General features: G+C 67.6%; 94 protein-coding genes, 2 tRNA genes and 3 pseudogenes (2 of these 99 running past the window's edge). 65 read left to right on the plus strand and 34 right to left on the minus strand.

What is annotated here, in order from left to right:
• From ACJEIK_RS08030 to ACJEIK_RS08065, 8 genes are all read left to right on the plus strand, one after another.
• Positions 1-1,104, plus strand: the 3' portion of a protein-coding gene (locus ACJEIK_RS08030) for a wax ester/triacylglycerol synthase family O-acyltransferase (RefSeq protein WP_409431306.1). 378 nt of this gene lie to the left of the window's left edge; only the last 1,104 of its 1,482 coding nucleotides appear in the window; its start codon lies off the left edge, out of view; it ends in the stop codon at positions 1,102-1,104.
• Complete coding sequence (locus ACJEIK_RS08035; RefSeq protein ID WP_406776066.1) at positions 1,101-2,678, plus strand: HAD-IB family hydrolase; 1,578 nt, start codon at positions 1,101-1,103, stop codon at positions 2,676-2,678. The genes ACJEIK_RS08030 and ACJEIK_RS08035 overlap by 4 nt, the downstream gene beginning before the upstream one ends.
• Positions 2,675-5,032: a glycerol-3-phosphate 1-O-acyltransferase gene (locus ACJEIK_RS08040; protein WP_064860146.1), complete on the plus strand. Its 2,358-nt coding sequence runs from the start codon at positions 2,675-2,677 to the stop codon at positions 5,030-5,032. The genes ACJEIK_RS08035 and ACJEIK_RS08040 overlap by 4 nt, the downstream gene beginning before the upstream one ends.
• A gap of 167 nt (positions 5,033-5,199) precedes the next feature.
• A complete protein-coding gene (locus ACJEIK_RS08045) occupies positions 5,200-5,637 on the plus strand; it encodes a single-stranded DNA-binding protein (RefSeq protein WP_064860162.1) in 438 nt (145 codons plus the stop codon).
• A 172-nt stretch (positions 5,638-5,809) separates the two neighbouring features.
• A complete protein-coding gene (gene ettA, locus ACJEIK_RS08050) occupies positions 5,810-7,483 on the plus strand; it encodes an energy-dependent translational throttle protein EttA (protein ID WP_061005999.1) in 1,674 nt (557 codons plus the stop codon).
• Between the two features lie 55 nt (positions 7,484-7,538).
• Positions 7,539-12,398, plus strand: coding sequence for an NAD-glutamate dehydrogenase (locus ACJEIK_RS08055; RefSeq protein WP_409431307.1), 4,860 nt, complete (start codon positions 7,539-7,541; stop codon positions 12,396-12,398).
• Between the two features lie 7 nt (positions 12,399-12,405).
• Positions 12,406-12,819: a thioesterase family protein gene (locus ACJEIK_RS08060; protein ID WP_162460910.1), complete on the plus strand. Its 414-nt coding sequence runs from the start codon at positions 12,406-12,408 to the stop codon at positions 12,817-12,819.
• A complete protein-coding gene (locus ACJEIK_RS08065) occupies positions 12,816-13,451 on the plus strand; it encodes a hypothetical protein (protein WP_133427304.1) in 636 nt (211 codons plus the stop codon). Before ACJEIK_RS08060 ends, ACJEIK_RS08065 begins: the two co-directional genes overlap by 4 nt.
• A gap of 128 nt (positions 13,452-13,579) precedes the next feature.
• Here the strand turns inward: ACJEIK_RS08065 and ACJEIK_RS08070 are convergent, their stop codons facing one another.
• The 4 genes from ACJEIK_RS08070 to ACJEIK_RS08085 all read right to left on the minus strand — a co-directional run bounded on the left by ACJEIK_RS08070 (position 13,580) and on the right by ACJEIK_RS08085 (position 16,797).
• The gene (locus ACJEIK_RS08070) at positions 13,580-14,818 is read right to left on the minus strand and encodes a DUF222 domain-containing protein (RefSeq protein WP_409431308.1); all 1,239 of its coding nucleotides are present in this window, start codon (positions 14,816-14,818) and stop codon (positions 13,580-13,582) included.
• A 337-nt stretch (positions 14,819-15,155) separates the two neighbouring features.
• A complete protein-coding gene (locus ACJEIK_RS08075; protein ID WP_135356540.1) occupies positions 15,156-15,647 on the minus strand; it encodes a pyridoxamine 5'-phosphate oxidase family protein in 492 nt (163 codons plus the stop codon).
• Positions 15,648-15,667: 20 nt separating this feature from the next.
• On the minus strand, positions 15,668-16,333 hold the full coding sequence (locus ACJEIK_RS08080; protein ID WP_064860151.1) for a cyclase family protein: 666 nt from the start codon (positions 16,331-16,333) through the stop codon (positions 15,668-15,670).
• A gap of 47 nt (positions 16,334-16,380) precedes the next feature.
• Positions 16,381-16,797: a nuclear transport factor 2 family protein gene (locus ACJEIK_RS08085; RefSeq protein WP_061005394.1), complete on the minus strand. Its 417-nt coding sequence runs from the start codon at positions 16,795-16,797 to the stop codon at positions 16,381-16,383.
• A gap of 71 nt (positions 16,798-16,868) precedes the next feature.
• Between ACJEIK_RS08085 and ACJEIK_RS08090 the strand changes: the two genes are divergently transcribed.
• A complete protein-coding gene (locus ACJEIK_RS08090; protein ID WP_061005396.1) occupies positions 16,869-17,459 on the plus strand; it encodes a TetR/AcrR family transcriptional regulator in 591 nt (196 codons plus the stop codon).
• A 7-nt stretch (positions 17,460-17,466) separates the two neighbouring features.
• Here the strand turns inward: ACJEIK_RS08090 and ACJEIK_RS08095 are convergent, their stop codons facing one another.
• The 7 genes from ACJEIK_RS08095 to ACJEIK_RS08125 form a co-directional block, all read right to left on the minus strand.
• On the minus strand, positions 17,467-18,393 hold the full coding sequence (locus ACJEIK_RS08095; protein ID WP_064860154.1) for an SDR family NAD(P)-dependent oxidoreductase: 927 nt from the start codon (positions 18,391-18,393) through the stop codon (positions 17,467-17,469).
• On the minus strand, positions 18,390-19,967 hold the full coding sequence (locus tag ACJEIK_RS08100) for a flavin-containing monooxygenase (protein WP_064860155.1): 1,578 nt from the start codon (positions 19,965-19,967) through the stop codon (positions 18,390-18,392). Before ACJEIK_RS08100 ends, ACJEIK_RS08095 begins: the two co-directional genes overlap by 4 nt.
• Positions 19,968-19,979: 12 nt before the next feature.
• Positions 19,980-20,861 (minus strand): metal-dependent hydrolase, encoded by an 882-nt coding sequence (locus ACJEIK_RS08105; RefSeq protein WP_409431309.1) that lies wholly within the window; start codon positions 20,859-20,861, stop codon positions 19,980-19,982.
• 24 nt (positions 20,862-20,885) lie between these two features.
• Positions 20,886-21,767, minus strand: a complete 882-nt coding sequence (locus ACJEIK_RS08110; RefSeq protein ID WP_409431310.1) for a metal-dependent hydrolase — start codon at positions 21,765-21,767, stop codon at positions 20,886-20,888.
• A gap of 141 nt (positions 21,768-21,908) precedes the next feature.
• Positions 21,909-22,616: a TetR/AcrR family transcriptional regulator gene (locus ACJEIK_RS08115; protein ID WP_064860157.1), complete on the minus strand. Its 708-nt coding sequence runs from the start codon at positions 22,614-22,616 to the stop codon at positions 21,909-21,911.
• A 3-nt stretch (positions 22,617-22,619) separates the two neighbouring features.
• Positions 22,620-24,188: an alpha-amylase family glycosyl hydrolase gene (locus ACJEIK_RS08120; protein ID WP_064860158.1), complete on the minus strand. Its 1,569-nt coding sequence runs from the start codon at positions 24,186-24,188 to the stop codon at positions 22,620-22,622.
• Complete coding sequence (locus tag ACJEIK_RS08125) at positions 24,188-24,592, minus strand: globin (RefSeq protein ID WP_061005413.1); 405 nt, start codon at positions 24,590-24,592, stop codon at positions 24,188-24,190. The genes ACJEIK_RS08120 and ACJEIK_RS08125 overlap by 1 nt, the downstream gene beginning before the upstream one ends.
• Positions 24,593-24,725: 133 nt before the next feature.
• On the opposite strand from ACJEIK_RS08125, the gene ACJEIK_RS08130 reads away from it, so the two are divergent.
• The 3 genes from ACJEIK_RS08130 (at position 24,726) to ACJEIK_RS08140 (ending at position 26,133) form a co-directional block, all read left to right on the plus strand.
• Positions 24,726-25,376, plus strand: coding sequence for an HNH endonuclease (locus tag ACJEIK_RS08130; protein WP_064860159.1), 651 nt, complete (start codon positions 24,726-24,728; stop codon positions 25,374-25,376).
• Between the two features lie 63 nt (positions 25,377-25,439).
• A complete protein-coding gene (locus ACJEIK_RS08135; protein ID WP_029105398.1) occupies positions 25,440-25,670 on the plus strand; it encodes a hypothetical protein in 231 nt (76 codons plus the stop codon).
• Positions 25,657-26,133, plus strand: coding sequence for a DUF5130 domain-containing protein (locus ACJEIK_RS08140; protein WP_061005416.1), 477 nt, complete (start codon positions 25,657-25,659; stop codon positions 26,131-26,133). Before ACJEIK_RS08135 ends, ACJEIK_RS08140 begins: the two co-directional genes overlap by 14 nt.
• A 129-nt stretch (positions 26,134-26,262) precedes the next feature.
• On the opposite strand, the gene ACJEIK_RS08145 is transcribed toward ACJEIK_RS08140, so the two are convergent.
• A complete protein-coding gene (locus ACJEIK_RS08145; RefSeq protein WP_064860160.1) occupies positions 26,263-27,483 on the minus strand; it encodes an alkane 1-monooxygenase in 1,221 nt (406 codons plus the stop codon).
• Positions 27,484-27,943: 460 nt separating this feature from the next.
• Here ACJEIK_RS08145 and ACJEIK_RS08150 point away from each other — a divergent pair, with 460 nt between their 5' ends.
• Positions 27,944-29,566, plus strand: coding sequence for a GMC oxidoreductase (locus ACJEIK_RS08150; RefSeq protein ID WP_409431311.1), 1,623 nt, complete (start codon positions 27,944-27,946; stop codon positions 29,564-29,566).
• Between the two features lie 34 nt (positions 29,567-29,600).
• On the opposite strand, the gene pepN is transcribed toward ACJEIK_RS08150, so the two are convergent.
• The gene (pepN, locus tag ACJEIK_RS08155) at positions 29,601-32,174 is read right to left on the minus strand and encodes an aminopeptidase N (RefSeq protein ID WP_409431312.1); all 2,574 of its coding nucleotides are present in this window, start codon (positions 32,172-32,174) and stop codon (positions 29,601-29,603) included.
• 103 nt (positions 32,175-32,277) lie between these two features.
• Between pepN and ACJEIK_RS08160 the strand changes: the two genes are divergently transcribed.
• Positions 32,278-32,931, plus strand: coding sequence for a DsbA family protein (locus tag ACJEIK_RS08160; protein ID WP_409431313.1), 654 nt, complete (start codon positions 32,278-32,280; stop codon positions 32,929-32,931).
• Between the two features lie 3 nt (positions 32,932-32,934).
• Here the strand turns inward: ACJEIK_RS08160 and ACJEIK_RS08165 are convergent, their stop codons facing one another.
• Together ACJEIK_RS08165 and ACJEIK_RS08170 are read right to left on the minus strand one after the other, a co-directional pair.
• Positions 32,935-33,504, minus strand: a complete 570-nt coding sequence (locus tag ACJEIK_RS08165; RefSeq protein WP_409431314.1) for a hypothetical protein — start codon at positions 33,502-33,504, stop codon at positions 32,935-32,937.
• 140 nt (positions 33,505-33,644) lie between these two features.
• Positions 33,645-35,645, minus strand: coding sequence for a hypothetical protein (locus ACJEIK_RS08170; protein ID WP_409431315.1), 2,001 nt, complete (start codon positions 35,643-35,645; stop codon positions 33,645-33,647).
• A 373-nt stretch (positions 35,646-36,018) separates the two neighbouring features.
• On the opposite strand from ACJEIK_RS08170, the gene ACJEIK_RS08175 reads away from it, so the two are divergent.
• The 3 genes from ACJEIK_RS08175 to ACJEIK_RS08185 are packed head-to-tail and all read left to right on the plus strand — an operon-like array spanning position 36,019 to position 39,559.
• On the plus strand, positions 36,019-38,229 hold the full coding sequence (locus tag ACJEIK_RS08175) for an LpqN/LpqT family lipoprotein (RefSeq protein ID WP_409431316.1): 2,211 nt from the start codon (positions 36,019-36,021) through the stop codon (positions 38,227-38,229).
• Positions 38,230-38,267: 38 nt separating this feature from the next.
• The gene (locus tag ACJEIK_RS08180; protein ID WP_409431317.1) at positions 38,268-38,747 is read left to right on the plus strand and encodes a ribose-5-phosphate isomerase; all 480 of its coding nucleotides are present in this window, start codon (positions 38,268-38,270) and stop codon (positions 38,745-38,747) included.
• A 17-nt stretch (positions 38,748-38,764) separates the two neighbouring features.
• A complete protein-coding gene (locus ACJEIK_RS08185) occupies positions 38,765-39,559 on the plus strand; it encodes an Fpg/Nei family DNA glycosylase (RefSeq protein WP_409431318.1) in 795 nt (264 codons plus the stop codon).
• Between the two features lie 3 nt (positions 39,560-39,562).
• On the opposite strand, the gene ACJEIK_RS08190 is transcribed toward ACJEIK_RS08185, so the two are convergent.
• A complete protein-coding gene (locus ACJEIK_RS08190; RefSeq protein ID WP_409431319.1) occupies positions 39,563-40,399 on the minus strand; it encodes a DUF1542 domain-containing protein in 837 nt (278 codons plus the stop codon).
• Positions 40,400-40,471: 72 nt separating this feature from the next.
• On the opposite strand from ACJEIK_RS08190, the gene ACJEIK_RS08195 reads away from it, so the two are divergent.
• From ACJEIK_RS08195 to ACJEIK_RS08210, 4 genes are all read left to right on the plus strand, one after another.
• A complete protein-coding gene (locus tag ACJEIK_RS08195; RefSeq protein ID WP_409431320.1) occupies positions 40,472-41,323 on the plus strand; it encodes a phosphoribosyltransferase family protein in 852 nt (283 codons plus the stop codon).
• A gap of 12 nt (positions 41,324-41,335) precedes the next feature.
• Positions 41,336-42,883 (plus strand): nicotinate phosphoribosyltransferase, encoded by a 1,548-nt coding sequence (locus tag ACJEIK_RS08200; protein ID WP_409431321.1) that lies wholly within the window; start codon positions 41,336-41,338, stop codon positions 42,881-42,883.
• A complete protein-coding gene (locus tag ACJEIK_RS08205) occupies positions 42,876-43,514 on the plus strand; it encodes an NUDIX domain-containing protein (protein WP_409431322.1) in 639 nt (212 codons plus the stop codon). The genes ACJEIK_RS08200 and ACJEIK_RS08205 overlap by 8 nt, the downstream gene beginning before the upstream one ends.
• Positions 43,515-43,690: 176 nt before the next feature.
• Positions 43,691-44,263, plus strand: a complete 573-nt coding sequence (locus ACJEIK_RS08210) for a hypothetical protein (RefSeq protein ID WP_409431323.1) — start codon at positions 43,691-43,693, stop codon at positions 44,261-44,263.
• A gap of 66 nt (positions 44,264-44,329) precedes the next feature.
• Here ACJEIK_RS08210 and ACJEIK_RS08215 read toward each other — a convergent pair whose 3' ends face one another.
• Both ACJEIK_RS08215 and ACJEIK_RS08220 read right to left on the minus strand, forming a co-directional pair.
• Positions 44,330-46,624: a sensor histidine kinase gene (locus ACJEIK_RS08215; protein WP_409431324.1), complete on the minus strand. Its 2,295-nt coding sequence runs from the start codon at positions 46,622-46,624 to the stop codon at positions 44,330-44,332.
• 395 nt (positions 46,625-47,019) lie between these two features.
• A tRNA-Gly gene (locus ACJEIK_RS08220) sits at positions 47,020-47,093 on the minus strand.
• Between the two features lie 122 nt (positions 47,094-47,215).
• Between ACJEIK_RS08220 and ACJEIK_RS08225 the strand changes: the two genes are divergently transcribed.
• The 9 genes from ACJEIK_RS08225 (at position 47,216) to clpX (ending at position 55,596) form a co-directional block, all read left to right on the plus strand.
• Positions 47,216-47,292 (plus strand) — tRNA-Pro (locus ACJEIK_RS08225).
• A gap of 39 nt (positions 47,293-47,331) precedes the next feature.
• Positions 47,332-48,834: a trigger factor gene (gene tig, locus ACJEIK_RS08230; protein WP_409431325.1), complete on the plus strand. Its 1,503-nt coding sequence runs from the start codon at positions 47,332-47,334 to the stop codon at positions 48,832-48,834.
• Positions 48,835-49,019: 185 nt separating this feature from the next.
• Positions 49,020-49,613, plus strand: a complete 594-nt coding sequence (locus ACJEIK_RS08235; protein ID WP_409431670.1) for an ATP-dependent Clp protease proteolytic subunit — start codon at positions 49,020-49,022, stop codon at positions 49,611-49,613.
• 11 nt (positions 49,614-49,624) lie between these two features.
• Positions 49,625-50,260, plus strand: a complete 636-nt coding sequence (locus ACJEIK_RS08240; protein WP_064983621.1) for an ATP-dependent Clp protease proteolytic subunit — start codon at positions 49,625-49,627, stop codon at positions 50,258-50,260.
• 174 nt (positions 50,261-50,434) lie between these two features.
• The gene (locus ACJEIK_RS08245) at positions 50,435-51,643 is read left to right on the plus strand and encodes a hypothetical protein (RefSeq protein WP_409431326.1); all 1,209 of its coding nucleotides are present in this window, start codon (positions 50,435-50,437) and stop codon (positions 51,641-51,643) included.
• On the plus strand, positions 51,640-52,134 hold the full coding sequence (locus ACJEIK_RS08250) for a hypothetical protein (protein WP_409431327.1): 495 nt from the start codon (positions 51,640-51,642) through the stop codon (positions 52,132-52,134). Before ACJEIK_RS08245 ends, ACJEIK_RS08250 begins: the two co-directional genes overlap by 4 nt.
• Before the next feature lie 19 nt (positions 52,135-52,153).
• Complete coding sequence (locus ACJEIK_RS08255) at positions 52,154-53,275, plus strand: BTAD domain-containing putative transcriptional regulator (protein WP_061002825.1); 1,122 nt, start codon at positions 52,154-52,156, stop codon at positions 53,273-53,275.
• Positions 53,276-53,320: 45 nt separating this feature from the next.
• Positions 53,321-53,974 (plus strand): RsiV family protein, encoded by a 654-nt coding sequence (locus ACJEIK_RS08260; protein WP_162563444.1) that lies wholly within the window; start codon positions 53,321-53,323, stop codon positions 53,972-53,974.
• Between the two features lie 341 nt (positions 53,975-54,315).
• A complete protein-coding gene (gene clpX, locus ACJEIK_RS08265; protein WP_061002829.1) occupies positions 54,316-55,596 on the plus strand; it encodes an ATP-dependent Clp protease ATP-binding subunit ClpX in 1,281 nt (426 codons plus the stop codon).
• A 54-nt stretch (positions 55,597-55,650) separates the two neighbouring features.
• Here clpX and fdhD read toward each other — a convergent pair whose 3' ends face one another.
• Together fdhD and ACJEIK_RS08275 are read right to left on the minus strand one after the other, a co-directional pair.
• A complete protein-coding gene (gene fdhD, locus ACJEIK_RS08270; RefSeq protein ID WP_061009384.1) occupies positions 55,651-56,475 on the minus strand; it encodes a formate dehydrogenase accessory sulfurtransferase FdhD in 825 nt (274 codons plus the stop codon).
• On the minus strand, positions 56,463-58,805 hold the full coding sequence (locus ACJEIK_RS08275) for an FdhF/YdeP family oxidoreductase (protein ID WP_409431328.1): 2,343 nt from the start codon (positions 58,803-58,805) through the stop codon (positions 56,463-56,465). The genes fdhD and ACJEIK_RS08275 overlap by 13 nt, the downstream gene beginning before the upstream one ends.
• Before the next feature lie 309 nt (positions 58,806-59,114).
• On the opposite strand from ACJEIK_RS08275, the gene ACJEIK_RS08280 reads away from it, so the two are divergent.
• From ACJEIK_RS08280 to ACJEIK_RS08390, 23 genes and pseudogenes are all read left to right on the plus strand, one after another.
• On the plus strand, positions 59,115-60,494 hold the full coding sequence (locus ACJEIK_RS08280) for an MBL fold metallo-hydrolase (RefSeq protein ID WP_409431329.1): 1,380 nt from the start codon (positions 59,115-59,117) through the stop codon (positions 60,492-60,494).
• 20 nt (positions 60,495-60,514) lie between these two features.
• Complete coding sequence (locus ACJEIK_RS08285; RefSeq protein ID WP_409431330.1) at positions 60,515-61,717, plus strand: FAD-dependent oxidoreductase; 1,203 nt, start codon at positions 60,515-60,517, stop codon at positions 61,715-61,717.
• Between the two features lie 2 nt (positions 61,718-61,719).
• Positions 61,720-62,499 carry a sulfite exporter TauE/SafE family protein gene (locus tag ACJEIK_RS08290; RefSeq protein ID WP_409431331.1) on the plus strand — a complete coding sequence of 260 codons (780 nt, stop codon included), beginning with the start codon at positions 61,720-61,722 and terminating at the stop codon, positions 62,497-62,499.
• Positions 62,500-62,594: 95 nt separating this feature from the next.
• The gene (locus tag ACJEIK_RS08295; protein WP_020102196.1) at positions 62,595-62,747 is read left to right on the plus strand and encodes a hypothetical protein; all 153 of its coding nucleotides are present in this window, start codon (positions 62,595-62,597) and stop codon (positions 62,745-62,747) included.
• 349 nt (positions 62,748-63,096) lie between these two features.
• On the plus strand, positions 63,097-65,031 hold the full coding sequence (locus tag ACJEIK_RS08300) for a 2-oxoacid:acceptor oxidoreductase subunit alpha (protein ID WP_061002839.1): 1,935 nt from the start codon (positions 63,097-63,099) through the stop codon (positions 65,029-65,031).
• Positions 65,028-66,110, plus strand: coding sequence for a 2-oxoacid:ferredoxin oxidoreductase subunit beta (locus ACJEIK_RS08305; protein WP_061002842.1), 1,083 nt, complete (start codon positions 65,028-65,030; stop codon positions 66,108-66,110). The genes ACJEIK_RS08300 and ACJEIK_RS08305 overlap by 4 nt, the downstream gene beginning before the upstream one ends.
• Before the next feature lie 64 nt (positions 66,111-66,174).
• Positions 66,175-66,696, plus strand: coding sequence for a molybdenum cofactor guanylyltransferase (gene mobA / locus ACJEIK_RS08310; RefSeq protein ID WP_061002843.1), 522 nt, complete (start codon positions 66,175-66,177; stop codon positions 66,694-66,696).
• A gap of 965 nt (positions 66,697-67,661) precedes the next feature.
• A pseudogene (locus ACJEIK_RS08315) lies at positions 67,662-67,883 on the plus strand (transglycosylase family protein); the annotation flags it as partial.
• A 109-nt stretch (positions 67,884-67,992) separates the two neighbouring features.
• Entirely contained in the window at positions 67,993-68,805 is an 813-nt protein-coding gene (locus tag ACJEIK_RS08320) for an alpha/beta fold hydrolase (RefSeq protein WP_061002845.1), read from the plus strand.
• 40 nt (positions 68,806-68,845) lie between these two features.
• The gene (locus tag ACJEIK_RS08325; protein ID WP_061002848.1) at positions 68,846-70,825 is read left to right on the plus strand and encodes a prolyl oligopeptidase family serine peptidase; all 1,980 of its coding nucleotides are present in this window, start codon (positions 68,846-68,848) and stop codon (positions 70,823-70,825) included.
• A gap of 9 nt (positions 70,826-70,834) precedes the next feature.
• Positions 70,835-72,094 (plus strand): trans-acting enoyl reductase family protein, encoded by a 1,260-nt coding sequence (locus ACJEIK_RS08330; protein WP_061002850.1) that lies wholly within the window; start codon positions 70,835-70,837, stop codon positions 72,092-72,094.
• A 99-nt stretch (positions 72,095-72,193) separates the two neighbouring features.
• Entirely contained in the window at positions 72,194-72,823 is a 630-nt protein-coding gene (locus ACJEIK_RS08335) for a DUF937 domain-containing protein (protein ID WP_409431332.1), read from the plus strand.
• Between the two features lie 99 nt (positions 72,824-72,922).
• Positions 72,923-75,604, plus strand: a complete 2,682-nt coding sequence (locus ACJEIK_RS08340; RefSeq protein WP_409431333.1) for a valine--tRNA ligase — start codon at positions 72,923-72,925, stop codon at positions 75,602-75,604.
• The gene (gene folC / locus ACJEIK_RS08345) at positions 75,601-77,034 is read left to right on the plus strand and encodes a bifunctional tetrahydrofolate synthase/dihydrofolate synthase (RefSeq protein WP_064859760.1); all 1,434 of its coding nucleotides are present in this window, start codon (positions 75,601-75,603) and stop codon (positions 77,032-77,034) included. Before ACJEIK_RS08340 ends, folC begins: the two co-directional genes overlap by 4 nt.
• Positions 77,031-77,405, plus strand: a complete 375-nt coding sequence (locus ACJEIK_RS08350; RefSeq protein ID WP_064859759.1) for a DUF4233 domain-containing protein — start codon at positions 77,031-77,033, stop codon at positions 77,403-77,405. Before folC ends, ACJEIK_RS08350 begins: the two co-directional genes overlap by 4 nt.
• Before the next feature lie 49 nt (positions 77,406-77,454).
• Positions 77,455-77,865, plus strand: a complete 411-nt coding sequence (gene ndk / locus ACJEIK_RS08355; RefSeq protein ID WP_061002858.1) for a nucleoside-diphosphate kinase — start codon at positions 77,455-77,457, stop codon at positions 77,863-77,865.
• Positions 77,866-78,180: 315 nt separating this feature from the next.
• Positions 78,181-81,219, plus strand: a complete 3,039-nt coding sequence (locus tag ACJEIK_RS08360; RefSeq protein ID WP_061009379.1) for an Rne/Rng family ribonuclease — start codon at positions 78,181-78,183, stop codon at positions 81,217-81,219.
• Between the two features lie 184 nt (positions 81,220-81,403).
• Positions 81,404-81,727 (plus strand): 50S ribosomal protein L21, encoded by a 324-nt coding sequence (gene rplU / locus ACJEIK_RS08365; RefSeq protein WP_020102181.1) that lies wholly within the window; start codon positions 81,404-81,406, stop codon positions 81,725-81,727.
• Positions 81,728-81,745: 18 nt separating this feature from the next.
• Positions 81,746-82,003 carry a 50S ribosomal protein L27 gene (gene rpmA / locus ACJEIK_RS08370; RefSeq protein ID WP_020102180.1) on the plus strand — a complete coding sequence of 86 codons (258 nt, stop codon included), beginning with the start codon at positions 81,746-81,748 and terminating at the stop codon, positions 82,001-82,003.
• Between the two features lie 105 nt (positions 82,004-82,108).
• Entirely contained in the window at positions 82,109-83,569 is a 1,461-nt protein-coding gene (obgE, locus tag ACJEIK_RS08375; protein WP_061002572.1) for a GTPase ObgE, read from the plus strand.
• Entirely contained in the window at positions 83,566-84,687 is a 1,122-nt protein-coding gene (gene proB, locus ACJEIK_RS08380) for a glutamate 5-kinase (RefSeq protein ID WP_061002570.1), read from the plus strand. Before obgE ends, proB begins: the two co-directional genes overlap by 4 nt.
• Positions 84,688-84,817: 130 nt before the next feature.
• Positions 84,818-85,441, plus strand: a complete 624-nt coding sequence (locus ACJEIK_RS08385) for a PIG-L deacetylase family protein (RefSeq protein ID WP_061002567.1) — start codon at positions 84,818-84,820, stop codon at positions 85,439-85,441.
• A 4-nt stretch (positions 85,442-85,445) separates the two neighbouring features.
• Positions 85,446-86,753, plus strand: coding sequence for an NAD(P)/FAD-dependent oxidoreductase (locus ACJEIK_RS08390; protein ID WP_061002565.1), 1,308 nt, complete (start codon positions 85,446-85,448; stop codon positions 86,751-86,753).
• Here ACJEIK_RS08390 and ACJEIK_RS08395 read toward each other — a convergent pair.
• Positions 86,729-87,568: an NAD-dependent protein deacetylase gene (locus tag ACJEIK_RS08395; RefSeq protein WP_061002563.1), complete on the minus strand. Its 840-nt coding sequence runs from the start codon at positions 87,566-87,568 to the stop codon at positions 86,729-86,731. The two genes, ACJEIK_RS08390 and ACJEIK_RS08395, sit on opposite strands and share 25 nt — an antisense overlap.
• A gap of 58 nt (positions 87,569-87,626) precedes the next feature.
• On the opposite strand from ACJEIK_RS08395, the gene ACJEIK_RS08400 reads away from it, so the two are divergent.
• Complete coding sequence (locus ACJEIK_RS08400; protein ID WP_409431334.1) at positions 87,627-89,669, plus strand: NAD(+) synthase; 2,043 nt, start codon at positions 87,627-87,629, stop codon at positions 89,667-89,669.
• Positions 89,670-89,878: 209 nt separating this feature from the next.
• On the opposite strand, the gene ACJEIK_RS08405 is transcribed toward ACJEIK_RS08400, so the two are convergent.
• Positions 89,879-90,184, minus strand: coding sequence for a hypothetical protein (locus ACJEIK_RS08405; RefSeq protein ID WP_409431335.1), 306 nt, complete (start codon positions 90,182-90,184; stop codon positions 89,879-89,881).
• A gap of 29 nt (positions 90,185-90,213) precedes the next feature.
• Between ACJEIK_RS08405 and ACJEIK_RS08410 the strand changes: the two genes are divergently transcribed.
• Complete coding sequence (locus ACJEIK_RS08410) at positions 90,214-92,226, plus strand: CocE/NonD family hydrolase (protein WP_409431336.1); 2,013 nt, start codon at positions 90,214-90,216, stop codon at positions 92,224-92,226.
• 15 nt (positions 92,227-92,241) lie between these two features.
• On the opposite strand, the gene ACJEIK_RS08415 is transcribed toward ACJEIK_RS08410, so the two are convergent.
• The 5 genes and pseudogenes from ACJEIK_RS08415 to ACJEIK_RS08435 all read right to left on the minus strand — a co-directional run bounded on the left by ACJEIK_RS08415 (position 92,242) and on the right by ACJEIK_RS08435 (position 97,835).
• Positions 92,242-93,831, minus strand: a complete 1,590-nt coding sequence (locus ACJEIK_RS08415; RefSeq protein WP_064859752.1) for an HNH endonuclease signature motif containing protein — start codon at positions 93,829-93,831, stop codon at positions 92,242-92,244.
• Between the two features lie 98 nt (positions 93,832-93,929).
• The gene (locus ACJEIK_RS08420) at positions 93,930-95,069 is read right to left on the minus strand and encodes a DUF2306 domain-containing protein (protein WP_162563726.1); all 1,140 of its coding nucleotides are present in this window, start codon (positions 95,067-95,069) and stop codon (positions 93,930-93,932) included.
• A gap of 105 nt (positions 95,070-95,174) precedes the next feature.
• On the minus strand, positions 95,175-95,381 hold the full coding sequence (locus ACJEIK_RS08425; RefSeq protein WP_162563621.1) for a hypothetical protein: 207 nt from the start codon (positions 95,379-95,381) through the stop codon (positions 95,175-95,177).
• A gap of 275 nt (positions 95,382-95,656) precedes the next feature.
• Positions 95,657-96,908, minus strand: a pseudogene (locus tag ACJEIK_RS08430) (cytochrome P450).
• 60 nt (positions 96,909-96,968) lie between these two features.
• A complete protein-coding gene (locus ACJEIK_RS08435) occupies positions 96,969-97,835 on the minus strand; it encodes a ribokinase (protein WP_082761729.1) in 867 nt (288 codons plus the stop codon).
• A gap of 56 nt (positions 97,836-97,891) precedes the next feature.
• On the opposite strand from ACJEIK_RS08435, the gene ACJEIK_RS08440 reads away from it, so the two are divergent.
• The 8 genes from ACJEIK_RS08440 (at position 97,892) to ACJEIK_RS08475 (ending at position 104,835) form a co-directional block, all read left to right on the plus strand.
• Entirely contained in the window at positions 97,892-99,139 is a 1,248-nt protein-coding gene (locus ACJEIK_RS08440) for a glutamate-5-semialdehyde dehydrogenase (protein ID WP_061006378.1), read from the plus strand.
• A gap of 12 nt (positions 99,140-99,151) precedes the next feature.
• On the plus strand, positions 99,152-100,033 hold the full coding sequence (locus ACJEIK_RS08445; RefSeq protein ID WP_029105383.1) for a MoxR family ATPase: 882 nt from the start codon (positions 99,152-99,154) through the stop codon (positions 100,031-100,033).
• A 6-nt stretch (positions 100,034-100,039) separates the two neighbouring features.
• Complete coding sequence (locus ACJEIK_RS08450; protein WP_061006377.1) at positions 100,040-101,482, plus strand: vWA domain-containing protein; 1,443 nt, start codon at positions 100,040-100,042, stop codon at positions 101,480-101,482.
• A 70-nt stretch (positions 101,483-101,552) separates the two neighbouring features.
• Positions 101,553-102,179: a nicotinate-nucleotide adenylyltransferase gene (gene nadD / locus ACJEIK_RS08455; RefSeq protein ID WP_409431671.1), complete on the plus strand. Its 627-nt coding sequence runs from the start codon at positions 101,553-101,555 to the stop codon at positions 102,177-102,179.
• Positions 102,176-102,589 carry a ribosome silencing factor gene (rsfS, locus tag ACJEIK_RS08460; protein WP_226521257.1) on the plus strand — a complete coding sequence of 138 codons (414 nt, stop codon included), beginning with the start codon at positions 102,176-102,178 and terminating at the stop codon, positions 102,587-102,589. Before nadD ends, rsfS begins: the two co-directional genes overlap by 4 nt.
• Positions 102,586-103,254, plus strand: a complete 669-nt coding sequence (gene gpgP / locus ACJEIK_RS08465) for a glucosyl-3-phosphoglycerate phosphatase (protein WP_226521258.1) — start codon at positions 102,586-102,588, stop codon at positions 103,252-103,254. The genes rsfS and gpgP overlap by 4 nt, the downstream gene beginning before the upstream one ends.
• Positions 103,244-103,996, plus strand: a complete 753-nt coding sequence (octT, locus tag ACJEIK_RS08470) for a diglucosylglycerate octanoyltransferase (protein WP_226521259.1) — start codon at positions 103,244-103,246, stop codon at positions 103,994-103,996. The genes gpgP and octT overlap by 11 nt, the downstream gene beginning before the upstream one ends.
• 2 nt (positions 103,997-103,998) lie before the next feature.
• The gene (locus ACJEIK_RS08475; protein WP_267325210.1) at positions 103,999-104,835 is read left to right on the plus strand and encodes a DegV family protein; all 837 of its coding nucleotides are present in this window, start codon (positions 103,999-104,001) and stop codon (positions 104,833-104,835) included.
• 10 nt (positions 104,836-104,845) lie between these two features.
• Here the strand turns inward: ACJEIK_RS08475 and ACJEIK_RS08480 are convergent, their stop codons facing one another.
• The 3 genes from ACJEIK_RS08480 to ACJEIK_RS08490 all read right to left on the minus strand — a co-directional run bounded on the left by ACJEIK_RS08480 (position 104,846) and on the right by ACJEIK_RS08490 (position 110,396).
• A complete protein-coding gene (locus ACJEIK_RS08480) occupies positions 104,846-105,085 on the minus strand; it encodes a hypothetical protein (RefSeq protein ID WP_061006371.1) in 240 nt (79 codons plus the stop codon).
• 69 nt (positions 105,086-105,154) lie between these two features.
• A complete protein-coding gene (locus ACJEIK_RS08485; RefSeq protein WP_061009375.1) occupies positions 105,155-107,752 on the minus strand; it encodes a helix-turn-helix transcriptional regulator in 2,598 nt (865 codons plus the stop codon).
• A gap of 52 nt (positions 107,753-107,804) precedes the next feature.
• A complete protein-coding gene (locus ACJEIK_RS08490; protein ID WP_267325209.1) occupies positions 107,805-110,396 on the minus strand; it encodes a LuxR family transcriptional regulator in 2,592 nt (863 codons plus the stop codon).
• Between the two features lie 174 nt (positions 110,397-110,570).
• On the opposite strand from ACJEIK_RS08490, the gene ACJEIK_RS08495 reads away from it, so the two are divergent.
• Positions 110,571-110,765, plus strand: coding sequence for a hypothetical protein (locus ACJEIK_RS08495; RefSeq protein ID WP_061006368.1), 195 nt, complete (start codon positions 110,571-110,573; stop codon positions 110,763-110,765).
• 11 nt (positions 110,766-110,776) lie between these two features.
• Here the strand turns inward: ACJEIK_RS08495 and ACJEIK_RS08500 are convergent, their stop codons facing one another.
• The 4 genes and pseudogenes from ACJEIK_RS08500 to ACJEIK_RS08515 all read right to left on the minus strand — a co-directional run bounded on the left by ACJEIK_RS08500 (position 110,777) and on the right by ACJEIK_RS08515 (position 114,643).
• Positions 110,777-111,826: a dihydrodipicolinate reductase gene (locus tag ACJEIK_RS08500; RefSeq protein ID WP_061006367.1), complete on the minus strand. Its 1,050-nt coding sequence runs from the start codon at positions 111,824-111,826 to the stop codon at positions 110,777-110,779.
• Positions 111,827-112,084: 258 nt separating this feature from the next.
• Entirely contained in the window at positions 112,085-112,714 is a 630-nt protein-coding gene (locus ACJEIK_RS08505; RefSeq protein WP_162563725.1) for a hypothetical protein, read from the minus strand.
• A 195-nt stretch (positions 112,715-112,909) separates the two neighbouring features.
• Positions 112,910-112,975: pseudogene (locus tag ACJEIK_RS08510) on the minus strand (DUF2510 domain-containing protein); the annotation flags it as partial.
• A 336-nt stretch (positions 112,976-113,311) separates the two neighbouring features.
• On the minus strand, positions 113,312-114,643 hold the full coding sequence (locus tag ACJEIK_RS08515; RefSeq protein ID WP_082761726.1) for a hypothetical protein: 1,332 nt from the start codon (positions 114,641-114,643) through the stop codon (positions 113,312-113,314).
• A 197-nt stretch (positions 114,644-114,840) separates the two neighbouring features.
• Here ACJEIK_RS08515 and ACJEIK_RS08520 point away from each other — a divergent pair, with 197 nt between their 5' ends.
• On the plus strand, positions 114,841-115,343 hold the 5' portion of the coding sequence (locus tag ACJEIK_RS08520) for a ComEA family DNA-binding protein (RefSeq protein ID WP_061009371.1). Its footprint extends 316 nt past the window's final position; 503 of the gene's 819 nt are visible here — the first part of the coding sequence; its start codon is at positions 114,841-114,843; its stop codon lies off the right edge, out of view.

Consider the following 115,343-nt stretch of genomic DNA (forward strand, 5'->3'; position numbering starts at 1 on the left):
ACGGCCACGTTGGTGGAAGGGCTGCCGGGCGGTGGTGCCGCCAACATCGTGCACATGAGCCACGCCGTCACCGACGGTGTCGGCAGCATGGAGATGTTCGCGAACCTCTACGACCTCGAGCGGGATCCCGCGCCGCGGCCATCGGCGCCGTTGCCGATCCCCGAAGATCTGTCGCCGAACGACCTTGCGCGCCAAGGCATCAACGCGTTGCCGAAGGGCATCGCCAACAACGTGCTCGATGTGACCCGCGGCGCGGCGGGGCTGCTCGGGCGCATGGTGCGGGATCCGGCCGACGCGGTCGGCGGGGTGGTCGACTACGTCCGCTCGAGCCGGCGGGTCATGACGCCCGCGGCGCCGCCGTCGCCGGTGCTGCGGCGCCGTGGTCTGGCGTCGCGCAGCGAGGCGATCGACATCAAGTTCAGCGATCTGCACAAGGCCTCCAAGGCCGCCGAGGGCTCCATCAACGATGCGTACCTCGCCGCGCTGTGCGGCGCGCTGCGCCGCTACCACGAGGCCAAGGGCGTCCCGGTGGCGTCGCTTCCCATGGCGGTGCCGGTGAACGTTCGCTCCGACTCGGATCCCGCCGGTGGCAACAGATTTGCCGGCGTGAACATCGCCGCCCCCATCGGCGTCGTCGACCCGCGCAAGCGCATCCAGAAGGTGCGCGCCCAGATGACCCGCAAGCGCGAGGAGCGCGCCATCGAGGTCGTGGGCGTCGTCGCGCCGCTGCTGAACCTGGTGCCGGATCCGCTGCTGGAATCCATGGCCGGTTCGGTGGTCAATTCCGATGTGCAGGCCAGCAACGTGCCCGGTCCTCCGGTCGACACGTACATCGCGGGCGCAAAAGTGGTGCGGCACTACGGAATCGGTCCGCTGCCCGGCGTCGCGATGATGGCGGTGCTCATCTCCCGCAGCGGCTGGGTCACCATCAGCACCCGCTATGACCGGGCATCCATCAATGATCCCGAGCTGTGGGCCCGCTGCCTGCTCGACGGATTCAACGAGGTGCTGGCCCTCGGCGGGGACGGCCGAGCCATTCCGGCGTCGTTCGAGTTGTCAGACGAACAGGCCGAGTCGGCAGTGAACGGGGGTGCCGCACAATGAGTTCGGACGACGACTACGCGGGTGAGTTCCGCAACGCCCGGCTGCCGGGCTCGGTGGCGGAGATTCTGGCCAGCCCCGAAGGGCCGGAGGTCGGCGCGTTCTTCGACATGGACGGCACCCTGGTGGCCGGGTTCACCGGCGTGATCATGACGCAGGACCGGTTGCGCCGCCGCCAGATGGGCGTCGGTGAATTCATCGGCATGGTGCAGGCCGCGGTGAACCACCAACTGGGCCGCGCCGAGTTCGAGGACCTCATCGGCCGGGGCGCGCGGATGCTGAACGGCAATTCGCTCAGCGACCTCGACGAGCTGGGCGAGCGGTTGTTCATCCAGCACATCAAGAAGCGGATTTATCCCGAGATGCGTGAGCTCGTCCGTGCGCACCAGGCGCGCGGGCACACCGTCGTGTTGAGCTCGTCGGCGCTGACGGTCCAGGTGGAACCCGTGGCGAACTTCCTCGGCATCAAGAACGTGCTGTGCAACAAGTTCGAGACCGACGAGGACGGACTCATCACCGGTGAGGTCGTCAGGCCGGTGCTGTGGGGCCCCGGAAAGGCCAACGCCGCACAGCATTTCGCGGCGAACAACGGTGTCGATCTGGCGAAGAGCTACTTCTACGCCGACGGTGACGAAGACGTCGCGCTGATGTACCTGGTCGGCAATCCCCGGCCCACCAACCCGGCTGCCAAGCTGGAATCTGTTGCCGCCAAACGTGGTTGGCCGGTGCTGAAGTTCTCCAGCCGCAGTGGCAGCAGTCCCATCGCGCAGCTGCGGACCTTCGCCGGCATCGCGTCGCTGGCACCGGTCGCCGCCGGTGCCCTCGGGCTCGGCCTGTTGACCGGCAACCGGCGCACGGGCGTCAACTTCTTCACCTCGGCGTGGAGCAAGGCGCTGATGGCGACGCTCGGCATCGACCTCAACGTGCTCGGCGCGGAGAACCTGCGGGCGCAACGGCCCGCGGTGTTCATCTTCAACCACCGCAATCAGGCCGACCCGATGATCGCCGGCGCCCTGGTGAGCGACAACTTCACCTCGGTGGGCAAGAAGGAGCTCGAGAGCAACCCGATCATGGGCACCATCGGCAAGGTGATGGACGCCGCGTTCATCGACCGCGATGATCCCGCCTCGGCCATCGAGAGCCTGCACAAGATGGAAGAGCTTGCCCGTAAAGGCCTTTCGATCCTGATCGCACCCGAGGGCACCCGCCTGGACACCACCGAGGTCGGCGAGTTCAAGAAGGGGCCGTTCCGGATGGCCATGGCCGCTGGTATCCCCGTCGTGCCGATCGTGATCCGCAACGCGGAGGTGATCGCCGCGCGCGATTCGTCGACCTTCCACGCGGGCAAGGTCGACGTCGTCGTCTATCCGCCGATCTCGGTCGAGGACTGGACGCTCGACGATCTGTCGGAGCGCATCGCGGAAGTGCGTCAGCTCTATCTCGACACCCTCCGAAAATGGCCGCACGACAGCGTGCCCGACAATCCGCTGTACCACCGGTCGGCGGCGCCGGCCGAACCCGGGGACTCGCCCGACGACAGCGGCGATGCGCCGCGCAGCGCCAAGGGCCGACGGTGAAGCACACCGCTGACGACCTCGCCAGCTTCGACCCGACGGACGACGCGCTGGTGCTGACCGCGGTCGGCTCCGCGGCCGAGTGGGACCTGCTCAACGACTGGCTGGCCCATCAACGCAAGCAGCATCCGGATACCCGCCTCGAGGTGCTCCGGCTGCCGACCGAGGGCGAGCCGTCGCCCGGCACGCTGGCCCGGCTGGTGGAACTGCTCGGCGCCGACGAAAGCCGTTCGGTGGTTCCCGTTCGAGTGTTCTGGGTGCCCGCCGGTCTGCCGACGCGCTCCAAGATCGTCTCGCTGATCTCCGGCCGCGACCGGTACCGGCCGCCGGAGCTGCTGCAGCGCCGCATCCTGCGCAAGGACCCGCTGCGGGCCCGGGTGGTGGCCGGTGAGCCCGCCACGGTGGGCCAGCTGCGGCAGCAGTGGAAAGACACCACGACCGCCGAAAACCCAAGGGAATTCGCGCGATTCGTGCTGCGCCGCGCACAGCTCGCCATCGAGCGGGTGGAGTTGCGGCTGCTCGGGCCCGAATACAAGTCACCCCGGCTGGTCAAGCCCGAGGTGCTGGCATCGGCCCGGTTCCGGGAGGGCCTGGAGAAGATCCCGGGCGCGACGGTCGAGAAGGCCGGCGAGATGCTCGACGAGCTGTCGACGGGCTGGAGCCGGTTCTCCGTCGACTTCATCCCCAAGATCGGGCGCGCGATCTTCAGCCGGGGTTTCGACCCCAACGTGGACTACGACCGCGAGCAGGTCGAGTCGATGCGGCACGCGCTGGAGCTGCACCCCGCCGTGCTGCTGTTCTCGCACCGGTCGTACCTCGACGGCGTGATCGTCCCGGTGGCGATGCAGGAGAACCGCCTGCCGCCGGTGCACACCTTCGCCGGCATCAACCTGGCGTTCGGTCTGATGGGGCCGATCTTCCGGCACTCCGGCGTCATCTTCATCCGGCGCAACATCGCCGGCGACCCGTTGTACAAGTACGTCCTCAAGGAGTACGTCGGGTACATCGTGGAGAAGCGCTTCAATCTCAACTGGTCCATCGAAGGCACGCGCTCCCGGACCGGAAAGATGTTGCCGCCCAAGCTCGGTCTGCTGGCGTACGTCGCCGACGCCTACCTCGACGGCCGCAGCGAGGACATCCTGCTGCAGCCCGTCTCCATCAGTTTCGACCAGTTGCACGAGACGGCCGAGTACGCCGCGTACGCCCGCGGCGGTGAGAAGACCCCCGAAGGCCTGAGCTGGCTGTACCACTACATCAAGGCACAGGGCGACCGGAACTTCGGCAAGATCTATGTGCGGTTCCCCAAAGCGGTGTCGATGCGGGAACAGCTGGGGCCTCCGGACGGTCCGGTGGCCACCGATCCCGCGCTCAAACGCCTTGCGCTGCAGAAGATGGCTTTCGAGGTGGCGTGGCGCATCCTGCGGGCCACGCCCATCAATGCCACGGCTCTGGTGTCGGCACTGCTGCTGACCACCCGCGGGCTGGCGCTGACGCTCGACCAGTTGCACCACACCCTGCAGGATGCGCTGGATTACCTTGAGCGCAAGAAGATTCCGATGACCAACTCGGTTCTGCGGCTCCGCACCCCCGAGGGGGTCCGGGCCACGCTCGACGCCATGTCCGGCGGGCATCCGGTGACCGCGGTGGACAGCGGCCGCCAGCCGGTCTGGTTCATCGCGCCGGAGAACGAGCACGAGGCGGCGTTCTACCGCAACACGACCATCGACGCGTTCCTGGAGACCGCCATCGTCGAGCTGGCCATGGCGCACGCCGCCAAGGCGGAGTCCGATCCGGTCGGGGCGTTCTGGGCCCAGGTGATGCGGCTGCGCGACCTGCTCAAGTTCGAGTTCTACTTCGCCGACTCGGCATCGTTCCGCGAGCACATCCTGGAAGAGATGTCGTGGCAGGACAACTGTGAGCAGCAGCTGGCCGAGGGCGGCGAGGCCATCTACGCGATGCTGCGGGCCAAACGGCCGATCATCGCCGGGGCCATGCTGCGGCCGTTCCTGGAGGCCTACGAACTGGTCGCCGACGTGTTGCGTGGCACGCCGCCCGACATCAGTGAGAAGGACCTGACCAAGAGGGCGCTCGGCGTCGGCCGGCAATACGTCGCGCAGGGCCGGATTCGCAGCAACGAGTCGGTGTCGGCGCTGCTGTTCACGACGGCGCGGCAGGTGGTGGCCGACCAGAAGCTGCTGGAGGCGGCACCCGACCTGGAGGAGCGGCGCACCGCATTCCTGGCCGAGCTGCGGGCGATCCTGGCGGACATGGCGACCGTCGACTCGATCGGCTGGATCAAGTTCGACGTCCGCGAGTTGCAGCGGCGCAAGTCCAAGAAGGCGATCGAGGCGGAGTGACCCGGGCCGGGTGAGTCCCACCCCGGGTTATCCACAGTTCGCGATTCATCCACAACCGGCGCCGCCCCGAGGGCGGCGCCGGTTCTTTTGTCGGTGCCTGACGGGTCAATTGACGCACAGGCCGGCGAGAACGCCGGCAACACCGAAATGGATGGATGGAGAAGCACATGTTCGAGACCCCCTTCACCGTGGTCGGCAACGTGATCACCGACGTCGTCGCGCGCCGGGCCGGGGAGAGCAACCTCGCGACGTTCCGGATGGCGAGCAATTCGCGGAAGAAGACCGACGACGGCTGGGAGCCGGGCAACTCGCTGTACGTCACGGTCAACTGCTGGGGCCGGCTGGCCGACGGGGTGGCGGGCCGGTTGTTCAAAGGCGACCCGGTGGTGGTCGTCGGCTACATCTTCACCAACGAGTACCTGGACAAGGAAGGCAACCGCCGGTCATCGATGGAGGTGAGGGCGACGTCCGTCGGTCCGGACATGGCGCGCTGCCAGGTCAAGATCGATCCCCGGCGGCCCAGCCCCATCGAATTGGAGCAGCCCCAGGTGGCCTCGGAGCCGCCCGAGACCGAGAACTCGGACGCGCTGGTGCTGTCGGCGTAGGGCAAATGTCGGGGCGCCCCACGCGGCGGCGCCCCGACCGCGCCAGCGGGCGATTTGGCGGCTTGCCTAGGATGGTCAGCGAGTTTTCGCGGGACCGCGCCCGATCCAGTGAGTCGGGGTGCGCGCGACGAGAACGCTACGACGAACAGCCAACGAAAGGCATGACGACGGCATGGCCGAATTCATCTACACGATGCGCAAGGTCCGTAAGGCGCACGGCGACAAGGTCATCCTCGACGACGTCACCCTGAACTTCCTGCCGGGCGCGAAGATCGGTGTCGTCGGCCCCAACGGCGCCGGTAAGTCCAGCGTCCTGAAGATCATGGCCGGCATCGACAAGGCCAACAACGGCGACGCCTTCCTGGCGCCCGGCGCCACGGTCGGCATCCTCATGCAGGAGCCCGAACTCGACGAGACCAAGACGGTGCGCGAGAACGTCGAGGCCGGCGTGGCGGTCAAGGCCAAGCTCAACCGGTACAACGAGGTCGCCGAGCTGATGGCCACCGACTACACCGACGAGCTCATGGAAGAGATGGGCAAGCTCCAGGAGGAGCTCGACGCCGCCGACGCCTGGGACATCGACTCTCAGCTGGAGCAGGCCATGGACGCGCTGCGCTGCCCGCCGCCGGACGAGCCCGTCACCCACCTGTCCGGTGGTGAGCGCCGCCGCGTCGCGCTCTGCAAGCTGCTGCTGAGCAAGCCCGACCTGCTGCTGCTCGACGAGCCCACCAACCACCTCGACGCCGAGAGCGTGAACTGGCTCGAACAGCACCTCGCCGACTACAAGGGCGCGATCCTCGCCGTCACCCACGACCGGTACTTCCTGGACAACGTCGCCGAGTGGATCCTCGAGCTCGACCGCGGCCGCGCCTACCCGTACGAGGGCAACTACTCCACGTACCTGGAGAAGAAGGCCGAGCGTCTCGAGGTGCAGGGCAAGAAGGACCAGAAGCTGCAGAAGCGGCTGAAGGACGAGCTGGCCTGGGTGCGTTCCGGTGCCAAGGCCCGTCAGGCCAAGAACAAGGCCCGCCTCGGACGCTACGAGGAGATGGTCGCAGAGGCCGAGAAGACGCGGAAGCTCGACTTCGAGGAAATCCAGATTCCGACGCCGCCGCGCCTGGGCAACGTCGTGGTGGAGGTCGACAACCTGAAGAAGGGTTTCGACGACCGCGTCCTGATCGAGAACCTGTCCTTCACCCTGCCGCGTAACGGCATCGTCGGTGTCATCGGCCCGAACGGTGTGGGTAAGTCGACGCTGTTCAAGACCATCGTCGGCCTCGAGCAGCCGGACGGCGGCACCGTGAAGGTCGGCGAGACGGTCAAGCTGTCGTACGTAGACCAGAGCCGCGCGGGCATCGACCCGAAGAAGACGGTGTGGGAGGTCGTCTCCGACAAGCTCGACTACATCGAGGTCGGCCAGAACGAGATCCCGTCGCGGGCCTATGTGTCGGCGTTCGGCTTCAAGGGACCCGATCAGCAGAAGCCGGCCGGCGTGCTCTCCGGTGGTGAGCGCAACCGGTTGAACCTGGCGCTGACCCTCAAGGAGGGCGGCAACCTGATCCTGCTCGACGAGCCGACCAACGACCTGGACGTGGAGACCCTGTCTTCGCTGGAGAACGCTCTCGAGCAGTTCCCCGGTTGCGCCGTGGTCATCAGCCACGACCGCTGGTTCCTCGACCGCACCTGCACCCACATCCTCGCGTGGGAAGGTGACGACGAGGACGAGGCCAAATGGTTCTGGTTCGAGGGCAACTTCGGTGCCTATGAAGAGAACAAAGTGGAACGACTTGGAATCGAAGCGGCGCGTCCGCACAGAGTGACCCACCGCAAGCTGACTCGCGACTAACGTCGCACGTACGTGCCGATTGGGGCACGACGGCGCGACGTCAGGAGCAAGTCGGATGACGGAAAATCGGGGCGGACTCAGCTGTACGACGCGGTCCGCCGGTGCGGACGGCAACGCTGGTCTCGCACGGGCATACCTGCTCACCTACCGCGGCCCCAACGACGGTTCGCCGGCCGACGGTGGGGTCACCGCCCCGATCGACGTCGCGATGGCGACGCGGGTGTCCCCGGAGTTGCTGGCCGCGCATTATCGCCTCGGTCATCGCCGGTCGACGGGGGAGACGCTGGTCGCGATCTACGCCGCCGACGATCCCGGCCGCTTCGGCCCGGCGCTGCAGATCGTCACCGATCACAGTGCGCTGCTGATGGACTCGGTGATGGTGCTGCTGCACCGCATCGGTGTCGCTTACACCGCGATCATGAGTCCGGAGTTCCGGGTGCGGCGGGACGCGGCGGGCGAGGTCGTCGCGATGGGTCCGGCGGGTGACCCCAGCGCCCCGGCCGACGGCGTCGACGAGACCTGGATTCACGTGCAGCTGGCGACCATGGGGGACGGCAAGGCCGTCGCCGAGGCGGCCGCTGTGCTACCGCATGCCCTGACCGACACCCGTGCGGTGCAACTCGATACGCCCGCGATGAACGCCGCGCTCGTCGGCCTGGCCAACGCGCTCGACGCCGACCACAACGGCCGGTTCCCCGGCTATGACCGGCGCGACGTCGCGGCCCTGCTGCGCTGGCTCGCCGACGGGCACTTCGTCCTGCTGGGCTACCAGCAGTGCACCGTGGAGAACGGGCAGGCCCAGGTGGATCCCGCGACGCGGCTGGGCGTGGCCAAGCTGCGCAGCGACGTGCTGCCACCACTCGCGGGCGACGACGAACTGCTGGCGGTGGCACAGGCCACCATGCCGAGTTACCTGCGCTACGGCGCCTACCCGTACATCGTGGTGGTGCGCGAGAGCGCGGGACCGAACGGGCCCGCGCGCGAGCACCGCTTCATCGGCCAGTTCACGGTGACGGCGGGCAATGCCAATGTGCTCGAGATTCCACTGATCTCGCGGCGCGTCAACGAGGCGCTGGCGCTGTCGCAAGGTGATCCGAGCCGGCCCGGCCAGCTGATGCTCGACATCATCCAGACCGTGCCACGCTCCGAGCTGTTCTCCCTGACCGCACGCGACCTCGTCGCGATGGGGAAGTCCGTCATCGACCTGGGTTCGCGGCGGCGTGCGCTGCTGTTCCTGCGCGCCGACAAGCTGGCCCACTTCGTCTCGTGCCTGGTGTACCTGCCGCGCGACCGGTACACCACCGACGTGCGGCTGGCCATGCAGGACATCCTGGTGCGCGAACTCGGCGGCGAGAGCATCGAGTACACCGCCCGGGTCAGTGAATCACCTTGGGCCGTCGTGCATTTCACGGTCCGATTGGGCGAGAACGCCAGCGCGGCGAGTATCGACACCTCGGCCGCCAACGAAACCCGGATCCAGGGTCTGTTGACCGAGGCCGCGCGCACCTGGGGCGACCGGCTGATCGGTGCTGTCACACCGGGCACCATCACGCGCGCCGAGGCCGAGCACTATGCGGTGGCGTTCCCCGAGGTCTACAAGCAGGCGTTCACGCCGACCGGTGCCATCGAGGCCATCAGCATCATCGATCAGCTGCAGGACGACAGCGTCAAACTGGTGCTGGACTATCCCGAAGCCGGACCCGACGATGACGGCACCGCCCAACTCACCTGGTACCTGGCCGGCCGGTCGGCCTCGCTGAGCGAGCTGCTGCCGATGCTGCAGTCCATGGGCGTCGTGGTGCTGGAGGAGCAGCCGTTCAACGTCGTGCGCGCCGACGGCGTGCCGGTGTGGATCTACCAGTTCAAGATTTCCCGGCACCAGTCCACCGTCGACGCCCCGGAAGCCGAACGCGAAGTCATCGCCACCCGCTTCGCCGACGCGGTCACCGCCATCTGGCAGGGCAAGGTGGAGATCGACCGGTTCAACGAGCTGGTGTTGGGCGCGGGCCTGACCTGGCAGCAGGTGACGATCCTGCGGGCCTACGCGAAGTACTTGCGGCAGGCCGGTTTTCCGTACAGCCAGTACCACATCGAGACGGTGCTGCGGGACAACCCGGGCACCGCGAAGTCTCTCGTCGAACTCTTCGAGGCGGTGTTCGACCCGACCGGTGCCGACGCTGCCGATCGCGCCCAGACCGCGGCGGCCGCCGTTGCGGCGGACATCGACGCGCTCGTGAGCCTCGACACCGACCGGGTGCTGCGGGCCTTCGCGGCGCTGGTGCAGGCCACGCTGCGGACCAACTACTACGTCACCGCAGAGGGCTCGGCGCGGCAGCGAAACGCGTTGTCGTTCAAGCTCAATCCCCAGCTCATCGACGAATTGCCGCTGCCCAGGCCCAAATACGAGATCTTCGTGTACTCGCCGCGGGTCGAAGGCGTGCACCTGCGGTTCGGCAACGTGGCCCGCGGCGGCCTGCGCTGGTCGGACCGGCGGGAGGACTTCCGCACCGAAATCCTGGGCCTGGTCAAGGCGCAGGCGGTGAAGAACGCCGTCATCGTCCCCGTCGGCGCCAAGGGCGGCTTCGTGCTGAAGTCGCCGCCCGCGCCCACCGGTGACGCGGCCGCCGATCGCGATGCCCTGCGCAACGAGGGCGTCGCCTGCTACCGGCTGTTCATCGCCGGGCTGCTCGACGTCACCGACAACGTCGAGACGGCCACCGGCGCCGTCGTGCCGCCGGCGCAGGTGGTGCGCCGCGACGGCGACGACGCCTACTTGGTGGTCGCCGCCGACAAGGGCACCGCGACGTTCTCCGACATCGCCAACGATGTCGCCAAGTCGTACGGCTTCTGGCTGGGCGACGCGTTCGCCTCCGGTGGTTCGGTGGGCTACGACCACAAGGCCATGGGCATCACCGCCAAGGGCGCGTGGGAGTCGGTCAAGCGGCACTTCCGCGAGATGGGCCATGACACCCAGACCCAGGACTTCACCGTCGTCGGCGTCGGCGACATGAGCGGTGACGTGTTCGGCAACGGCATGTTGCTGTCCAAGCACATTCGCCTGGTGGCGGCTTTCGACCACCGGCACATCTTCCTGGACCCGAACCCCGACTCGGCCCGTTCGTGGGTCGAACGCGACCGGATGTTCAAGCTGCCCCGGTCGAGTTGGGACGACTACGACAAATCGCTCATCAGCGAGGGTGGCGGCGTCTACAGCCGGGACCAGAAGTCGATCCCGATCAGCCCGCAGGTGCGCGAGGTGCTGGGCCTGGCCGCCGACGTCACCGAGCTCACGCCGCCGGCGCTGATGAAGTCGATCCTGCTGGCGCCCGTCGACCTGTTCTGGAACGGCGGCATCGGCACCTACATCAAGGCCGAGACCGAATCGGACGCCGACGTCGGCGACCGCGCCAACGACGCCATCCGGGTCAACGGAAATCAGGTGCGCGCCAAGGTGGTTGGTGAGGGCGGCAACCTCGGTGTGACGCAGCGCGGTCGCATCGAATTCGATCTGGCCGGCGGCCACATCAACACCGACGCCATGGACAACTCGGCCGGTGTGGACTGCTCCGACCACGAGGTGAACATCAAGATTCTGGTCGACGCCCTGGTGACCGCGGGCAAGGTCGCGGCCGCCGAGCGCACCGACCTGCTGATGTCGATGACCGACGAGGTCGGTCGTCTGGTGCTCGCCGACAACATGTCGCAGAACGACCTGATGGGCACCAGCCGCGCCAACGCCGCCAGCCTGCTGCCGGTGCACGCCGCCCAGATCCGTGACCTGGCGAGAGAACGCGGACTCAACCGCGAGCTGGAGGCGTTGCCGTCGGACAAGGAGATCCGTCGGCGGATGGAGACCGGGTTGGGGCTGACGTCCCCCGAGCTGGCCACCTTGATGGCGCACGTGAAGCTCGCGCTGAAGGAAGACGTGCTGGCCAGTGACCTGCCCGACCAGGAGGTGTTCGCCGGTCGGCTGCCGGACTACTTCCCCGAGGAGTTGCGGGACCGGTTCACCGCGGACATCCGGTCGCACCAGCTGCGCCGGGAGATCATCACCACGATGCTGGTGAACGACCTCGTCGACACCGCCGGCATCACCTACGCCTACCGCGTCGCCGAGGATGTCGGCGTCGGGCCGGTCGACGCGGTCCGCAGTTACGTCGCGGTGGACAAGATCTTCCGGGTCAACGAGGTGTGGCGGAACATCCGGGCGGCAGGCATGGCCGGTGTCCCGGTGGACGTCACCGACCGCATGACGCTGGATCTGCGGCGCCTGATCGACCGGGCCGGGCGCTGGCTGCTGAACTACCGGCCCCAGCCGCTGGCGGTCGGCGCCGAGGCCAACCGGTTCGCGGCGAAGGTCGCCGAGCTCACCCCGCAGATGGCGCAGTGGCTGCGTGGCGACGACAAGGCCATCGCCGAGACCGATGCCGCACAGTTCGAGGCCGCCGGCGTCTCGCAGGAGCTGGCCTACATGGTGGCCACCGGTCTGTACCAGTACAGCCTGCTCGACGTCATCGACATCGCCGACATCGCCGAGCGGGAGCCCGCCGAGGTGGCCGACACCTACTTCGCGCTGACCGACAATCTGGGCATCGACAACCTGCTCACCGCGGTATCCGAACTCAGCCGCAACGACCGCTGGCATTCGTTGGCGCGCTTGGCCATTCGCGACGATATCTACGGGTCCATCCGGTCGCTGTGCGTCGACGTGATGGCGGTCGGGGAGATCGACGAGACCGGCGAACAGAAGATTCACGAGTGGGCGTCGACCAACAGTTCGCGCGTCATGCGGGCCCGCCGGACGCTGACCGAGATCCTGGGCGACGAGGTGCGTGACCTGGCGACGCTGTCGGTGGCCGCGCGGCAACTGCGGAGCATGACCACGAGAACGACGGGAACGGGCAATCAGGGATGATGGGCGGGTGACTGAACGCTTCACGACGCCGGTGCCGGTGCGCTGGTCGGACATCGACATGTATCAGCATGTCAACCACGCCACCATGGTGACCATCCTCGAAGAGGCGCGGGTGCCGTTCCTCACCGAGCCCTTCGCCGAGGACGTCGCCACCACCGGGCTGCTGATCGCCGAAGTCAACGTGAAGTACAAGGACCAACTGCGCCTTGTCGATTCACCACTGCAGGTGACCATCTGGACCAACCGGCTGCGGGCCTGCGACTTCACGCTGGGCTACGAGGTGCGGTCGGTGCACGCCGATCCGGACTCCAAGCCGGCCGTCATCGGGGAGACCCAGCTCGCCACCTTCAACATCGAGCGGCAGATGCTGGTGCGCATCGCCCCGCATCAGCGGGAGTACCTGCAGCGTTTTGCCCGATGACGGAACGCGGAATCTGGCTCGCCGACGCCGCCCAGGCGCAGAACCTGGCGACCTTCGTCGAGCGCGTGCTGCGGCTCGACGAGGCGGCTGTGGTGCGGTTGAAGGCTCGGAACGAGGACGTCGTCGTCGCCTGGGCCGCAACAGGTTTCGAGGTGCTGGCCGCGCGCGTGGTGAACGGGCGGGTGGCGCCGTCCGATCTGTGCGCTGGGGCCGACGCGTTGAGCCACGAGCTGCCCGGCTCTGGCCGGATCGACCCGGGCTTCGCGATGGACTCGGCGTGGCGCGGTGCGTTGCCGCCCGACGACGGGTTCAGCCACCTCGACGACGTGCCGGCGGCCGCGGTGCTGGAGTTGTTTCAGCGCGGCGTCGAACTCGCCCGCGAGCACAGCGGTCCGCAGGGGCCGCCACCGTCGCTGCTCGACCAGGACGTCCTCACCGTCAGCGCCGGCAACATCGAGGTCGGGATCCCGATGCGTTGCGTATTCGCCTTGACCGCCATGGGATTCGTGCCCGATCCGCTGCCGGAGAACGAGGTGGTCCGGGTCCGGGTGCATCCGACGTGGCTGCGCATCGACGCGCGGTTCGGCTCGGTGTACCGCCGCCGGGGTGGGCCGATCCTGTTGTCGCCGTAGGAGTCTTTCGAAGCTGAGGGGCTGCTCGCGCGGCGGACGTGAACTCCACCCGCCGCGCGAGCACGAGGTCCGGGAACACTATTGAGTTGTCAAGGTGCACAGCAGGTTTGAGTACGTATCTGCGGTGGTTATGCGGCCGCGTCGAGTCGCATGGTGCGGCGGTTGTAGGCGGGGATGGGTTTTCGCTGCGGGTCGACGGTGGCGGGTGGGATGAGCCAGGGATGCTTGTCCAGGCCCATGACGACGTCCCAGCCGTCGTGGTGCACGTTGGCGTGGCAGGCCGGGCAGAGTAGGCACCCGTTGCCCAGGCTGGTTTCGCCGTGGTGGGTCCAGTGCACGATGTGATGGGCGTGGGTGCGCCCTGGGGGTGCGCCGCATTTGATGCAGCATTGATCCCGGTGGTAGAGCGCTTTGCGTAGATGCGGCGGGAACAGCCGTTTCTCCCGCCCCATGTCCAGGGGTACGTGTTCGCCGTCGACGATGATCGTGGTGACGGTGGTGTCGCAGGTGAGCCGGTCCAGGGTCATGGTGCTGATCGACCCGATGAATTCCAGCGTGGCCAGGTCCGGGGTGTCGGCGGGCACGGTCACCAGCAGCTGGGTTCGCGGCGCGCCGGCGGTGTCGCCGCCGCGGGCGGCGATGTCCAACACCGCCTCCAGCGCATCAGCCCGGCGCCTGCCTGCCGGCCGAACGTCGGGGGTTCCGTCGGGTTCGGGTCGTGGTGCTGAGTGTTCTTCCATCGCGGCGATGTATTTGGCGCCGACTTCGGCGTCCAGGTCCGCGCGGACCTGGACCCGCCCGTCGGAGGTGACGCGGTGGTCGACGGTGTTGACCGACCGGTCTTCGGCCGCGGGCAGCCCGCCTTCGGCGGCGGCGTGCCGGTTGCCCAGCCGGCGGGCTCGGTTGCCGATGTCGGCGGGGGTGGCGCCGGAGAAGAACTGCCCCAGTAGGTCGGCCAACTGGACGAAGCGAGCCTCCTCGTCGACTGGTCCGGGTGCGCGGGCGTGGATGTGGTTGATGCCCTTGATGATCGCGTCGACATGCTCGCCGGAGATCGCGCCGTCGCCGGCATGGGCGGCGAGCGTGGGCAGCATCGGTAGCGCGGCACCGACCCGGGTCAGCCGTTCGGCGACCGAGGGTGCACACCCCAGCGACATCAGGAGTTCGCGCGGCGACCGCCCCTGCGCCGCCGCCACCCCGCAGCGGTCCAGTACCCCGGCGAGCGTCGCTGCGAGATGATCGACCAGATTGCGTAACGTCAGCGCACCCCGCATCGCGACCAGCGCGTTGTCCCCGGCCAGGTCGTCGGGGACAACGATGTCCCGAACGATATCGATGCTGGTGCTGAGCTCCCCGGTGATCCCCATGCCCAATTGTATCGAACAAACGTTCGAACCGCAACGGGTTTTGCGGCTGTATCAGGAAAATCTGTGGCAGTTCTGGTCGTGCTGGATGAGTGCCGATGAGCCATCGATGCTCGTGTCCGTCTGGGTCTGTGCCGTGTGCGCTGCGTCCCCGAAAGGTCTTCTCCGCGCGGGTATTACAGCTTAGATACAGGGGAGATGTGCCAGCTGCGTAGGTGAGCGCCAAATGCGCTCAACTCGCGGCGAGCGCGTGCCAGCACCGGATGTCGGCGACCTGGACGAGTGACGCAATCTTGCCCGGCCTTCGGCCCAGAACGCGCCGATCAGCACGCCGCTACGGTCAGTGTTTGCGGACGACGTGCTCGGATTCGCCGGGCTTCCACACCGTGATGTCGAGGTGTCCGTCGTCCACCTCGACCGCAGACGCCCCGACCAGATCGGCGCGATAGCAGTGTTCGAACTCCTGGCCGCGGATGTCGAAGCCGGTCTGTTCGTACAGCGCCTCGGCGAACCGTCGATGCAGGGCCGTGTCCTGCACGTCCTCGACGACGCCCCATAACTTCGCATCGCCATCGCCGACGTGCGTGTCGACGGTCGCGGTGTGCAGGCAGAAACGTGGATCGCGGGCGAGGTCATTGAACTTCGTGGTGTTGGGCATACCCGAGATCCACAACTCGTCTTCGAAGAACCGCGGTTCCATGGGGCTGATCCGGGGAAACCCGTCCGAGCGCAAAGTGCCCAGCATGCACAGGTTTCCGGTGGCGGTATGTCGGCGGACAAAGGTGGTTGCGATTCGCGGTGCGGCGCCCGCGAACTCTTTCCAACTGGTCATGTTGCCGACGGTAGTCCCGGTCAGTCGGGGATGGTCGCGTATGCCCGGACGGGAAAGGTACCGAAACCTTCGACCCGCGGCGGAACAGCGGTGAAGCGGGCGCCGCGGGCGGGCAGTGCGGCCAGGTTGGTCAAGTGCTCGACGACGTGAATTCCGTTGCCCAACAGCGCGGTATGGATGGGCCGTCGACCCGCTGCTGCCGGACTGGCGTCGTCGATGTTCACCGAGTCGATACCGACAAGCGCGACCCCGCGGCTCACCAGGAGCTCGGTCGCGGCCTCGGACAGGAATGGTGCGTCGTCGCCGTAGGCCTCGGTGCCGAAGTGCCGGTCCCAGCCGGTGTCGATCAGCACCGCACTGCCGGCTTCGATGTCATCGGGCAGCTCGTCGGCAACGACGGCGCGCGCCGCAACCTCCCGACGGTGGACGACGATCGTCGGCAGGTCCACCAAGGTGTTCAAGTCGAGGCCGGCCAGGTCGGCACCGTTCTCGTAGCGGTGAAACGGGGAGTCGATGTAGGTGCCCGTGTTGCCGACCATCGTGATGGCGCCGATCGCGAACTCGGTGCCGGCGGCGTAGACGTCGCGCGACGCCTCGCGGGTGAGGTGGTCGCTGATCGTGGGCGCCGGCAGTCCGGGGTAGGTCACCAGCCCCGCGCGGATGGTGTGAGACAGATCGACGAGCATCGCGACTCCGTTCTGATTGCCTGCGGCTGAGTCACGAACTCTAACCGTCAGCCGGCGGCCAGCGCGTCGTGCCACGGCTTGGTGTCGGTGATCTGGGTCAGCGACGCGATCTTCCCGTCGCGGACGGTGATGTCGTGCGCGAACGCGGCCGCATAGTGACGCCCGGTGGTCCGGCACCGACCGCGGTAGTAACCGAGGACGATGACGCGGTTTTCGCCGGCGATGACGTATTCGTCAGGGTGCGGCGCTATTTCGTAGTACTTGGACGCGCCGCCCCAGACGTCGCGCAGCATCTGTTCGGGGCTGTGCACGATGCCGCCGAGGCCGAATGGCATGCCCTCGCTGACCCGGCCGGTGAAGTCGGGATGCAGCAGTGTTGCCAACGCGGATCGGTCGTGCGAGGCGAAGGCGGCATAGAGCCGGTTGGCGACGTCCAAGGGCTTGGGGCTGTCGGGTGTGGTCATGGGCGGTCCTCCCGTTCGTATTTTATTAGAGATACATCTCTAATAAAGTAGTAGAGCATACTCTCTAGATCATGGGTAGACCGCCGCAGCACCGGGCCGACGATTTCCTGGACGCGGCCGCGCGCTTGTTCGTCACCGGGGGAGCGCGAGCGCTGACGATGAATGCGGTGGCGCGTGCGGTCGGCGCCCCCAGCGGGTCGATCTACCATCGCTTTCCCGACCGGGCCGCGTTGCTGGCCGCCTTGTGGTTGCGCACCACGACGGGCTTTCAGAGCGGCTACCTGGAAGCCCTCGGTGAACAACCCACGGCAGATAGCGCGGTCGGAGCGGCCGTGTGGCTGGTCGACTGGTGCCGCGGCCACCTGCCGGAGGCAGTCGTGCTGCAGGCCGGGGCCCGCGCATTCGAACCAGACGACTGGAGCGAGGCGAGCCGTACGGAATTGTCTGCCGCCGAAGGCGATTCGCGCCGGCGCCTCGAGAGTGCGGTCCGGAGCCTCGCGAAGCAGACCGGGCGGCCCGACGATCAGATCGCCTTCGCCCTCCTGGACCTGCCGCTGGCCGCGGTGCGGCGACACCTCTTGGCGGGTGAGGCGCCGCCCAAGCGGGTCACCACGCTCGTCAAGAGCATGGTGGGCCTCGTCTTGGGCGTGCCGGCCGACTAGGGGTCCGTCAGATGTGGGCCATTGACTCCGCGTTCGTGCTGGCCGCCGGTGTCACCCGATCGAGCAACGGCCCCGCCAGTTTCTCGACCAGATCGAACGAGAAAGGCTGTGTCATACGGCGATTGATACCGGGAGCGAGGCGGTGCATCACGTAGCCGAGCCAGGCCTCGGCCCGCACCGGTACCACCGCGAGGTCGTAGCTAACGGCGCGCACGACGGCCCGCGCCACGAGGTCGGGGCTCATCGGCGCGAACGGCAGCATCTCGGCGAACTCCTGCAGCTGCCTGGTGAGGCGCTGCGCCTGCGCGACGAGCGCGGGATCCACGCCGACGGTCACCGCGCGGTCACCGATGTTCGTGTTGATCACCCCGGGGCAGATGGCGCTGACTCCGATGCCGTACGGCTTGAGCTCCAGGCGCAGGCATTCGCTGAGCATCTTGACCCCGGCCTTGGACACCGAATACGGCGCCATGACCGGCGTCGGCGTGAAGGCCGCCGCCGAGGCGATGTTGACGATATGACCGCCCCGCCCGCGCTCTGCCATCTGCGCACCGAACACCCGGCAGCCGTGCACCACACCCATCAGATTGACGCTGAGCTGCTTGTCCCAATCCGCCGCCGAGAGTTCGAGGAACGGACCGCTGACGAGGATGCCGGCGTTGTTGACGACGACGTCGGGCACGCCATGGTCGGCACGCACTTCACGGGCGAAGGACTCCCAGGCGTCCGGGTCGGTGACGTCCAACCGGGCGGCCGACGCGCGGCGGCCGGCGCCCTTGATCATGGCGGCGGTCGCGTCTGCCGAGTCGAGGTCGATGTCGGAGACCACTACGTGCGCAACGCGTTTGGCGAAGCGGATCGCGGTGGCGCGCCCGATGCCGCTGCCGCCGCCGGTGACGACCACGAGTTGTGGGTCCAGGTTGTTGATCTTCATCCGGCTTCCTTCGAGGTGGCTACCACGTGGTGGACATCGGCGCTGCCGGTCCCGTACCGATAGACGTCGAGGTCGTAATGGCGGTTCTGCCAGTACATCTCGCCGTGCGTCGTCGGCCGGAACGGCGAATCGCCTTGGTAATCGATGTAATACGTGTTGGACCCGGCGCAGGTCGGCGTGAACAGGACGTTGCGCTTCTGGCGCGCCAAGCAGTGTTGGAAATAGGCGTCGTGGACCTCGCGGCGGATCTCGACTTCCCGGGCGCCGCGGCGCTTGGCCTCGGCGATCGCGCGACTCAGATGTGCTGCCGTGGCCTCGATCATCCACAGATACGACCCGAGCACGAATGCGTACGGGCCCGTGATCATGAACATGTTCGGGAACCCGGGTACGGACACGCCCTGATAGGCCTGGAAGCGGTTGACCGCCCAGAACTCCGCGGCGTCGAGCCCGTCACGGCCGATGACGGGGAAGGGTGGTACCGAATCCCGTTCCCACAGTTTGAATCCGGTCGCGCAGATGACGACGTCGACCTCGTGCTCGACGCCATCAGCCGTCACCACACCGGTCTCGGTGATGCGCTCGATTGAGTCGGTCACCAGGCTGACGTCACTGCGGTTGAACGTCTTCAGATAGTCGTTGGACATCGACGGGCGCTTGCACCCCAGCCCGTAGCGGGGAATCAGTTTCTCCCTGACCGCCGGGTCCGTGATCTGGCTGCGCATCCACGCCCGCACCGGCGTCTCGACGAGCTTGCGCGTGGCCTCGACCAGCCAGCTCGGCCCGGTGAGCATGCCGCCCATCCCGATCTCGGTCGCCACGGTCCCGACGGCGCGTAGCGCCGACCGCACCTGGCCGATCTCCAGCACCGCACGGGTGACACCGTGAATCGTGCTGTCCGGCTTGGGAAACACCCAGATCGGCGTGCGCTGAAAGACGGTGAGGTGCGCCACCTCGTCGACGATCGCCGGCACCAGCTGCAGCGACGTCGCGCCCGTGCCGATCACCGCCACCCGCTTGCCGGCCAGCTCGACGTCGTGATCCCACAGCGCGGTGTGCATGAGTGCGCCGCCGAAATCCTGCAGCCCCGGTATGTCGGGCAGCTTGGGCCGCTCGAGCCCGCCGACCGCCATCACGACATGGCGGCCGGTGATCTCGGCGCCACCATCGATCGTCAAGCGCCACATGCTGTTCCGCTCGTCGAACGTCGCTCCGGTCACGGTCGTGTTCAGCCGCAGCTTGTCGCGCAGGCCGTACTTGTCCACCATGTCGTCGGCGTAGTCCCGCAACTCGTTGCCGGGCGCGAAGACCCGCGACCACCCGCCGCGTTGCTCGTAGGAGAAGCTGTAGATGACCGACGGGATGTCCACTGCCACACCCGGATAGGTGTTGGCATGCCAGGTGCCGCCGACGTGGTCCCACTTGTCGAGGACGACGAAGTCGTGAATGCCCTTGCGCTGGAGGGCGATACCGGCACCGATGCCACCGAATCCGGCGCCGACGATCACCACCTCATGATCGGGTGCCTGTCGTTCCGCCGTCGGTGCCGGCACGGGTCTCGTACTCGCGGTCATGTCGGTGCCCCGCTACCGGACGTAGCCGACGAGTTCGCCGCCGGCGCCGAACAAGTCGTGTTGCCAGCGGGCGAGGAGTTCCTCGGTCGGCACGTCGTCGGGGTGGAAACCCGGGCGCAGGTACTCGGCGATCTCGCCGAGGAAGCCGCGCAGCAGAGGACCGCGGAACACCCCGTAGGTTTGGCGGAGCGCCGTGATGGGTCGCGGCCATACCGTCGGGTCCAGCAGAATCGACAACGCCACCGCGGCGGTGACGACGGGGATGGTAAGGAAGTACATGAACCACATGACCGCGATGCGGGTGCGCTCGGAACCGCCCACCGACCGGTAGACGTCGAAGGCGACGGACTTGTGCTCCAGTTCCTCCATGGCGTGCCAGTTCAGCAGACGCCAGACCTCGGGATCGCCTGGGATCGCCTGGATTTCGTCGTTGGACAGCACCCGTGCGCCGAGCACCGCGGTGTAGTGCTCGGCGGCGGCGGTCATCGCCAGGTGCACCTTGGCGGGGATCAGTTTCTCGATGCGGAGCACCACCTTCTGGCGCACGCTCGTCGGGGCGAACAACAGGAACCGCACGAGGGGATAGCCCATGTCGGCGAGCTGCGTGTTCAACTTGCGGTGTTCCTGGCCGTGCACGGACTCCTGGCCGATGAATCCCGCGACGCGCTTCTTGAGCACCGGGTCGGTGATCTGGTCGGAGAAGCGGCGAACCGACCGGATGAACGACTCCTCGCCGGGCGGGAAGGAACCGGACAACACCGCCACCAGGTGGCTGAACACGATGTCGCCCTCGACGAAATGCCGGTGCAGCGGTTCGGGTTCCCCGAATTGGAACCGCATCCGCCGGACCTTGGGCAGAGCGGCCGTATGCGCGGTGATGGGGTCAGCACTCATGATCGATTCCTTCCGTCGTGGCGGCTATCTGAGGTGGTCGACGAGGATGCCGTCGGCGCCGAAGAGGGTGTCGCGCCACTGCTGGGCCAGGGCGTTGGTGTCGACGTCGTCCGGATGGAATCCGGGACGCAGGTACACCGCGAGATCGGGTACCAGGCCCTTGAATATCGGCCCGGTGAACAGGTCGTACGTCTCGCGGGCCAGGCGGACGGGCCGGCGCCGCGCCACCGGATCAGACCCGACCGAGACGGCCAGGGACACAAGGGTCACCGGCAGGAGCAGGGTGCACGCCGCCACCATGACGCCGATGCGGGTGCGCTCGGTGCCACCGACTGCGCGGTACACGTCGAAGGCGACGGACTTGTGCTCGAGTTCTTCCAGCGCATGCCAACTGAGCAGATGCCACACCTCGGGATCGGCCGGGATCGATTGCAGTTCGTCGCTCGACAGCACCCGCTCGGCCAACACCGCGGTGTAGTGCTCGGCGGCGGCCGTCAGCGCCAGGTGCACATGAGCGGGTAATCGGTCTTCAAGCCGAATCCGCTTGTCCTTGAAGGATTCTGAGTCCCACCACGCGATGGGGTAGCCCATCGCGATCAGCTTCTCGTTGAGGTGCCGATGTTCCTGCCCATGCATCGACTCCTGGCCGATGAAGCCGGCGACCCGCCTCTTGAGGTCGGGATCGGTGATCCGGTCGGCGAATCGGCGGACCGATCGGATGAAGCCTTCCTCGCCGGGCGGGAATGCACCCGACAGACCGGCGACGAAGTGGCTGAACACCATGTCGCCGGCGACGAAGTACTTTCGGCCGGCTTCTTCGTTGAAGCGGAAGCGGATTCGCCGGGTCCGGGGATAGACCGCCCGGGAGTTCCGCACTGACGTGTGTTGCGTACTGCGTACGGCCATGCCGCCCGCCTTTCCTCGAACATTCAGTAACTAGTACCGCGAGTTCTAGTAGTTCGAAGTTACGACGGCATGCGCCATTGCGCAAGGATTTTGGATAATGACGTTTTCTGAGCGGCGGATGCGTTCAGAAGGACCGGCGATTCAGTCGGCGGTGCCGAACAACGCCATCTGCTCGTCGGGCGCGATGACGACACCGCGGGCAGCGGCCGCCGCCGACACCGCGCCCCAGATCACCGGGGTCAGCTGTGCGATGAGTTCGTCTTTGTCGATCGTCGGCTCGTTGAGCCAGCGCAGCACGCCGAGTGCCACGGCGCCGAGGATGGCGTCCGCCGTGTATTCCAGGTGATCGGCGTCGCCGCCGTGGGCGCGCACCATGGCCGCGAGGACTTCGGTCATCGCGGTGGACAGGTTGCGACCGTTGTCGAGCAGCTTGGTCCGGGAATGGTCGTCGCTGAAATGCGAACCGACGACGAACCGGAAGAGATTGGGCCGCTCGGCCACCAGCTCTACGTAGCCGGTGAGCGCGGAACTCACGAGCTCCAGCGCTGTCGCCGTGACGTGGAAGCACGGCATGACGCGCTGCACGATCAGCTCCTGCATGCGCTCACCGACCGCGGCGAACAGGGTCTCCTTGTCGGTGAAGAAGCGATATAGCTTCGGCCGCGGCACGCCGGCGGTCTTCACGACGTCGTCGATCGACAGGTCGGGCCCGTATTCGTCGATGGCCTGCAGCGTCGCCTCGATCAGATCGGCCTTGACCGTCGCGCGGTGCGCCCGCCAGCGGTCGGCCCGCGCGTCACCCGTCGGTGCGGACATCCGCACCGCGACACGGGTGGCATCCACGGGCATGGGCTAATCGTAAGTCAGCCAGAGGGCCGTGTCGGGTGACATTCGCCCGTCGGGCAGTGGCCCACTGGCGAGGACCACCCGGCCGGCCGGCACGTCGACCGTCGTGCTGCCCGCATTCAGCAGGCAGACGAGCCCGTCCTCGCACTGGAATGCCAGCAGCCCCGGCGCGGTCGGTAGCCACCGCACCGAACGGCCCAAAACTGTTCGGCCCCGGCGCAATTCGATGGCACGACGGAAGAGCGACAGTGTCGACTCCGGGTCCGCGGACTGTGCGGCGACGGTCAACGGCCCCCAGTCGTCGGGCATGGGGAGCCAGGTCTGCGTGGTCGACGAGAATCCGTACGGCGCGGCGTCGCCGGACCACGGCAGTGGCACCCGGCAGCCGTCGCGACCCCGTTCGGTGTGGCCGGACCGCTCCCAGACCGGGTCCTGCAGGACGTTGTCGGGCAGCTCGACGTTGGGCAGTCCGAGTTCCTCGCCGTTGTAGACGAACACCGCCCCTGGCAGCGCCAGCATCACCAGCGCCATCGCCCGCGCGCGTGAAAGGCCCTGTGCGCCACCGCCGTAACGACTGACCTCGCGTTCGACGTCATGGTTGGACAGCGTCCAGGTGGGTGGTGAGTCGGCCAGTACGGCCGCGGCCAGGGAATTCTCGATCGCCTCGCGGACGGCGGGCGCGGTGAAATCGGCTCGCACCAAACGGAAATTGAAGCCCAGGTGGAGTTCGTCGGGCCGAAGGTACTTGGCGAAGTCCTCGTTGTCGAACACCCAGACCTCGCCGACGGTGGCCGCCTCGGGGTAGTCGTCGAGCACCGTCCGGATGCCGCGGTGAATGGCGTGCACACCGTCGTTGTTGAACCGCGGGTCGTCGACCCGCGTGGCCAGCATGACGCCTTCGGGGTCGGCCATGTCGGGCAGGTCGGCCGGTTTCGCCATCCCGTGCGCCACGTCGATCCGGAATCCGGCGACGCCGCGGTCCAGCCAGAACCGCAGTGTCCGGTCCAGATCCGCGGCGATCTCCGGGTTGTCCCAATTCAGGTCCGGCTGAGCGGCGTCGAAAAGGTGCAGGTACCACTGGCCGGGCCTGCCGTCGGGTTCGGTGACCCGGGTCCACGCGGGCCCGCCGAACACCGACGTCCAATTGTTGGGTGGCAGCGCGCCGTCCGGCCCGCGTCCGTCCCGGAACAGATAACGGGCGCGTTCGGGGCTCCCCGCGCCCGCGGCCAGGGCCGCCCGGAACCACGGATGCGCCGAGCTGGTGTGGTTCGGGACCAGGTCCATGGTGACCTTGATGCCCGCCGCGTCGGCGGCGGCGAGCAACCGATCGAGCGCCGCCATGCCGCCGAACAGGGGATCGACGTCCCGCGGGTCGGCGACGTCGTACCCGTGATCGACCATGGGGGAGACCATCACCGGGTTGAGCCACAGCGCGTCGACGCCGAGTGCGCGCAGATGGTCCAGGTGCGCGGTGACGCCGTCGAGATCGCCGACGCCGTCACCGTCGCTGTCGGCGAACGAGCGCGGGTAGAGCTGATAGAAGACCGCGCGTGACCACCACCGCGGATCTGTCATCAGAACGCCGAGTTGACCATGTGCTGGGCGGCCATGTCGAAGTAGTCGAGCAGTGCCTGCCGGTGTGCGTCGTCGATGGTGTCGGGACCGATCGACGCGAGCGCGCTGTGCATGCACCGCAGCCAGGCGTCGCGCTCGAGGTAGCCGATCCGGAACGGGGCGTGCCGCATCCGCAGCCGGGGGTGGCCGCGTTCCTGGCCGTAGGTGCGGGGGCCGCCCCAGTACTGCTCGAGGAACATCCGCAGCCGGTGCTCGGCGCCGTCGAGGTCGTCCTCCGGGTACAGCGGGCGCAGGACCTCGTCGTCGCGGACCAGTTGGTAGAACCGCGACACCAGGAGTTGGAAGGTCTCCGCTCCACCGACTTCGTCGTAGAACGACCGCTGCGCCTCTGTCACGGTCGCCATTGTCCACGAGGCCGCTCGGGCGCGTGCCACGCGGGAGTCGTCACGTGAAGTTCATCGGATGGTCCAGCTAACACGCCGGGAATTCTCGTGCGATCTGCGCCGATCCGTGGTGGACTGTCACCACGGAGGACGTATGTCGCAACGGAGGAAGGTCCGCGGCCACAGACTTCACGGCGCCGCGGCGGGCTTGCCTGTGTCAAGCCCGGCACTGTCATCACCCCTGCATGCAGTCGAATCGAGTTCCGCAGAGGGATCTGTCGGCTCGCTCTGGGGCCGCCGCCGCGTCCTGCTGCTGAATTCGACCTACGAACCGTTGACCGCGCTGCCCATGCGGCGCGCCGTGATCATGGTGCTGTGCGGCAAGGCCGATGTGGTGCACGACGACCCCACCGGTCCGGTCATACACTCGGCGACCCGCGCGGTCGCCGTCCCGTCGGTCATCCGGCTGCGTAGTTATGTGCGGGTCCCTTACCGGGCCCGCATTCCTATGACGCGGGCCGCGCTGATGCACCGGGACCGGTTCCGCTGCGCGTACTGCGGCGGCAAGGCCGACACCGTCGACCACGTCGTGCCGCGCAGCCGCGGTGGCGAGCACTCCTGGGAGAACTGCGTCGCGGCGTGTGGTCCGTGCAACCACCGCAAGGCCGACCGGCTGCTGACCGAACTCGGCTGGACGCTGCACGCGGTGCCGCTGCCGCCCAAAGGCCAGCATTGGCGGCTGCTTTCGGCGGTCAAAGAGCTCGATCCGGCCTGGGTGCGGTACCTCGGCGAAGGCGCCGCCTGACATCCACGTGCGGATTGCCCCTGTCCTCAGCGTGAGCGGTGTGCGTACTGATACGGTTTGCGCGTGAGCATTGCACTTACTCATTCGCTGCTCGGTGGGGTGCCGCTGGCGCTGCTGCTGGTGCTTGGCGCGCTGTTCCTGCTGCGCAAGAGCCCGCACCCGGACACCTACAAAATGACCGACAAGTGGACCCACGCGCCGATCCTGTGGGCGGCCGAGGAACCGGCGGATCACGGCCACGGTGGCCATGACTCGCACCTGACTGTGGGAGGTGGCGCAAGTGGCAAGTGGTAGCCAGACCGAGGTCGCAAACATCGATCCGGCCAACCTGCCGTACGGCTACGCCGTCACGTACAGCGGCCGCATCTCCGGCGTCACCGAACCCGGTGAGCTGTCGGTGCACTACCCGTTCCCGGTCAAGGACCTGGTGTTCCTCGACGACGCCCTGAAGTACGGCTCGCGCGCCGCCGGCGCCCGCTTCGCCGTCTACATCGGCGACCTGGGTGCGGACACCGCCGCCACCGCGCGCGAGGTGCTGGCCACCGTGCCGACGCCGAACAACGCGGTGCTGCTGGCCGTTTCGCCGGACCAGAAGGCCATCGAGGTCGTCTACGGCGCCGAGGTCCGCGGCCGCGGTATCGAAGAGGCCGCTCCGCTCGGGGTGTCCGCGGCGGCTGCGTCGTTCAAGCAGGGCAACCTGATGGACGGCCTGATCAGCGCGGTCCGCGTGCTGAGCGCCGGCGTCTCGCCCGCCTGATTTCCTTCACCCTGCCGGGTGTGAACCACTGGTTCGCACCCGGCAGAGTGCTATCCGGGGTTCGGTTGACGCTGCGCTGAGGGTGTTGTCCACCCGCGCGCATGCGCCGGGACAGCAGATCAGCGTGGTTCAGCGAGCGGCGGGATAGCGCTTGCGCAGCCGGGCCTCATAGCCGGGCTGCAGCGCGGTGCGGCTGATGTCGCCGTCATAGTGCGCCAGAACGCGGGCATCCATCACCCGACGCCACAACGGCGGGCAGATGGCCAGCAGCAGCATGGTGCCGTAACCGCCCGGCAGCTGCGGCGCCTCGCCGGCGTGGCACAGGGCCTGGTACCTACGCATCGGGTTGGCGTGGTGATCGGAGTGCCGCTGGAGGTGGAACAGGAAGACGTTGGCGATGACGGTGTTGCTGTTCCAGCTGTGACCGGCGCGCACCCGCTCGTAGCGGCCGTTGGGCATTTTCTGCCGCCGCAGGCCGTAGTGCTCGAGGTAGTTGACGGTCTCCAGCAGGAAGATGCCGATCACGGCCTGGCCGAACAGCCACGGCACGACAACGGGTCCGAACCACACCGCCAGGATGATGAACAGCACGACGCTCAGCAGCCAGGCGTTGAGGACCTCGTTGTGCAGCGACCACTTGGACTTGTGGACGCGGGCGAGGCGGTCGCATTCGAGCTTCCACGCCGAGCGCAGGCTGCCGACGACGGACCGGCCGATGAAGGCGTACAAGCTCTCGCCGAGGCGCGAACTGGCCGGATCCTCCGGCGTTGCGACCCGCACGTGGTGGCCGCGGTTGTGCTCGACGAAGAAGTGGCCGTAGCAGGTCTGTGCCAGGGCGATCTTGGAGAGCCGGCGCTCGGACATGCCGCGCTTGTGGCCCAGTTCGTGGGCGGCGTTGATGGCGATACCGCCGACCGTCCCGACCGCGGCCATCAGGCCGAGCTTGTCGGCCAACGACATGGTCACCCAGCCGCCGCCGGCCCACAGCCAGCAAGCGAAGATCAGCGACAGATACTGTGCCGGCAGGAAGAGATGCGTGGCGATGCGGTAGAACGGGTCGTCTTCGAGGCTGCGGAGGTCGCCGGGAGCCTTCTCGGCCTCGGGGCCGAAGATGTGGTCGAGCAGGGGGACGAGCCCGAACGTCAGCAGCGACCCGGTCCACCAGAACGCGTCGACGCCGGTGAGCCAGACCAGCAGCCACGACAGGCCGACCATTCCGGGGGTGATGGGGCCCAGCAGCCACACGTAGCGTTTGGGATCGCGCCATTTCGACTTGGTGGCGGGGGTGTCCGGTGCCTCGGGCGCGTGAGGTTGCGATGCCTCCTGGCCCGCGCGCAATGCCGACAACACCCCGTATTCGTACCCGCATTCGGCCGTTTGCGCAAATACAAGTCGGTAGCCAGAGCCACTTCCTGTCCGTTTTCTCATCGTTATCCAGCAAATTGTTTGAGTCGTCAGCGCGCGGGGGTATTCGCTACTGTTGCCCGACCTCGGTCCCCGCTGTCGGGCAGCTGTCGACGGTTCGGCGCCGTTGCCATCAAACTTGCAGGTAGAGTGCCATACACGGATATGGGTGATGTACGACATACCGGGCGTCGTGCGGGTCGGACGACGCGGTCGCAGTCGGATCCCGCACAGCGGCGGAAACTCCGCGGCATCGTGTAATTTTTGAGATGAATCCGTTATTCGGAGGCCGGCAGGCGACTGGCTTCGGGTTAGCTGGACGGTAAGGCGGAAGGACGATCTTGGCAGTGATGCACGGCCGGCATCGACACATCCGGTGCTGGGGCGCGGCCGCGGCAGGTCACCGATGAGCCCGATCAGCCGGCGCCAGTTCCTCGGCGGTGCGGCGGTGGTGGGCGTCGCGGGCGCGGCGGGTATCGGGGCGCTCGTCGAAAGATCCCGCGACCGTACCGAGGCTCGGAAGCATTTCTCGGCCATCGTGATCGGTAGCGGCTACGGCGGGGGAGTCTCCGCGTTGCGGCTGGGACAGGCCGGTGTCGAGACATTGGTCATCGAACAGGGCCGGCTCTGGGACAAACCCGACGACGACGGCAAGCGGTTCTCCAAGATGCTGCCTGCCGACACCCGCGCGGGCTGGTTCACCAAGATTCCGCCGAGTCTGGTCACCTCCTTCGGCGGCTTCACCGTCGAGCAGGTCGCAGAGCACGCGCCGTCGCCGCAGCCGGTCCAGGCCGGCATCTGCCAGAAGGTGACACACGGCGCGCACGACGTCTTCCGCGGCCTGGCCGTCGGTGGCGGCTCGATGATCAACGCGGGCATAGCGGCCATCCCGACGCAGCGTCAGGTCGCCAAGGCGTTCCCCGACATCGGCGCCGACGAGTTCCTGCGCACCTATGTCGAACGCGCCAAGTCGTCGCTGAAGATCAGTTATCGCGACATGGCCTGGTTCGAGCAGACCCCGTGCTTCCAGTACGCGCGCGCCGGCCGCAAGTACGCGGCGGCGGCCGGCTACAAGGTCGACTACAACGGCAGCTCCTACTCGTTCGACTACCTGGTGAAGGAGGCGGCAGGCCAGGTGCCGCAATCGTCGCTGGCGTTCGAGCAGCAGTTCGGCAACAACTACGGCCGGTTCGGCAGCGTCGACCAGACGTACATCGCCGACGCGCTCAAGACGGGCCACGTCACGCTGCGGCCGCTGACCGAGGTCATCTCGATCCGGCAGGAGCGGTCGGGTGAGTTCGTGGTGTCCACCCGCGAGATCGACCGCTGGGGCAAAGAGCTGTCCAAGACCGAATTCGGTTGTGACCAGCTGTATCTGGCGGCCGGTGTGCTCGGCACCACCAAGCTTCTGCTGAAGGCGCGGGAGACCGGCGACCTGGCCCGGCTCAACGATCAGATCGGCAAGGGGTACGGCAACAACGGCGACCTGATGGTCGGGCACAACCTGGCCAAGAGCGATCCGGCCGGCACCACGCAATCCCTGATGGGCATGATCAACATCGACGGCCGCGACGACCCGGACAACCCGGTGTACGCCAGCATGTTCTCCATGCCGCTGCCGGTGGAGACCTATCTGCTGGGGTACTACGTCATGGTCGACACCGGGGACCGGGCCGACATCACCTACGACCGTCAGTCCGACACCGCGACGATCCAGTGGACCGACGCCTTCGCCGCCAACAACGAGGCCAGGGCGAGGCTGGTCTTCGACAAGATCCTGAGGGCCAACAAGGTCGACTACCGCAACGATCTGTTCAGTGGAAAAGTGTTCGCGCCCAACACCGTTCATCCCCTGGGCGGATGCGTGCGAGGCAAGGCCACCGACGCGTTCGGGCGGGTGAACGGCCACCGCAACCTGTTCGTCAACGACGCGTCTCTGATGCCCGGACACCTCGGCTGCAATCCGTTCATGACCATCACCGCGCTCGCCGAGCGCAACATCGAAGGCATCCTGCAGGGCCGCACCTAGCCGACCATCGCCAGGTGCGGCCGCCGCAGTCGCGTCAGCTCACGTCGAAGGCGCGGGCCCGCAGCGAACGCTCCACTCCCGCACGGCCTTCCAGAACCAGACGGCGCAGCGCCGGCGGGATCTCCGGATCGGACAGGAACCGGTCGGCGGCATCGAGCCCGGCCTGGCTGATGTCCCACGACGGGTACAGGCCGATGACCACGGTCTGAGCCACCTCACTCGACCGCCGCTCCCACACCCCGGAGATCGCCTCGAAGTAGCGGTCCCGGAACGGGTCCAGCAGCTCGGTCTGCCCGGGCTGAACGAAGCCACCGACGATGGCGCGGGTGGTGATGTTCGCCAGGGCGTCGTCCTCGATGACCCGTTGCCACGCAGCCTCTTTCACCGCTGCCTGCGGGCGGGCAGCGCCCGCGGCGGCGGCGCTGCGCTGGCCGGCTGCCGTCGGATCCTGCTGGGCCTCGGCGTCGATGAACGGCGTCGGCCCGCCGTCGGCGTCGATGACGCCGGCACGTGCCAGCGCCGTGACGATGCGCCAGCGCAGATCGGTGTCGATCACCAGACCGGTCATGTTCACCGCGGCGGGCTCGTTGTCCAACAGTGTCGACAGCACCGCGATGTGGTTCGGCGCCAGCACCGACGTGCACAGCGCGTTGATGAACGCCAGCTGGTGGTCCGATCCCGGCGACGAGTCCCGGGCCAGGTCGAGCAGTGCGTCACCGAAAGCGGGCCAACCGATCTCGGCTGCCCACGCCGGATCGGCGTACGAGGTCAGCGCGGTCTGCGCCTGCAGCACCAGCCGCTGCGCTACGCCCACCTCGGACTCGGCGTGCAGCCCGCTCATCACGAGGGCGACGAAGTCGCGGGCCTTCATCTCGGCCTCGCGCGTCATCTCCCACGCCGCCGACCACGCCAGCGTGCGGGGCAGCGGGTCGTCGATGTCGGCGATGCGGCTGAGCACCGTCTGCAGCGACGCGGGATCGAGCCGCATCGAGCAGTAGGTCAGGTCGTCGTCGTTGACCAGGACCAGCTTGCCGCGCGAAATCCCGACCAGCGCAGGAACATCCGTCACCGGGCCCTCGACGTCGAGTTCCTCGCGGTGTACCCGGACCAGCTTGCCGGAGCCGTCGTCGTCGTAGATGCCGACCGCGAGCCGGTGCACGCGCGTCTCTCCGGCGCCCGGTGTCGCACCGCTCTGGTCGATGGCGAATCGAGTGAATGCACCGGCACCGTCGACGTCGAAATCGGCGCGCAGCGTGTTCAGGCCGGTGGTCTTCAGCCACTGCTGGCCCCAGTCGGACAGATCCCGGCCCGACGACTTCTCCAGCGCGCCAAGCAGATCCGCGAACGTGGCGTTGTCGTACGCGTGATCGCGGAAGTAGTCGCGCAGGCCCGACAGGAACGGCTCCAGCCCGACGTAGGCCACCAGCTGCTTGAGCACGCTGGCGCCCTTGGCGTAGGTGATGCCGTCGAAGTTGACCTCGACGGCCGCCAGGTCGGGGATGTCGGCTGCCACCGGGTGGGTGGACGGCAGCTGGTCCTGCCGGTAGGCCCAGGACTTCTCCACATTCGCGAAGGTGGTCCAGGCCTGCTTGTACTCGGTGGCCTCGGCCTGGCACAGCACCGAGGCGAAGGTCGCGAAGGACTCGTTGAGCCACAGGTCATCCCACCACTGCATGGTGACGAGGTCGCCGAACCACATGTGGGCCATCTCGTGCAGCACCGTCTCGGCGCGCCGCTCGTACGAGTAGCGCGTGACCTTGGACCGGAACACGTAGTCCTCCAGGAACGTCACCGCGCCGGCGTTCTCCATGGCACCCGCGTTGAACTCCGGCACGAACAGCTGGTCGTACTTGCCGAACGCGTACGGCGTGCCGAAGTTCTTGTGGTAGAAGGAGAATCCCTGCTTGGTCTCGGTGAACAGCCGCTCGGCGTCCATGAACTCGGCCAGCGACGCGCGGCAGAAGATGCCCAGCGGAATTTCCCCGTGCTCGTCGGTGTAGACATCGTCCCACCGCGCGTACGGCCCGGCGATCAACGCGGCCAGGTACGTGCTCATCTTCGGGGTGGTGGCGAAGGTGTGCTTGCCATCTCCGGTGGCCGTGCCGGCGCCGTTCGAGATCACCTGCCAGTGCGCGGGCGCCGTCACCGTCACGTCGAAGGTCGCCTTGAGGTCGGGCTGGTCGAAGCAGGCGAACATCCGCTTGGCGTCGGCGGTTTCGAACTGTGAGTAGAGGTAGACCTCGCCGTCGACCGGGTCGACGAAGCGGTGCAGCCCCTCGCCGGTGTTGGAGTAGCGGCAGTCCGCGTCGACCACGACCACGTTCTGCTCGGCGAGCCCGGCCAGCGGTACGCCCGTCGATTCGTCGTACGCGGAGACGTCGATGGGCAGCCCGTTGAGGGTCGCGCTGCGGATGGTGTCGGCGGCGATGTCGATGACGGTGTTGGCGCCGGGCAGGGCGCTGAACGTCACCATGGTGACGGAGCGGAAGGTGCGCTCGCCGGGTGCGCCGGCACCGTCGGTGAGGTCGAGATCGATGCGGTAGTTGTCAACGGTCACCAGCGCGGCGCGCTCGGCGGCCTGGTCGCGGGTCAGGTTCGGAAGTGCCACGTCACCAACTTAGGGGACAACTGGTTGCCGTGACCGGGAACATAGGGACGCCGGGCATAGTTGTTGGCAACGGGATCTGTACCGACCGCAAAAGGAAGAACTAATGGCCGACTCTGCCGTCACGAATGACGCCGCCACCAAAGACTCTGCCGTGAGCAAGGACGTCGCGGGATTCTGGTTCGACCCACTGTGCCCGTGGGCCTGGATCACCTCACGCTGGATCCTCGAGGTCGCACAGGTCCGCGACGTCGACGTGCAGTTCCACGTCATGAGCCTGGCGGTGCTGAACGAGGGCCGCGATCTCCCCGAGCAGTACCAGGAGATGATGAAGAAGGCCTGGGGCCCGGTCCGCGTCGCGATCGCGGCGGAGGAAGCCGTCGGCTCTGAGGTACTGGCGCCGCTGTACACGGCGATGGGCACCCGGATTCACAATCAGGGCAACAAGGATTTCGCCGTGGTCATCGCCGAGTCGCTCGAAGAACTCGGCCTGCCGGCCGAGCTCGCGGAGGCAGCCACCAGCGACAAGTTCGACGACGCGTTGCGCAAGAGCCACCATGCCGGCATGGACGCGGTCGGTCCCGATGTCGGCACGCCGACCATCCACGTCAACGGCGTGGCATTCTTCGGGCCGGTGCTGTCACGCATCCCGCGCGGTGAAGAGGCCGGCAAGCTGTGGGATGCATCCGTGATATTCGCGTCCTACCCGCATTTCTGGGAACTCAAGCGGTCCCGCAGCGAAGCTCCCGAGTTCGACTGAGCGCTATTTGCACAACTCACTGATCCGGACACTCGAGTCCTGAGCATCGTTGAGGAGTGCGGTCATCGCTGCATCGTTGTTGGGTATGCCTGACAGTTGCTTCATGCCGATGTCCTGCAAATCGATGGCGAAGTTGCGGACGACTTTTGACAGGTCGTCCGGGGTGGCCGCCGTCAACTGGGCTTGCAGGTAGGTACCGCCGCCGAGTGCGGCCATTCTGGCGTTCGCCGCGACGGCGGTACGTGCGACCGGGTCGGGTCCGAGATTGGCGTTCGACTGCAGTCCGACCGCGTTGCGAACGGTGTGGAACGCGGCGCACACCTGCGTCTTGTCACCGCTACGACCGGGGACCGGGGCGGGTTGCGCGGCCGACGTGGCTGAAGCGGGTGAAGCGGGGACAGATGCGGCCGGCGGGTTGATCAGCGCCCAGCCGGCGAGCCCCGCAGCGCCTACTGCCACCAACAGCGCGAGCGGCGCGATCCACCCCGTGCGGGACTGCGTACCGGCGACCATCGTGGATGCCGTCGAGCGCTCCGATGCCGACGTGGTTTCGGAGCTTGATTCTGGCGTCATGGGTCAGTTGTCGCTTTCATGTCGGAGACCACCGGCGTGGTGGCGTGCATACGGTACCGGCCAGGCCGATCATATCGGCCTGGCCGGTGGTGCCTCATTTGTGGTGAATGGTCAAGTGACACATACGGTTTGGGCTTGAGCTACGGTGTGCCGCCGGCGCCTGCGCCGCCGGAACTGCCACCCGCCCCGGCGCCACCACCGGTGCCGCCTGCCCCGCCGGCGTTGCTGGTGGCGCCGGACGCGTTGCCGCCCGCGCCACCGGTTCCGCCGCTGCCCCCAGCGATGCCGCCGGTGCCACCGGTGCCGCCCGTACCGCCCTTGTTGATCGTGCCGGCACCGGTAGCCGCACCGCCGGTGCCGCCGGTGCCGCCCTTACCGACGCCGGCGCCGCCCGACCCGCCGGTGCCTCCGGTGCCGCCCGTATTCGTCGCCGCGCCCGATGCGGTGCCGCCGGTGCCACCGGTCCCGCCACCACCGGCGACAGCGCCGCCGCCACCACCGGTGCCGCCCTTACCGCCCGTCGAGGTGGTGGTGCCACCGTGCGCGACGGAATCGCCGCCGGTTCCGCCGGTCGCGCCAGACCCGGTGTACTTACTGGAGCCACCCGAGCCGCCGGTGCCACCGGTGGCTACACCGGTGTCGGAGTCGGCGGCTCCGCCGGCACCTCCCGTACCGGCCCCGCCGTACGACGCATCACCGCCGCTACCGCCTGCGCCGCCGGTCGCAGTGGCGTTGTTCGACGCCCACCCCTGGCCGCCGGCGCCGCCGGCGCCCCCGCTGGTACCGAACTGAGGAACGATCGAAGTGTTGGAGCCACCGCTGCCGCCAGTGCCGCCGGTCCCTGACTTGGTCGGGTCGGTCGAAAGCGAGTAGCCGGTGCCGCCATCGCCGCCGGTGCCGCCGGTTCCGGTGAGGCTGCCGAGAGGGGCGAAGGGGCCGGCACCCGTGTTACCGCCGGCGCCGCCATTGCCGCCCGTGGCGTTCTGGTTGGTCGATTCGGCGTAACCGCCGGCGCCGCCCGCGCCGCCACTACCGGTGACACCTCCGCCGGCGCCACCGGCGCCGCCGGCGCCCGCGGCGGCGGCGCCGGTGGTTGCGTTGCCGATGCTGTAGGCGTCGCCACCGAGGCCACCGGCGCCGCCGTCGCCGGTGCCCAGGAAGCCCACGCCACCGCCCGATCCGCCCTTGCCGCCCAGCGCATTGGCGATGCTGCCGTCGAAAGTCGATGCGTCCCCGGTGCCGCCGACGCCGCCGTCGCCGCCCTTACCGATGCCGGTTCCGCCGCCCGCGCCGCCGTCGCCGCCGATGGCCCATGTGCCGTCCACTTCGGCTTGGGACTCGGCCATGCCGCCGGACCCACCTTTGCCGCCGTTGCCCACGGTGGCCGCACCCCCGTCGCCACCGATCCCGCCCCAGGCGGTGCCGTACCAGGACAGCGCGTGGCCGCCGCCGCCGCCATCTCCGGCGTGGCCGAACAGTCCGCCGCCGCGGCCACCGGCGCCGCCGTCACCGCCGAGGGCGTCCGGGTCGTCGGTGTCCCCGTAGTTCTCGTCGGCCCCGCCGACGCCGCCCTTACCGCCTTCGCCCCACAGCCCGGCGTTGCCACCCCGGCCGCCTGCGGTGGCGAGCGTCACCACTTTGTTGGTGACCGGGTCATAGGTGGCGTCGACGCCTGCGCCGCCCATACCGCCGTTGCCGAAGAAAAATCCGGCGTTGCCGCCGCGGCCGCCGTTGGCGCCGTTGCCGCCGCTGCCCATCAACAGTCCGCCGTCGCCGCCGTTACAGGCGTCGCCTGTGCAGTCGGCGGCTGCGTTGAGTCCGTTGCCGATCAGCCAGCCGCCGTCGCCGAACATCGGCCGAAGGGAGACGTTATAGGCGGCGGAGAGCAGGGGAAGCGGCGTCGGATTGTTGCTGCAGTTCGGAGGGTCGTTCGCGGTGCACTCGTATCCGAACGCCACGAGCTGCACCTCGGCGATGACCAGCGGCTTGGCCGGCGCGATCGATTCGGCCGAAGTCGTTCGGACAGGCGCAGCGTAGAAGTAGGCGCCGGCGCCGAACGTCGCAGCCGCGGCGATCGCTGTGGTCAGCCTGGTGCCGGCCGACGGTGCGAGATGTTTTGCGGCCGCACGAGGCTTCGACACTGTGGTTCCCCCGAATCTTGATGAGGAACCGTGAAGTTCCTCCTCGTTAACTGACGATTGGCTGAATATAGACAGCCGGCAGGGGGTGCGGGACCGGACTCGCCGAATTTATTGCGCGAATCGTCAATTGGGAGAGTCGGCTTGCGGATCTGAGTCAGGAGGGAGACGGCATGCGCGTCCGCGTTGGGCCACCGTCGGGCGCGGTTAGCGGGGCAAGCCGGTAACGTCGTCCGAGTTCCGCAAGGAACGTCCGGACGCTATTACGGTGGTCAGACACATCCGAAACATGTGCCACAACGATGCAACTGGTGGGGAGCGACGTGCCGACGGACAGTTTCGTCCTTCGACGTGCGGGTTTGAGTAGGATGCGCTGATGTCGCTGGAGACGGGCGCAACCTTCGCCGGGTACACCGTGCGTCGGTTGCTGGGCTCAGGGGGAATGGGCGATGTGTACCTCGTCCAGCACCCCAGGCTGCCCCGCCTCGACGCCATGAAGGTGCTCCGGGAAACCGCCTCGGCCAACGACGAATTCCGCATCCGGTTCGAGCGCGAAGCGAATATCGCTGCCGGACTGTGGCACCCGCACATCGTCGGCCTGCACGACCGCGGTGAGTTCGAGGGTCGGCTGTGGATCACCATGGATTACGTCGACGGCACCGACGCCGCGCAGCTGGTCAAATACGGGTACCCGAATGGGCTGCCGCTCGAGTTGGTGGTCGACATCGTCAAGGCCATGAGCTCGGCGCTGGACTACGCGCACCAGCGTGGGCTGCTGCACCGCGACATCAAGCCGGCCAACATTCTGCTCAGCAACATCGACACCGACGAGCAGCGAATCCTGCTGAGCGACTTCGGTATCGCCCGCCAGATCGGTGAGGTGACAGGCCTGACGTCGGCGAACCTGGCGATCGGCACCGTTTCGTACTCGGCGCCCGAGCAGCTGATGGGCGGCGAGATCGACGGCCGCGCCGACCAGTATGCCCTGGCCGCGACGGCTTATCGGTTGCTCACCGGGCAGACGCCGTACCAGGACACCAACCAGATCGCCGTGATCAGTCAGCACCTCAGTGCGACGCCGCCCAAGGCCAGCGACCTGAAACCGTGGCTGGAGCCGCTGAACGACGTGCTGATCAAGGCCATGGGCAAGTCGCCCGAGGACCGCTTCGATTCCTGCACCAAATTCGCGCGGGCCTTCGAGCGGCAGGCCGAGCTGGTCACCGAATCGCCGACGCTGAACCTGCGTACCGCCGAGTTGCGGCTGCCGCCGGTCACCACGATCGCCCCCGAAGCGCCCGTCGCCGAGACGCCTTCCGTGCCGGAGGTGACGCCACCGCCGGTCGCCGTGCCCGTGACGCCGCCGGTGCCGTCTGCCCCGATCGAGCCGACGCCGCCGCCGGTGCCACCGGTCGCCGAAACCGAGCCCGCCGAATCCGCGCCCGCCGACGACCCGGAGCCCGAACCGGTCGCGCCGGAGCCTGTAGCTCAGGAGCCAGTTGCGCAGCCGCCGGTTCCCGAACCGCCGGCGCCGCCGCCGGTGCCGAGCGAGTCGAAACCGCCGGCCACGCCGACAACTGATCCGGTCAGGCTGCCGCCGCGGGAGCCGAAACCGTTTCGGCCTGAACCGGATTCGTCACCGTCAGCCCCGCAGTATCGGCAGCCGCTGCCGCCGCCTCCGCCCGTGCCACTGCACCGGCCCGTCCGGCCGACGCATGAGACGGTCTCGCCGACAGTGGTGCTGCCGGTCATCCCGGCCGATCCGGCGGCCCACGCCGGACCCGGCATGGGCCGTCCCGGCGGACCGCCACCGTCGTACTCCCAACTCGCCGCCGACATCGGTAAGACGCAGCCCGGTCGCGGCCAGTCAGCGGGAGGCAGGTCCACCAAGATCTGGGTGATCGGTGGCTCGATCGCGGCCGTCGTGGCGGTACTGATCGTCGTCATCCTGCTGAATTCCGGTGACGACTCGAGTCAGTCCTCGGGGTCCAGTGCCCAGAGCTCAGACCAGTCGACGTCGTCGTCGCACAAGCCGGCGCCGCCGGTGCTCGTCGGCACCCCGGGCAACTACCAGACCATCGCCACCTACCTGAAGAGCAACAACATTCCGGAAGTGCTGGTGCACCGCAACGAGCCCGGCGCACCGGTGGTCACGATGCCGATGCCGCCCGGCTGGGCCGACGCCGGACCGCAGACGCCGGCTTTCGCGTACCAGTCCATCGTTTACAACGGCCCGAGTGCCGGTAACTACCGGCCCAGCGCCACGGCGTTGATCTCCCGGCTCGGCCCGAACGCCGATGCGCAGAAGATTCTCGACTTCGCGCCGGGTGAGCTGAACAACCTGCCGGGGTTCACTGCCACCGATACCGGCACGCCCGGGACTGTGGACGGTCACAAGTCGTTCCAGATCGCCGGTTCCTGGAACTCGAACGGGGTGACCAAGCTCATCACCCAGAACACCGTCGTCATCCAGGACGGGACCGGGCTGTACGTCATGCAGATCAACATCGACGGCGTCGCCGACCAGGCCGAGATCATCAAGCAGATCACCGAGGCCATCGACCGCGGTACGAAGATAGCCACAGGCTAATTCGGGTCCAGCGCATCCGTTCTGCCAGAATGTGCGCCATGCGCGTATATCTCGGAGCCGACCACGCCGGATACGAACTCAAGCAAGCCCTCCTCGACCATCTCACGGCGGGTGGCCACCAGGTCGTCGACTGCGGTGCCTTCGCCTACGACGCGGAGGACGACTACCCGGCGTTCTGCATCGACGCCGCCAAGCGCACCGTCGAGGACCCGGGCAGCCTGGGCATCGTCATCGGGGGCTCGGGTAACGGTGAGCAGATCGCGGCCAACAAGGTTCCGGGTGTGCGCTGTGCGCTGGCCTGGAGCGTCGAGACCGCGCAGCTGGCCCGCGAGCACAACAACGCCCAGGTGATGGGCATCGGTGGCCGTATGCACAGCACCGAAGAGGCCTTCGCCATCGTCGACGCGTTCCTGGCTGCCTCGTGGTCCGAAGCGCCGCGTCACCAACGCCGCATCGACATCCTCGCCGAATACGAGAAGACGCACGTCGCTCCGGCGGTTCCGGGCGCGCAAGCCTGATTTCCGAGGCCTGACCTGTGCCGGAGGGGCATACCCTGCACCGGTTGGCCCGCCTGCATCAACAACGTTTCGGGCGGGCGCCGGTGGTGGTCAGCAGTCCGCAGGGCCGGTTCTCGGATGCCGCAGCCGCGGTCAATGGCCGGGTGCTGCGCAAGGCCGACGCCTGGGGCAAGCATCTGTTCCACCACTACGACGGTGGTTCGGTGGTGCACATCCATCTCGGTCTGTACGGCACGTTCACTGAACAGCCGTTGCCGATGACCGTTCCCGTCGGGCAGGTGCGCATGCGGATGCTCGGGTCCGACTTCGGGACCGACCTGCGGGGGCCGACCGTCTGCGAGCTGATCGACGAGACCGGCGTCGACGACATCGTGGCCCGGCTCGGTGCCGACCCGCTGCGTCGCGATGCCGATCCGGCATTGGCGTGGGCGCGAATCAGCAAGTCCCGCAGGTCAATCGGATCGATGCTGATGGATCAGACGGTGATCGCCGGCGTCGGCAACGTGTACCGCAGCGAGCTGCTGTACCGGCACCGGATCGATCCGCACCGGCCGGGTGTACAGCTGACCGAGTCTGAATTCGCCGAGCTGTGGACCGATCTCGTCGCACTCATGAAAGTCGGGGTGCGCCGCGGCAAGATCGTCGTGGTGCGCCCGGAAGATGACCACGGCGCGCCGTCGTATGCGGCCGACCGGCCCCGTACGTATGTGTACCGCCGGGCGGGGGAGGCGTGCCGCGTGTGCGGCGCCACCATCCGCACCGAGGTGCTGGAGGGGCGAAACCTGTTCTGGTGCCCCGATTGTCAGGTGTGACGGCTAGTCGCCGCCACCGCCGCAGCCACCACCGCACCCACCGCCGCCGCAACTGCTGCTACCGCCACCGCAACTGCTGCCGCCGCCGCAGTTGCTGCTGCCGGAATCCCAGTTGCTGTTGCTTCCGGCGTCCCACCCGTTGTTGCCCGAGTCGGCGAACTGGCTCTGGTCCAGGCCCTGCTGGTAGCCCTGGTCGAATCCGGAGCCGTACCCCGACTCGAAACCCGATGCGCCGTAATTGACTCCGTGCATGCCGTCGAACAGCGCGTCGAACAACAACACCGAGCCGACACCCCATGCACCGGCCACCAGCGCCGGCTTCCACCACGGTTCGGAGTACCAGCCCTCGGGCACCGGGCGACCTGCCACCCGGCCGCCGGGGTAGTAGTTGGGCGTCGCGGCCGTCGGCCCGGGTGAGGCCTGAATCTGCCTGCCGTCGAACTGGATTCGGCGATCTTCGGTGACCTCGCCCGCGCCGCGCTGGCCGGCGAGCTGCTGGAGCGGGGGGCCGGGATCGATGCCCATGGCGGTCCGCGCGGCCCGTACGTAGTACAGCCCTTCCATCGCACTCTGCTTCGCAAAGGCCGCCTGCTGGGCGGTGGTGGCCTGCTCGATCTGCGACGCGGCGGCGTTGTAGCGCTCGGACGCATCGGCCAGGGCCTGGCGCGAGGCGTCATCGGTGCCGGTCAGGTTGAACACCTGGCCGCCGAGCATCTCGATGACTCGCCGGGCATCGGCTTTCGCGTTGGCCAGGGCGGCGGCCTTGTTGGCCTTGCTCTGCCTGCTGAACAGGAAGAATCCGATGGCCGCGATGACGATCAGGATGAGCACGAACTCCATGTTGCGCAGCTTACCGATGACCCAAACGAATAGATATGGACATATATGTCCGTATCTACTATCGTCGTCGTCATGAACATGACATTCCACGTCTTCGACACCCAGCGCGGTGCGTTGGCGGCCACACCCGGAATCGTCACCAGTTACCCGGGTGGCGACACCGCGGTCCGTGAACTGCAACCGCTCGGCGCGGGGCTGCGCCCCGTCGCCTGGAACCGCGGCGGCGTCATCGACTACGCGGCACTCGGGCAGTGGGTCGCCTTCCACCGCAATCGATCTGCGGAAGCTCCGGTGCTCGTGGCGCCGTACCTGCCGTCGGCCCGAGGTGATCACGACCCGACAGACGACGCCCGCGTCGCCGCCCGGCTCACCGCCGCCACCGGCGTCGCGCACGTCGTGACCGTGGACCCGCACTCGACGGTATGGGCCGACGAAGCCCGGCGCGGGGGAGTGGCCGTCACCCCCATCGAGGCCGTCGACCTGGTTGCATGCGGTGCGGCGCACCACCCGGGCTGGGCCGGCGTCGTCGCACCTGACAAGGGCGCCCGGGAGCGTGCGGGTCGGGTGGCATCGCGATTGGGTGTGCCGCTGTATACCGCTGGGAAGCAACGGAATCCGGCCACTGGCAAGCTGTCGGGTTTCGTCGCGCCAGAGGGACTGCCGGAGGACGGTCGGCTGCTGGTGATCGACGATATCTGCGACGGCGGCGGCACCTTCGCCGGGCTGGCCGACTCCATCCGCGCAAGTAGACCCCAACTGGCGCTGCATCTGTGGGTCAGTCACGGTTGCTTCACCGGACGTTGGCGGGAGAACCTCGCCGGCTACGCCTCGGTCACCAGCTCCGACTCCCGCGCGACGCCCGACGGTGTGCGCGTCCTGCCGCTGGAACCTTTCATCATCCGCACCCTGGCCAATCTGATCTGAGGGACTGTCATCATGACCACGGACACAACAACCGCAGCAACCACCGAATACGCCCCGGAAACCATTGCGGCCCTGGATGTCCTGATGGACACCGACGCCTACAAGCTGGACCACCGCCGCCAGTACCCGGCCGGCACCGAGTACGTCTACTCGAACCTGACGGCCCGGGGCAGCCGCATCCCCGGGGTCTCCTGGACCGCGTTCTTCGGTCTGCAGGCCTACCTGCGGGACCTGAATAGGAGGTGGAGCGCATTCTTCACCGCTGACGTCGACGAGGTGTGCCGTGCCTACATGGAGCGGGTCACCCAGGTGCTCGGGCCCAATGACGTTGGTGCCGAACACATCCGGCAGCTGTACGCCTACGGGCGGTTGCCGCTGCGGGTGCGGGCGCTGCCGGAGGGCACGATTGTGCCGGTCGGCGTCCCGTACCTGACCGTCGAGAACACCGCACCCGAGTTCTTCTGGTTGACCAACTACATCGAGACCGAGATGTCGGCCGCGCTGTGGCAGCCCATCACGTCGGCCACCACCGCGTGGCGCAACCGGACGCTGCTGGACGCCCGGGCGCTCGACAGCGGTGCCGACTCTGCGGCGGTGGACTGGCAGGGCCACGACTTCTCCTTCCGGGGCATGGCCGGCAGCGCGGGCGCCGCCGCGTCCGGGGCCGGGCACCTGTTGGCGTTCACCGGCACCGACTGCCTGCCCGCGCTGGGCTGGATCGATCGGAACTACCCGGGCTCACCGGAGGGCACGATCATCGGCGGCAGCGTGCCGGCAACCGAGCACAGCGTCATGTGCGCCGGCACGCAGGACGACGAAATCGAAACGTTCGTCCGGCTGCTGGACCTGTATCCGACCGGCATCGTGTCGATCGTCAGCGACACCTGGGACCTGTGGCACGTCTGCACCGGCATCCTGCCGACGCTGAAAGCCGTGATCACCGCGCGCGACGGCAAGGTGGTGATCCGTCCCGACAGCGGTGACCCCGAACGCATCCTGTGCGGCGACCCGCAGGCCCCGGCCGGGAGCCCCGCGCACAAGGGCGTCGTGAACCTGCTGTGGGAGGTGTTCGGCGGCACCGTCAATGCCGCCGGCTACCGCGAGCTGGACCCACACATCGGCGTCATCTACGGCGACTCGATCACCCACGACCGGGCCGACGCCATCACGGCCAACCTGATGAGGCAGGGGTACGTGTCCACCACGCCGGTGCTCGGATTCGGTTCGTACACCTATCAGTACGTCACGCGTGACACCTTCTCCATCGCGATGAAGGCCACCTGGGTGCAGGTCGACGGCCGCGGCCGCGACATCGCCAAGGCGCCGGTCACCGACCCGGGCAAGCGCAGCGCGCGGGGCCGGCTGGCGGTGGTGCGCGACGAGCACGGGCTGACGCTGTTACAGGGTGCGGCCGGCGCAGTCGAGGCGACCGACGCCATGCGGACGGTGTTCGAGGACGGCGTCATCGTCAACCCCGTGTCCTTCGCCGAGGTGCGCGCTGCCGTGCGACGTGACTGGGCGGCGTACGCCGCCGGCGAGGAGGACGCCCGGAATGGCTGAGTCGGTGGCGACCTGGCTGAGCGTCGACGTCTTCGCGGTGAGCCCCGGCGATGAGCCGGGGCTCATCCTGGCGCGGCGGCAGCGCGAGCCGCACCAGGGGGACTGGGCGCTGCCCGGGGTGGTGCTCGACGCCGCCCGCGGAGAGACGGTCGCCGCCGCCGCGCATCGTGCGCTGCGGGACCGGGCAGGCGCCGAGCCCATCGAAGGACCGCCGACGGTGGCGCTGGTGGTTTCGGACCCGCAGCGCGACGAGCGCGGTCACACCGTCTCACTCGTGAATGCGATGCGCGCCGAGCCCGGCGACGACGCCCTGGTGGTCCGCGACGGGGAACTTGTTCCGGAGCTGCCGTTCGGGCACAACGCGATGATCCGCGACACGGCGGCCACAGTGTCGCAACGGTTGCTGACGGACCCGGCGACCGTCGCGGCGATGTTCGGCGCCGGGTGCACGGCCGGTGAGGTCTGCGCTCTGACCCGGCTGTTGTTCGGGCTGTCCGGCGGCGCCGGGGCCGAGCCCATTCCGCTGGCCGCGATGCGGCGACGGCTGGAACGGGCGGCGCTGTTCACCGCGGGCGGCAACAGGCCCGCACATACCCGACCGGTGACGGTCTTTCGGGTGACCACCGGCTAACCCCCACCGGCGGCAAACCCGGCAAATTGGCCCAGCGCCGAGCGGCCCGGTATCGGGGGCCGCGCGTTACAGTCCCGTGAACACGCGCTCGACCTGGGAAAATGCTGTCAGCACGAATCGCGACCTGCGGCTTTCCGGGTTACGCTCCCGGCACCCTGCTGGGAGGAGATCAACTGATGGCACACGCAGACAGCGAACCGGTGGCAGACACCGAGACCGGATCGGCGCCGACACGATGGTTCAGCACCGCAACCGGTAAGGTGCTGATCGTCATCGGCGGCGCTGTTGCCATCTTGTTGATCCTGCTGGGCATAGGCCCCCTCGCCGGGTTCCAGATCCCGCCGCCCGCGCCGGACACGCCGGCCGCTCCCACGAGCACCACGTCGGCTCCGGCCGCGACGTCTTCGGCGCCCGCCGCCACGTCCTCGGCCCCGGCAAGCGTCGCACCGGCTCCCGCACCGCCTCCGGCCGTGACGTCGACACCGGCTGCTCCCGTCAGCCCGGCACCCGCTCGGCCGGCCGGTCCGTCGACCATGACGACTCAGGCGCCGACGACCTACACGGCGCCGCCCACCAAGCAGTACACGCCGCCCGCCGCCCCGGCGGCCACCGCGACGCCGACTGCCAGTGCGACGCCGACGGCGACGGCGTCCGCGAGTTCAGAGGCCCCCGCTCCGGCCAACCCGCCGCAGATCAACGTCATCCGCACGACCAACGGCGTCGCCCGCCCGATTCCGGGCAGCAGCTAGACGGCGGCACAGCTCTGGATCACGTCGTGGTCAGCCACGGCGTTGACCGCCAGGGGTTTCGCTGAGTCAGCCGGCGAGAATGTGACGGCCGGGACTTTCTGCGAGCGGACGCCGGACAGTGATCCAGACTGCATCGTCGAGGGTCGTTACCACGGACTCGCCGAAGTCTCCGGCGTCGAGTGCGGATGCGGTATCGAGATGCCGCACGCCGTGGCACAGGATGCTGAGCTCGAGTGCATTCGATTCGGCGGTCAGGGTGATTCGGGCCTTGCCGGTGGTCGCACTGAGCGCCTGGTCGGTCAGCAGGGCGAAGCGCCGTGCGGCGGTGTCACTGATTGCCGGCAGCGTCCGTTCCGCGGTGATGGACACGTCGATGCCACGGTTCTGGGCGGCGTCGACGACGGGGCGAAGCTCGCGTAACAGGGCGTGGTCGAATGACGACGATTGGTCGAAAAGTGCACGCAGCCGTTGGTATTCGAGCTGCGCCCGCCGCTGCACGGCGTTGTCCGCCGGTGCGCCGTCGGCGAGCGCGACGAGCAGCGGAGCAATTGTCGTGGCCAGGTCGGCGTAGCGGCGCGTGTACTCCGTCTGTACTGCTTCGGCTATCCGCGCGGACGCGAGGAGTCGTTTGCGGCCGTTGATTTCTGCGTCGGCCGCAGCCGCCGATGCGCGGATAAGTTTGTCGAACAACACACAGCGCATCTGGACCAGCAGAATACTGGCTGCGCCGTACCCGACGGCGATGACGTTCTGCGTCGACGGATCGCGAACGAGCGCAGAGACGGCAAGGGCGGCCCAGCACCAGACGAGGACACCGATGCTGTAGCGGAGACGCTCGTTGAGCAACAGCGGCAGTGCAGACCAACCGATGGCGCCCTGGGCCCATTGCGCCTGGGAATCGAGCAGATCGGTCGGCTGAAACACGATCTGCACCAGTGAGATCACCAGAAGCGCCGCGATGGCGGCCCGACGGGGCAGACCGGGAAACCCCAGGCCACGCACGGCCGACGATACGGTGATCGCCGCTGCTGCGGCCAGCAATGCCGACTGTAGGTACGGGCGTGAAGTCGATTGCGCGGCAAAAGGGGTCACCGCGAGCACGTTCGCGACGGCGTACGTGGTCATTGCCAGGTAGTACCGGGCGCGACCCCGTTCGATCAGTCGCTCCGGATCTTCCGGCCTGTCCGCGGCGGCGGGAATCTCAGCGGGCCAGCGCAATTCAACGGTCGTGCCGTGGCCGGGCCGGCTCAGCACCACACCATCACCGCCGAGTCGGTACATGCGGGCGGTGATCGAGTCGGAGATGCCGTGACCGCGGGTCGGCTCATTGATGTCGAATCCGCAGCCGTCGTCCTCGATGCGCACCCGTTCCGGTTCGACGGTGATGGTCACCATGGCAGCGCGGGCGTGGCGATCCACATTGGTGAGTGCTTCCCGCGCGGCCGCGGAAACCAGGTTCGCGATCGCGCCATCGATCCACATCTCCGCGGGTCCGTCGACACGGACCGGTGTCGCGATGTGGGTGGTGTTACTACGCAGGGCTGCAACAAGATCGGCGCGGGGCGCGGGCGCAGGGGAGTGATCGGTGAATACCTTGAGATCGCGCCGTGCCTGCGCGGAGACGCGCTCGCGTGACAGGAACGTGCCGGTACTCACCATCAGCAGCGTGGACGCGACGGTGTCGTGCAACAGGCGTAGCTGTTCACGGTCGTACTCGCGGACCGCAGTATCGACCTCGTGCTGGAGTTCGGCGGCGAGCCGGTCGGCACGCACGGCGTCGACGGAGTCGGTCACCCGCAATATCAGCGCGCGAATCAACATCGACATCCCCCAGAGCCCCGCAAAGTAGTAGATGCCGAAGTTGTCGGCGACATGGCTCCAGCCGACGACAGAAGCGGCGCCGATGCCATACGCGGCTGCCACTCCGAGGGTGAGGGCGATGTTGATCCGTGGGCTCAAGCCGGTGAAACTGCCGACCGCGGTTCCAGCGATCGCCAAGGGACCCAACGTGGCAAGGTGAACCTCGGTCGTCAATATCGGGATGGCGAGACAGTCGACGACGATGATGGCGTAGTCGACCGCAAGAAACTGCGGCGCAATCGATCTCGTCAGCAATCGGTACACGGACCAGACTCCGGCAACTGCCGTCAACGCCATGCCGGCCGGGCCCGGCATGGACGAGGTGGCAACCAGGACGACATACATCACCAGGCTGCCTCCGTGACGGAGGATCAAGCTGAGCGGCATCGTCTGCATGACCAAGTTGCGCCGCGCGGCGTGGGCGGTTTCAGGCATGCCGTGGCCACCGGCGTCGAGCCAGGCGCCGGAACCGGTCCAGACCGACCCTGTGTCCACGGTCATCGCGTTGGTCCAGGAGAATCACTGGTTCCTCCTTGCGGGCCACACACCCGGTCGTGGGATGGTTCTAGCACGCGCAAGGACAGTTGGACCGGTGGTGCTGCCGCCCCCGGTCGAGCGACCGATCAAGTTCATACGTTCGGACGACAGTGACCCATCCGGCCCGATGTCCGGTAGTCGCGGCGTCTCAGTCGGTGTGGATGCCGGATTGCGGTTGGGTGAGTTCGTCTACGGCAGGCCGCTGCTGAGTCGGCGGTGTCTGGGCCAGCGCCCGCGGCCGGCAGAGGAAATGCTGCGCCGTTGCGTGCTCGCGGGAAATCGGCGGTGCGGACGCGCTATCGGCCGTTCGCCGGGATTAGGCGGCAGACCTGCGATAACAGGCCTACCAGCCACTTCCTTGGAGCGGGCGACGGGAATCGAACCCGCGTAATCAGTTTGGAAGACTGAGGCTCTACCATTGAGCTACGCCCGCGTGCGCTGCTGCGATCACAGTACCGGCAGACAGTACCGGGACAGCGGCCGCCAATCCAATTGATGGTGTCGCGTGTCTAGGACGTAGTATCTCGACCGCGGTAATGCGACCGCGACGAGGCACGGGGTGTAGCGCAGCTTGGTAGCGCATCCGCTTTGGGAGCGGAAGGCCGCAGGTTCAAATCCTGTCACCCCGACCACCGACTGATGGCAAGTATCAAAAAACAAGGAGTAACGCTGTGAAGAGCACCGTGGAGCAGTTGAGCCCGACTCGGGTTCGCATCAACGTGGAGGTGCCCTTCACCGAGCTTCAACCCGAGTTCGACCAGGCCTACAAGGAGCTGGCCAAGCAGGTCCGCCTGCCCGGCTTCCGTCCCGGCAAGGCCCCGGCCAAGCTGATCGAGGCCCGCATCGGCCGCGGCGCCGTGCTGGAGCAGGTCGTCAACAGCGCCATCCCGGCCCGCTACGGCGAGGCCGTCACCGCTCAGGACGTCAAGCCGCTGGGTCAGCCCGAGATCGACATCACCAAGCTCGAGGACAACGACGAGCTGGTCTTCACCGCCGAGGTCGACGTCCGTCCGGAGATCACCCTGCCGGACCTGAAGGCCATCAAGATCACCGTCGACCCGATCGTCATCAACGACGACGAGGTCGATGCCGAACTGCAGAACCTGCGCGCCCGCTTCGGCACCCTGACCGGTGTCGAGCGCGCGGCCGCCGACGGCGACTTCGTCTCCATCGACCTGTCGGCCACCGTCGACGGCGAGGACGTGCCGGAGGCCAAGACCGAGGGTCTGTCGCACCAGATCGGTTCCGGTCAGCTGATCGAGGGCCTCGACGAGGCCATCATCGGCCTGAAGGCCGGCGAGTCCAAGGACTTCCCGACCACGCTGGCCGCCGGCGAGCACGCCGGTAAGGAAGCCCAGGTCACCGTCACCGTCAAGTCGGTCAAGGAGCGCGAGCTGCCGGAGCCGGACGACGACTTCGCCCAGCTGGCCAGCGAGTTCGACACCATCGATGAGCTCAAGGAGAGCCTGGTCACCCAGGTTCGCCGCGTGAAGCAGATCGGCCAGGCCGAGCAGATCCGCGACAAGGCCGTCGAGGCCCTGCTGGAGCAGATCGAGGTGCCGCTGCCCGAGGCCATCGTTCAGGCGACCGTCGACGAGACCGTCCACAACGCGGTCCACGGACTCGACCACGATGAGGCCAAGTTCGAGGAGCAGCTCAAGGAGCAGGGCAGCAGCCGCGAGGAGTTCGACGCGGACACCCGCACCAACGCCGAGAAGGCCGTCAAGACCCAGCTGCTGATGGACGCCATCGCCGACGAGCTGGACGTCAAGGTCGGCCAGGGCGACCTGATGGAGCGCATCGCGCTGATGGCCCGCCAGTACGGCATCGAGCCGCAGCAGCTGATCCAGATCCTGCAGCAGAACAACCAGCTGCCGTCCATGTTCGCCGACATCCGTCGCGGCATGACCATCGCCGCTGTGGTCTCGGGCGCGACCGTCACCGACACCGACGGCAACACCGTCGACACCGCGGAGTTCTTCGGCCCGGCCGGCGATGCCGCTGAGGCCGAGGCCGCCGGCGAGGCCGAAGCCGAGGCTCCCGCCGCGGACGAGGCTCCGGCCGAGGACGAGAAGCCCGCCAAGGCCAAGAAGGCCAAGGCCGAGGCCAAGGACGAGAAGCCGGCCAAAGAGAAGAAGGCCAAGAAGGCGAAGGACTCGGAAGACGAAGACTGAGTCTTCGAACTCTGATCGTGGTACGGGTGCCGCAGGTGTCTTCAGTGATGCCTGCGGCACCGTCCGCTCTGCGGCGTCAGTGACGCTGTGAGCGAACTAGACCGCGTCGGGGACTCGCGGCCGTCGGCCGTTGGTTAATGTCGTGTGGACGAACTCGAGAAAGCAGGTATCCAGTCGTGACTGACATGCGTTCAAGCGCACCGGGGCTCAACCTCACGGACTCGGTCTATGAGCGTTTGCTTGCCGAGCGCATCATCTTCCTGGGCTCGCAGGTCGACGACGACATCGCCAACCGGCTGTGCGCGCAGATTCTGCTGCTGACGGCCGAAGACCCGTCCAAAGACATCCACATGTACATCAACTCGCCGGGTGGCTCGATCAGTGCCGGCATGGCGATCTTCGACACCATGGAGTTGTCGGAGTGCGACATCGCGACCTACGCCATGGGTATGGCGGCGTCGATGGGTGAGTTCCTGCTGGCCGCCGGTGCCAAGGGCAAGCGCCACGCGCTGCCGCACGCCCGCGTCCTGATGCACCAGCCGCTCGGTGGTGTCACCGGTAGCGCGGCGGACATCGCCATCCAGGCCGAGCAGTTCCACGTCATCAAGAAGGAAATGTTCCGGCTCAATGCCCAATTCACGGGCAAGAGCATCGAGCAGATCGAGGCGGACTCCGACCGCGACCGCTGGTTCACCGCGCAGGAAGCGCTGGAATACGGCTTCGTCGACCACATCATCACCCGTGCAAACCTCAACGGCGGCAAGGGAGCCTCGAAGTGATCTCCAAGCATCTGAACCCGGAGCTGGCTCCGCAGGCGCGCTACATCCTGCCGCAGTTCAGCGAGCGCACCCACCTCGGTGAGCGCATCGTCGACCCCTACGCGAAGCTTTTCGACGAGCGCATCATCTTCCTGGGTGCCCAGGTCGACGACGTGTCCGCCAACGACGTGATGGCCCAGCTGCTGGTGCTCGAGTCGCAGGATCCCGATCGCGACATCACGATGTACATCAACTCGCCGGGTGGCTCGTTCACCTCGCTGATGGCCATCTACGACACCATGCAGTACGTCCGCGCCGACATCCAGACGGTCTGCCTCGGTCAGGCCGCCTCGGCCGCCGCGGTCCTGCTGGCGGCCGGTACGCCCGGCAAGCGCATGGCGCTGCCGAACGCCCGCGTGCTGATCCACCAGCCCTCGCTCGGTGGCGTCATCCAGGGTCAGTTCTCCGACCTGGAAATCCAGGCCGCCGAGATCGAGCGCATGCGGAGCCTCATGGAGGAGACGCTGGCGCGGCACACCGGCAAGGAAGCCGCCGTCATCCGCAAGGACACCGACCGCGACAAGATCCTCACCGCGGCCGCCGCCAAGGACTACGGGATCATCGACACGGTCCTCGAGTACCGGAAGCTCTCGGCCCAGAAGGCCTGAGTCTCACCACGTGCAGCGGCCGTCAGCCTGTTCAGGCTGGCGGCCGCTGACGCTTGTTCGGCCCTGAGCGGCGGCCTTCCTCGAGCCTCCGGACGCGGGCGCCAAGAATCCGCCAAGGCGCCCACCGCACCCTGTGACGTGACCGCGATTCCGGCCACTCGAACAGGACCTGCCATGAGCCGACATTCCCGCCGCACTGCCGCCGCCCTGGCCACGGCCGCCCTGGCCGTGTCCCTTGCGGTCGGATCGCCAGTGGCACAGGCGAATCCGACGCCCGATGCCGCGATGCCGGTGCCGTGGAACCAGGTCGGTGACGGCTGGACGCTGGCCACCTGGAACCCGGTCGCCGGACATCGCCCAGGCGATCGGCCCGCGCCCGACGAGGCGCCGCCCGCGAAGGCCGCCGACACCCTGTTCCTGATCGACCCGACCGGGCGCCGTTACGCCATCACGACGTTCGAGCCGAACGACAAGGGCTGGAAGCCGCATCTGCTGGACTGGTCGGGTGACGGCGGCCGGGCGCTGTTCTCGATGGGCGACGACACCGTCATCGTCGTCGATCTGCACACCGGCCGGCAGACGTCGTTCCCGTCTCGGGCGTCCGCGCGGTTCAGCCGCCCGAACGGTGAAGCGATCGTGCTGTCGAGCCGCAGCCAGGGCCAGCCCAGCACGCTGCAGCGCGTTGACCTCGCGGGCAACGTCCAACTGACCTACCCGACCGAGAACCTCGCCGGCGCGGGCCGATTCGGCGGCGACTACCTCGAGACTCCCGACGGCACCACGCTCGTGCTGTCGACGGCCAACCGGGGCAGCGAGCCGCCGACCGACAACAGCTTCGTCCTCATGGGCAACGACGGCGCCGTCGGGCGGGTGCTGCCGGTGCCGATGTCCGGCGCCGTCTGCCGGACGACACGTTGGCTGGCGCCAACGGATTTCGTCGCCAGTTGCACCGCGCAGAAGTCTGCCGGAAGCCAGCTCTGGAAGGTGCCGCTCGACGGCTCGGCGCCGACCGCGCTCACCGCCCTCAACAACGCCAAGAACGAACCCGGATTCGACGGCGACTACGGCGACGTCGGGCTCTGGCAGTTGCCCAGCGGCACCTTCGTGCAATCCCTGGGCGCCTGCGGCGTCGTGTTCCTGTCACGGGTGACCAGCGATGGTCATACGCAGCGGGTCAAGGTGCCGGGGGCCGGCAACAAGATCGACGTCGTCGGTTCGTCCGGCGGCTCACTGATTCTCAAGTCGACGTCAGGCTGCAGCCCGTCAACAGCGCTGATGTCCTACGACCCGGCCGCGAACGCCACCAAGGTGCTGCTCGGTCCCACCGTCAACGACGGCCGCGTCGTCGAGGCCATGACCTTCGGCCAGGGCTACCGGTCGTGAGGCGGCTGGCCTCCGCACTGACGGCAATGGCCGTCGCGGTCACTCTGTCGCCGGCCGCGCACGCCGACGACAACGCGACCACCGAGGCCTGCAGCTGGGTGCACGCCGACGAAGCCGCGGTCTTTCTCGAAGGTCCGGCGACAGCCGAACCGATCCGAACTCAACTCCCCGAATTGTCTTGCGCCTACCGGGCATTCGACGAACCGATGGGCCGGCGCAGCCTGCTGTCCGACGTCCGTTTCGCCGATGCGTTTCCGTGGGACGCGGCAACGACATTCAAGGAGGTGGCTGCGTGGCCCGGGGCCACCGAGGTCGACGGCGTGGGCCTGCGGGCCGTCTGCACGTATGAACCGAATGTCACGCCGCCGTCGACGACGCTCACCGTGTTGTTGACGGGGGAGCGGATCTACCGCGTCACCGGCAGCTACGTGTGGCGCTGCGAAACTCTGAAGACGTTCGCGGAACTGGCAATAGCCCGCATCGGCCGATAGCACCCGATACCCTCGGCCCATGCGGCCGACCGGAATCGATTTCGGTGTTCTGGGCACGCTGCGGATGGCCGTCGACGACCGCGTCGTCCCGCTGGGCGCACCCAAGCAGCGTGCGGTGTTCGCGATGCTGCTGCTCAACCGAGGGCGCCCGGTGTCGGTGGACGCGTTGATCGACGCGGTGTGGGAGCAGTCCCCGGCCGCGGCCGCGCGTACCGCATTGCACTCGTACATCTCCAACCTGCGAAAGATCTTGGCGGAGTCCGGAATGCCGCGAGAGACGCTGGCCGCCGCTCCGCCGGGATACCGGCTCGACGTGCCGGAGGACGCCACCGATCTGGGGCGCTTCGAGAAGGAGAAGGTCGCCGGGGTACGGGCGGCGGCCGCCGGTCACTTCCCGTCCGCGGCGGTGCACCTGTCGGCGGCCCTGGCGCAGTGGCGTGGCCCGGTCCTGGGTGACCTGTCCGACTTTGCCTTCGTCGACGCCGTCGCCGCCGCGCTGGTCGACGAGCGCATCGTCGTGGAGACCGCCCGTGCGGAAGCCGAAATCGCGTGTGGCCAGGCAGCTCTGGTGATCGGGCCGCTGGAATCGCTGGTCGCTGAGCAGCCCTACCGCGAACCGCTGTGGGTGCAGCTGATCACCGCCTACTACAGCTGCGGGCGGCAGGCGGACGCGCTCGACGCGTTCCGGCGCGTGAAGTCGATCCTGGCCGAGGACCTCGGTATCGATCCCGGTGCGGCGATAAGTGCCCTGCAGCAACGCATTCTGCGGCAGGAACCACTCGACGTGCAGGGCGCCGCGCAGGCGACGGCGGTGCACACCATCGGCCGGCTCCGGTCGGGCTCCACGCGGACGAGCGCGTCCAGGGCGGGCCTGCGCGACGCGTCGGGGCAGTGGTTCGCCTTGCGCGCGATGGCAACCCGCATCGGTCGCCTCGCCGACAACGACATCGTGCTCGACGCCGCAGACGTCAGCCGGCACCACGCCGTCATCGTCGATGCGGGCAGCGGGCCGGTGATGGTCGACCTGCGCTCGGCCAACGGCGTCTACGTGCAGGGCACTCGCATCGAGGCCAACACCAATCTGTTCGACGGCGATCGCATCCGCATCGGCGCGCATGAGTTCACCCTCGAACTCGGGTAGGCGCACACCAAGGATCTGCCAAGGGCAGCGGCGAACCATGAGGGCATGAGGATTTCGGCTCTTTTCCTGGCCGCGACGGTGACGTTGCTGAGCCTGGCGCCGGCTGCTTCGGCGCAGCAGTCGTGCAGCACGCTGGGCGGGACGCCCGACGCCGCCGGCAGCTGCCGCATCCATGAGGTCGGCACCGGGTATGAACGGACCGTCGCCTTCCCGGTCGACTATCCCGATCAGCAGGCGGTCGCGGACTTCCTGGCCCAGGACCGCGACGGCTTCGTCGGCTGGGTGGACAAGTTCGGCCGCGGCCGGGTGTATGAGGAGACCGAGACGCCCACGGTGTACCGCTCGGCGCGGACGCAGAGCCTGGTGCTCAAGATCGTCGACCCGACGGGCCTGGCCCACGAAGGACACCCCGACATCCGGTACCGGACCTTCACCTACGGGGCGGGCGGGCCGATCACGATCGACACGCTGTTCGGTCCGGGTTCCGATCCGTCGGCGATCCTGACGCCGATGGTGCAGCACGCGTTGAAGGCGCGCAACGCGGCGTTGATCGAACCGGATCGCGGCTCCTACCGGAATTTCGCGATCACCGACGAGGCCGTCACCTTCTTTTTCGGCGAGAGCCAGCTCGCGGGCAACGGCGGCCCGCTCACGGTCGCGGTGCCGGTGGGTGAGCTGGGCGGTCGGCTCCAGGGATAGGCCCGACGGGCCACCAGCTTGCGCTGGCCGCGAAATGCGTCGGCGACCTCGATGTGCACACGGTAGGGTTGCGGATAGGTGAACAGCCCTGATCAGAGGCCTGCCGAGCCAACGCCAACCGGCGCCGGAAAGACACGCCAGAATCACGGTCAGCGCGCCGAGGGGTGGCAAGCCACCGATCGGGCTATGTTCTCCTGCACACGGATAAATACCACCGGAGCGATTCGGCCCTTTCGGTCGCACCGCAACGGAGCGAACGGGTAGCGTCGGGATCACACCCGAAATAACCCACTATCTGGTGTAACGACTGACGGCGACCGGAGAAAGTAGGGCCTCACCCCATGGCGCGCATCGGAGACGGCGGTGACCTGCTGAAGTGCTCGTTCTGTGGAAAGAGCCAGAAGCAGGTCAAGAAGCTGATTGCTGGACCTGGCGTCTACATCTGCGACGAGTGCATCGACCTCTGCAACGAGATCATCGAAGAGGAACTGGCCGACGCTGACGACGTCAAGCTCGATGAGCTGCCCAAGCCCCAGGAGATCCGGGACTTCCTCGAGGGCTACGTCATCGGTCAGGACAACGCCAAGAAGACGCTCGCCGTGGCTGTCTACAACCACTACAAGCGCATCCAGGCGCAGGAGAAGTCGCGCGACTCCCGGTCTGAACCGGTCGAGCTCGCCAAGTCCAACATCCTGATGCTCGGGCCGACCGGCTGCGGCAAGACGTACCTGGCGCAGACGCTGGCCAAGATGCTCAACGTGCCGTTCGCCATCGCCGACGCGACCGCGCTGACCGAGGCCGGCTACGTCGGCGAGGACGTCGAGAACATCCTGCTGAAGCTGATCCAGGCGGCTGACTACGACGTCAAGCGCGCCGAAACCGGCATCATCTACATCGATGAGGTCGACAAGATCGCCCGTAAGAGCGAGAACCCGTCGATCACCCGCGACGTGTCCGGCGAGGGCGTGCAGCAGGCGCTGCTGAAAATCCTCGAGGGGACGCAGGCGTCGGTGCCGCCGCAGGGCGGTCGCAAGCACCCGCACCAGGAATTCATCCAGATCGACACCACCAACGTGCTGTTCATCGTGGCCGGTGCGTTCGCGGGCCTGGAGAAGATCGTGTCCGACCGGGTCGGCAAGCGCGGTCTGGGCTTCGGCGCCGAGGTGCACTCCAAGGCCGAGATCGACACCCAGGACCACTTCGCAGAGGTGCTGCCCGAAGACCTGATCAAGTTCGGTCTGATCCCCGAGTTCATCGGCCGGCTCCCGGTCGTGGCGTCGGTGACCAACCTGGACAAGGAATCGCTGGTGTCGATCCTGTCCAAGCCGAAGAACGCTCTGGTCAAGCAGTACGTCCGGCTCTTCGAGATGGACGGGGTGGAGCTGGAGTTCACCGACGACGCCCTCGACGCGATCGCCGACCAGGCCATCCACCGCGGGACCGGTGCCCGTGGCCTGCGTGCCATCATGGAAGAGGTCCTGCAGCCGGTCATGTTCGACATCCCGAGCCGCGACGACGTCGCCAAGGTGGTCGTCACCAAGGAAACCGTGCAGGACAACGTGCTGCCGACCATCGTGCCGCGCAAGGCGCCCCGCTCGGAGCGTCGCGACAAGAGCGCCTAGCTCTCTCAAACGGAAAAGCCCCCGCTTCCCGGCGGGGGCTTTTGCGTATCACGGCTACCGGACGATGCGGTCCGGCCGGGTGTAGACGTTCATCGACTCGCCGCGGAGGAAGGCCACCAACGTGAGCCCGGCCTGGCTGGCCAGGTCGACGGCCAACGACGACGGCGCGGATACGGCCGCCAGCAGCGGGATGCCGGCCATGACCGCCTTCTGCGTCAGTTCGAACGACGCCCGGCCGCTCACCAGCAGGACGGTGCCGGTCAGCGGAACGCGGCCCTGCTCCAGCGCCCACCCGATCGCCTTGTCCACCGCGTTGTGCCGCCCGATGTCCTCGCGGGCGACGAACATCTCACCCTCGGCGCCGAACAGCGCGGCGGCGTGCAGCCCGCCGGTGCTGTTGAACACCTTCTGGGCTTGGCGCAGCTGCTGGGGCATCGCCGACAGGATGGCGTTGGTGACGGTGGTCGGGTCGTCACCGGGGGAGTAGTGGCTGACGGTCCGGACGGCGTCGATGGAAGCCTTGCCGCACACGCCGCACGACGAGGTGGTGTAGAAGTTGCGGGTCACGTCGACCGACGGCGGCGGGACGTGCGGCGGCAACATCACGTCGAGCACGTTGTAGGTGTTGCTGCCGTCTTCGGTGGCGCCGCGGCAGTAGGCGACGCGGGCGATGTCATCGCGGCGGGCGATCACGCCCTCGGTGAGCAGAAACCCTTGGGCGAGTTCGACATCCGAGCCCGGCGTCCGCATGGTGACGGTGAGGGGAGTGCCGTTGACCCGGATTTCCAGGGGCTCCTCGACAGCCAGGGTTTCCGGGCGGGAGACGGTGCCGCCGGCGGTGACGTGTTCGGCTCGGCGCCGTGCGGTTACCCGACCCACGACTGGTCCGATCCCCCGTCGCTGCGCTCGCCCCCTGGGACAAGCCTGATCACCACGGCCTTGGACACCGGCGTATTGGATTTGCGGGCAGTGTGGTCCAACGGGATCAAGGGATTGGTCTCCGGGTAGTAGGCCGCGGCATTGCCGACGGGTGTCGAATAGGGCACCACCAGAAAGTCTTTCGCGCGGCGCTCGTGGCCGTCGAATTCGGAGACCAGGTCGACGCGGCTGCCCTCGGCGAGACCGAGGGCAGCGATGTCGGCCGGGTTGACGAACACCACGCGCCGGCCGCCCTTGACGCCGCGATAGCGGTCGTCCAAGCCGTAGATGGTGGTGTTGTACTGGTCGTGGCTGCGCAGGGTCTGCAGTACCAGCCGGCCCTCGGGCACCGGCACCCATTCGACGGGTTCGACCGAGAAGTTGGCTTTGCCTGTGTGCGTGGGGAATTCGCGGGAGTCCCGGGGTGGGTGAGGCAGCTGGAAGCCATCCGGCTGACGGACCCGGGTGTTGTAGTCGGCGCATCCGGGAACCACGTCCGCGATGGCGTCGCGGATGCCGTCGTAGTCGGCGTTGAAGGCTTCCCACGGCACCGGGTGCGCCGGCCCGAGCAGGGTCCGGGCCAGTTGGCAGACGATCGCGACCTCACTGCGCACCTGGTCACTGGGCGGTGTCAGGCCGCCGCGCGACAGATGCACCATCGACATCGAATCCTCCACCGACACCACCTGTTTGCCGCCGGCCTGGAAATCCTTGTCGGTGCGGCCCAGAGTGGGCAGTATCAATGCGGTGCGGCCGTGAACGACATGGCTGCGATTGAGCTTCGTCGAAATCTGCACCGTGAGAGCGCAATTGCGCATGGCTGCGGCGGTGACGTCGGTGTCCGGGGTGGCCGAGGCGAAGTTGCCGCCCATCCCGATGAAGACCTTGGCGTGCCCGTCACGCATGGCCCGGATTCCGTCGACGGTGTCGTGACCGTGCTTGCGCGGTGAGGTGATGCCGAACCGGGCGTCCAGCGCGGCCAGGAACTCTTCGGGCATCTTCTCCCAGATGCCCATGGTCCGGTCGCCCTGCACGTTGGAATGGCCGCGCACGGGACACACGCCCGCACCGGGCTTTCCGATCATGCCGCGCATGAGAAGCAGGTTGGTGGCCTCGCCGATGGTGGCCACCGCGTGCTTCTGCTGCGTCAGGCCCATGGCCCAGCAGATGATGGTGCGCTCCGAGCGGATCAACGCGTCGGCGACCCGCTGCAACTGGTCCCGGCTGATGCCGCTGGCCGCGGTGACGGCATCCAGATCGACTGCGCGGGTGCGGCTTTCGTAGTCCGCGAAACCAGCGCAGTGCCGGTCGATGAAGTCGCGATCCAGTACGGTTCCGGGCGAACGGTTCTCGGCTTCCAGCAGGAGCCGGCCCAGACCGGCGAACAGCGCCATGTCGCCGCCGATGCGGATCTGTACGAACTCGTCGGCGATGGGCACGCCGTGGCCGATGACGCCGTGCACCTTCTGCGGATCCTTGAACCGCATGAGTCCGGCCTCGGGCAGGGGGTTGATCGCGATGATCGTGGCGCCCCGCGCTTTTGCCTTCTCCAGCACCGACAGCATGCGCGGGTGGTTGGTGCCCGGGTTCTGCCCGGCGATGACGATGCAGTCGGCGTGGATGACGTCGTCGACGGTGACCGAGCCCTTGCCGATGCCGATCGACTCGACGAGCGCGGTGCCCGACGACTCGTGGCACATGTTGGAACAGTCCGGCAGGTTGTTGGTGCCGAAACTGCGCGCGAGCAATTGGTAGAGGAACGCGGCCTCGTTGCTGGTGCGGCCGGAGGTGTAGAACAACGCCTCGTCGGGGTCGGCGAGGGCGTTGAGCTCGCGGGCGATCAGTGCGCACGCGTCGTCCCAGTCGATCGGGCGGTAATGGCTGTCGCCGGGCGCCAGCACCATCGGGTGGGTCAGGCGGCCCTGCTGGGACAGCCAGTATTCGGGCTTTTCGGCGAGTTCGGCGACCGGATGCCGGGCGAAGAATTCCGGGGTGACCCGGCGCCGCGTCGCTTCCTCGGCTACTGCCTTGGCGCCGTTCTCGCAGAACTCGGCGAGCTTGCGTCCGCCATGTTCCTCTGGCCACGCGCAACCCGGGCAGTCGAAACCGTGCCGCTGATTGATCCTGGTCAGTGTCTCGGCGGTGCGCAGCGGACCCATCTGCCGGAGCCCGCGCTGCATGCTGACCATCACGGCCTTGACTCCGGCGGCTTCGTGTTCGGCGCCGGTCACCGCTATGTCGTGTTCGTCGTAGGTGGCGTCGACATCGTGGCCGTCTCTGACGGTGGTCATCTCTCCAATCTAATCCGGGAAATCCGGGATTCAGGTCCGGAATGAGGCATCGGTCATCGGCATTTCAGATGCCCTGATAGGCGGCGCCTATCGCCGGTCGGTGCGGCGCCGGTGACCAGCACCACCCTGCAGGTGGGACCTAAGCCTCTACGCCCGTTATACGGGTGGGGGTACCTTTCAGGGGAACGCCTCAGATACCCCCACCCGCATTTCCGCGCCGTTGGAATAAGATACCCCAGGGGGTATATTGAATACCCATGAGGGTATAGCTCAAAGTGGTGCTACCCAACGAGGAGAAAGAAGCCGCTGATGATCCTGCAGCAGTATTACCTGGATTGCCTGTCGCACGCGTCCTACCTGATCGGTGACGAAACCACCGGGCGCGCAGTGGTTGTGGACCCGCAGCGCGATGTGGCCGGATACCTTGCCGATGCCGAAGGGCATGGGCTGACCATCGAATTGGTCATCGAGACGCACTTTCACGCAGACTTCCTCTCCGGTCACCTCGAGCTGGCGAAGGCCACCGGGGCCAAGATCGTCTACTCGTCGGTCGCCGAGACCGAGTTCGAGTCGACGGGTGTCGCCGACGGTGAGCGCTACGCGCTGGGCGACGTGACGCTCGAGTTCCGGCACACCCCCGGACACACTCCCGAGTCGATGAGCGTGGTGGTGTACGAGCATGCCGACGACCAGACGCCCTACGGCGTCATGACCGGGGACACGCTCTTCATCGGCGATGTCGGCCGCCCCGACCTGCTGGCCTCGATCGGTTTCACGCGAGAAGAACTGGCGGACAAGCTCTATGAGTCGCTGCACAACAAACTGATGACGCTGCCCGATGCGACCCGGGTGTACCCGGCGCATGGCGCCGGCTCGGCCTGTGGCAAGAACCTGTCGACCGACCTGTGGTCGACGATCGGTGATCAGAAGGCGACGAACTACGCGCTGCGCGCCACCGACAAGGCCTCGTTCATGAACCTCGTCACCGAGGGGCAGCCGCCCGCGCCGGGCTACTTCGTCTACGACGCGATCCTCAACCGCAAGGATCGCGAGCTGCTCGACGAGACGAAGCTGCCGTCGGCGCTGACCTACGAGCAGGCTCGTGCGGCGATCGACGCCGGCGCCGTCCTGGTGGACGGCCGTGGCCCCGAAGATTTCGCGCTGGGTCACCTGCGCGGCGCCGTCAACATCGGCCTGCAAGGCCGTTACGCGGAGTTCGCCGGTTCCGTCCTGCCGTCCGACGTCGACATCGTGCTGTTCACCGAGCCCGGTGAGGAGCTCGAGGGCAAGAACCGGCTCGCCCGGATCGGTTTCGACCGGGTGATCGGCTACGTGGCGGAGCCGTACGCGGCGTTGGTCGCCCACCAGGGTGACGTCCAGGTGGCCTCGCGGTTGACCGCCAAGGCTTTTGGCGAACGGGTCGCCGCGCTGCCGAACCTGCAGATCGTCGATGTCCGCAACCCCGGTGAGGTCGCTGCCGGGACCATTCCGAATGCCATCGGCATCCCGGTGGGTCAGTTGCCCGCGCGGCTCGGTGAGCTCGACCCCGCCAAACCGACCGTCGTCTACTGCGCCGGTGGGTACCGCTCGTCGGTCGCGGCAAGTCTGTTGCGGCGGAACGGATTCAACGACGTGAGTGACATCTTGGGTGGCTATGGCGCCTGGGCAGAAGCCGTCGAGAACGCCTGAAGACAGGAGAAATCACAGATATGACCAGCACTGCCAAGCACCAGATCGTGATTGTCGGCGGCGGCACCGCCGGCATCACGGTCGCGGCCCGGTTGCTGCGCAAGGGCTACACCGACGTCGCGGTCATCGAGCCGTCGGACAAGCACTACTACCAACCGCTGTGGACCCTTGTCGGCGGCGGACAGGCGCAGGCCGCCACGACCGAACGCGCCGAGTCCGCGGTGATGCCCAAGGGCGCAACGTGGATCCGGAACGCGGCGAGCGCCTTCGATCCCGACGCCAACACGGTCACCTGTGTCGACGGCGCCACCTACGAATACGACGCGCTCGTGGTCTGCCCGGGCATCCAACTCGATTGGGATCGCACCGAGGGGCTGGCGGAGACGCTGGGCCGGGACGGCGTCTCCTCGAACTATCGCTTCGACCTCGCACCGCGGACCTGGGATTTCATCCGGAACCTGCGGTCGGGTACGGCGGTGTTCACCGTGCCGTCCGGCGCCATCAAGTGTGCCGGCGCGCCGCAGAAGATCGCGTATTTGGCGTCCGACTACTGGCGGTCACAGGGCGTGCTCAAGGACATCGACGTCCACCTGGTCATGCCGGGCGCGCGGCCGTTCGGGATTCCCGCGATCGCGGACAGTCTCGACAAGGTGATCGCCGACTACGGCATCACCTTGCACACCAACTCCGAGGTGACTCTGGTCGACGCGGCGTCGCACAAGGTCGGCGTCACCAGTGTGGGGGAGGGTGGCACCGACGCCATGCTGCCCTACGACGTCCTGCACGCCGTGCCGCGCCAGTCCGCGCCGGACTGGATCAAACGCAGCGCGCTGTCGACGGGTGACGCCATGGGCTACGTCGACATCGACAAGCACACCATGCAGCACGTGCGGTACCCCAACGTCTTCAGCCTCGGTGACGCCGGTTCGTCGCCGAACTCGAAGACCGGCGCCGCGATCCGCAAGCAGGCCCCGGTGGTGGTCGAGAACATCGACTCCTTCTTGACCGGCCGTCCGCTGCGGGCGTCGTACGACGGCTATTCGTCGTGCCCGATCGTCACGTCGTCGGACGCGATGCTGCTCGCCGAGTTCGACTACGACCTCAACCTGAAGCCGTCGTTCCCGCTGCTCGATCCCGTCATCCCGCACCGGGCGTACTGGTACCTGAAGAAATACGGGCTGCCCTACATGTATTGGAATCTGATGCTGAAAGGCCTTGCCTAGCCGTGAATGTCGTTCTCGCCCTTGGCTTGGGCGCCGTCATCGGCGTCCTGCTCGGCCTGCTCGGCGGCGGCGGTTCCATTCTGGCGGTACCGGCGTTGGTCTATGTCCTGGGCCTGGGGTTCGAACAGGCGATTCCGTTGTCGCTGTTGGTCGTCGGCATCGCATCGGCGGTCGGCGCGTTGCCGAAGATACGGGCCGGGCACGTGCAGTGGCGGCTGGCCGCCATCTTCGCGGCCGCCGGCATCCCGGCAACGTTCGTCGGCAGTGCCATCGGCCGCCACTTGCCGCAACCGGTGCTCCTCGTCGGCTTCGCGGTGGTGATGGTGCTGGCCGGAGTCCGGATGCTGCAGGACGACGGCGGCACCGGTACCGCCTGCAGAGTGGGTGATTCGGGAATCAACTGGCGCCGCTGTGCCTCGAGGTCGATTCCTGCGGGTTTCCTCGTCGGCCTGCTCACCGGGCTCTTCGGTGTCGGCGGCGGCTTTCTGATCATTCCGGCGCTGGTGTTGTTGCTCGGGGTGGAGATGCCGGTCGCGATCGGTACTTCGCTGCTCATCATCGTCGCCAACTCTTTGGCGGGCCTGCTGTCCCATCTGGGCGGCACCAGCATCGACTGGACCATCGCCGCGGCGTTCGTCGGCACGGCGATCGCCGGTTCGCTGATCGCCGGCCACCTCGGGACCCGGCTCGACACCCGGCGGCTGCAGCATTGGTTTGCGTATCTCATCTTCGCGGTCGCCGCCTATGTGCTCATCGACACGGTCGTCGTGAGCTTTGTGTGACGTGATCAGCGGTGACTGCAAATCTTCACCGGACCGACATGTCGGCGCTCCGTCACGGGACGTGCGCGGTTGTCCAGCTTCTGGACAATGGCCGTATGGATACCGATACCGGTCGTGGTACGCCGGGTCGCCGCGCCTGGGCCGACCCGTTGGCGTTGGGGTTCCAGGCGCACCGGCAGTTGATGTTGCTACGCCTGCGGTGGCACGGCCGCCGTCTGGACACCCGTCCAGACGGCCAACCGGACTGACGCCTAATCTCTTGTGCCGCCGGGTATTTCCGATGCGGCGAAGCGCTAGCGCCGACGGCTACCGGGCGGTAACCGCTTCTTAGGAATTCCGGTCATCGGAACGTGATGAAAGCCACATTTTGACACGTGTCAAGTGTCTGCAATCGACTTGACGTGCGTCTTTAGGTGGGCGCTACCCGCCCCACATTGGCGCGTCCTGGCTAGTGCACCCTAAGAGAAGTGCAATAATCGGTACTAGCAGTGACATCAAAATTTTGGCGGCGCCGAGCTGGCGATCGTGAGCACCGCTTTGCGGCGTCTCCGGAAACAGTGCGACGGACTCCGAAACAGAGTGTGAAAGGCAGGCGTCGTGGGTCTTAACGACGGCGACAACGGCACCTCGCGGCAGAAGCTCGAGAAGGTGGTCATCCGCTTCGCTGGTGACTCCGGTGACGGTATGCAGCTGACCGGTGACCGGTTCACTTCGGAAGCCGCCCTCTTCGGCAATGACCTTGCGACGCAGCCGAACTACCCCGCCGAGATCCGCGCACCACAGGGCACCCTGCCCGGTGTGTCGTCGTTCCAGATCCAGATCGCGGATTACGACATCCTCACCGCCGGTGACCGCCCCGACGTGCTGGTCGCCATGAACCCGGCCGCGCTCAAGGCCAACGTCGCCGACCTGCCGCGCGGCGGCATGATCATCGCCAACTCCGACGAGTTCACCAAGCGCAACCTGGCCAAGGTCGGGTACGCGGAGAACCCGCTCGAGAACGACGAACTGTCCGAGTTCGTGGTCATCCCCGTGGCGATGACCACGCTGACCCTCGCCGCGGTCGAAGCCATCGGCGCGACCAAGAAGGACGGTCAGCGCGCCAAGAACATGTTCGGGCTCGGTCTGCTGTCGTGGATGTACGGCCGCGAGCTGGAGCACAGCGAGGCCTTCATCCGCGAGAAGTTCGCCCGCAAGCCCGAGATCGCCGAGGCCAACGTGCTGGCGCTCAAGGCCGGCTGGAACTACGGCGAGACCACGGAGGCCTTCGGCACCACCTATGAGGTGGCCCCGGCCAAGCTCAAGTCCGGTGAATACCGCCAGATCTCCGGCAACACCGCCATGGCGTACGGCATCGTCGCCGCCGGCCAGCTGGGTGACATCCAGGTGGTGCTCGGCACCTACCCGATCACCCCGGCGTCGGACATCCTGCACGAGCTGTCCAAGTACAAGCACTTCAACGTCATGACCTTCCAGGCCGAAGACGAGATCGCCGGCATCGGTGCCGCCATCGGCGCCTCGTACGGCGGCGCGCTCGGCGTGACCAGCACCTCGGGTCCCGGTGTCTCGCTGAAGTCCGAGGCCATCGGCCTCGCCGTCATGACGGAGCTGCCGCTGATCGTCATCGACGTGCAGCGCGGTGGCCCGTCCACCGGTCTGCCGACCAAGACCGAGCAGGCCGACCTGCTGCAGGCGCTGTACGGCCGCAACGGCGAGTCGCCCGTCGCGGTGCTGGCGCCGTGCTCGCCGTCGGACTGCTTCGACGTCGCCGTGGAAGCCGTGCGGATCGCCATCGCGTACCACACCCCGGTGATCATCCTGTCGGACGGCGCGATCGCCAACGGCTCCGAGCCGTGGCGCATCCCGGACATCAGCAGCTACCCGGCCATCGAGCACACGTTCGCCGAGCCGGGCAAGCCGTTCCAGCCGTACGCGCGTGACCCCGAGACGCTGGGTCGCCAGTTCGCCATCCCGGGTACCCCGGGACTGGAGCACCGCATCGGTGGTCTGGAAGCGGCCAACGGCTCCGGCAACATCTCCTACGAGCCCAAGAACCACGACCTCATGGTCCGGTTGCGGCAGCTCAAGATCGACGGCATCAAGGTGCCCGACCTCGAGGTCGACGACCCGAGCGGCGAAGCCGAACTGCTGATGCTCGGCTGGGGCAGCTCATACGGCCCGATCGGCGAGGCCTGCCGCCGCGCCCGGCGCAACGGCGTCAAGGTCGCGCACGCGCAGCTGCGCCACCTCAACCCGTTCCCGGCCAACCTCGAAGAGGTCCTGCGCAAGTACGACAAGGTCGTCGTGCCCGAGATGAACCTCGGCCAGCTGGCGCTGCTGCTGCGCGGCAAGTACCTGGTCGACGTCCAGTCGGTGACCAAGGTCGAGGGCATGGCGTTCCTGGCCGACGAGGTCGAGGGCATCATCAGCGCGGCGCTGGACGGATCGTTGCGCGAGAAGGAAACTGACAAGGCCAAGTTCGCACGGTTGGCAGCCGCCACCGTGGAAACCGGTGTGGGAGCAAACGCATGACGGATCTGATCGGTGCTGATCTGGGACTGACCGAAGCCCTCAGCAAGAATGCCCTGGTTCCGACCACGGACCAGCCGCAGAAGGGCAAGGACTTCACCAGCGACCAGGAGGTGCGCTGGTGCCCGGGCTGTGGTGACTACGTCATCCTCAACACCATCCGCAACTTCCTGCCGGAGCTGGGCCTGCGCCGCGAGAACATCGCGTTCATCAGCGGCATCGGCTGCTCCAGCCGGTTCCCGTACTACCTGGAGACCTACGGCTTCCACTCGATCCACGGTCGCGCCCCGACCATCGCCACCGGCCTGGCGCTGGCGCGTCCGGACCTCTCGGTGTGGGTCGTCACCGGTGACGGTGACTCGCTGTCGATCGGTGGTAACCACCTGATCCACGCACTGCGCCGCAACATCAACATCACGATCCTGCTGTTCAACAACCGGATCTACGGTCTGACCAAGGGCCAGTACTCGCCGACCTCCGAGGTCGGCAAGGTCACCAAGTCGACACCGATGGGCTCGCTGGACCAGCCGTTCAACCCCGTGTCGCTGGCGCTGGGTGCCGAGGCGACGTTCGTCGGCCGAGCGCTGGATTCCGACCGCAAGGGTCTGACCGAGGTTCTCAAGGGCGCGGCCGCCCACCGCGGTGCCGCCATCGTCGAGATCCTGCAGGACTGCCCGATCTTCAACGACGGCTCGTTCGACCCGCTGCGCAAGGAAGGCGCCGAGGACCGGCTGATCAACCTGGTGCACGGCGAGCCGATCGTCTTCGGTGCCGAGGGCGAGTTCTGCGTCACCAAGTCCGGTTACGGACTGGAGATCGGCAAGACCGCAGATGTGGACCCGTCGGACATCGTGGTGCACAACGCCAATCTCGATGACCCGGCCTACGCGTTCGCACTGTCGCGCCTGTCGGAGCAGAACCTCGAGCACACCGTGATGGGCATCTTCCGCTCGGTGAACCGGCCGACTTACGACGACGAAGCGCGTCAGCAGATCAGCTCTGCGATGGAATCCAAGGCGCACGACACCGCCGCTCTGCAATCCTTGCTGCGTGGCAAGGACACCTGGACTGTCGAAGACTGACGACGCATTGACCGAAGACGCCCCGCCGGCCGCAGTTGTATTGGCCGGCGGGGCGTCTCGTCGTATGGGGCGGGACAAGGCCACCGTGCGGTTCCGCGGGCCGGCGGGGGAGATCACGTTCGTCGAACAGGTCGTGAACACGCTGCGAGCGCGGTGCCCGCAGGTGTTCGTCATCGCCGCCCGCGGCCAGGCGCTGCCCGACCTGGACGCGGAAGTGCTGCGGGACGCGGCCCCTGGTGTCGGACCGCTGCTGGCCACCGCCCGCGGTCTGCGCGCCGCGGCCGACGCCGGGTATGAGCGCGCCTTCGTGTCCGCTGTGGACATGCCCTACCTGACTGTCGAGCTGATCGACGAGCTTGCCCACCATGCGGCACGGGTGGACGCCGACGTGGTGCTGCCCTGGGACGGTCGCGATCACTACCTGGCCGGCATCTACCGCACTGCCCTGGCCACCCGGGCCGACGAGCTGGTGGCGCACGGGCGGCGCAGCATGCGGGCCCTGGTTGACACCGTCGACACCCAGCGGGTGGTGATGGACCGGCAGCGGGCGCTGGTCAACGTCAACAGCCCGGACGATTTCGTCTGACACCTCAGCAAAGGCCCGCGGTCCGGCTGTGCATTCTTGAATTTCTCGCTTATTGGTGAATGCGAATTCATTGCATTGTCGTGCGGTGTGCTGAATTCGGAAACTTAGGGACGCAATTGGGGACAATTCACTCCTCGTTCTATTGAAGAACTTCAAAAGCGTTGTGGTGCAATGGATTCGGGCGCACGCGTCCAAGGGTGGTCGGTTAACGCTGCTCGAACCGTACGCATCGCGGGCATGAAAAGTCCTGATTGGCGCGGTATTGACTGGCCACATCGAGTCCGAGCGGGTTTGACGCGTCCGTCGGCAGCGAACAGCGACTCGCGGTGCGCCTGCATTTCACTGGGCGACACGCCGGAGGTTTAGCGCGGACACTGCGCAAATGTGGCGCTGACCTGCGACAACTGTGACTCGTGTGAATTCAATTCTGTGCGCCAGGCCACAATTTCATGGTGACGTCTATCACGGAATGTTGCTGAATTGTGATTTGTTAGGGGTGCTTTATATATCGCGTGACCTGCTTATGTTCCTCTCAGGTTGGGCCGTGATCTGGCTGTTATCTGGCTGGGATGGGTTCGACATTGCAGGTCGGATTCTTGCTACGGTCCTCGTACTGCTCCAAGAGAGCAAATAACTGAAAAACCATGAACCTGCGTGTGAGCGGGATCGCGGTGGGACCAGAGCAGATGGCCTGTTGCCCGTAGCGTCCGCCGGCCTTGAGCCCGGACCGATCAAACCGCCCCCGCTGTCGTGTCCGACCGAGACGACACGATCCAGCCCCCTACGCCTGCCCGGCAGGCAGCAGTTTGCACCGCCTATGCGCGGGCGATGTTTGGCGCGCGCTCGGCGAGAGGAACAACGTGAAGAACATCCGCACAACGCTTGGACTGGTTGCCGTTGCCGGGGCAGTTGCTGTGGCCCCGATGGTCATCGGTACCGGTACCGCGAATGCGGACGGCGGCCACAACTGGGACGCCGTTGCAGCCTGTGAGTCTGGTGGCAACTGGGCCATCAACACCGGCAACGGTTACTACGGCGGGCTGCAGTTCAACCTCGGCACCTGGCGTGCCAACGGCGGCTCGGGCATGCCCCACACCGCCAGCAAGGACGAGCAGATCCGAGTCGCCGAGAACGTCGCCGCCCGTCAGGGCATGGGCGCTTGGCCGGTCTGCGGCCGTCGCGGCTGAGAGCCGTACGACGAGCAAGGCAAACAAAGGGTGTCGGACCACACGGTCCGGCACCCTTTGTCGTTGTGGCCGGCCGGGCACAACCGTCACTTGATGAAACTATGGGGGCATGGCGACGCACGACATCGCGACCGGCCTCGGCGCCCTGCAGGTCCACGTCAGCGGCTCCGGCGACCCGATTCTCCTGATGCCCAGCCTCCTGACCGACCACACGCTGTACGCCGCGCAGGTGGCGCACTTCTCCGGCCGGTACACCACCATCGCGATCGACCCGCCAGGACAGGGGCGCAGCGAGCCGCTGCGCAGTCCTTTCACCTTCGAGGCCAGTGCGCGGGCATATGTGGACGTCCTGGACGCGCTGGGGCTGCCGTGGGCGCACCTGGTCGGCAATTCGTGGGGCGCCATGATCGGCGGCACGATCTCGGCGACGTTTCCGGAACGGGTCGGATGCGCGGTACTGCTCAACGGCACGGCGTCGGAGGGCCCCAGATGGGACCGTCTGCAGCTCGCGCTCGCGGCCCGGATGACCCGGCTGGCCGGGAGCCCGCTCTTCGTGCGGTCGACGGTCGTGCCGCGATTCCTCGGGAAGACCACCCGCCGCCAGCGTCCCGACCTGGTCGACGGACTGGTGACGATGATCACGGGCAACGAGGCCCGGTCGGCCAGCTTCGCGGTGGAGAGCATCGTCGTCAGGCGTCCCGACCAGCACGCGCTGTTCGGCCGCATCAACACCCCGACCATGGTCGTCGCCGGTCGCGAGGACGCGAGCTTTCCCGTTGCCGAAGTGCGCCGGATGGCCGAGGCGATTCTCGGCTCGGAGCTGGTGGTCCTGGACCACGTGGGGCACCTGGCCGCCTATGAGGCGCCCGACACCGTCAACGCGCTGATCGACGACTTCCTCGACCGCCACCGCGGGAAATAACAGCATGAGGCCGCGGTCCCTGGTGTGCTAACAACGGAGCATGGCCCTGACTCCGTCCGATGACCTGGATGCGTACCTCTCTCTACCCCGGGTGTCCGGGCTCGCCGTCTCGCCGGACGGCCACCGCGTCGTGACGCTGATCAGCGAACTCAACGACAAGGGCACCGAATTCGTCACCGCGGCTTGGGAACTCGATCCCGACGGTCAGCAGGAGGCGCGCCGGCTGACGTACGGGCCCAAGGGGGAGTCGCAACCGGCTTTCACCGCGGCAGGTGACCTGCTGTTCGTCGCGGCGCGTCCCACCGATACCGACGACGACCCAGCCGCGGCGTTATGGCGGTTGCCGGCGAAAGGCGGTGAAGCGCAACGGGTTCTCGAACTGGCGGGCGGCGTCAGCGCGGTGCACGCCGCCCGTGCCGCCGACGTCGTGGTGGTGACGGCGCCGCTGCTCCCGTCGGCCGCCACGCCCGACGATGACAAGCGACTGCGCGTCCTCCGCAAGGACAAGAAGGTGTCGGCGATACTGCACGCCGGCTACCCGGTGCGGCACTGGGACCACGACCTCGGCCCGGATCACGCACACCTCCTCCGGGTCGAATCGGGTGCGGCCCAAGACATTACACCGCAGCCGGGGATGGCGCTGAACGAGGCCTCCGTCGACCTCAGCGCGGACGGCAGCTTCGCCGTCGCCTCCTGGGAGGTGCCTGCGGCGGGAGCCGCGCTGCGCAGCGTGCTGGTCCGCATCGACATTGCCACGGGGGAGCGCACCGTGATCGCCGACGACCCGGCCGCGGACCTGGGTCGCCCGGCGATCTCGCCCGACGGCAACACCGTCGCGTACCTGCGGGAGACGCACTCGACACCGGAGCAGGCGCCGCGAATCACCCTGTGCAGACAGGCCTTCGGTGGCGAGCCGGTGGAACTCGCAGCCCACTGGGACCGCTGGCCGGCATCGGTGACCTGGTCGCACGACGGCTCGACGTTGCTGGTCACCGCGGATGACAACGGCCGGGCGCCCATCTTCGCCGTCGACCCGTCGAGTGGCGCGGTGACCCAGTTGACGCACGACGACTTCGCGTACGGCGAGGTGCGGCCCGTGCCCGGTGGTGCACTGTATGCCCTGCGCAGCAGTTACCTGACCCCGCCGCACCCGGTCCGCCTCGACGCCGACGGATCCGTCACCGTGCTGCCGTGCGTCGAATTCCCGGAGCTGCCAGGTGAACTCGTCGACCTGACGACAACCGCGGACGACGGTACGCCGGTTCGTTCCTGGTTGACCCTGCCGGCCGGCGACGCCCCCGCGCCGCTGCTGCTGTGGGTGCACGGCGGGCCGCTGGGCAGCTGGAACACCTGGCACTGGCGGTGGAATCCCTGGCTGCTCACCGCGCTCGGTTATGCGGTGTTGATGCCGGACCCGGCGCTGTCCACCGGTTACGGTCAGGACTTCATCCAGCGCGGCTGGGGCGCTTGGGGTTTCGCGCCGTACACCGATCTGATGGCGGCCGTCGACGAGGCGTGCGCGCATCCGCGCATCGACGCCGGCCGGATCGCCGCCATGGGTGGCTCGTTCGGTGGTTACATGGCCAACTGGATCGCCGGGCACACCGACCGGTTCGCCGCGATCGTCACACACGCCAGCCTTTGGGCGCTCGACCAGTTCGGGCCGACGACCGATGGTGCCTACTGGTGGGCCCGCGAGATGACACCCGAGATGGCCGAACGCAATTCACCGCATCTGCACGTCGAGAACATCACGACCCCGATGCTGGTGATCCACGGTGACAAGGACTACCGCGTGCCGATCGGTGAAGGCCTGCGGTTGTGGAACGACCTGCTGACCCGGTCCGGGCTGCCGGCCGATGACGCCGGCGCCACCGCGCACCGCTACCTCTACTACCCGTCCGAAGGGCACTGGATCGCCGCGCCGCAGCACGCCAAGATCTGGTACCAGGTGGTGGCGGCGTTCCTGTCCGAGCACGTGCTGAAGGTGACGGTCGACCTGCCGGAGATGCTTGGTTAGGTTTGCAGCATGACCGCACCGCAGCGCGAATTCGACATCGTTCTCTATGGCGCCACCGGCTTCGTCGGGAAGCTGACCGCCCAATACCTCGCAGAGAACGGAGGGCAGGCGCGGATCGCGCTCGCGGGCCGGTCGATGGACAAACTGGCCGCGGTCCGGGATTCGCTCGGCGCGGCCGGCCAGACCTGGGGATTGATCCAGGCCGACGCGTCGTCACAGCACACCCTCGATGCCATGGCCGAACGGACCCGGGTGGTCGTCACCACCGTCGGTCCGTACCTCAAATACGGGCTGCCGCTCGTGGCGGCGTGTGCCGCGGCCGGTACCGACTACGCCGACCTCACAGGCGAGAGCCTGTTCATCCGGGAGAGCATCGACCTGTTCCACAAGCAGGCCGCCGACACCGGCGCCCGCATCGTGCACTCGTGCGGATTCGATTCCATCCCTTCGGATCTCACCGTCTACGCGCTGTACAAGGCGGCGGAGGCGGACGGCGCCGGCGAGCTCACCTACACCGACTACGTGCTCCGCGGATTCTCCGGCGGGGTCTCGGGCGGCACCGTCGCATCGATGCTCGAGCTGTTCTCGCGGACGTCCGGTGACGAGGAACTGCGCCAGGCCATGCTGGACCCCTACACGCTGACCACCGATCGAGGTGCCGAGCCGGACCTGGGCCACCAAACCGACACCCCGTGGCGCCGGGGCCGCGACATCGCCCCCGAACTCGCCGGGACCTGGACCGGGGCCTTCGTCATGGCCGTGGCCAACACCCGCATCGTGCGCCGCAGCAATGCGCTGCTGGACTGGGAGTACGGCCGCCGGTTGCGGTACTCGGAGCACATGAGCCTGGGCTCGTCGCCCATCGCCCCGGTGGCCTCGGCGCTGGGCACCGCGGCCAACGCCGCCGTCATGAACCTCGGCAGCCGATTCTTCAACAAGCTGCCCCGCGGGCTGATCGACCGCGTCGTGCCGAAACCCGGCACGGGTCCCAGTGAGCAGGCGCGGGACAAGGGCCACTATCGCGTCGAGACGTACACACGCACCAACAGCGGTGCCCGGTACCGCTCGGTCATGGCGCAGCAGGGCGATCCCGGCTACAAGGCCACCGCGGTGCTGCTGGGGGAGAGCGGGCTGGGACTGGCCCTCGATCGCGACCGGCTGTCGGATTTGACGGGTGTCCTGACACCGGCTGCCGCGATGGGCGACGTGCTGATGACGCGGCTGCCGGCCGCCGGCGTCACGTTCGAAACCGAGGCGCTGGGGAGCTGATTCGCGCAGCGAGCGTGGAAGTGCTGTGCCTCGTCGCCGACCCGGCTAGTGTCGGCGGCGAGGTTTCACACACATCCCGGGGACATGAGGTGGAAAGCCATGGCTGGTCTTGACGAACTGCTCAATCAGATTCCGACACAAGAGATTGCGGCCAAGCTCGGCGCTGATGAAGGGGAGGTGAACAGCGCCGTACAACAACTGGTGCCGCTGCTGGTCGGCGGTCTGCAGCACAACGCGGAGGATCCGGATACCGCGGCCGGCATCGAGAACGACGCCGCCGACCACGCGGCGAGCGGGCTGCTCGACGGTGGCGTGACGGTCGACCAGGTCAACCAGGACCAGGGCGCCGACGCCATCGCGAAGATCTTCGGCGGCAACGACAGCGGCCAGGTCGCGTCGGCGCTCGCCGGCGGTGGCGCGGGTAACAGTGAGCTGATCCAGAAGCTGCTGCCGATCCTGGCGCCCATCGTGCTGGCCTACATCGGCAAGCAGCTGACCGGCGGTGGCGGCGCGGCCTCGACGCCCGCGGCGTCCGGCGGCGGTCTCGGCGACGTGCTGGGCAACATCCTCGGCGGCGCGCTGAGTGGCAACAAAGCGGGCGGCAACACGAACTCCGGTGACAACCCGCTCGGCAGCATCCTGGGCAGCGTCCTCGGCGGCGGCGGTAACCAGGGCGCCGGCGGCGTGCTCGGCAGTGTCCTCGGCGGGTTGTTCGGCAACAAGAAGTAGGCCCGGGCTTCCTTCTCGCGACCAGACATAAAACTGTCCACTGCCAGGTGATTTAGGGCAGTTTTACGTCTGCTCACGGGGTTTACCTAGAATTGGCCGGTGACTGCCAGCGATACGCCTGATCCCGCGACCGTGACTGCGGCCTCCGATGCGGAAACAGCCCTGTCCAAAACGTGGGATCCGAGCGCGGTAGAAGCTGACATGTACCAGGGCTGGGTCGACGCCGGGTACTTCACCGCCGACCCGACCAGCGACAAGCCGCCGTACTCGATCGTGCTGCCGCCGCCCAACGTCACCGGCAGCCTGCACATGGGCCATGCGCTCGACCACACCCTGATGGACGCGCTGACACGCCGGAAGCGCATGCAGGGCTACGAGGTGCTGTGGCTGCCCGGCATGGACCACGCCGGTATCGCCACGCAGACCCTGGTCGAGAAGCAGCTCGCCGCCGGCGGCAAGACCAAGGAAGACTTCGGCCGCGAGGGCTTCGTGGAGAAGGTCTGGGAGTGGAAGCGCGAGTCCGGCGGCACCATCGGCGGCCAGATGCGTCGCCTGGGCGACGGCGTCGACTGGAGCCGGGACCGGTTCACCATGGACGAAGGCCTGTCGCGCGCCGTCCGCACCATCTTCAAGCGGCTGTTCGACGCCGGCCTGATCTACCGCGCCGAACGGCTCGTGAACTGGTCGCCGGTGCTGGAGACCGCGATCTCCGACCTCGAGGTGAAGTACGACGACGTCGAGGGCGAGTTGGTCTCGTTCCGCTACGGCTCGATGAACGACGCCGAGCCACACCTGGTCGTGGCCACCACGCGACTCGAGACGATGCTCGGTGACACCGCCATCGCGGTGCATCCCGACGACGAGCGCTACCGCGCGCTGGTCGGCAAGACGCTGCCGCACCCCTTCCTGGACCGCGACATCATCATCGTCGCCGACGAGCACGTCGACCCCGAATTCGGCACGGGTGCAGTCAAAGTCACGCCGGCCCACGATCCCAACGACTTCGAGATCGGCCTGCGACACAACCTGGCGATGCCCACCATCATGGACACCAAGGGCGCCATCGCCGGTACCGGAACCGAATTCGACGGTATGGACCGCTTCGAGGCCCGCGTCAAGGTGCGCGAGAAGCTGGCCGGCGAGGGCCGGATCGTCGCCGAGAAGCGGCCCTACCTGCACAGCGTCGGGCACTCCGAGCGCAGCGGTGAGGCCATCGAGCCGCGGCTGTCCATGCAGTGGTGGGTCAAGGTGGAATCGCTGGCCAAGGCCGCCGGTGACGCAGTTCGTAACGGCGACACCGTGATTCACCCGACCAGTCTCGAACCGCGCTGGTTCGCCTGGGTCGACGACATGCACGACTGGTGCATCTCCCGTCAGCTGTGGTGGGGACACCGCATCCCGATCTGGCACGGCCCGGACGGCGAGACGGTCTGCGTCGGCCCGGACGAGGAGCCGCCGGCCGGCTGGGAGCAGGACCCCGACGTGCTCGACACGTGGTTCTCGTCCGCGCTGTGGCCGTTCTCGACCATGGGCTGGCCGGAGAAGACGCCGGAGCTCGAGAAGTTCTATCCCACAACGGTTCTGGTCACCGGCTACGACATCCTGTTCTTCTGGGTGGCCCGCATGATGATGTTCGGCACGTTCGTCGCCGACGACCCGGTGCTCGACGGAGCGAAGGTGCCCTTCGAGAACGTCTTCCTGCACGGCCTGATCCGGGACCAGTTCGGCCAGAAGATGAGCAAGTCCAAGGGCAACGGCATCGACCCGCTGGACTGGGTCGAGATGTTCGGCGCCGACGCGCTGCGCTTCACCCTGGCCCGCGGCGCCAGCCCGGGCGGCGACCTGTCCATCGGTGAGGACCACGCCCGCGCGTCCCGCAACTTCGCGACCAAGCTGTTCAACGCAACACGTTTCGCGATGATGAACGGTGCGGCACCCGCTGCGCTGCCCGACGCTGCCGAACTCACCGACGCCGACCGCTGGATTCTGGGCCGGTTGGAAGAGGTCCGCGTCGAGGTCGACAACACGCTGGACCGTTACGAATTCAGCCGGGCCTGCGAGGCGCTGTACCACTTCGCGTGGGACGAGTTCTGTGACTGGTACCTGGAGCTCGCGAAAGCCCAACTGTTCGAAGGCGGTTCGCGCACCGAGCACACCAAGGCTGTGCTGGCCGCGGTGCTCGACGTGCTGCTCAAGCTGCTGCACCCCGTGATGCCGTTCGTCACCGAGGCGCTGTGGAAGTCGCTGACCGGTGGGGAGTCGGTGGTCATCGCCGAGTGGCCGCAGGCCTCCGGTGTCGCGCTCGACCAGGTCTCCGCGCAGCGGATCACCGACATGCAGAAGCTGATCACCGAGGTGCGCCGGTTCCGCAGCGACCAGGGCCTCAACGACCGGCAGAAGGTGCCCGCCCGCCTGGTCGGCATCAGTGAAGCCGACCTGGACGCCCAGGTGGCCGCGGTGACGTCGCTGGCCTGGCTGACCGAACCGGCCGGCGACTTCAACCCGTCCGCGGCCGTGGAGGTCCGGCTGTCCAAGGGCACCGTCGTCGTCGAGGTGGACACCTCGGGCACGGTCGACGTCGCCGCCGAGCGGCGCCGGCTCGAGAAGGACCTGGCTGCCGCGCAGAAGGAACTCGCCCAGACCGCAGGCAAATTGGGCAACGAGGCGTTCCTCGCGAAGGCGCCCGAGGACGTCGTTGCCAAGATCAAAGCCCGTCAGCAGCTGGCCACCGAAGAGGTCGACCGGATCAACGCCCGGCTGGCCGGCCTGCCGTCCGCATGAGCACGCCGACACCTGACGAGATCGCCGAACTGCTGCAGGTCGAGTATCTGCTCGACCAGCGGTGGCCGGAAACGAAGATCGAACCGAGCACGGTCCGCATCAAGGCGCTGCTGGAGATGCTGGGCTCCCCGCAGCGCGGGTACCCGAGTATCCATGTGGCCGGCACCAACGGCAAGACCTCGGTCACCCGGATGATCGACGCGCTGCTGACGGCGTTCTCGCGGCGCACCGGCCGCACGACCAGCCCGCACCTGCAGGCCGCCACCGAGCGCATCGCGATCGACGGAAAGCCCATCAGCCCAGCGCAATACGTCTCCACGTACACGGAAATCGAACCGTTCGTGGAGATCGTCGACCGCCAGTCGGAGGCCGGTGAGCTGGGCGAACCCGGCCCCAAGATGAGCAAGTTCGAGGTGCTCACCGCCATGGCTTTCGCGGCGTTCGCCGACGCGCCCGTGGACGTCGCGGTCATCGAAACCGGTTTGGGCGGACGGTGGGATGCCACCAACGTCGTCGACGCGCCGGTCGCGGTCATCACCCCGATCGGCATGGACCACACCGACTATCTCGGCGACACCATCGCCGCCATCGCGGGGGAGAAGGCGGGCATCATCGCGCGTCAGCAGCCCGACCTGGTGCCCGCGGGCACCGACCCCAGCACCGTCGCCGTGATCGCCCGCCAGGTTCCCGAGGCGATGGAAGTGCTGATGGCACAGGCGGTTACGGCCGATGCCGCTGTGGCGCGCGAGGACTCCGAGTTCGCCGTGCGGGGCCGGCAGGTCGCCGTCGGCGGGCAGCTGCTGGAACTGCAGGGCCTCGGCGGCGTCTACTCCGACATCTTCCTGCCGCTGCACGGCGAGCATCAGGCGCACAATGCCGTCCTGGCGCTGGCCGCGGTCGAGGCGTTCTTCGGTGCCGGAGCCGACCGTCAGCTCGACGTCGACACCCTCCGCCAGGGCTTCGCCGCGGTGACCAACCCCGGTCGCCTCGAGCGGATGCGCAGTGCGCCAACGGTGTTCATCGATGCCGCCCACAATCCGGCCGGCGCCGCCGCACTCGCCGACGCGCTGCAGACGGAGTTCGAATTCCGGTTCCTGGTCGGCGTCATCTCGGTCATGGCGGACAAGGACGTCGCCGGCATCCTGACGGCGCTCGAGCCCGCGTTCGATCTGGTGGTGGTGACCCACAACGGGTCGCCGCGCGCCATGGACACCGAAACGCTGGCGTCCCTGGCCGAGGAGACGTTCGGGCCTGAACGCGTCGTCACCGCGCCGAACCTGCCCGACGCCATCGAGGCGGCGACGGCGTTGGTGGAGGAGTCGGGCAACGACGGCTCGTCGGACGGCTTCTCGGGTGCGGGCATGGTGATCACCGGTTCGGTCGTGACGGCCGGCGCGGCTCGTACCCTGTTCGGAAAGGACCCGGCATGACGGCCCCGAACCAGCCCGACCCGTGGAAGAGCTTCCGCGGCGTGATGGCGGGCACCCTGATCCTGGAAGTCATCGTGGTGCTGCTGGCGTTGCCGGTCGTGTCGGTGTTCCATGGCGGGCTGACGCCCGTCAGCAGCGGCTATCTCATCGGCATGGCGATCGTCCTGGCCTTGATGTCGGGGATGCAGGGCCGGTCCTGGGCGCTGTGGGCCAACATCGGGATGCAGTTCGTGCTGATCCTCGGTGCGTTCATCGACGTGACCATCGGCATCGTCGGCATCATCTTCCTGCTCGTCTGGGTCCTCATCGCCTACCTTCGGTCCGAGGTCAAGCGCCGCCAGGACCGCGGCCTGCTGCCCGGCCAGCAGTGAGTTCCGCCCGGATCGCCCGATTCGGTTACTGACTAGTACGCTGTCCGCCGTGACTGAGCAGACCCTTGTTTTGATCAAGCCCGACGGCGTCAAGCGCAACCTGATCGGCGAAATCATCAGCCGGATCGAGCGCAAGGGCCTGACCTTCGCTGCGCTTGAGCTGAAGACCGTCAGCGTCGAGCTGGCTACCAAGCACTACGCCGAGCACGAGGGCAAGCCCTTCTTCGGTGACCTGCTGGAATTCATCACCTCCGGCCCGGTTGTGGCCGCCATCGTCGAGGGCCCGCGGGCCGTGGCCGCCTTCCGGCAGATCGCCGGCGGCACCGACCCGGTGGAGAAGGCCGCGACCGGCACCATCCGTGGTGACCTGGCCCTGGTCACCCAGGACAACCTGGTGCACGGCTCGGATTCTCCGGAGTCCGCGGCGCGCGAAATCGCCCTCTGGTTCCCCGGTAACTGACACTGTGGGCCGCCGGTAGCTGAGCTACCGGCGGCACCTCGTCGGAGATTGGCCGACGATGTGGGATACTGGCTTGCGGGTGACCTGCTTCATACCAGGAGCGGACGCCCGGATGAAGACTTAGACGACGCGACCACCGGGAGAAATCCGGGTGCGGCGCGGTCCGTCCAGCCATCATTCAGCCAGGCACCGAGGGCTCCCCGTGGGCCGCTAGGTGCGAGACCACAACAATCTCGGGAGAAGTTCCCCGAGCCAATACAAGAAGCCCTCGCGTGGCCGCGTCGCACGACGCGCCCGGGGGCTTGAGGAGAATACGTGGCCGACGATGCCCAACTTGAAGCCCGATCCGAAGACGCCGGCAGCGCAGCGGAGCCGATAGAGCTCCCCGAGCGCCTGCGGATTTTCTCGCTGGCCCGGATCCTCGGGACCACCAGCAAGAACATCACCGAGACCCTCGCCGGGGTTGACGGTAGGCCCCGCAACCCCGCTTCCACGGTGACGCGTGCCGAAGCCGAGCGCGTCCGCGACCTGCTGGGTCTCGGCGGCGAAGCGGCGCAGAGCCCGGCACCGGCGGAGACCGCCGAGCCGGTCGCCGAGGTGCTGGTCGAGGTCACCGCCGAAGCCACCACCGAAACCGAAGGGGTATCCGCCGAGGTCGCCGTCGAAGCCGTCGACGTCGCCGAAGCAGCCGTCGAGATCGCCCGCGAGGCGGCCGACGCCGGCGACGCGGAGCCCGACGAAGACGAGCCAGAGTCGCGCCTGCTGCTCGAGACGGTGCCGGCGCCCGCCGCCGAACCCGCCGACTACCTGCCGCTGTTCGTGGCGCCGCAGCCCGTGACGTTCCGGCCGCCCGCCGAGCCTGACGACTTCGCCGACGAAGACACCGCCGACGACGCGGCCGACGCAGCCGACGACGGTGGCGAGGACGGCACCGATGAAGACGGCGAACGGCCTGCCAACCGGCGCCGCCGTCGTGGTCGCCGTGGCCGTGGCCGCGGCCGGGGCGAACAGAGCAGCGACGACGTGGCCGACGGTGACGCCGAAGGCGAGACGCAGGATGCCGCGGCCGATGGCGACGAGGACGCCGACGGCGAGGCCGACGACGACTCCGGCGACGACGACGCCAACGCGTCCGACGGTGCCAGCCGCCGTCGCCGTCGTCGCCGCCGCCGCAAGTCCGGCGGTGCCGGTGGTGACGATGCCGATGGCGAGGCCGGTTCGCCGGACGACCCGCCCAACACCGTCGTCCACGAGCGCGCCCCGCGGGCGAAGGCGGACAACAACGAAATCCAGGGCATCACCGGGTCGACCCGGCTCGAGGCCAAGCGTCAGCGCCGTCGCGACGGCCGGGACGCGGGCCGCCGCCGTCCGCCGATCCTCAGCGAGGCCGAGTTCCTGGCCCGCCGCGAAGCCGTCGAGCGCGTGATGGTGGTGCGCGACAAGATCCGCACCGAACCGCCGCACGAGGGCGCCCGCTACACCCAGATCGCCGTGCTGGAAGACGGCGTCGTGGTCGAGCACTTCGTGACCTCCGCGGCGTCGGCCAGCCTGGTCGGCAACATCTACCTCGGCATCGTGCAGAACGTGCTGCCCTCGATGGAGGCGGCGTTCGTCGACATCGGCCGTGGCCGCAACGGTGTGCTGTACGCCGGTGAGGTCAACTGGGAGGCCGCTGGTCTCGGTGGCAACAACCGCAAGATCGAGCAGGCGCTCAAGCCCGGCGACTACGTCGTCGTGCAGGTCAGCAAGGACCCGGTCGGGCACAAGGGCGCCCGCCTCACCACGCAGATTTCGCTGGCCGGGCGCTACCTGGTGTACGTGCCGGGGGCGTCGTCGACGGGGATCAGCCGCAAGCTGCCCGACACCGAGCGTCAGCGCCTGAAGGAAATCCTCAAGGAGGTCGTGCCTGCCGACGCCGGTGTGATCATCCGCACCGCGTCCGAGGGCGTGAAGGAAGAGGACATCCGCGCGGACGTCAACCGGTTGCAGGAACGCTGGACCGAGATCGAGACGACCGCCGCCGAAACCAAGGGCAAGGCCGCCGGCGCCGCCGTGGCGCTGTACGAAGAGCCCGACGTCCTGGTCAAGGTCATCCGCGACCTGTTCAACGAGGACTTCTCGAAGCTCGTCGTGTCGGGTGACGAAGCCTGGAACACCATCAGCAATTACGTCAATTCCGTTGCGCCGGAACTGCTCGAGCGGATGTCGCAGTACGAGCCGGCCGGCGGGTCCACCGGTCCGGACGTGTTCTCGGTGTACCGCATCGACGAGCAGCTGGCCAAGGCCATGGACCGCAAGGTGTGGCTGCCGTCGGGCGGCACCCTGGTGATCGACCGCACCGAGGCCATGACGGTCGTCGACGTCAACACCGGCAAGTTCACCGGTTCGGGCGGCAACCTCGAGCAGACGGTAACCCGCAACAACCTCGAAGCGGCCGAGGAGATCGTCCGCCAGCTGCGGCTGCGCGACATCGGCGGCATCATCGTCATCGACTTCATCGACATGGTGCTCGAGTCCAACCGCGACCTGGTGCTGCGCCGCCTGACCGAGGCGCTGGCCCGCGACCGTACCCGGCACCAGGTGTCCGAGGTGACCTCGCTGGGCCTGGTGCAGCTGACGCGTAAGCGCCTCGGCACCGGCCTGATCGAGGCGTTCTCCACGACCTGCACCCACTGTGCGGGCCGCGGCATCATGCTGCACGCCGACCCGGTGGACACCGCGGCCGCGAACAACCGCAAGGCCGAGGCGGCCGGTGGCGCCGGTGGCGGCGGTGGCCGCCGCAGCAAGCGGGCCAAGAAGGTCGCCCCGCGCCCCGAAGAAGAGCCGCAGTTGGCCAAGGTGCATTCGCATCCGCAGGGTGAGCACCCCATGTTCAAGGCCATGGCGGCAGCGAACGGTAAGCACGAGGACGAGCTCGACGACGAAGACATCGCCGAGGACGCCGAAGGGCTTGGCGATGAAACCGCCGACGATGCCGTCGAGCCCGCCGAGGCGCTGACCGAGCTGGACGCCGACAACGACGAGGATGCCGACGAGTCCGAGGACGACGAGGACGCCGAAGACGAGGACTCGGAAGACGACGAACTCGAAGTCGAGCTCGACGAGGACTTCGAGGACAACGACGACGACAGCGACGAGCTGGACCTCGACGACAGCGACGACGAAGACGACGACTCGGACGAGGACGACTCCGATGAGGACGACGAGGACGAAGAAGACGACGAGGACGAGGACGACGACGAAGAGGCTGATCAGCCCGCCGAACCGGTCGTCGCCCGGGCTCCCGTCGTCCGGCAGCGGCGCCGCGCCGCGGCCCGTCCCGCCGGTCCGCCGGTCGGAGGTGTCGATGGCTGATGCCGTGAGGGTCCACGCGGTTTGACCCTCGAATAGCTGGTCACGTACCCTTGACCAGTTGTCGCCTGGCCGACACCGGCGACAGTGGGCGCCTTGACGGCCCCGCATCACAGACCCGCGCTCGCAGCCTTCGGGTGGCGCGCGCCCCGCAGTAGACGAAACGAAGAACAGAGGAACACCAACGATGGCAGCCGATAACGCCACGTACGCAATCGTCAAGACTGGTGGCAAGCAGTACAAGGTTGCCGTCGGTGACGTGGTCAAGATCGAGAAGCTCGACGCTGAGCAGGGCGCCTCGGTGTCGCTGCCCGTCGCTCTCGTGGTCGAGGGTGCGAAGGTCACCACCAGCGCCGACGCGCTGGCCAAGGTCGCTGTCACCGGTGAGGTGCTCGAGCACACCAAGGGCCCGAAGATCCGTATCCACAAGTTCAAGAACAAGACCGGCTACCACAAGCGCCAGGGCCACCGTCAGCAGCTGACGGTCGTCAAGGTCACCGGCATCAAGTAAGTAAGGGAGCGAACAGACATGGCACATAAAAAGGGCGCGTCAAGCTCTCGTAACGGTCGCGATTCCGCCGCCCAGCGACTGGGCGTCAAGCGCTTCGGCGGCCAGGTCGTCAAGGCCGGCGAGATCCTCGTCCGTCAGCGCGGCACTCACTTTCACCCGGGCGTGAACGTCGGTCGCGGTGGCGACGACACCCTGTTCGCCACGGCCGCCGGCTCGGTGCTGTTCGGCTCCAAGCGCGGTCGCAAGACGGTCAACATCGTCCCGGTCGAGGCCTAACCTTTTACACGAGGTGTGAAGCTGCCACGAGGTTTCGCCTCGTGGCAGCTTTTCTTTTTCTTCCCTGGTGACAGGGAAGCGTTCGTGTGAGGGAGAGGACGTCAGATGGCACCCCGGTTCGTTGACCGTGTGGTGATCCACGCGCGCGCCGGCAACGGCGGCAATGGCTGTGCATCGGTACATCGGGAGAAGTTCAAGCCGCTCGGCGGCCCTGACGGCGGCAACGGCGGCAAGGGCGGCAGCATCGTGCTGGTCGTCGACCCGCAGGTGCACACCCTGCTGGACTTCCACTTCCGTCCGCACGTCGACGCCCCCTCCGGTAAGCCCGGCGCCGGGAGCAACCGGGACGGTGCCGCGGGCGCCGATCTCGAGGTCCACGTGCCCGACGGCACCGTCGTGCTCGATGACCAGGGCCGCATGCTGGCCGATCTGGTGGGTGCCGGCACCCGCTTCGAGGCCGCCGCCGGTGGTCGCGGAGGCCTCGGCAACGCCGCACTGGCGTCGCGGGCCCGCAAGGCGCCCGGTTTCGCGCTGCTGGGGGAGAAGGGCGAGATCCGCGATCTCACCCTCGAACTGAAGACGGTCGCCGATGTCGGCCTGGTCGGTTTCCCGTCGGCCGGTAAGTCGTCTCTGGTGTCGGCCATTTCGGCCGCCAAGCCGAAGATCGCGGACTATCCGTTCACCACACTGGTGCCCAACCTCGGTGTGGTCTCGGCGGGCGACAACACGTTCACCGTCGCGGACGTCCCGGGTCTGATCCCCGGCGCCTCCGAGGGCCGCGGCCTGGGCCTGGACTTCCTGCGGCACATCGAGCGCTGCGCCGTGCTGGTGCACGTGGTGGACTGCGCGACCCTGGAGCCGGGCCGCGACCCGATCTCCGACATCGAGGCGCTCGAGGCCGAGCTGGCCGCGTATACCCCGACGCTGCAAGGGGATTCGACCCTCGGCGACCTGGCCGAGCGGCCCCGCGCGGTGCTGCTCAACAAGATCGACGTGCCCGACGCCCGCGAACTCGCCGACTTCGTCAAGGAAGAGGTGGCCGCCAAGTACGGCTGGCCCGTGTACGAAATCTCTACCGTCAGCCGAGATGGCCTGCGCCCGTTGACCTTTGCGCTGTGGGACATGGTCGCGGCGTACCGCGCCGCGCAACCGGTGGTGGCACCGCGCCGGCCGATCATCCGGCCCGTCGCCGTCAACGAGACCGGCTTCACCGTCGAATCGGACGGCTCCGGCGGCTTCATCGTGCGCGGCACCCGGCCCGAACGCTGGATCGCCCAGACGGCCTTCGACAACGACGAGGCGGTCGGTTACCTCGGTGACCGCCTGGCGCGCCTGGGTGTCGAGGACGAACTGCTCAAGAAGGGTGCCCGCGCGGGCTGCGCGGTGACCATCGGCGACGTCACGTTCGACTGGGAGCCGCAGACACCCGCAGGTGTCGACATGCAGATGTCCGGACGCGGCACCGACATTCGCCTGGAGCAGACCGATCGCGTCGGGGCCGCGGAACGTAAGGCGGCCCGTAAGGAGCGCCGTCGGTCAGCGGAGGAACCCGAGGAAGAGTTGTGACGCACAGCCCCGACACGGTCTCGCCGCATCGCGAGGCTGTGCGCACCGCGCGCAGCGTCGTCGTCAAGATCGGAACCACGGCGCTCACCGCGCCCAACGGCATGTTCGACGCCGGCCGGCTGGCCACGCTGGCCGATGCCATCGAGAAGCGGATGAAGGCCGGTTCGGACGTCGTGATCGTGTCGTCCGGCGCCATCGCCGCGGGCATCGAGCCGCTCGGCCTGAGCAGGCGCCCGACGGACCTCGCCACCAAGCAGGCGGCGGCCAGCGTCGGGCAGGTGGCTTTGGTCAACTCGTGGAGTGCGGCGTTCGGGCGGTACGACCGGACCGTCGGGCAGGTACTGCTGACCGCCCATGACATCGCTCAGCGTGCGCAGCACAACAACGCGCAGCGGACGCTGGACCGGCTGCGGGCATTGCACGCGGTGGCGATCGTGAACGAGAACGACACCGTGGCCACCAACGAGATTCGGTTCGGCGACAACGACCGGCTGTCGGCTCTGGTGGCCCAGCTGGTCGGGGCCGACGCCCTGATCCTGTTGAGCGACATCGACGGGCTGTACGACTCCGACCCACGCAAGGGCAACGCGCGCTTCATCCCGGAGGTCGCCGCGTCGGGTGACCTCGACGGCGTGTCCGCGACCGGGGGCAGCCACCTGGGCACGGGCGGTATGGCATCGAAGCTGTCGTCCGCGCTGCTGGCCGCCGACGCCGGCGTTCCGGTGCTGCTGGCCGCGGCCGGCGACGCGGCCGCCGCGCTGACCGACGCCTCGGTCGGCACGGTGTTCGCCGCCCGCCCCGAGCGCATGTCGGCGCGCCGGTTCTGGGTGCGCTACGCGGCGGAGACGACGGGGACGCTGACCCTGGACGCCGGCGCGGTGCGGGCTGTCGTCGGGCAGCGAAAGTCGTTGTTGCCCGCCGGGATCACCGCGGTCTCGGGCCGCTTCCACGGCGGCGACGTCGTCGAACTGCACGGACCCGACGGCAACGCGGTGGCGCGCGGCGTCGTGGCCTACGAGGATTCCGAGCTGGCCGGCATCATCGGCCGCTCCACGCCCGAGCTACCCGTCGAACTGCGCCGACCTGCGGTGCACGCGGATGACCTGGTAGCAATTTGACGTCGAATTCGTGTGTATTTGGCTAGAATCGGCGCCTCGTTCGAGGTTTTCCCTGCTGGAGAAGGCCGACCTATTAAATTAGGGTTATGCTGCCTTCAACACTGGCGCAGCAAACAGAATTGAGGGGGCGATGGCGAGACAGTCCGTGCTGGCGGTCGGCGCGCATCCCGATGACATCGAGCTGGGCTGCGGCGGTGCGCTGGCAAAGCATGTGGCGGCCGGCGACCGCGTCACCATGTTGGTGGTGACCCGCGGTGAGGAAGGGCCGGGCGACTCGCAGGAGCGGGTGCGTGAGCAACTCCGCGCGGTCGAGGTCCTCGGCGTCCACGAACTGCTGTGGGGCCAGGGTTTCGGCGACTGCCGCGTCTCGCTGCAGGAATTCGAACTGGTCCACCTGATCGAAGACGCCATCGAAAAGTCTTCTGCCACAATCGTTTACACGCACACTGCCAATGACAGTCACCAGGACCACCGGGTGGTCTCCCGCTGTACCCTCGGTGCCGCGCGATGGGTGTCGTCGATCATGACGTACGGCGGGCCGTCGGCCATCGGCTTCAACCCGACGGCGTTCGTCGACATCTCCGACTCGCTGGACAAGAAGATCGAAGCCCTGATGTCGCACGTGTCGCAGGCCGAGGCCAGCGAAAAGGTCAGTGCCTCCTGGGTGCGCAGTTCCGCCGAGCACTACGGCTTCCTGTGCCGCCGGACGTTCGCCGAGGGATTCGAACCGGCCCGACTGGTCGTCGATTTCTGACCCTGTGCCGACCTTTCTCATTGTCGGTGCCGGCCCGACGGGGCTGGGCGCTGCAGTCCGGCTGACCGAACTCGGGATCGACCACGTGGTGGTGGATGCCGGCGATCAGGTCGGTGGCATGGCCACGTCGGTCCGCGACGAACAGGGTTTCACCTGGGATCTTGGCGGCCACGTGCTGCACAGCCACTTCGCGGAGTTCGACCGCGCGGTCGACGCCTCGGGCGTGAAGATGAACGACGTCGCCCGTAACGGCTGGGTGTGGCTCGAGGGCAGCGGGCCGCAGAGTCTGGTGCCCACGCCCATCCAGCAGCAACTCGCCGAGATGCCGACCGACCTCTTCCCGGATGCCCCGCTGCACAACCTCGCCGACTATTACCGGAACAATTTCGGTGGCAAACTTTTTGACGAGTTTTTCGGCCCCTACAACTACAAGATGTGGACGGCCCCACTCGAGGACATCGACCACGAATGGACGTCGTTGCGCAGCGGCAGCGCCGCGCCGAACGTGCCGCGCCTCGGTTTGGCCGGCTCGGCGCCGCCAGCCGCGGGCAGTTTTCCCTATCCGATCGGTGGCACCGGTGCGCTGTGGCAGGGCGTGCACGATCAGCTGCTGGAGCCCGGGACGGTACGGCTGCGCACCCGGGTGGTCGACGTCGACGTGGTGCGGCGGGTCGCCACCCTGGACGACGGCTCGACCGTCGGGTACGACCACTGTGTCAGCTCGGCGCCGTTGACGACGGCCTGGGGCTGGCTCGGTGGCGCCGGCGCCGAAGGGACGGCCGAGCGAAACAGCTTGTGTGCCAGTCGCATCTATGCGGTCGGATTGGGGTACCGCGGTGCGGCGCCGGAGGCGCTGGCCGACAAGACCTGGCTGTACTGCCCGGACCTGGCCGTGCCGTGGTACCGGGCCACGATGCTCAACAACTACGATCCCGCCAACGCCGGCGACGGCCGCTGGAACGTGCTGTGCGAGGTGCCGCTGCTGCCCGGGCAGCCACTGACCGCCGACGACGCGGTGCGGCGCACCGAGGAATCACTGCGGGCGCTGGGCGCCGAGTCGGAGTACGTGGTGAGCCGGTTCGTGCGGGAAGTCCCGATGGGCTATCCGGTGCCGACCCTGGGCCGTGACGACATCGTGCGGACCGTCGACGAGCGGCTGCGCGCGCACGGCATCCACAGCCGGGGCCGCTTCGGTGGCTGGCGCTACGAGTCCTCGAATCAGGATTACGGCTACCTGCAGGGCCGCGAGGCCGTGGACAACGCGTTGTCCGGCACGCCCGAGGACGTCTACTGGCACCCGGACAGGTTCTGAGCCGGCAATTCACTGGCCAGCAGGGCGAGGATTTCCGAACAGCCACTGTCGATCTTGACCGTGGCCAGGTCGTCGCCCCGGGTGGGCCCGCGGTTGATGATCGCGACGGGCTTGCCGGCCGCGGCGGCGTGCCGGACGAACCGGTAGCCCGAGTACACCGTCAGCGACGAGCCCGCGACCACCAGCGCGTCGGCGTCGTCGACCAGGCCGTACGCCTGCTGCACCCGGTCTTTGGGCACGCTGTCGCCGAAGTACACGATGTCGGGCTTGAGGATGCCGCCACAGCGCGGACAGTCGAGGTACCGGAATGTCGCGGTGTCCTCGACCGTCGCGTCGGCGTCGGGCGCGACGCCGATACTGCCGACTTCGGCACGTTCGGTGAACCCGGGATTGAGCCGTTCCAGCTCGACGGCCAGCGCGGCGCGGGTCATGGTGTGCCCGCAGCTCAGGCAGACGACCTGCGCGTAGGTGCCGTGCAAATTCACCACTGTCCGGGAGCCGGCCTTGGTGTGCAGCAGGTCGACGTTCTGGGTGATGACGCCCGTCACCAGCCCGGCCCGTTCCAGGGCGGCGACGGCGCGGTGGCCGGCGTTGGGCCGGCGGGCGGCCATGTGCCGCCACCCGATGTGGTTGCGGGCCCAGTACCGCTGCCGGAATGCCGGGCCGGACAGGAACTGCTGGATGGTCATCGGATTGCTCGGCGGCGAGTCCGGCCCGCGGTAGTCCGGAATGCCCGAGTCGGTGGAGATGCCGGCGCCGGTCAGCACGGCGAGTCGCCGGTCGGCCAGCAGATTGACCAGTTCAGGAGCCTGCACCTCATCGAGGGTAGGCCGTCCACGGAGTTGCACCACGGGTCGGTGCAACAATCGAGGCGTGGACTTCTACTCCGCCTACCGGCACGGATTCGTCCGCGTGGCTGCATGCACGCACCACACCGCGCTCGCCGACCCGGCGGCCAACGCCGAGTCGGTGGTGCGCCTGGCCCGGGAGTGCCACGACGACGCCGTCGCGCTGGCGGTGTTCCCGGAACTGACCCTCTCGGGCTACTCGATCGAGGACATCCTGCTGTCGGACACGCTGCTGGAGGCGGTGACCGAGGCGCTGACGACGATCGTCGAGGCGTCCGCCGAGTTGCTGCCGGTGCTGGTGGTGGGTGCGCCGCTGCGGTACCGGCACCGGATCTACAACACCGCGGTGGTCATCCACCGCGGCGCGATCCTCGGCGTGGTGCCCAAGTCGTACCTGCCGACCTACCGCGAGTTCTACGAATCCCGTCAGATCGCTGCCGGTGATGATGTCGAGGGAACCATCCGGCTGAACGGGGTCGACGTGCCGTTCGGCCCCGACCTGTTGTTCGCCGCCGACGATCTGCCGAACTTCGTACTGCATGTGGAGATCTGCGAGGACATGTGGGTGCCGGTGCCGCCGAGCGCGACGGCCGCGCTGGCCGGTGCGACGGTGCTGGCGAACTTGTCGGGCAGCCCGATCACCATCGGCCGGGCCGACGACCGCAAACTGCTGGCCCGCTCGGCGTCGTCGCGGTGCCTGGCGGCGTACGTCTACGCGGCCGCGGGGGAAGGCGAGTCCACGACGGATCTGGCGTGGGACGGCCAGACCATGATCTACGAAAACGGTGTGCTGCTGGCCGAATCCGAGCGCTTTCCGCGCGGGGAACGACGCTCGGTCGCCGACGTCGACACCGAGTTGCTGGCCTCCGAGCGGCTGCGCATGGGCACGTTCGACGACAACCGGCGCACCTTCGCAGACCGGACGTCGGATTTCCGCCGGATCGGATTCACCTTGTCGCCGCCGGCGGGCGATATCGGTCTGCTGCGCGAGGTCGAGCGGTTCCCGTTCGTGCCCGCGGATCCGGCTCGGCTGCAACAGGATTGCTACGAGGCCTACAACATCCAGGTGTCCGGTCTGGAACAGCGGCTGCGGGCACTGAACTTCCCGACGGTGGTGATCGGGGTGTCCGGCGGGCTCGATTCCACGCATGCGCTGATCGTCGCGGCCAAGGCGATGGACCGGGAGGGCCGGCCGCGCAGCGACATCCTGGCCTTCACGATGCCGGGTTTCGCGACCGGCGACCACACCAAGAACAACGCCACCGCGTTGGCCAAGGCGCTCGGAGTCACGTTCTCCGAGTTGGATATTCGTAACACCGCGCGGCTGATGCTGGCCGAGATGGGGCACCCGTTCGCCCGCGGCGAGGCCGTGTACGACGTGACGTTCGAGAACGTGCAGGCCGGTCTGCGCACCGACTTCCTGTTCCGGTTGGCCAACCAGCGTGGCGGCATCGTGCTGGGTACCGGCGACCTGTCCGAGCTCGGCCTGGGTTGGTCCACCTATGGCGTCGGCGACCAGATGTCGCACTACAACGTCAACGGCGGGGTGCCGAAAACCCTGATCCAGCATCTGATCCGGTGGGTGATCTCCTCGGGTCAGTTCAATGCCGACGTCAACGACGTGTTGCAGTCGGTGCTGGACACCGAGATCACCCCGGAACTGGTTCCGGCGACCGACGGTCAGGCAGTGCAGAGCAGCCAGGCCAAGGTGGGACCGTATGCGCTGCAGGATTTTTCGCTGTTTCAGGTGTTGCGGTACGGCTTCCGGCCATCGAAGATCGCGTTCCTGTCCTGGCATGCCTGGCGCGACGTCGACGCCGGTGACTGGCCGGCCGGTTTCCCCGATGACGAGCACGTGGCCTACTCGCTGGCCGACATCCGGCACTGGCTGAAAGTCTTCGTCCAGAGGTTCTACTCGTTCAGCCAGTTCAAGCGGTCGGCGCTGCCGAACGGCCCGAAGGTGTCCGCGGGCGGCGCGTTGTCCCCGCGTGGGGACTGGCGGGCGCCGTCGGACATGTCGGCACGCATCTGGCTCGACGAGATCGACCGCAACGTGCCGGAGTCCTAGCCGACGCTGGCGACCGCGGGAAAACCTACCCTTGGTATGTTTTTTCTGCAAAAGCGTCAATATCGGCGCGATTCTGGACTAACTTCCAGATAGTTGGTGCCAACTGTCGGGGAGGTAGTGATGTCTGCAGCACGCTATGTCGGTCGCGTTGGAGGATTGGCCGTCGCCCTCGGGGTGGGGTCGGTCATCGTCATCGGTGGTGGCGTCGCCTACGCCGACACAGCCACTTCGGGGACGCCGGGCGTCTCCCACGACACATCGAGCAGCGCTCCGCCGGCCGGTCGGAACAAATCGGAGAAGGTCAAGAAGCCCAAGGCATCCAAGGTCGTCAAGGCGGCCAAGGTACCGAAGGCGCCCAAGGCGAAACAGCCCGCGGCGCTGACGGCCGTCGCGCCCAATCCGAAGGTAGAAGTGTCGGCGCCGGCTGTAGAAGCGGCCCCGGCGGCGGGCGTCGCGTCATCTCCGGTGCAGACCGTGCCGACGGCAACCAAGCCGCGCGTCGGCTCGACGCCCACCGGCCCGGTGCAATCGCCGGGGGGCGTGGGTGCTGCTGGCGGCGGCTCGCCGCGAGCTGGGCATCGACCGGACCCTGAGCGTCACCCCGACGTCGGCGGTCAATACGACTGCCGCAGTCAGCCCCACGGCCGCGGGCCCGGCCTCGACGCTCGCCGTACCCGGCCCCGTCGTCGAGTTCGACGACGGCATCATCCACGGTTCGATCGGGACGCCGCTGAGCGGTCCGGTCACCTACAGCGTCCTCGGCGGCTCGCCCGGCAAGGTGCGGATGCTCAAGACCGGCGATTTCACCTATCTGCCGAACTACGCCGACGTCACCTCGGGTACCCCCGAGCAGTTCAAGGTGCGCGTGACGCAGCAGACGCCGTTCGTCACCGCGCTCAAGCAGATTCCGCTGATCGGTTCGATGGTGCCGAATCTGCTGGTGAACCTGCGCCAGATTCCCGGTGTCAGTGGGCTTTTGGCGCCGCTCATCGGGGCGTCGGTCGTGGTCCCCGTCGATGTCGACCTCGCCCAGCTGGTGCCGGCGGGAACGCCCGTCGCCTACACCTACAAGATCGCGTCGTTCGACGGCACGCCCATCAGCGTCAACTTCTTTCCGGCAATGGGATTGGAAGCAGGCGAAGTGGCGCCGACCGTCCTGTACGGCCCGGGCATGACGCGTCCCGGCGAAACCAACCCGTACGCAACAGGTTTCGTCGGCATCGGCACGTTCCGGTCCGCCGACTACAACGTCGTCACCTGGGACCCCCGGGGCGAATACGCCTCGGGCGGGCTGCTGCAGCTGGACAATCCGAATTTCGAGGGCAAAGACGTGTCGTCGATCAGCAGCTGGATGGCCGATCAGCCCGGTGTGCAACTCGATGACGCCGTCACGCTCGATCCGCGACTGGGCATGGTCGGGGTGTCCTATGGCGGCGGTATCCAGCTCGTGGCGGCCGCCCGGGACAAGCGCATCGACGCGATAGTGCCGGGGCTCGCCTGGAACTCACTCAACGACGCGCTGTACCCGCGCGGCGCGTTCAAGACTGCCTGGGCATCACTGCTGATGCTCGGGCTGGTGCAGACCGGCGCGCGGATCAATCCGCAGATCTACGGCGGCATCATTCTCGGTGACCTGCTGGGCATCCTCACCCAGAGTCAGCGAGATGTGTTGACCAGCAGCGGTCCCGGCGCTCTGGTCGATGACATCACCGTCCCGACCCTCATCATCCAGGGCACGGTCGACGACTTGATCACGCTCGACCAGGCGAACACGAACGTCGAGATGCTCGCCGACAACCTCGACGCGAACGGTAATCCCGTGCCGGTCAAGATGATCTGGTTCTGCGGCGGGCACGGCGTCTGCCTCGACCCGGCGAGCCCCATCCAGAACCAGCTTCTGGCGAGCGAGACGCTCAATTGGCTGGACCGCTACGTCAAGGGCAACAGCGCGACCGACACTGGGCCGACGTTCCAGTGGGTCGACCAGGACGGGCAGTTCTACGCGTCCGACGTGATGCCGACCGATCCGGGTTTCCATGGCACCCCGATCAACTCGATCAGCGCGGGCGGCTTCATGCCGATCCTGCCGATCGCCGGCGGGTCGGGTCCGATCGGAAACCCACTCGGACTGGAGAATTCACTGCCGATCCCGACCAAGGCGCAGAACGCCATCAACATCGCGCTCACCCTGCCCGCCGGTACCACGCAGCTGGTCGGTGCACCGACAGTGACGGTCAACTACTCCGGTCTCGGAACCAGTCGGTTCGTCTATGCCCAGATCGTCGACAACAGCACCGGCCGTGTCGTCGGCAACGTCGTGACACCCATTCCGGTGACGCTGGACGGGCAGTCGCGCCACGTGACCGTCGACCTCGAGGACATCGCCTACACGGCAGGACCCTGGGACTCGCTGACGCTGCAGCTCGTCGCCTCGACCACGCCGTACCAGAGCTTCACTTCGGCCGGGGTCATCAACGTTTCCTCGGTCGAGGTGTCCCTGCCGACGGTGGGCACCGGCGTGGTGGCAGTCAACAGCGCGCCGCCGGTGGCCGCTTGATCGCATTCCCCGGCCTCAGAACGGTGGCGAGCTGTCGCCATCGATGAGGCGTTGGGCGAGTTGGAGTTTGGCTTCGGTGGTCGGCTCGGACTCCAGTAGCTCGGCCCAGTTGAGTTTGCGCTCGTACCGAATACGTCGACCGCGGTCGTCAGCGCGGGTGCGCCGGCGGGTGGGCATCATGAGGTCGCGGCCGGGCTGGTCGCTGGTGCTCACCGTCGCCGATGGTGGAGGCGCTGATGTGGGGAAGCGCCTGTCGGGAAACAGGATTCGGCTACCAGGCACGGTCGTGTAGGTGTGCCCGGTGGGTGCGGTCCAGACGATGGTGCCATCGGGGTTCTGGCGGGTGCGCCATCCCGTCGCGCCGCTGTAGAAAGTCTTGACCAGATGGTGCTTGCGGCACTTCGGGGTGAGGTTGCCCGGATGGGTCGCTCCGGCCGGCCACGGGATGGTGTGGTCGAGGTCGGCGTCGACGGCGGGTTGGTCGCAGCCGGGGTGCATACAGGTGATGTCCCGTATCCGTACGTAACGGTCGAGCGCGGCCGACGGTCGGTACTGGGATTGCCCACCGGCCGGAACCTGGGGCGCGGTAACCGTTTTCACGGTTGCGCCGCGCGCGGCGAGGTCGGACAACAGCACAGCCGGGATGACGCCGCCGCCAGGCAGGTACCCGACCGCCTTCTGATCGACGACGGGTGCGGGTTCGGGCGTCGGCTCCAGGGCGTCGGCGACCGGAGTTTCGGCGGTGACGGACGGCGCGGCCTCGGCTGCGTCGAGCAGCGGATCGCTGATCGGTTCGGGTGCCGCCCCGGCCAGCGCATGGATGATGACCGCCGCGGCGCGCGGATCGGCTCCGGCGGCAGGACAGTCGGACCGGCCGCAGTGGCACGGGAGGCGGTCGCCGCGGACGGCCAGAATGCCCATCGCGTCGGAGCGGCGCTGGGCGAGGCTCCGGGGGTCATCGGGGCAGACCTCATAGGCCATGGCGGTGAGGGTGCGCTTGAGCAGTTCGGCGTCGGTGGCCAGCAGCAGGGCCCACACGGATGTGACGCCGGCTGGGTCGCCGGGCTTGCCGAACTCGACGTCGCGACCGCGGACGGCGTTACGGGTACGACGCACCGCGGCCGGGTCGAACTTCTCGATCCAGCTGTCGATCTGCCGGATGGTGTCGGCTTTCGACAGGGGTCCCCATTCGTGGGCGGAGCCCGCAATGGCGATGTCGATGAGGGCGAGCGTGGCCGGGTCCTGGACGTGCTCGGTGTGCCAGCAGATCTGGGTGACCAACCCGAGGGGCAACTCTCCGGCAGCCAGGAGAGCGCCTACTTCGGGAAGACGGTCACGAAGAGCCAGAGCTAGCTGCATCTGGCCGGCGGCCTGCCAGCGATTTATGGTCAGGGCGGCACCGATCTCGCTTGCTGCGGCATCCCAGCCGTCGCACGCCCACAGGTCGCGCTCTTCATGGTCGGTGCACCGGCGGTGGGTGAATTCGGCGACGGCGGCCAAACGGCGGGCCGCGTTCTGGGCTTCTGCGCGGGTGGCGCTGGTCATCATGTCGACCAGCGAAGCGTCGTCAGCTTCCCTGGTCTCGATGAGCAGCGGTTCGTACATATGTTCGATTCTAGCGACCTCTACTGCTCCAAGCTTTCTGGCAGAAGCAGATTGTGGATAGATCGCGTTCTGTGGATAACTTGCCGACGCAGCAGAGTTCAGGCAGCGGCCAGCACGTTCGGTTCATCGAGATCGTCGTCGGTCCGACGCTGAGACCGCGCGGCCGCATGCACTACCAGCGCGAAGGCGACGGTGATCGGGATGACCGGGCCGTCCATGCCGCCGGCGAGGACGGCGTCGGCCGTGGTGAAGGCGGGCGGCACGATCTGCGCGTACAGGCTCGCGGCGGTCGGCGCCGCGGCGAAACCCCACAGGATCCAGCGCCACTGCCGTTCGCGTGCCGCGTCGCCCGTGGTGCGCGCGCGGAACACGCCACGCACGGAGATTGCGAGGGTGATCCACGCAGGCACCAGGTGGAAAAGTACGAGGCTTTGCGGGATCGGCGTGGGTAGCCGCAGGACCAGCGCGGTGTAGGCCAGCGAGCCGACAACGGCCAACGCGAACGCTGCGCCGTACGTCCACGCCGGGACGGAACGAACGCCGGCCTCCGGCGTCGCCTGCTTGGTCAACATGAACGCGAACACCGCACTGCCGGGTGCGACGACGCCGAGGATGATGGAACCCACGCCGATGTTGGTCAGCAGATCGTGCTGGGGGATCAGCGGTTGTATCCCGATCCAGATCACCCGTAGCAATGGCGCCGTCATCATGAGGGCGATGCCGTAGGTCATCCAGGCCTGGTGCGTGATCACGTCGCGGCGCCGGATCGCGTAGACCGCGTACCAGCCGCTGCCGAGCGTGCCGATTGCCAAGGCGCGCAACTGAGTTTCGAATGCCGGGCCGATGAAGTGCTGGGCCGGCGGCGTGAAGTACAGGAACACCAACGCGGTCAGCATGCTGACGGACATCAGTGTCAGATAGCTGCGGCCGATCCAACGATGTACCGCCGGCCGCCGGGTGCGCAGCCGCGACGAGAACTGAAACAGCCCGAGCGCCAAGGCAAGTCCGGCCAACGTGGTGTGCACCATGAGGACGACACGGTGTTCGGCGTAGGCGCCGTGGCGCACGGATTCGACGGATCCGTCACCGACCGCGTAGGTGCGGCCGTTGATGACGGCGTTGACGCTGTCCTGCCAGCGCGACAAGCCGGGCGCGAAAAGTGGCCAGGTGTAGTTGAGTGCGAGTGGCACATAGAAGGCGGCGATGGCGACCGTGAGCACGAAGAATCGCCGTGACACCGCGATTCCTTTGTGGCCGTCCATTTGAACGTCAGATTCTAGGGCCACCCAGGGGCAACTCGCAGTATTTGCTGAATCAGAGCCCGCGCGCGGGTTTCGGGCCGCTCAGAGTCGGTCCATCTCACGGGCCATGCACGCGTGCTCCAGATAGCTGTGATAGGCCGCGCGCGACGTTGGTTCCGTCGCCGGCGGGTTGGACATCCACCGCGCGACTGCTGAGACGACGCTGTCGACTTCTGTCCTCCAGTGGGTCAGCGCCGGGCGGGCGGTCACGATGCCGAAGTGCATTGCGGCGGTGTGGGTTTGGTTCATCGGAGTGCTCCTTGGAAAGTGGTGACTCCTACTGTGCCGCTTGGCGCCTGCGACTCCATCGGCCGTGATGCGTAATTCGTGCGGTGTGCTGCGACGGCCGCACGTACGCCATCGGCGCATGCGTACGCACAACTGCTGAGTTGTCGCGCGCGAAGTTGCCCGATGAGTGCGAGATCAGGCCGAAGGGGCGTGACGTCGACAGCCGGCAACGGCACGCGGCCGCGACGTTGCTGCTATTGGCTGTGTCGGGGCCGCGGCGAGTGCAGGCAGCTCGCTCAGGAGGCCGCTCGCAATGACCCATCGACCGGATCGAAGGCGATGGGCAGGGTGAGCGGTCCGCTCAGGCCCACCAACGGTTTCCACGGCACCGGTCCCGTCACCCGAGCGTTGGGCATGCGCTGCGTCATCAGGGTGAGCGCTTCGGCCAGCTCCATCTTGGCCAGGTGCACGCCGAGGCAGTAGTGCATCCCGGCGCCGAAGGTCTGCATCGCCGGGGCGCCCGCGCGGGTGATGTCGAGGCGGTCGGGGTCGTCGTACACGGCGGGGTCGCGATTGGCTGCGCCGGTGTTCACCTGCATGAAAGTTCCTGCGGGGATGAGCATTCCGGCAAGTTCGACGTCCTCACGGGCCATCCGCAGCGAGCTGATCACGATGGGCGAGTGCCGCATGGTCTCTTCGACGGCGCGGTCGGCCAGGTCGGGATGTGTACCCAGCAAGGCCCACTGGTCGGGATGCTCGCACAGCACCTGTACCGAGGCGGCGACCTGGTTGCGGGTGGTGTCGGTGCCGGCCGCCAGCAGGCCGGTCGAGAGCATTCGCAGTTCGTCGGCACTGAGCCGGTCACCGTCCTCCTCGGCGCGGATGAGGTCCGAGAGGAGATCGTCGGTGAGGTGGTCGCGGCGACGGGCGACCATGTCATCGATGTAGTCGTCGAGGGCCTGCCAGGCGGTCAGGATCGCGGCCTCGTGTTCGGCGACGTGCCAGTCGAAGGCGTGCATGAAGTCGTCGACCCAGACCGACAACTGCTCCCAGTCCTCGGCCGGGGCGCCGAGCAGCGCGCAGATGACCGGGGTCGGGTACTGCCGCGCGATGTCGGTCACGACGTCGCAGTGGCCACGTGCGACCTGGCGGTCGATCAGATCGCTGACGACGTCGATGACGGTGGTGCGCAAGCGTTCGATGGCGCGGCGGCTGAATGCTGTGGCAATCAGTCGACGCAGGCGGGTGTGCTCGGGGCCGTCGATGCTGATGATCGACGAGCTGACCCGGTCCCACACCGGGCCTGACGTGATGCCCTGCGCGACGAGGAACATGCCCTGGGGAATCCGGAAGCGCGGGTCCCGCAGCACCTCGTGGGCGAGATCGTAGGTCAGCACCTCCGGTCCGTGCGGCCCGATCGCGATCGGCGACTGCGTACGCGCCGCCCGGAGGATCGCCTGCGCTTCGTCCGGGGCCGTGCGCGTCCGAATAGTCGATGGTCGGAAGCGCGACGTCGAAGACGCTCGGAATACCGCTTGCGATGGTCATGCATCGACTATCCGGTGTCGCGGCCGGAACATCATCGGCCAAGTGGCGTAGATCTGCGCGTCAGTTACCGACGCCGCCCTCCAGTGCGTCCTCGATGACCTCGTCACGCGGTGCACAGTTGCCGGCACCGGGCACCAGAGTGGCGAGCGCGCCCGCCGTCACCGCGCGCCGCAACGCGTGGTGTGGGTCCGCCCGCCAACCGGCGGCGAGGACCCCCGCGAAGACGTCGCCGGCGCCGGTGGTGTCGATCGCTTCGACGTCGGGTGCCGGGACGTGCGTCTCGCCCCCAGCGGTCCGGTGCACTGCACCGTCGGCGCCGCGCGTGATGACCAGATGCGGGACGGTCCAATGCCATTGGGCGGCTTCGGTTTCGTTGACGATCGCCACGTCGGTGACGGCGGCCAGCTCGGCCAGCGCGCCGGCGTCGGTGCCCGCCGGTGACGCGTTGAGCACCACCGTCGCACCACTGTTCTTGGCCAGCCGCGCCGCCGCCAACGCGGTGGCCGGCGGGATCTCCAGCTGCAGCAACAGCACATCGCAGTCGGCGACGACCGCGCGAACGTGCGCGGAGTCCAGGGTCAGGTGCCCATTGGCGCCGGGCGCCACCACGATCATGTTCTCGGCGTTGTCGCCGACCATGATCGCCGCGGTGCCGCTGGGGACGGGCAGGCTGACCGTACCGACAAGCCCGACACCGTTGTCCTGCAGATGCTTTCGCAATGCCGATCCGGTCGCGTCCGTCCCGAGCGCGGCGACCAACTGCACATCGGCACCCGCCCGTGCCGCGGCGACGGCCTGATTGCCGCCCTTGCCGCCCGGCTCCGAATGCAGCGCCGACGCCAGTACCGTCTGCCCCGGTCCCGGAAGGTCGGCGAGACCGAACACCAGATCCATGTTGACGCTGCCCACGACGGTGATCCGAGTCACCCGGCCACGGTAGCCCCGACCGGGCTGAACCGCAGATACCTCGTTACCCTGGGTTTATGAGTGTGCACGCAGCTACGGACACCGATCTTCGCCAGCAGGTGCATGACGCCGCCCGGCGGGCCCGCGTCGCGTCGCGCGTGCTGGCGACACTGACCACGCAAGCCAAGAACCGCGCGCTGCACGCCGCCGCTGATGCCGTACTGGCCGCCGCGGACGCGGTGCTCGCCGCCAATGCCGAGGACATCGAGACCGCGCGCGCCGCCGGTACCGCCGAGGCGATGATCGACCGGCTGGCCCTGAACCCGCAACGGCTCGACGGCATCGCCGCCGGATTGCGGCAGGTCGCGGGGCTGCCGGACCCGGTCGGTGAGGTGCTGCGCGGCAGCACGCTGCCCAATGGCCTGCAGCTGCGTCAGCAGCGGGTCCCGCTGGGTGTCGTCGGCATGGTCTACGAGAGCCGGCCCAACGTGACGGTCGACGCCTTCGGCCTCGCCCTCAAGTCGGGCAACGCGGCGCTGCTGCGCGGCAGCTCGTCGGCGGTCCGGTCGAACGAGGCTCTGGTCACCGCACTGCGGGCGGCCCTGGCCGCCGAGGGGCTGCCCGAGGACGCGGTGCAGCTGCTGCCCAGCGAGGACCGCGCCAGCGTGACCCACCTCATCCAGGCCCGCGGGCTCGTCGATGTGGTGATCCCGCGTGGCGGTGCCGGCCTGATCGACGCCGTGGTGCGCGACGCCACCGTGCCGACCATCGAGACGGGCGTCGGCAACTGCCACGTCTACGTCCATGAGGCCGCCGACCTCGACATGGCCGAGAGCATCCTGCTGAACTCCAAGACCCGTCGGCCCAGCGTGTGCAACTCGGCCGAGACCCTGCTGGTCGACCGGGCCATCGCCGACACCGCGCTGCCGCGGCTGGTGACCGCGCTGCAGGACGCCGGGGTGACGGTGCACCTGGACCCGAGCGAGGACGAGCTGCGTGCGGAGTTCCTGTCGCTGGACATGGCGGTGGCCGTGGTCGACGGTGTCGACGGCGCCATCGCGCACGTCAACGAGTACGGCACCGGGCACACCGAAGCTATCGTCACCACCAATCTTGCTGCGGCCCAGCGGTTCTCCGAACAGGTGGACGCCGCCGCGGTGATGGTCAACGCGTCGACGGCCTTCACCGACGGCGAGCAGTTCGGCTTCGGCGCCGAGATCGGCATCTCGACCCAGAAGCTGCACGCGCGCGGTCCGATGGGGCTGCCGGAACTGACATCCACCAAATGGATCGTGTGGGGCGACGGCCAGACCCGGCCCGTGTAAGAGGAGAAGAACTTGAGTACACCCGCTCGTTCGGTGCCGCTGTTCGCGGACATCGATGACGTCGCCAAGCGACTCGCCGAAACCGGATACCTGCCCGACACCGCAACGGCCACAGCGGTTTTCCTGGCCGACCGGCTGGGCAAGCCGCTGCTGATCGAAGGCCCGGCGGGCGTCGGCAAGACCGAACTGGCGCGGGCCATCGCCCAGTGCACCGGTTCGGAGTTGGTGCGGCTGCAGTGCTACGAGGGCGTCGACGAGGCCCGCGCGCTGTACGAGTGGAACCACGCCAAGCAGATCCTCCGGATCCAGTCCGGCCAGCAGTCCGGCGACTGGGACCAGACCAAGATGGACGTCTTCAGCGAGGAGTTCCTGCTGAGCCGGCCGCTGCTGACGGCCATCCGCCGCACCGAGCCCACCGTCCTGCTGATCGACGAGACCGACAAGGCCGACATCGAGATCGAGGGTCTGCTGCTGGAGATCCTGTCCGACTTCGCCGTCACCGTGCCCGAACTGGGCACCATCAAGGCCCAGCAGACGCCGCTCGTGGTGCTGACATCGAACGCCACGCGCGAACTGTCCGAGGCGCTCAAGCGCCGCTGCCTGTTCCTGCACATCGACTTCCCGGATCCCGACCTGGAACGTCGCATCCTGCTGTCCCGGGTGCCCGAACTGCCGGAGAAGATCGCCGACGAGCTGGTCCGCATAATCGGCGTGCTGCGCGGTATGCAGCTCAAGAAGCTGCCGTCGGTCGCCGAGACCATCGACTGGGGCCGCACGGTGCTGGCGCTGGGCATGGACACCCTCGACGACGCCATGATCGCCGCCACGCTGGGAGTGGTGCTCAAGCACCAGTCCGACCAGCAGCGCGCTGCCGGCGAACTGAAGCTGAACTAGGTAGTCATGGCAGCTCGAACCCCACCGCAACCGCTTGCCCCGCAAGGTATTCCGGGCCACCTCGTGGGGTTCGTGGAAGCCCTGCGCAAGGTGGGCATCAACGTCGGGCCGTCGGAGACCGTCGACGCCGGACGGGTGATGGCCACCCTCGGGCTGGGTGACCGCATGGTGCTGCGCGAGGGCCTGGCATGCGCGGTACTGCGTCGGCCCGACCATCGCGAGACCTACAACGCGCTGTTCGATCTGTGGTTCCCCGCGGCCATGGGGGACCGGGCCGTGCTCGAGCTCGATGACGAAGACGACTCGGAGAACCGGCCGGACCGGATCCCGCCCGAGGACGTCGAGGGCATGCGCTCGGCGCTCATCGACCTGCTCTCGGACGCCGACATGGCCAACCTGGACGACCGTCTGATGGCGATGATCGCGCAGATCGTCGACGCCTACGGCAAGTACAACTCCAGCCGCGGTCCGTCGTACTCGTCGTATCAGGCGCTCAAGGCGATGGGTCTGGACCAGCTCGAGGGCAAACTGCTGGCCGGCCTGCTGGCGCCCTACGGCGACGAGCCCACGCCGACGCAGGAACAGATCGCCAAAGCGATGGCCGCCAAGCGCATTTCGCAGCTGCGGCACATGGTCGAGTCGGAGACCAAGCGGCGCACCGCCGAACAGATCGGCCGCGACCACGTGCAGACCTACGGCATCCCGCAGCTCGCCGAGAACGTCGAATTCCTCAGGGCGTCAGGTGATCAACTGCGCCAGATGCGCAATGTCGTTGCGCCCCTGGCCCGTACGCTGGCCACCCGCCTCGCCGCGCGGCGGCGTCGTTCGCATGCCGGCCAGATCGATCTGCGCAAGACGCTGCGGAAGTCGATGTCGACGGGTGGCGTGCCCATCGACGTCGTCCTCAAGAAACCGCACCCGGCCCGCCCCGAGCTCGTGGTGCTGTGCGACGTCTCCGGCTCCGTCGCCGGCTTCAGCCACTTCACCTTGATGCTGGTGCATGCGCTGCGCCAGCAGTTCTCGCGGGTGCGCGTCTTCGCCTTCATCGACACCACCGACGAGGTCACCGAGCTGTTCGGGCCGGACGCCGATCTGGCCGTCGCGGTGCAGAAGATCACCCGCGAGGCGGCCGTCTACACCCGGGACGGGCACTCCGACTACGGCCACGCCTTCGTCTCGTTCATGGACAAGTGGCCCAACGCGCTGTCGCCCCGCACGGCCCTGCTGGTGCTCGGCGACGGTCGCAACAACTACCGCAACCCGCAGGCCGACCTGCTGGCGCACATGGTGGGCGCTAGCCGCCACGCGCACTGGCTCAACCCCGAGCCCAAGCACCTGTGGGGCAGCGGCGACTCGGCGACGGCCAAGTACCAGGACGTCATCACCATGCACGAATGCCGGTCGGCCAAGCAGCTGGCCGCGGTGATCGACAACCTGCTGCCGGTCTAGCCGCCGAGGTCCTGCCCCCGGGTCGGCTCCGAACACTGCCGTAAGCTGGCCAATCGTGACTCGACGCAGGCTGGGAGTGATGGGTGGGACGTTCGATCCCATTCACCATGGACACCTCGTCGCGGCCAGCGAGGTGGCCGACCTGTTCGAGCTTGACGAAGTGATCTTCGTGCCGACCGGGCAGCCCTGGCAGAAGCGGGATCGCCACGTCACCGCCGCCGAGGATCGGTACCTGATGACGGTCATCGCGACAGCCGCGAACCCGCGGTTCTCGGTCAGCCGCGTCGACATCGACCGCGGTGGCCCCACCTACACCAAGGACACCCTGCGGGATCTGGCCCGGCAGAACCCCGACACCGACCTGTTCTTCATCACCGGCGCCGATGCGCTGGCCTCGATCCTGTCCTGGCAGAACTGGGAGGAGCTGTTCTCCACGGCCCGGTTCATCGGCGTCAGCCGGCCCGGCTATGAGCTGGACGGCAAGCACATCGAGGAAGCCCAGAAAGAACTGCCGGCCGACGCCCTGACCCTCGTCGAGGTGCCCGCGCTGGCCATCTCGTCGAGCGACTGCCGTCGCCGCGCCCAGGCCAACCGGCCCATCTGGTACCTGGTGCCCGACGGCGTCGTCCAATACGTATCCAAACGTGGGCTCTACCAGGCTCGCGACCATGCCAGGAACAAGCAGGAGAGTTCATGACCGCCACCCCCGAAGCCCTCGACATGGCGACCGTCGCCGCCCGTGCGGCGTCCGCCAAGCTCGGCGAGAACATCAGCGTCATCGACGTCTCGGATCAGTTGGTCATCACCGACTACTTCGTCATCGCTTCCGCGTCCAACGACCGCCAGGTCAACGCCATCGTCGACGAGGTCGAGGAGAAGATGCGCTGGGCGGGTCACAAGCCGGCCCGTCGAGAAGGCGCCCGCGAGGGTCGTTGGGTGCTGCTCGACTATGTCGACATCGTGGTGCACATCCAGCACCAGGAAGAGCGCGAGTACTACGCGCTGGACCGGCTGTGGCGGGACTGCCCGGCCATCGAGGTCGACCTGGATGGTGAGCTGCCGGTGAACCCGGACGGTGACGACGCGTCCGACGAGGACGGCGAGTGAGGAACCGCCGTCTCCTGCTGCTGCGTCACGGCCAGACGGAATACAACGCCACCAGCCGGATGCAGGGCCAGCTCGACACCGACCTGAGCGATCTGGGCCGGGCCCAGGCGGTCGCCGCCGCCGAGGTGCTGGCCAAGCGTCAGCCGCTGGTGATCGTGTCGTCCGATCTGCGCCGCGCTCTCGACACCGCGACGACGCTGGGGGACCAGGCCGGCATGCCGGTGTCGGTCGACGAACGGCTCCGCGAGACGCACCTGGGGGACTGGCAAGGTCTGACGCACCAGGAGGTCGACGCTGTCGCCCCCGGCGCGCGGCTGGCGTGGCGTGACGATGCCCGCTGGGCGCCGCACAACGGCGAGAGCCGGGTTGACGTGGCGAACCGCAGCCTCCCGGTGGTTGCCGAGCAGCTGCGCAAGCTGCCTGAATGGGGTATCGACGAGGTCGACCGGCCCGTGGTGCTCGTCGCGCACGGTGGGTTGATCGCCGCGCTGACCGCGGCCCTGCTGGAGCTGCCCGTGGACAACTGGCCGGTGCTCGGCGGCATGGGCAATGCCAGCTGGGTGCAACTGTCCGGGCACAGTGCCGGACTGGCCGACGACGATCCCGTGAAGTGGCGTCTGGACGTGTGGAACGCCTCGGCCCAGGTGGCGAACGATGTCCTCTGACACTCCGACCACTCCGGCGAAGCCCGTTCTCCTGGTCTTCTGCGACTCGTTGTCCTACTACGGACCGACCGGCGGACTGCCGTCCGACGATCCACGCATCTGGCCCAACATCGTTGCGTCCCAACTCGGTTGGGACCTGGAGCTGATCGGCCGCATCGGCTGGACCTGTCGTGACGTGTGGTGGGCCGCGACGCAGGACCCGCGGTCGTGGGCGGCGCTGCCGAAGGCCGGCGCGGTGATCTTCGCGACGTGCGGAATGGACTCGCTGCCGTCGCCGCTCCCGACGGCGCTGCGGGAACTGATCCGCTACGTGCGGCCGCCGTGGCTGCGCCGCATCGTGCGGGACGGCTACGGCTGGCTGCAGCCACGCCTGTCGCCGATCGCCCGGCCCGCGCTGCCGGCGCACCTCACCGTCGAATATCTCGAAGAGACCCGCGGGGCAATCGATTTCAACCGTCCCGGCATTCCGTTCGTCGCGACCATCCCGTCGGTGCACATCGCGGAGACCTACGGCAGCTCGCATCGGTGGCGCGATGCGACGGCCTCGGCCATCACCGACTGGGCTGACGAGAAGCAGATTCCGGTCGTCGACCTCAAGGCCGCCGTCGGTGACGAGGTGATGTCCGGGCGGGCCAATCCGGACGGTATCCACTGGAATTTCGAGGCGCACCGTGCGGTCGCCGAACTCATGCTCAAAGGGCTGGCCGAGGCCGGTGTGGTGTCGCAGCGGACCGACGACTAGCCATGGCAGTGGTGGTGGTCACCGACTCGTCGGCTCGGCTTGACCCAGAGGACTTGAAGCGCTGGGACATTCGGGTCGTGCCGCTGCATGTGCTGCAGGACGGCATCGATTACCAGGACGGCATCGACCCGATTCCGCAGGACATCCAGGATCGGTCGCACGTGTCCACCTCGGGTGCGGCGCCCGCGGATCTGACCGACGTCTACAAGCAGGCGCTGGCCGACAGCGGCGGCGACGGCGTGGTGGCAGTGCATCTCTCGGCAGGTCTGTCGAGCACGTTCAGTGCCGCCGCGGCGGTGGGTCGTGAGCTGGGTTCGTCTGTGCGGGTGATCAATTCGCGCTCTGCGGCGATGGGGGTCGGATTCGTCGCGCTGGCCGCCGCCCGGGCCGCGGCGTCGGGTGCTGATCTGGATACCGTTGAAGCGCAGGCGCGTTCGGAGTCCGGCAAGCAACACGGGTTCATCGTCGTGCACCGGCTGGACAACCTGCGCCGCAGTGGCCGCATCGGCACTGCGGCATCGTGGCTCGGTACCGCGTTGTCGCTGAAACCGTTGCTGCAGTTGGACATCGACGGCCGGCTGGTGCTGGATCAGCGGATTCGGACCGTCGCCAAGGCGCACGCCGCGATGATCGAGCGGGTGGTCGCGCTCGTCGGCGAGCGGCCCGCATCCATCGCCGTGCACCACGTCGACAATCACGACGACGCCGCGTCGATCGGCGCCGCACTGACTTCCCGTCTACCCCAGGTCGAATCACTGGTGGTGACCGACATGGGGCCGGTGCTGGCTGTGCACGTCGGCTCCGGCGCGGTCGGTGTCATCGTCAACACGCAGGGCTAGCGTCCGTCCGTCAGTGACCCGGTTCGAACGCAACCGGCAGCGTGGCCGGCTCCGTCACCCCCAGGTCATGTTGTGCGGCAGCCAGTTTCGCCTCGCCGATGCGGTAGATGCCGGCAAGTGCCGACGGCTCGACGCCGACGTACTCGCAGATCAGGTCCGCCGCGACGCGTGCGTCGCGCAACCGCAGGGCAAGTGAGTAGGACAACGGCAGCCGCCGCAGCGCCTGCTCGCGGGAAGTTGACATGGCCATGTGATGAGCCTCTGCGTTGCTGGGCACGCAGGACTGAGTAGGCGGGTACTCGAATCGGGCGGGGCGTCCCTACCGCCGCAGCAGCGCGGCGAGTTCGTCGCGGTTGGTGGTGCCGGTCTTGGCCATGGCACGGTAGATGTGGCCTTCGACGGTGCGGGGGGACAGGGTGAGTCTGTGGGCGATGGCGGGGCTGGAAAGGCCGTGGCCGAGGAGGATGACGATCTCGCGTTCGCGATCGGTGAGAGGGAGCGGTTGGGCGGCCCGCCGGAGTGCGGGTGTACTGGCGCCGCAGTGTTGGGCGAGTGTCTGCGCGCGGGTCACGCAGGTGAGCGCCGAGCCGCGTTGGTCGTGTTTGCGGTAGGCCAGTGCCGCGTGGGCGGCTGCGTCGATCGCCGCGATGAGCTCGCCGATGTCCTCGAAATCCGTTGACATGGTGACGAGTTCGTCGGCGGCACCGGCCTGCAGCGCGCAGGCGAAGCGTGCTGCCAGGCCGACCCGGGGGCCTTCGACGATAGAGGTGAGTTGCAGCAGTCGGTCGGCTCCTGAGCCGTCGCCGAACTGCGCCGCGGTCTGCCACGCCAGCACTTCGTATGCCGGCTGTCCTGCGTCGTGGGCGTCGGCCGCGGCGGTGCGAGCCAGTTGCACGGCTTCGGTCAGCGACCCTTCGGCGGCGGCAACCCACGCCCGGGCCAGTGTCACCTCGGTTGCGAGGAACAACATTCCCGGGTGCAGGTTCGCCTCGAGGTCGATCAAAGCGTGCCGGGCGGCCGTGGCATCGCCGGCCCACGCCAGTGCCTGCGTAATACCCAGTCGGCCGCGGAAGGGCCAACCACCGACTTCGCCGAACGGGGCCATTACGGTCACGGCCCGTTGTAGTCGCTTCAGCGCCACGGCGACCTGCCCGCCGGCGAGTTGGGCCTGTCCCAGATGGACCTCTCCGCTGTGCGGAAGCCAGGTGTCCTGCATGTCGCGCCAGGCCTGTCGCGCGACGTCCTCGGCGTCGTGAATCAGGCCCGCGAGCTTGAGGCCGATCATGTATCGGTAGCTGAGGCCGTTGCGAAGCACCGAGCCGTTGGGTGCGACGGTCGCGGCGGTCTGGCCCAGCGCGGCCGCCGTCCCGAGTTCGGCGACACGGCCCAACAGCGCCAGCCCGCCGACCTTGGCCCAGGAGGCGAGGGCCCCATCCTCGTCGGGCAGCGGTCCGGAAAGTGCCGTGTCGGCCATCCGGACCGCCGCTGATGGTCGGCCGAGATCCGCGTGAAACGAGGCTCGCTGTGCGGCGAGGATCCGCCGGGCGAGTGGATCGGCAACGGTCGCTTCGGCCTCGTCGAGGATTGCTTCGGCTGACGTCGGCTGACGAAGGGTCCAGTACGTGTTGTGTCCGCGGAGGGTGGCTATTCGGGCCCGTTCGACGTCGGTCTCCGCGCGGTCGGCGAGTGCGGCCAACTTGGTTTGTGCCTCCGCTGCGCTGCCCAGCCAGACCATGCAGTAGCCGTGTTGGAGCTCTGCCGGCATGCCACCGCCGGCCGCTACCGCAGCTTCCGACAGCCGTTCCGCCAGCGGCGTATTCAGGAGGTGAACGGCTGCTCGGGATGCGGCCAGGAACAGATCGGGTTCGGGCGGAAGATCGGAATCGAGCACCAGGGTGGCGCGACGTACCAGCATCGTGTCGTCCCGGTCCGTGCCGGCCACCAAGGCAGTTGCGACCAGGCCGCGGAGCCGCCGGAGCCGCAGCGCCGGAGCGCGTTCGCGGCGCACTTCACCGTAGAGGGGATGCGCCAGCCGGACTTTCGCCGTGCCGTCACTGCTGTCGAGGGTTATGAGGCTGCGTACTTCGGCGTCCTCCACCGCCGCCGGATCGGTGATGTCAGTGAGTGATCGGATGTCCATCGGTTCGCCGACGGCCAGGATGTCGATGACGTCCCCGACCGCAGGAGGTAGCGCACCCATCCGCGATTCGATCAGCTCGACGAGTGCCGGTGCCACGGTCATTCCTCCGGCCCAGCGCCAGCAGCCGTCGTCGGGTGCCAGTCGGCCGGCCGACACCTCCTGTTCCACCATGTGGTGCAGGTAGAGGACGTTGCCGCGCGTGAGACTCCACAGCCGGTGCCCCGCGCCCGGGTCGACAGTTCCGCCGAGGGTGACGCTCAAGAGGCCGGCGGTCTCGTCGGCCGACAACGGTTGCAGATCGATGCGATGAAACTCGCCTGCAGCCCAAATCTCTTGGACCCCAGGGGGAACTGTCTCACCGTCCCGCAGCGTCAAGACGAGTTTCGCGGTCCGCCGACGCGCGATCTGATGCAGGACGAAAGCCGACAGATCGTCGAGCAGGTGGACGTCGTCCACGCCGACGATGACCGCGGCGCCGTGCGACGTGGTGGTGAGGGCATCGACCATCAGCCGAACGAGTTGGGGCCCATCCATCTCGGCCGTCATCCAGGCGGTCAGCGCGCCGAGGGGCAGTGCGCGCGCCGATGCGGTGCCCACCGCCCAGTGCGTCGTGCTGCCCGCGCCGGCAGCGCGCGCCAGAGCTTCGCGCGCGATGCGACTCTTGCCCACGCCGGCAGCGCCGTGCAGCACCACGCCGGACGAGTCGGGGTCGGACATCGCGGCGTCGATGGCCGCAAGTTCTTCGTTGCGGCCGGTCAGTGGCCAGGTCAGGCGCACTCAGACAGCGTAGGCGGGATCACGGCGGGACGGCACCGCTACGGCGTTGCTGTCAGCGGCTCAGGAGTGCGGCGAGTTCGTCGCGGTTGGTGGTGCCGGTCTTGGCCATGGCACGGTAGATGTGGCCTTCGACGGTACGGGTGGACAGGGTCAGGCGGTCGGCGACGGCGCGGCTCGAAAGCCCCTGGCCGAGAAGTGCCACGATTTCGCGTTCGCGGTCGGTCAGGGGGAGCGGTCGGACCGCCTGCCGTAGCGCCGGGGTGGTGGCGCCGCAGCATCGCGCGAGTGCCTGGGCACGGGTTGAACATGTCAGTGCCGAGCCGCGTCGGTCAAGTCTTCGATAGGCCAGTGCCGCGTGGGCGGCCGCGTCGATCGCGGCGATGTTGTCGCCGATGTCTTCGAAACCTTCTGATAGAGCGGCCAGTTCGTCGGCTTCGCCGGTGCGTAGTGCGGCGGCCAATCGTGCTGCCAGTTCCGCGCGGGGTCCTTCGACGATACCGGCGAGCTCTCTGAGCCGCTGTGCACTGGTGTGGTCGCCGAACTGGGCGGCGGTTTGCCGGCACATCACTTCCGCCGCGAATTGTCCATTGGACCCTGCGATGTCAGCGGTGGCGAGTGCCGTCGATACCGCCGCGGTGACCGCGCCCTGACAGGCTGCCACCCACGCGTTTGCGATCCCGTACTCGTAGTCGAATATCCGCCAGCTCGGATGGCGTTTGCGCTCAAGTTCACTGGCCGCGGCGACTGCTTCGTCGATGCCCCCGCGCATCGCCAAAGCCGTCGTCCAGGGGAGTTGATAGCGGTATCCCCAGCCGTTGGTCTCGCCGTCCGAAAACGCTTCGACGATCGGCAGCAACAGTGCGCACGCGTCGTCGATCCGTCCGTCGGCCAGCGCTGCGCGGCCGGCAATGGCGCCGGCCCGCAGGCGGGCCGGGCCGGGCATGTCGTTGGCTTGCAACAAAGTTCGGGTGGCGGCATCGCGCGCTTCGCGGACTCGGCCCGCCAGCACGAGTGCGCCGACCCGGGCATCGACGACCGCGAACCGGGTGTACGCGTGCTCGATCCCTCTCGCCATCAAGCCATCTGCGGTGTCGGCGGCCGCCATCGCGTCGTCGGTGTGGCCGGCATCGCCGGCGGCCATTGTGATCGCCCAGCCCGCACTGGGTGCCGCAATTCCGGGCAGGCACTCGAAGTCCATCCCCGCGGCTATCTTCTGTGCCGCTTCAGGTTTCGCCATCACCGCCCAGAAGATGATGAACAGGGTGTCGATCCAACCTCTGGCGTCCGGTGTCATGGTCCGAGCGCAAGCGGCGTCGATGAGCTGCTTCGCGCCGCCAGGGTCGCGGAGCGTCCACAACTTGATCATCGCCCACACGTACGTAAGTCTCGCGTGATCGACGTCGGTCAGACCGGCCGTCGGTGTCGCGGCGATGACAGCTTCCGCTTCGGGTCCACGGCTCATCCACGACAGCAGATTGCCGCGAACGAAGTACGCCTCGGCGGCTGCTCCGGCCCGAATCGCAGCCTCGCTCAACCGATCAGCGAGGGCCAGATCGGCCAGCCACATGGCTCCGATGGCAGCAGCTGCCAGCAGCTGTGGATCGGGCTCGAGGTCGGAGTCGATGCTCAATGTGGCGCGCCGGACCAGGATTCGGATGTCGTCTTGTGGACCGGTGGCGGCGAGTTCGGCTGCGACAATACCCCGCAGCCGACGAAGGCGGGTCTGTGCGGCGCGGGCGCGACGCACCTCTCCGTAGAGCGGATGGGCCAGCCGGACGTCGTTCGACTTCAGCGTGATCAGGCCGCGCACCTCGGCTTCTTCGATTCCTGCCGGTTCGGCGATCCGGCGCAGTGCGGCCAGGTCGAGCGGCTCGCCGACAGCCAAGAGGTCCACGACCTCGCCGGCGGCAGGCGGAAGGCCGCGCATCCGGGACTCGATCAACTCCACCAGGCTCGATGGGATGGCGATGTCGCCCGTCCACGTCCACATGCCGCGGCATCGGGCCAGGCGCCCGTCTGCCACCTCCTGGTCGACGATGTTGCGCAGATAGAGGGCATTGCCACGAGTGAGCGCCCACAACCGCTGCGCGGTGTCGGAGGCCACCGGCCCGTTCAGCGTCGCAGCGAGCAGCGTCGAGATCTCCTCGCGGGACAATGGCTGTAGGTCGAGGCGCCCGAGTTCGCCACTCGAACGCACATCCTCGAGTCCGGGCGGCATCGGCTCACCGTCGCGAATCGTCAAGATGATTTTCGCGGCACGTCGCTGGATGATCTGGTGCAGGACGAACACCGACAGATCGTCGAGTAGGTGTGCGTCGTCGACACCCAAGATGACGTCCGAGCCTTCCGGCGTCGTCGTCAAAGAGTCGATCACGCCACGAACCAATTGGAGCGAATCCGCGGCCGACGGCGACCATGACGCAAAAGCGCCCAATGGAAGTGCGCGTGCCGACGCGCTGCCGACCGCCCATCGAGTTCGGGTCTGGGTTGACGCCATGGCGTGTAACGCATCTCGGGCCACGCGGCTCTTTCCGACGCCCGCTGCGCCACACAACACGATTCCCGCCAGTGTCGGGTCCGACATGGCGTCGGCGATGGTCTGCAGTTCCTCGTCTCGGCCGGTCAGCGGCCATGTCAACCGCATTGGAACAGGGTAGTTGGCGGCCCGCTTTGTGGACAGGCCGAACTACGCAGGTAGGGGTCCGCCACGCCGGGGTCGCATTCGAGTACCCGTCTACTCGGTCCCAAAAGTCGCCGTCACCGCACTCTGAATCCAGAGCGGCACCCTTTCCGCAGACCCGACTGAAAGGCGACGACCATGAGCCACACACTGCATCTCAGCTGGCCCCACGCCCTGGCAGTTCACGCACCTTCCGCGCCCCACTGGCTCACCGATGCGGAGCACGCCATCGGTGATGCGATGCATCGGTTGGCCGACGAGCACCCCATTTACGACACTCATGTGGAGTACATCGAGGACGCGCTGATGGCGCGTGAAATGTACCGACTTTGAACGGCTTCGGGCTATCCGGCGAAGTGTCCGGCGACCGGCGGCAGATCCTTGAGCGTAAGGATGCCCGGCGCGGCAGCCACCACTGCGGGCACCGCGTTGGTGACGGGCAGCGCGGTGTAGATCATGCCGAGGCCGTTGAGGCTCACCTCGCTCCAGTCTTTCGACGGCAGGCAGTACACGACGGTGCGCATGTTGGGTACGCCGAACACCTGGATGACGTGACCGTGTGCCACCGGCTTCGGCGGCGTGACGTGTTCGCCCATGATCCAGTTGAAGCCGACGCTGACGACGTTCTTGTCGCCGACCCAGCCGCGGTGGTGGCCGTAGACGCTGGCGACGGTGCCCTTCGGGATCTGCATGAACCCCAGGTCAGAGTCCTCGGTCGCCGGCGTGAAGGTGACGTCGAAGGTGATCTTGTCCAGCTTGGCGCCGATGGCGTCGGCCATCATCGCGGCTGACTCGGCGAACACCTCGCTCTCCAGGCGCACGCTCTCGGCCAGGCCCGGTGTCTCCGGGTCTTTCCCGAAGCCCATCGCGGCCATGGTGCCGGCTGATTCGTAGACGCCGCAGTCGACCGACTCGGTGATGCGGATTTCGTCGACGCTCTCGCACGCGCTGGACAGCACCATGCCCATCATGTTGGTCAGACCAGGGTGCGCGCCGCTGCCGAAGATCGTGGAATTGCCTGCCTCGCAGGCCTTCTGGATGCGTGCGAGGTCCTCCGGGCTCTGCTTGCCGCCGGTGATCCAGGCCGCGGTCGAACACACGTTGATGCCTGATTCCAGCAGCCGGACCAGCTCGTCGACGCTCGGCCAGATCGGGTTGTAGCAGCAGGCATCGGGCTTGAGAGCCACCAACTCTTCGATGTCGTTGGTGGCCTTGATGCCCGTCGGCTCGGGCCAGCCCGCCAGCTCGGCGGCGTCCACGCCGACCTTCTCGGCGCCGTACGCGTAGACGCCGACCAGCTCCATGTCGTCACGGGCGATGATGGCGTGCAGGGATCGCTTGCCGATGTTGCCGGTGGTCCACTGGATGACGCGGAGCGGGCGGTCGGTGGTCATGGAGGCCTCCTCGTTGGGGCTGTGCTTTCGCTAGACACTATGCCGCAGGTGTCTACCGGCCTTCGGGGGTCCCGGTGGCCGGACGATCGAGGAGACGGAGCGGAGTTGACCCTTGATAATTCAATCCCTGGAGTCGGCCGACCATGGGCCCACGTCCGTCGCTTCTTTTGTTGGACCCACAGGATGTGGTGCCGCGCCCGTCAACGTCACAAAGATGATCGTGACAACGCAGTGAATAGCGTTAACGGCATTAGCTGGTTAGTCGATGTACACGATCAGGGTCGTGCCCTGGGCATTCACGCCTGAGCAACGCTTCGCTCCCGGCCAGATGTTGGTCGTCGCCGGCACACAAGTCATCAGGTATGACTGGTGGGTGACCGGGCTGTAGGCGATAACGCTCTGGCCTGGTTGGGAATACCACGATGAGCGCACGCTGTCTGCGAACGCGCAGCTTGTCTCATCAGAGGCAACACCACTGGTGCCTGATGGGCAGATTTTGAAATTCTCGACGGGTCCCATGGCCGAGGGCGGCGGTAGAACAACCGTCCGAGGTGGCGGTGGAGCCGCGGCGCGATCAGGCGCTTGCGTCGGCAGGTCCTGGACCGCAAACAGAAATGCGCCGGGGGCGGTCTCCCACACGAGCTTGTCGCCATCGGCTGTGACGTCAATCGGCACATCGTGGGTCTTCCCACGCGAGGTGGTCACTGTCGCTATGCCCTTGTATTCGTTGCCCGCTTTGTTTGCCAGGTCGACGTGAGTCACCTTGAGGTGCAGAGGTGAAAGGTCTGGATCAGTGTCGAGCTTGGACTGCATTGCCGACCGCACTTCCGCGGCAACCTCGTTGGCCCGAGACACTTTCGGCTCGGGCGTCGTAGTCGGCGTGATCATTGGTGCTGCGTTCGTGCGTTCTCCAGTTGGGCGCGTCACCACGAAAACCGCAGAGCCGATTGCGATGACGACGGCCAGACCCAATCCCAACCAGATCGGCCACTGGCGTCGCGTTTGCTCTCGTGTCGGCGGGGGCTCTGGGTACTCCTGGGGCGCCGTCGGCGGTCCTGGTTGAATGGCGCCTTCCCATTGAGCGCCATCCCAGTAGCGGGCACCCTGACCGCCCAATGGATCGGGGTACCAACCTGGCTCAGTCACCATGGCCGTCGCCCATACGTCGGGAATCCGCGCGGACCGGTCTGATAACAAACGGGCCAGCACTCGCGGTATCCGCTGACAGCTCCTGGGTCACCGCGAGAGTTCGAACTGCCACAGCCGAGTGCCCCCGCCTCATCACCGGATCGTAGCGCTTTCCTGGGAGTCTCCTGATGGAATCCACTGCAGCTGCTGCATGGCGATCGCGGCGCACATGAACGACGCCCGCGACGTGCTGCGCGCGGAGCCAAGACGGGGATCCAGTTAAGGGCGTCGAAGGTGCTCTCAGCAGCGTGACCGGCTCACGGAACTCATCAAGTACAAGGGTCTCTGAGCCACAGCTCAGCGAGAGTCCTGTCGTCCATGCCATATCCGGTCGTGCTCGGCATGGGTCGACAGATACGCCCCCGGCTGGAAATGCGTGTCGTAGAACCCGAGGTCGATGTGTTGTGCCTGAAGGTAATTCATGATGTGCACGGTGGGTACGGTGCCGGGAAACTTGCCGAACGTGTCGTCGATGTATTGCGCGGCGATGGTCAACAGTTCGATGAACTGCTCGTCGTGCCCGGCCGCCGCCGAACGCACGGCTCGCGAATCCCGCCACGGCCCTGGGGTATCCGGGTGAAAAGGCCCGCCGGGGCCGAATTTTCGGTTGGCGAAGGCGCGCACCGCAGCCGCGATGTCCGGGTAGTGCGGGCGGCTGTACGTTTCGAAAACGCCGTCCAGCCCGGTGGGGTTGGGCAGTGCCCACCGTTCGTCGGTTTGCACGTTGAATCCCAACCCGGGAACGTCCGGGTCGCCGGACGCGCCGAGGATGGTGAGCCGGTCGATACCGTCGAACGTCCAACCGCCCAGGCCCAGCGCCCCGAGTAGTAGGTGCCCGTTGTAGACGCTCGTCATCAACTCGGCGGTGGCTTCCGTGAGCGAGTACTGCTCGACGAACGTCAGCGGGAACGGGTCGTCGTCCCGGTGCGCCAGGCCCGCGGCGGCCTCCTTCAGTCCCGGGATCGGCCGGTTGTTGATGTCGTCATAGATCAGGTAGCCGTTCTGCAGGAAGAACGCCAGATTGGCCAAGAGATGCTGTGCGATGTCGGCGACCGGGATGACCAGCAGCGAGCCGGGGTGATTGGCGATCCACGTGTTGTGGCCTTCGAGGTACGGCTCCGACCGTGGAATGTGGATGCGGTCGGTGGAGAGCTGGCGATAGGACGACGCCGTCGCGGCCAGCCAGTCGTCGATGTCCACCACGCCGTCGTTGACCGGCACTGTCGGTGCCGTGTCTCGGGACGACAGGAAGTAGGTGCCCGAGTCGTCTGTGAAGAAGAACTCGACGATCTCGAATCCCGCGGCTGACGGGAACGTGCGACCTGATGCCGACCCGCTGTAGTTCGGGAACGCCGGTACATATCCGGGATGGTGACTGATCCCGAAATGCCAGCCGGTGACGCCGGTTACCGTCGCCAGGATCAGTGCGCGTTCGACCTCGTCGAGTGGTTCGACGTCCCGGGTACTGGTGTAGGCCAACGGCCCTGCCGGGATGGAGCCGCCAACGGGAAATCGCCGTGACCGCCTGCCCTGGATCGCGCTCAACAGCGGGAACCTCGCCGCCGCAGCCAGCGCTTCGCGTTGCTGCGCGGTCAAACTCAAACGTGGCGAAGATGTTTCGGTCGTCATGGTTACCCCGACTCTAGGGTCCGCGGCGCTTGTCGGCCCACAGTTCGGCGCACCACGATGCCAATTTTGGTGGCGATCGACCGGCCGACGGCGCGAGCCGCCCACATCTATCCACAGAACGCGATTGATCCACAGGCGGCGGGTTCGACCGCCTTTTGCGGCGTTTCCGGTCGGTGCCGCCACCTAACGTCGCGGGCATGGTCACTCAGACACCGGTCGATCGGGCGCAGCGGCGGTTGGCCGCGCAGCCCGGAGACGCGACGGACCCCGACGCAGAGCCCGACTCGAACGACGACACCTCGCTGTCGCGGTGGTTGCCCGACGCGATGCCGGGCAGGTCCGGGTGGCTCGCGACGGTGCGGGCCGACCCTGGGCGTGCGGGCGTCATCGCGCTCGCGGTGGTCGGCGTGGTTGCGGTCCTGGTGACCATCATCGCCGTGCTCGGCGATGACAAGCCGCCGGTGACCGCGGCGAAACTGCCACCCGTCCAGATGGTTTCGTCCTCGGCGCCTGGGACGCCCGCGCTGGCGGCCAAGGCCGAGGACGTCGTGGTCAGCGTGGCAGGACTCGTTCACAAACCGGGGCTGGTGACACTTCCTGCCGGTGCCCGCATCGCCGACGCCGTCACCGCAGCTGGGGGAGCGCTGGCCGGCGCCGACATCGTCGGCCTGAACATGGCACGCAAGGTGGCCGACGGCGA

The organism is Mycobacterium sp. SMC-16, assembly GCF_046250085.1.
Lineage (GTDB): Bacteria > Actinomycetota > Actinomycetes > Mycobacteriales > Mycobacteriaceae > Mycobacterium > Mycobacterium phocaicum.

Coding starts and splice junctions, on each gene's coding strand:
- ACJEIK_RS08035 (WP_406776066.1), top strand. CDS start 1,101: ATGAGTTCGGACGACGACTACGCGGGTGAGTTCCGCAACGCCCGGCTG.
- ACJEIK_RS08045 (WP_064860162.1), top strand. CDS start 5,200: ATGTTCGAGACCCCCTTCACCGTGGTCGGCAACGTGATCACCGACGTC.
- ettA (WP_061005999.1), top strand. CDS start 5,810: ATGGCCGAATTCATCTACACGATGCGCAAGGTCCGTAAGGCGCACGGC.
- ACJEIK_RS08055 (WP_409431307.1), top strand. CDS start 7,539: ATGACGGAAAATCGGGGCGGACTCAGCTGTACGACGCGGTCCGCCGGT.
- ACJEIK_RS08065 (WP_133427304.1), top strand. CDS start 12,816: ATGACGGAACGCGGAATCTGGCTCGCCGACGCCGCCCAGGCGCAGAAC.
- ACJEIK_RS08070 (WP_409431308.1), bottom strand. CDS start 14,818: ATGGGGATCACCGGGGAGCTCAGCACCAGCATCGATATCGTTCGGGAC.
- ACJEIK_RS08075 (WP_135356540.1), bottom strand. CDS start 15,647: ATGACCAGTTGGAAAGAGTTCGCGGGCGCCGCACCGCGAATCGCAACC.
- ACJEIK_RS08080 (WP_064860151.1), bottom strand. CDS start 16,333: ATGCTCGTCGATCTGTCTCACACCATCCGCGCGGGGCTGGTGACCTAC.
- ACJEIK_RS08085 (WP_061005394.1), bottom strand. CDS start 16,797: ATGACCACACCCGACAGCCCCAAGCCCTTGGACGTCGCCAACCGGCTC.
- ACJEIK_RS08090 (WP_061005396.1), top strand. CDS start 16,869: ATGGGTAGACCGCCGCAGCACCGGGCCGACGATTTCCTGGACGCGGCC.
- ACJEIK_RS08095 (WP_064860154.1), bottom strand. CDS start 18,393: ATGAAGATCAACAACCTGGACCCACAACTCGTGGTCGTCACCGGCGGC.
- ACJEIK_RS08100 (WP_064860155.1), bottom strand. CDS start 19,967: ATGACCGCGAGTACGAGACCCGTGCCGGCACCGACGGCGGAACGACAG.
- ACJEIK_RS08105 (WP_409431309.1), bottom strand. CDS start 20,861: ATGAGTGCTGACCCCATCACCGCGCATACGGCCGCTCTGCCCAAGGTC.
- ACJEIK_RS08110 (WP_409431310.1), bottom strand. CDS start 21,767: ATGGCCGTACGCAGTACGCAACACACGTCAGTGCGGAACTCCCGGGCG.
- ACJEIK_RS08115 (WP_064860157.1), bottom strand. CDS start 22,616: ATGCCCGTGGATGCCACCCGTGTCGCGGTGCGGATGTCCGCACCGACG.
- ACJEIK_RS08120 (WP_064860158.1), bottom strand. CDS start 24,188: ATGACAGATCCGCGGTGGTGGTCACGCGCGGTCTTCTATCAGCTCTAC.
- ACJEIK_RS08125 (WP_061005413.1), bottom strand. CDS start 24,592: ATGGCGACCGTGACAGAGGCGCAGCGGTCGTTCTACGACGAAGTCGGT.
- ACJEIK_RS08130 (WP_064860159.1), top strand. CDS start 24,726: ATGTCGCAACGGAGGAAGGTCCGCGGCCACAGACTTCACGGCGCCGCG.
- ACJEIK_RS08150 (WP_409431311.1), top strand. CDS start 27,944: ATGAGCCCGATCAGCCGGCGCCAGTTCCTCGGCGGTGCGGCGGTGGTG.
- ACJEIK_RS08160 (WP_409431313.1), top strand. CDS start 32,278: ATGGCCGACTCTGCCGTCACGAATGACGCCGCCACCAAAGACTCTGCC.
- ACJEIK_RS08165 (WP_409431314.1), bottom strand. CDS start 33,504: ATGACGCCAGAATCAAGCTCCGAAACCACGTCGGCATCGGAGCGCTCG.
- ACJEIK_RS08175 (WP_409431316.1), top strand. CDS start 36,019: ATGTCGCTGGAGACGGGCGCAACCTTCGCCGGGTACACCGTGCGTCGG.
- ACJEIK_RS08180 (WP_409431317.1), top strand. CDS start 38,268: ATGCGCGTATATCTCGGAGCCGACCACGCCGGATACGAACTCAAGCAA.
- ACJEIK_RS08190 (WP_409431319.1), bottom strand. CDS start 40,399: ATGGAGTTCGTGCTCATCCTGATCGTCATCGCGGCCATCGGATTCTTC.
- ACJEIK_RS08195 (WP_409431320.1), top strand. CDS start 40,472: ATGAACATGACATTCCACGTCTTCGACACCCAGCGCGGTGCGTTGGCG.
- ACJEIK_RS08200 (WP_409431321.1), top strand. CDS start 41,336: ATGACCACGGACACAACAACCGCAGCAACCACCGAATACGCCCCGGAA.
- ACJEIK_RS08205 (WP_409431322.1), top strand. CDS start 42,876: ATGGCTGAGTCGGTGGCGACCTGGCTGAGCGTCGACGTCTTCGCGGTG.
- ACJEIK_RS08210 (WP_409431323.1), top strand. CDS start 43,691: ATGGCACACGCAGACAGCGAACCGGTGGCAGACACCGAGACCGGATCG.
- ACJEIK_RS08215 (WP_409431324.1), bottom strand. CDS start 46,624: ATGACCGTGGACACAGGGTCGGTCTGGACCGGTTCCGGCGCCTGGCTC.
- ACJEIK_RS08235 (WP_409431670.1), top strand. CDS start 49,020: ATGCGTTCAAGCGCACCGGGGCTCAACCTCACGGACTCGGTCTATGAG.
- ACJEIK_RS08245 (WP_409431326.1), top strand. CDS start 50,435: ATGAGCCGACATTCCCGCCGCACTGCCGCCGCCCTGGCCACGGCCGCC.
- ACJEIK_RS08255 (WP_061002825.1), top strand. CDS start 52,154: ATGCGGCCGACCGGAATCGATTTCGGTGTTCTGGGCACGCTGCGGATG.
- ACJEIK_RS08260 (WP_162563444.1), top strand. CDS start 53,321: ATGAGGATTTCGGCTCTTTTCCTGGCCGCGACGGTGACGTTGCTGAGC.
- clpX (WP_061002829.1), top strand. CDS start 54,316: ATGGCGCGCATCGGAGACGGCGGTGACCTGCTGAAGTGCTCGTTCTGT.
- ACJEIK_RS08275 (WP_409431328.1), bottom strand. CDS start 58,805: ATGACCACCGTCAGAGACGGCCACGATGTCGACGCCACCTACGACGAA.
- ACJEIK_RS08280 (WP_409431329.1), top strand. CDS start 59,115: ATGATCCTGCAGCAGTATTACCTGGATTGCCTGTCGCACGCGTCCTAC.
- ACJEIK_RS08285 (WP_409431330.1), top strand. CDS start 60,515: ATGACCAGCACTGCCAAGCACCAGATCGTGATTGTCGGCGGCGGCACC.
- ACJEIK_RS08295 (WP_020102196.1), top strand. CDS start 62,595: ATGGATACCGATACCGGTCGTGGTACGCCGGGTCGCCGCGCCTGGGCC.
- ACJEIK_RS08305 (WP_061002842.1), top strand. CDS start 65,028: ATGACGGATCTGATCGGTGCTGATCTGGGACTGACCGAAGCCCTCAGC.
- mobA (WP_061002843.1), top strand. CDS start 66,175: ATGGGGCGGGACAAGGCCACCGTGCGGTTCCGCGGGCCGGCGGGGGAG.
- ACJEIK_RS08320 (WP_061002845.1), top strand. CDS start 67,993: ATGGCGACGCACGACATCGCGACCGGCCTCGGCGCCCTGCAGGTCCAC.
- ACJEIK_RS08325 (WP_061002848.1), top strand. CDS start 68,846: ATGGCCCTGACTCCGTCCGATGACCTGGATGCGTACCTCTCTCTACCC.
- ACJEIK_RS08330 (WP_061002850.1), top strand. CDS start 70,835: ATGACCGCACCGCAGCGCGAATTCGACATCGTTCTCTATGGCGCCACC.
- ACJEIK_RS08335 (WP_409431332.1), top strand. CDS start 72,194: ATGGCTGGTCTTGACGAACTGCTCAATCAGATTCCGACACAAGAGATT.
- folC (WP_064859760.1), top strand. CDS start 75,601: ATGAGCACGCCGACACCTGACGAGATCGCCGAACTGCTGCAGGTCGAG.
- ACJEIK_RS08350 (WP_064859759.1), top strand. CDS start 77,031: ATGACGGCCCCGAACCAGCCCGACCCGTGGAAGAGCTTCCGCGGCGTG.
- rplU (WP_020102181.1), top strand. CDS start 81,404: ATGGCAGCCGATAACGCCACGTACGCAATCGTCAAGACTGGTGGCAAG.
- rpmA (WP_020102180.1), top strand. CDS start 81,746: ATGGCACATAAAAAGGGCGCGTCAAGCTCTCGTAACGGTCGCGATTCC.
- obgE (WP_061002572.1), top strand. CDS start 82,109: ATGGCACCCCGGTTCGTTGACCGTGTGGTGATCCACGCGCGCGCCGGC.
- ACJEIK_RS08385 (WP_061002567.1), top strand. CDS start 84,818: ATGGCGAGACAGTCCGTGCTGGCGGTCGGCGCGCATCCCGATGACATC.
- ACJEIK_RS08415 (WP_064859752.1), bottom strand. CDS start 93,831: ATGTACGAACCGCTGCTCATCGAGACCAGGGAAGCTGACGACGCTTCG.
- ACJEIK_RS08425 (WP_162563621.1), bottom strand. CDS start 95,381: ATGAACCAAACCCACACCGCCGCAATGCACTTCGGCATCGTGACCGCC.
- ACJEIK_RS08440 (WP_061006378.1), top strand. CDS start 97,892: ATGAGTGTGCACGCAGCTACGGACACCGATCTTCGCCAGCAGGTGCAT.
- ACJEIK_RS08450 (WP_061006377.1), top strand. CDS start 100,040: ATGGCAGCTCGAACCCCACCGCAACCGCTTGCCCCGCAAGGTATTCCG.
- rsfS (WP_226521257.1), top strand. CDS start 102,176: ATGACCGCCACCCCCGAAGCCCTCGACATGGCGACCGTCGCCGCCCGT.
- octT (WP_226521259.1), top strand. CDS start 103,244: ATGTCCTCTGACACTCCGACCACTCCGGCGAAGCCCGTTCTCCTGGTC.
- ACJEIK_RS08475 (WP_267325210.1), top strand. CDS start 103,999: ATGGCAGTGGTGGTGGTCACCGACTCGTCGGCTCGGCTTGACCCAGAG.
- ACJEIK_RS08480 (WP_061006371.1), bottom strand. CDS start 105,085: ATGGCCATGTCAACTTCCCGCGAGCAGGCGCTGCGGCGGCTGCCGTTG.
- ACJEIK_RS08490 (WP_267325209.1), bottom strand. CDS start 110,396: ATGCGGTTGACATGGCCGCTGACCGGCCGAGACGAGGAACTGCAGACC.
- ACJEIK_RS08495 (WP_061006368.1), top strand. CDS start 110,571: ATGAGCCACACACTGCATCTCAGCTGGCCCCACGCCCTGGCAGTTCAC.
- ACJEIK_RS08500 (WP_061006367.1), bottom strand. CDS start 111,826: ATGACCACCGACCGCCCGCTCCGCGTCATCCAGTGGACCACCGGCAAC.
- ACJEIK_RS08505 (WP_162563725.1), bottom strand. CDS start 112,714: ATGATCACGCCGACTACGACGCCCGAGCCGAAAGTGTCTCGGGCCAAC.
- ACJEIK_RS08515 (WP_082761726.1), bottom strand. CDS start 114,643: ATGACGACCGAAACATCTTCGCCACGTTTGAGTTTGACCGCGCAGCAA.